Origin of the sequence: Pseudomonas sp. R3.Fl, from assembly GCF_023516765.1 — a bacterium.
In the GTDB taxonomy this organism is placed as follows: Bacteria; Pseudomonadota; Gammaproteobacteria; order Pseudomonadales; family Pseudomonadaceae; genus Pseudomonas; species Pseudomonas citronellolis.
This window is the reverse complement of record NZ_JAMGSO010000001.1, coordinates 2,589,599-2,702,093: the sequence shown is the minus strand read 5'-3', so window position 1 is coordinate 2,702,093 and position 112,495 is coordinate 2,589,599. Positions and strand designations below refer to the sequence as shown.

General features: G+C 67.9%; 99 protein-coding genes, 3 tRNA genes, 2 pseudogenes and 1 riboswitch (2 of these 105 cut by a window edge). Of the genes and pseudogenes, 57 read left to right on the top strand and 47 right to left on the bottom strand.

Features of this window, described 5'->3' with window-relative positions; translation table 11 throughout:
- From M8R19_RS11720 to deoC, 3 genes are all read left to right on the top strand, one after another.
- A protein-coding gene (locus M8R19_RS11720; RefSeq protein WP_249917870.1) for an acyl-CoA dehydrogenase family protein crosses the window boundary here: on the top strand, positions 1–1,486 show its 3' portion. It extends 164 nt beyond the left edge of the window; the window shows 1,486 of its 1,650 coding nt (coding positions 165–1,650); its start codon lies off the left edge, out of view; its stop codon occupies positions 1,484–1,486.
- A gap of 146 nt (positions 1,487–1,632) precedes the next feature.
- Positions 1,633–3,108 (top strand): AMP nucleosidase, encoded by a 1,476-nt coding sequence (amn, locus tag M8R19_RS11715; RefSeq protein WP_074981895.1) that lies wholly within the window; start codon positions 1,633–1,635, stop codon positions 3,106–3,108.
- Positions 3,109–3,192: 84 nt separating this feature from the next.
- Positions 3,193–3,951: a deoxyribose-phosphate aldolase gene (deoC, locus tag M8R19_RS11710; protein ID WP_249917869.1), complete on the top strand. Its 759-nt coding sequence runs from the start codon at positions 3,193–3,195 to the stop codon at positions 3,949–3,951.
- 171 nt (positions 3,952–4,122) lie between these two features.
- On the opposite strand, the gene M8R19_RS11705 is transcribed toward deoC, so the two are convergent.
- Positions 4,123–5,178: an MBL fold metallo-hydrolase gene (locus M8R19_RS11705; protein WP_249917868.1), complete on the bottom strand. Its 1,056-nt coding sequence runs from the start codon at positions 5,176–5,178 to the stop codon at positions 4,123–4,125.
- A 97-nt stretch (positions 5,179–5,275) separates the two neighbouring features.
- Here M8R19_RS11705 and M8R19_RS11700 point away from each other — a divergent pair, with 97 nt between their 5' ends.
- On the top strand, positions 5,276–5,884 hold the full coding sequence (locus tag M8R19_RS11700; RefSeq protein ID WP_116422742.1) for a pseudouridine synthase: 609 nt from the start codon (positions 5,276–5,278) through the stop codon (positions 5,882–5,884).
- Between the two features lie 7 nt (positions 5,885–5,891).
- On the opposite strand, the gene M8R19_RS11695 is transcribed toward M8R19_RS11700, so the two are convergent.
- Both M8R19_RS11695 and M8R19_RS11690 read right to left on the bottom strand, forming a co-directional pair.
- The gene (locus M8R19_RS11695) at positions 5,892–6,095 is read right to left on the bottom strand and encodes a DUF2788 domain-containing protein (protein WP_009617380.1); all 204 of its coding nucleotides are present in this window, start codon (positions 6,093–6,095) and stop codon (positions 5,892–5,894) included.
- 474 nt (positions 6,096–6,569) lie between these two features.
- Entirely contained in the window at positions 6,570–7,049 is a 480-nt protein-coding gene (locus tag M8R19_RS11690) for an Lrp/AsnC family transcriptional regulator (protein ID WP_009617381.1), read from the bottom strand.
- A 443-nt stretch (positions 7,050–7,492) separates the two neighbouring features.
- Between M8R19_RS11690 and M8R19_RS11685 the strand changes: the two genes are divergently transcribed.
- A complete protein-coding gene (locus tag M8R19_RS11685) occupies positions 7,493–8,656 on the top strand; it encodes a DUF6515 family protein (RefSeq protein ID WP_249917867.1) in 1,164 nt (387 codons plus the stop codon).
- Here the strand turns inward: M8R19_RS11685 and M8R19_RS11680 are convergent.
- From M8R19_RS11680 to pmcY, 3 genes are read right to left on the bottom strand one after another with little or no spacing between them, the layout of a single operon-like run.
- On the bottom strand, positions 8,649–9,539 hold the full coding sequence (locus M8R19_RS11680) for a cation diffusion facilitator family transporter (RefSeq protein WP_371857771.1): 891 nt from the start codon (positions 9,537–9,539) through the stop codon (positions 8,649–8,651). The genes M8R19_RS11685 and M8R19_RS11680 overlap by 8 nt on opposite strands.
- A gap of 2 nt (positions 9,540–9,541) precedes the next feature.
- Positions 9,542–10,057 carry a DinB family protein gene (locus M8R19_RS11675; protein WP_249917866.1) on the bottom strand — a complete coding sequence of 172 codons (516 nt, stop codon included), beginning with the start codon at positions 10,055–10,057 and terminating at the stop codon, positions 9,542–9,544.
- A 1-nt stretch (position 10,058) separates the two neighbouring features.
- Positions 10,059–10,475 carry a periplasmic Zn2+ metallochaperone PmcY gene (pmcY, locus tag M8R19_RS11670; RefSeq protein WP_009617385.1) on the bottom strand — a complete coding sequence of 139 codons (417 nt, stop codon included), beginning with the start codon at positions 10,473–10,475 and terminating at the stop codon, positions 10,059–10,061.
- A gap of 168 nt (positions 10,476–10,643) precedes the next feature.
- Here pmcY and hrpB point away from each other — a divergent pair, with 168 nt between their 5' ends.
- From hrpB to M8R19_RS11650, 4 genes are all read left to right on the top strand, one after another.
- Positions 10,644–13,163 (top strand): ATP-dependent helicase HrpB, encoded by a 2,520-nt coding sequence (hrpB, locus tag M8R19_RS11665; protein WP_249917865.1) that lies wholly within the window; start codon positions 10,644–10,646, stop codon positions 13,161–13,163.
- 118 nt (positions 13,164–13,281) lie between these two features.
- A complete protein-coding gene (locus M8R19_RS11660; protein ID WP_043273518.1) occupies positions 13,282–13,938 on the top strand; it encodes a paraquat-inducible protein A in 657 nt (218 codons plus the stop codon).
- Positions 13,925–14,545 carry a paraquat-inducible protein A gene (locus tag M8R19_RS11655; RefSeq protein WP_009617390.1) on the top strand — a complete coding sequence of 207 codons (621 nt, stop codon included), beginning with the start codon at positions 13,925–13,927 and terminating at the stop codon, positions 14,543–14,545. The genes M8R19_RS11660 and M8R19_RS11655 overlap by 14 nt, the downstream gene beginning before the upstream one ends.
- A complete protein-coding gene (locus M8R19_RS11650) occupies positions 14,538–16,841 on the top strand; it encodes a PqiB family protein (RefSeq protein ID WP_249917864.1) in 2,304 nt (767 codons plus the stop codon). Before M8R19_RS11655 ends, M8R19_RS11650 begins: the two co-directional genes overlap by 8 nt.
- Positions 16,842–17,242: 401 nt before the next feature.
- On the opposite strand, the gene M8R19_RS11645 is transcribed toward M8R19_RS11650, so the two are convergent.
- The 5 genes from M8R19_RS11645 to mksB form a co-directional block, all read right to left on the bottom strand.
- Complete coding sequence (locus M8R19_RS11645; protein ID WP_249917863.1) at positions 17,243–18,802, bottom strand: ABC transporter permease; 1,560 nt, start codon at positions 18,800–18,802, stop codon at positions 17,243–17,245.
- Positions 18,802–19,809 carry an iron ABC transporter substrate-binding protein gene (locus M8R19_RS11640; RefSeq protein WP_116422734.1) on the bottom strand — a complete coding sequence of 336 codons (1,008 nt, stop codon included), beginning with the start codon at positions 19,807–19,809 and terminating at the stop codon, positions 18,802–18,804. The genes M8R19_RS11645 and M8R19_RS11640 overlap by 1 nt, the downstream gene beginning before the upstream one ends.
- A 122-nt stretch (positions 19,810–19,931) precedes the next feature.
- Positions 19,932–22,769, bottom strand: a complete 2,838-nt coding sequence (gene mksF, locus M8R19_RS11635; RefSeq protein ID WP_249917862.1) for an Mks condensin complex protein MksF — start codon at positions 22,767–22,769, stop codon at positions 19,932–19,934.
- Positions 22,766–23,485, bottom strand: a complete 720-nt coding sequence (gene mksE / locus M8R19_RS11630; protein ID WP_074981875.1) for an Mks condensin complex protein MksE — start codon at positions 23,483–23,485, stop codon at positions 22,766–22,768. Before mksE ends, mksF begins: the two co-directional genes overlap by 4 nt.
- On the bottom strand, positions 23,475–24,752 hold the full coding sequence (gene mksB, locus M8R19_RS11625) for an Mks condensin complex protein MksB (protein ID WP_043273525.1): 1,278 nt from the start codon (positions 24,750–24,752) through the stop codon (positions 23,475–23,477). Before mksB ends, mksE begins: the two co-directional genes overlap by 11 nt.
- A gap of 191 nt (positions 24,753–24,943) precedes the next feature.
- On the opposite strand from mksB, the gene M8R19_RS11620 reads away from it, so the two are divergent.
- The 9 genes from M8R19_RS11620 to M8R19_RS11580 all read left to right on the top strand — a co-directional run bounded on the left by M8R19_RS11620 (position 24,944) and on the right by M8R19_RS11580 (position 32,967).
- Entirely contained in the window at positions 24,944–25,549 is a 606-nt protein-coding gene (locus M8R19_RS11620; RefSeq protein WP_058488483.1) for a hypothetical protein, read from the top strand.
- A gap of 160 nt (positions 25,550–25,709) precedes the next feature.
- Positions 25,710–26,774, top strand: coding sequence for a hypothetical protein (locus M8R19_RS11615; protein ID WP_502942844.1), 1,065 nt, complete (start codon positions 25,710–25,712; stop codon positions 26,772–26,774).
- A 14-nt stretch (positions 26,775–26,788) separates the two neighbouring features.
- On the top strand, positions 26,789–27,334 hold the full coding sequence (locus M8R19_RS11610; RefSeq protein WP_249917861.1) for a DUF6160 family protein: 546 nt from the start codon (positions 26,789–26,791) through the stop codon (positions 27,332–27,334).
- A 43-nt stretch (positions 27,335–27,377) separates the two neighbouring features.
- Positions 27,378–28,397 carry a DUF6160 family protein gene (locus M8R19_RS11605; protein WP_074981871.1) on the top strand — a complete coding sequence of 340 codons (1,020 nt, stop codon included), beginning with the start codon at positions 27,378–27,380 and terminating at the stop codon, positions 28,395–28,397.
- Between the two features lie 106 nt (positions 28,398–28,503).
- Entirely contained in the window at positions 28,504–29,316 is an 813-nt protein-coding gene (locus tag M8R19_RS11600; protein ID WP_074981868.1) for an energy transducer TonB, read from the top strand.
- Entirely contained in the window at positions 29,313–29,765 is a 453-nt protein-coding gene (gene rimI, locus M8R19_RS11595) for a ribosomal protein S18-alanine N-acetyltransferase (RefSeq protein ID WP_074981865.1), read from the top strand. The genes M8R19_RS11600 and rimI overlap by 4 nt, the downstream gene beginning before the upstream one ends.
- 163 nt (positions 29,766–29,928) lie before the next feature.
- Positions 29,929–31,173, top strand: a complete 1,245-nt coding sequence (locus tag M8R19_RS11590; RefSeq protein WP_249917860.1) for a C69 family dipeptidase — start codon at positions 29,929–29,931, stop codon at positions 31,171–31,173.
- A 66-nt stretch (positions 31,174–31,239) separates the two neighbouring features.
- Positions 31,240–31,884 (top strand): carbonate dehydratase, encoded by a 645-nt coding sequence (can, locus tag M8R19_RS11585; protein WP_249917859.1) that lies wholly within the window; start codon positions 31,240–31,242, stop codon positions 31,882–31,884.
- Between the two features lie 87 nt (positions 31,885–31,971).
- Complete coding sequence (locus tag M8R19_RS11580; protein ID WP_249917858.1) at positions 31,972–32,967, top strand: isocitrate/isopropylmalate dehydrogenase family protein; 996 nt, start codon at positions 31,972–31,974, stop codon at positions 32,965–32,967.
- A gap of 2 nt (positions 32,968–32,969) precedes the next feature.
- Here M8R19_RS11580 and M8R19_RS11575 read toward each other — a convergent pair whose 3' ends face one another.
- On the bottom strand, positions 32,970–33,164 hold the full coding sequence (locus M8R19_RS11575) for a hypothetical protein (RefSeq protein ID WP_009617424.1): 195 nt from the start codon (positions 33,162–33,164) through the stop codon (positions 32,970–32,972).
- Positions 33,165–33,500: 336 nt separating this feature from the next.
- Here M8R19_RS11575 and M8R19_RS11570 point away from each other — a divergent pair, with 336 nt between their 5' ends.
- The 3 genes and pseudogenes from M8R19_RS11570 to M8R19_RS11560 form a co-directional block, all read left to right on the top strand.
- Positions 33,501–33,746 (top strand): FitA-like ribbon-helix-helix domain-containing protein, encoded by a 246-nt coding sequence (locus M8R19_RS11570; RefSeq protein ID WP_249917857.1) that lies wholly within the window; start codon positions 33,501–33,503, stop codon positions 33,744–33,746.
- An 87-nt stretch (positions 33,747–33,833) separates the two neighbouring features.
- Positions 33,834–34,058, top strand: coding sequence for a type II toxin-antitoxin system Phd/YefM family antitoxin (locus M8R19_RS11565; RefSeq protein ID WP_249917856.1), 225 nt, complete (start codon positions 33,834–33,836; stop codon positions 34,056–34,058).
- A 26-nt stretch (positions 34,059–34,084) separates the two neighbouring features.
- Positions 34,085–34,318 (top strand): annotated as a pseudogene (locus M8R19_RS11560) (HigA family addiction module antitoxin); the annotation flags it as partial.
- Between the two features lie 473 nt (positions 34,319–34,791).
- On the opposite strand, the gene M8R19_RS11555 reads toward M8R19_RS11560, so the two are convergent.
- The 10 genes from M8R19_RS11555 to M8R19_RS11510 all read right to left on the bottom strand — a co-directional run bounded on the left by M8R19_RS11555 (position 34,792) and on the right by M8R19_RS11510 (position 41,982).
- Positions 34,792–34,868: transfer RNA gene (locus M8R19_RS11555), tRNA-Met, on the bottom strand.
- A gap of 176 nt (positions 34,869–35,044) precedes the next feature.
- Positions 35,045–36,145: a redox-regulated ATPase YchF gene (gene ychF / locus M8R19_RS11550; RefSeq protein ID WP_249917855.1), complete on the bottom strand. Its 1,101-nt coding sequence runs from the start codon at positions 36,143–36,145 to the stop codon at positions 35,045–35,047.
- Between the two features lie 24 nt (positions 36,146–36,169).
- Positions 36,170–36,754: an aminoacyl-tRNA hydrolase gene (gene pth, locus M8R19_RS11545; RefSeq protein WP_249917854.1), complete on the bottom strand. Its 585-nt coding sequence runs from the start codon at positions 36,752–36,754 to the stop codon at positions 36,170–36,172.
- A 40-nt stretch (positions 36,755–36,794) separates the two neighbouring features.
- Positions 36,795–37,406 (bottom strand): 50S ribosomal protein L25/general stress protein Ctc, encoded by a 612-nt coding sequence (locus tag M8R19_RS11540; RefSeq protein ID WP_249917853.1) that lies wholly within the window; start codon positions 37,404–37,406, stop codon positions 36,795–36,797.
- Between the two features lie 106 nt (positions 37,407–37,512).
- On the bottom strand, positions 37,513–38,454 hold the full coding sequence (locus M8R19_RS11535) for a ribose-phosphate pyrophosphokinase (RefSeq protein ID WP_024128138.1): 942 nt from the start codon (positions 38,452–38,454) through the stop codon (positions 37,513–37,515).
- Positions 38,455–38,538: 84 nt separating this feature from the next.
- Positions 38,539–38,613: transfer RNA gene (locus M8R19_RS11530), tRNA-Gln, on the bottom strand.
- A 58-nt stretch (positions 38,614–38,671) separates the two neighbouring features.
- Positions 38,672–38,746, bottom strand: a tRNA-Gln gene (locus M8R19_RS11525).
- Positions 38,747–38,778: 32 nt separating this feature from the next.
- A complete protein-coding gene (gene ispE, locus M8R19_RS11520) occupies positions 38,779–39,627 on the bottom strand; it encodes a 4-(cytidine 5'-diphospho)-2-C-methyl-D-erythritol kinase (protein ID WP_249917852.1) in 849 nt (282 codons plus the stop codon).
- Between the two features lies 1 nt (position 39,628).
- Complete coding sequence (lolB, locus tag M8R19_RS11515) at positions 39,629–40,252, bottom strand: lipoprotein insertase outer membrane protein LolB (protein ID WP_009617438.1); 624 nt, start codon at positions 40,250–40,252, stop codon at positions 39,629–39,631.
- 8 nt (positions 40,253–40,260) lie between these two features.
- A complete protein-coding gene (locus tag M8R19_RS11510; RefSeq protein ID WP_074977361.1) occupies positions 40,261–41,982 on the bottom strand; it encodes a tetratricopeptide repeat protein in 1,722 nt (573 codons plus the stop codon).
- Positions 41,983–42,171: 189 nt separating this feature from the next.
- Here M8R19_RS11510 and hemA point away from each other — a divergent pair, with 189 nt between their 5' ends.
- From hemA to M8R19_RS11480, 6 genes are all read left to right on the top strand, one after another.
- On the top strand, positions 42,172–43,440 hold the full coding sequence (gene hemA / locus M8R19_RS11505) for a glutamyl-tRNA reductase (protein ID WP_249917851.1): 1,269 nt from the start codon (positions 42,172–42,174) through the stop codon (positions 43,438–43,440).
- Entirely contained in the window at positions 43,437–44,519 is a 1,083-nt protein-coding gene (prfA, locus tag M8R19_RS11500) for a peptide chain release factor 1 (protein ID WP_074977365.1), read from the top strand. Before hemA ends, prfA begins: the two co-directional genes overlap by 4 nt.
- A 6-nt stretch (positions 44,520–44,525) precedes the next feature.
- Positions 44,526–45,356: a peptide chain release factor N(5)-glutamine methyltransferase gene (gene prmC, locus M8R19_RS11495; RefSeq protein WP_249917850.1), complete on the top strand. Its 831-nt coding sequence runs from the start codon at positions 44,526–44,528 to the stop codon at positions 45,354–45,356.
- Positions 45,350–46,105, top strand: a complete 756-nt coding sequence (locus tag M8R19_RS11490) for a molybdopterin-synthase adenylyltransferase MoeB (protein WP_249917849.1) — start codon at positions 45,350–45,352, stop codon at positions 46,103–46,105. The genes prmC and M8R19_RS11490 overlap by 7 nt, the downstream gene beginning before the upstream one ends.
- Positions 46,098–46,892: a glutamate racemase gene (gene murI, locus M8R19_RS11485; protein ID WP_058071534.1), complete on the top strand. Its 795-nt coding sequence runs from the start codon at positions 46,098–46,100 to the stop codon at positions 46,890–46,892. Before M8R19_RS11490 ends, murI begins: the two co-directional genes overlap by 8 nt.
- Before the next feature lie 126 nt (positions 46,893–47,018).
- Positions 47,019–47,543, top strand: coding sequence for an acyloxyacyl hydrolase (locus M8R19_RS11480; protein WP_249917848.1), 525 nt, complete (start codon positions 47,019–47,021; stop codon positions 47,541–47,543).
- A gap of 424 nt (positions 47,544–47,967) precedes the next feature.
- Here the strand turns inward: M8R19_RS11480 and phrB are convergent, their stop codons facing one another.
- From phrB to M8R19_RS11460, 4 genes are all read right to left on the bottom strand, one after another.
- Entirely contained in the window at positions 47,968–49,395 is a 1,428-nt protein-coding gene (phrB, locus tag M8R19_RS11475; RefSeq protein WP_116422716.1) for a deoxyribodipyrimidine photo-lyase, read from the bottom strand.
- Positions 49,392–50,342 carry a MerR family transcriptional regulator gene (locus M8R19_RS11470; RefSeq protein ID WP_116422715.1) on the bottom strand — a complete coding sequence of 317 codons (951 nt, stop codon included), beginning with the start codon at positions 50,340–50,342 and terminating at the stop codon, positions 49,392–49,394. Before M8R19_RS11470 ends, phrB begins: the two co-directional genes overlap by 4 nt.
- Entirely contained in the window at positions 50,332–51,291 is a 960-nt protein-coding gene (locus M8R19_RS11465; protein WP_249917847.1) for a YbgA family protein, read from the bottom strand. The genes M8R19_RS11470 and M8R19_RS11465 overlap by 11 nt, the downstream gene beginning before the upstream one ends.
- 117 nt (positions 51,292–51,408) lie before the next feature.
- Positions 51,409–52,392: an NAD(P)/FAD-dependent oxidoreductase gene (locus M8R19_RS11460; protein WP_009617460.1), complete on the bottom strand. Its 984-nt coding sequence runs from the start codon at positions 52,390–52,392 to the stop codon at positions 51,409–51,411.
- 267 nt (positions 52,393–52,659) lie between these two features.
- Between M8R19_RS11460 and M8R19_RS11455 the strand changes: the two genes are divergently transcribed.
- Both M8R19_RS11455 and hemH read left to right on the top strand, forming a co-directional pair.
- Positions 52,660–53,583, top strand: coding sequence for a TIGR01777 family oxidoreductase (locus M8R19_RS11455; RefSeq protein WP_249917846.1), 924 nt, complete (start codon positions 52,660–52,662; stop codon positions 53,581–53,583).
- Positions 53,584–53,592: 9 nt separating this feature from the next.
- Positions 53,593–54,618: a ferrochelatase gene (gene hemH / locus M8R19_RS11450; RefSeq protein WP_074977382.1), complete on the top strand. Its 1,026-nt coding sequence runs from the start codon at positions 53,593–53,595 to the stop codon at positions 54,616–54,618.
- 279 nt (positions 54,619–54,897) lie between these two features.
- Here hemH and M8R19_RS11445 read toward each other — a convergent pair whose 3' ends face one another.
- A complete protein-coding gene (locus M8R19_RS11445; protein ID WP_116422711.1) occupies positions 54,898–57,039 on the bottom strand; it encodes a methyl-accepting chemotaxis protein in 2,142 nt (713 codons plus the stop codon).
- Positions 57,040–57,231: 192 nt separating this feature from the next.
- On the opposite strand from M8R19_RS11445, the gene M8R19_RS11440 reads away from it, so the two are divergent.
- Both M8R19_RS11440 and M8R19_RS11435 read left to right on the top strand, forming a co-directional pair.
- Positions 57,232–58,053: a M48 family metallopeptidase gene (locus tag M8R19_RS11440; protein WP_249917845.1), complete on the top strand. Its 822-nt coding sequence runs from the start codon at positions 57,232–57,234 to the stop codon at positions 58,051–58,053.
- A gap of 79 nt (positions 58,054–58,132) precedes the next feature.
- Positions 58,133–59,116, top strand: coding sequence for an NAD-dependent epimerase/dehydratase family protein (locus tag M8R19_RS11435; protein WP_249917844.1), 984 nt, complete (start codon positions 58,133–58,135; stop codon positions 59,114–59,116).
- A 470-nt stretch (positions 59,117–59,586) separates the two neighbouring features.
- On the opposite strand, the gene M8R19_RS11430 is transcribed toward M8R19_RS11435, so the two are convergent.
- From M8R19_RS11430 to M8R19_RS11410, 5 genes are all read right to left on the bottom strand, one after another.
- Positions 59,587–60,030, bottom strand: a complete 444-nt coding sequence (locus tag M8R19_RS11430) for a ketosteroid isomerase-related protein (protein ID WP_249917843.1) — start codon at positions 60,028–60,030, stop codon at positions 59,587–59,589.
- Positions 60,031–60,116: 86 nt separating this feature from the next.
- A complete protein-coding gene (locus M8R19_RS11425) occupies positions 60,117–60,698 on the bottom strand; it encodes a TMEM165/GDT1 family protein (protein WP_009617469.1) in 582 nt (193 codons plus the stop codon).
- Between the two features lie 67 nt (positions 60,699–60,765).
- Positions 60,766–60,916, bottom strand: a riboswitch (yybP-ykoY riboswitch).
- A gap of 39 nt (positions 60,917–60,955) precedes the next feature.
- A complete protein-coding gene (locus M8R19_RS11420; RefSeq protein ID WP_261748800.1) occupies positions 60,956–62,422 on the bottom strand; it encodes an amino acid permease in 1,467 nt (488 codons plus the stop codon).
- A gap of 124 nt (positions 62,423–62,546) precedes the next feature.
- A complete protein-coding gene (locus M8R19_RS11415) occupies positions 62,547–63,551 on the bottom strand; it encodes a methyltransferase (protein WP_249917842.1) in 1,005 nt (334 codons plus the stop codon).
- Between the two features lie 40 nt (positions 63,552–63,591).
- Complete coding sequence (locus M8R19_RS11410; RefSeq protein ID WP_249917841.1) at positions 63,592–64,554, bottom strand: 2-hydroxyacid dehydrogenase; 963 nt, start codon at positions 64,552–64,554, stop codon at positions 63,592–63,594.
- 83 nt (positions 64,555–64,637) lie between these two features.
- Here M8R19_RS11410 and M8R19_RS11405 point away from each other — a divergent pair, with 83 nt between their 5' ends.
- The 4 genes from M8R19_RS11405 (at position 64,638) to M8R19_RS11390 (ending at position 69,255) form a co-directional block, all read left to right on the top strand.
- Complete coding sequence (locus M8R19_RS11405) at positions 64,638–65,267, top strand: LysE family translocator (RefSeq protein WP_043273604.1); 630 nt, start codon at positions 64,638–64,640, stop codon at positions 65,265–65,267.
- 231 nt (positions 65,268–65,498) lie between these two features.
- Positions 65,499–66,215 (top strand): gluconate 2-dehydrogenase subunit 3 family protein, encoded by a 717-nt coding sequence (locus M8R19_RS11400; protein WP_074977397.1) that lies wholly within the window; start codon positions 65,499–65,501, stop codon positions 66,213–66,215.
- Positions 66,212–67,990 carry a GMC family oxidoreductase gene (locus M8R19_RS11395; RefSeq protein ID WP_249917840.1) on the top strand — a complete coding sequence of 593 codons (1,779 nt, stop codon included), beginning with the start codon at positions 66,212–66,214 and terminating at the stop codon, positions 67,988–67,990. Before M8R19_RS11400 ends, M8R19_RS11395 begins: the two co-directional genes overlap by 4 nt.
- Positions 67,991–68,001: 11 nt before the next feature.
- Complete coding sequence (locus M8R19_RS11390) at positions 68,002–69,255, top strand: cytochrome c (protein WP_074977403.1); 1,254 nt, start codon at positions 68,002–68,004, stop codon at positions 69,253–69,255.
- A 38-nt stretch (positions 69,256–69,293) separates the two neighbouring features.
- Here the strand turns inward: M8R19_RS11390 and M8R19_RS11385 are convergent.
- Positions 69,294–70,462, bottom strand: a pseudogene (locus tag M8R19_RS11385) (thiolase family protein).
- Positions 70,463–70,663: 201 nt separating this feature from the next.
- Between M8R19_RS11385 and M8R19_RS11380 the strand changes: the two are divergent.
- From M8R19_RS11380 to M8R19_RS11365, 4 genes are all read left to right on the top strand, one after another.
- A complete protein-coding gene (locus tag M8R19_RS11380; protein ID WP_249917839.1) occupies positions 70,664–72,346 on the top strand; it encodes a fatty acid--CoA ligase in 1,683 nt (560 codons plus the stop codon).
- A gap of 200 nt (positions 72,347–72,546) precedes the next feature.
- Positions 72,547–74,424, top strand: coding sequence for a DUF1302 domain-containing protein (locus M8R19_RS11375; RefSeq protein WP_074977407.1), 1,878 nt, complete (start codon positions 72,547–72,549; stop codon positions 74,422–74,424).
- Between the two features lie 112 nt (positions 74,425–74,536).
- Positions 74,537–75,910 (top strand): DUF1329 domain-containing protein, encoded by a 1,374-nt coding sequence (locus M8R19_RS11370; RefSeq protein ID WP_009617481.1) that lies wholly within the window; start codon positions 74,537–74,539, stop codon positions 75,908–75,910.
- 119 nt (positions 75,911–76,029) lie between these two features.
- Entirely contained in the window at positions 76,030–76,470 is a 441-nt protein-coding gene (locus tag M8R19_RS11365; protein ID WP_169720925.1) for a response regulator, read from the top strand.
- Between the two features lie 648 nt (positions 76,471–77,118).
- Here M8R19_RS11365 and ypfJ read toward each other — a convergent pair.
- Both ypfJ and M8R19_RS11355 read right to left on the bottom strand, forming a co-directional pair.
- On the bottom strand, positions 77,119–78,015 hold the full coding sequence (ypfJ, locus tag M8R19_RS11360) for a KPN_02809 family neutral zinc metallopeptidase (RefSeq protein ID WP_249917838.1): 897 nt from the start codon (positions 78,013–78,015) through the stop codon (positions 77,119–77,121).
- A 67-nt stretch (positions 78,016–78,082) separates the two neighbouring features.
- Entirely contained in the window at positions 78,083–78,943 is an 861-nt protein-coding gene (locus M8R19_RS11355; protein WP_074977411.1) for a PhzF family phenazine biosynthesis protein, read from the bottom strand.
- Positions 78,944–79,084: 141 nt separating this feature from the next.
- On the opposite strand from M8R19_RS11355, the gene alaC reads away from it, so the two are divergent.
- Positions 79,085–80,308, top strand: a complete 1,224-nt coding sequence (alaC, locus tag M8R19_RS11350) for an alanine transaminase (RefSeq protein WP_043313643.1) — start codon at positions 79,085–79,087, stop codon at positions 80,306–80,308.
- Between the two features lie 290 nt (positions 80,309–80,598).
- Here the strand turns inward: alaC and M8R19_RS11345 are convergent, their stop codons facing one another.
- Positions 80,599–81,033 (bottom strand): DUF411 domain-containing protein, encoded by a 435-nt coding sequence (locus M8R19_RS11345; protein WP_249917837.1) that lies wholly within the window; start codon positions 81,031–81,033, stop codon positions 80,599–80,601.
- A gap of 173 nt (positions 81,034–81,206) precedes the next feature.
- Here M8R19_RS11345 and M8R19_RS11340 point away from each other — a divergent pair, with 173 nt between their 5' ends.
- The 3 genes from M8R19_RS11340 (at position 81,207) to M8R19_RS11330 (ending at position 82,570) form a co-directional block, all read left to right on the top strand.
- Positions 81,207–81,674 (top strand): DUF4345 family protein, encoded by a 468-nt coding sequence (locus tag M8R19_RS11340; protein ID WP_009617493.1) that lies wholly within the window; start codon positions 81,207–81,209, stop codon positions 81,672–81,674.
- A gap of 156 nt (positions 81,675–81,830) precedes the next feature.
- Entirely contained in the window at positions 81,831–82,181 is a 351-nt protein-coding gene (locus M8R19_RS11335; RefSeq protein ID WP_069862010.1) for a hypothetical protein, read from the top strand.
- 86 nt (positions 82,182–82,267) lie between these two features.
- Positions 82,268–82,570: a DUF1883 domain-containing protein gene (locus tag M8R19_RS11330; protein WP_043273615.1), complete on the top strand. Its 303-nt coding sequence runs from the start codon at positions 82,268–82,270 to the stop codon at positions 82,568–82,570.
- 6 nt (positions 82,571–82,576) lie between these two features.
- Here M8R19_RS11330 and M8R19_RS11325 read toward each other — a convergent pair whose 3' ends face one another.
- From M8R19_RS11325 to M8R19_RS11315, 3 genes are all read right to left on the bottom strand, one after another.
- Positions 82,577–83,071, bottom strand: a complete 495-nt coding sequence (locus tag M8R19_RS11325; protein WP_069862008.1) for a DUF4136 domain-containing protein — start codon at positions 83,069–83,071, stop codon at positions 82,577–82,579.
- A gap of 221 nt (positions 83,072–83,292) precedes the next feature.
- Positions 83,293–84,384: a tRNA (uridine(54)-C5)-methyltransferase TrmA gene (gene trmA / locus M8R19_RS11320; RefSeq protein WP_249917836.1), complete on the bottom strand. Its 1,092-nt coding sequence runs from the start codon at positions 84,382–84,384 to the stop codon at positions 83,293–83,295.
- A 122-nt stretch (positions 84,385–84,506) separates the two neighbouring features.
- Positions 84,507–85,802, bottom strand: coding sequence for an NCS2 family permease (locus M8R19_RS11315; RefSeq protein WP_249917835.1), 1,296 nt, complete (start codon positions 85,800–85,802; stop codon positions 84,507–84,509).
- Between the two features lie 330 nt (positions 85,803–86,132).
- On the opposite strand from M8R19_RS11315, the gene M8R19_RS11310 reads away from it, so the two are divergent.
- Positions 86,133–86,600, top strand: a complete 468-nt coding sequence (locus M8R19_RS11310; RefSeq protein WP_249917834.1) for a SecDF P1 head subdomain-containing protein — start codon at positions 86,133–86,135, stop codon at positions 86,598–86,600.
- A 306-nt stretch (positions 86,601–86,906) separates the two neighbouring features.
- Here the strand turns inward: M8R19_RS11310 and glyA are convergent, their stop codons facing one another.
- Both glyA and M8R19_RS11300 read right to left on the bottom strand, forming a co-directional pair.
- Positions 86,907–88,160, bottom strand: coding sequence for a serine hydroxymethyltransferase (gene glyA, locus M8R19_RS11305; protein ID WP_009617520.1), 1,254 nt, complete (start codon positions 88,158–88,160; stop codon positions 86,907–86,909).
- Positions 88,161–88,492: 332 nt separating this feature from the next.
- Entirely contained in the window at positions 88,493–92,752 is a 4,260-nt protein-coding gene (locus M8R19_RS11300) for a sensor domain-containing protein (protein ID WP_502943060.1), read from the bottom strand.
- Positions 92,753–93,001: 249 nt separating this feature from the next.
- Between M8R19_RS11300 and ettA the strand changes: the two genes are divergently transcribed.
- Together ettA and gdhA are read left to right on the top strand one after the other, a co-directional pair.
- Positions 93,002–94,666, top strand: coding sequence for an energy-dependent translational throttle protein EttA (ettA, locus tag M8R19_RS11295; RefSeq protein ID WP_249917833.1), 1,665 nt, complete (start codon positions 93,002–93,004; stop codon positions 94,664–94,666).
- A 230-nt stretch (positions 94,667–94,896) separates the two neighbouring features.
- On the top strand, positions 94,897–96,231 hold the full coding sequence (gdhA, locus tag M8R19_RS11290) for an NADP-specific glutamate dehydrogenase (RefSeq protein WP_249917832.1): 1,335 nt from the start codon (positions 94,897–94,899) through the stop codon (positions 96,229–96,231).
- 497 nt (positions 96,232–96,728) lie between these two features.
- On the opposite strand, the gene M8R19_RS11285 is transcribed toward gdhA, so the two are convergent.
- The 4 genes from M8R19_RS11285 to M8R19_RS11270 form a co-directional block, all read right to left on the bottom strand.
- Positions 96,729–97,751, bottom strand: coding sequence for a cytochrome-c peroxidase (locus M8R19_RS11285; protein ID WP_249917831.1), 1,023 nt, complete (start codon positions 97,749–97,751; stop codon positions 96,729–96,731).
- 128 nt (positions 97,752–97,879) lie between these two features.
- Positions 97,880–99,100, bottom strand: a complete 1,221-nt coding sequence (locus tag M8R19_RS11280) for an RtcB family protein (RefSeq protein ID WP_249917830.1) — start codon at positions 99,098–99,100, stop codon at positions 97,880–97,882.
- Between the two features lie 46 nt (positions 99,101–99,146).
- Positions 99,147–101,012 carry an Lnb N-terminal periplasmic domain-containing protein gene (locus M8R19_RS11275; RefSeq protein ID WP_249917829.1) on the bottom strand — a complete coding sequence of 622 codons (1,866 nt, stop codon included), beginning with the start codon at positions 101,010–101,012 and terminating at the stop codon, positions 99,147–99,149.
- A gap of 57 nt (positions 101,013–101,069) precedes the next feature.
- The gene (locus tag M8R19_RS11270) at positions 101,070–101,558 is read right to left on the bottom strand and encodes a DUF3015 domain-containing protein (RefSeq protein ID WP_009617533.1); all 489 of its coding nucleotides are present in this window, start codon (positions 101,556–101,558) and stop codon (positions 101,070–101,072) included.
- A gap of 231 nt (positions 101,559–101,789) precedes the next feature.
- Here M8R19_RS11270 and M8R19_RS11265 point away from each other — a divergent pair, with 231 nt between their 5' ends.
- The 6 genes from M8R19_RS11265 (at position 101,790) to bamJ (ending at position 106,997) form a co-directional block, all read left to right on the top strand.
- Positions 101,790–102,119 carry a TraR/DksA family transcriptional regulator gene (locus M8R19_RS11265; RefSeq protein ID WP_043273629.1) on the top strand — a complete coding sequence of 110 codons (330 nt, stop codon included), beginning with the start codon at positions 101,790–101,792 and terminating at the stop codon, positions 102,117–102,119.
- Between the two features lie 99 nt (positions 102,120–102,218).
- Positions 102,219–104,702, top strand: a complete 2,484-nt coding sequence (locus M8R19_RS11260) for a Lon protease family protein (protein WP_249917828.1) — start codon at positions 102,219–102,221, stop codon at positions 104,700–104,702.
- Positions 104,703–104,881: 179 nt separating this feature from the next.
- Positions 104,882–105,223 (top strand): PA4575 family protein, encoded by a 342-nt coding sequence (locus M8R19_RS11255; protein WP_089391115.1) that lies wholly within the window; start codon positions 104,882–104,884, stop codon positions 105,221–105,223.
- A gap of 168 nt (positions 105,224–105,391) precedes the next feature.
- Positions 105,392–105,886 carry a TIGR00645 family protein gene (locus M8R19_RS11250; protein ID WP_064581933.1) on the top strand — a complete coding sequence of 165 codons (495 nt, stop codon included), beginning with the start codon at positions 105,392–105,394 and terminating at the stop codon, positions 105,884–105,886.
- 124 nt (positions 105,887–106,010) lie between these two features.
- Positions 106,011–106,310 carry a DUF6482 family protein gene (locus M8R19_RS11245; protein WP_009617543.1) on the top strand — a complete coding sequence of 100 codons (300 nt, stop codon included), beginning with the start codon at positions 106,011–106,013 and terminating at the stop codon, positions 106,308–106,310.
- 69 nt (positions 106,311–106,379) lie between these two features.
- Positions 106,380–106,997, top strand: a complete 618-nt coding sequence (bamJ, locus tag M8R19_RS11240; RefSeq protein WP_009617545.1) for a BamJ family beta-barrel-assembly machinery protein — start codon at positions 106,380–106,382, stop codon at positions 106,995–106,997.
- 341 nt (positions 106,998–107,338) lie between these two features.
- On the opposite strand, the gene M8R19_RS11235 is transcribed toward bamJ, so the two are convergent.
- Positions 107,339–107,563 carry a PA4570 family protein gene (locus tag M8R19_RS11235; RefSeq protein ID WP_109934264.1) on the bottom strand — a complete coding sequence of 75 codons (225 nt, stop codon included), beginning with the start codon at positions 107,561–107,563 and terminating at the stop codon, positions 107,339–107,341.
- 176 nt (positions 107,564–107,739) lie between these two features.
- Positions 107,740–108,708 carry a polyprenyl synthetase family protein gene (locus M8R19_RS11230; protein WP_074977439.1) on the bottom strand — a complete coding sequence of 323 codons (969 nt, stop codon included), beginning with the start codon at positions 108,706–108,708 and terminating at the stop codon, positions 107,740–107,742.
- 240 nt (positions 108,709–108,948) lie between these two features.
- Here M8R19_RS11230 and rplU point away from each other — a divergent pair, with 240 nt between their 5' ends.
- The 5 genes from rplU to M8R19_RS11205 form a co-directional block, all read left to right on the top strand.
- Positions 108,949–109,260, top strand: coding sequence for a 50S ribosomal protein L21 (gene rplU, locus M8R19_RS11225; RefSeq protein WP_009617549.1), 312 nt, complete (start codon positions 108,949–108,951; stop codon positions 109,258–109,260).
- A gap of 24 nt (positions 109,261–109,284) precedes the next feature.
- Positions 109,285–109,542, top strand: a complete 258-nt coding sequence (rpmA, locus tag M8R19_RS11220; RefSeq protein WP_009617551.1) for a 50S ribosomal protein L27 — start codon at positions 109,285–109,287, stop codon at positions 109,540–109,542.
- 156 nt (positions 109,543–109,698) lie between these two features.
- Entirely contained in the window at positions 109,699–110,919 is a 1,221-nt protein-coding gene (gene cgtA, locus M8R19_RS11215) for an Obg family GTPase CgtA (protein ID WP_249917827.1), read from the top strand.
- 62 nt (positions 110,920–110,981) lie between these two features.
- Positions 110,982–112,100: a glutamate 5-kinase gene (gene proB, locus M8R19_RS11210; protein WP_009617553.1), complete on the top strand. Its 1,119-nt coding sequence runs from the start codon at positions 110,982–110,984 to the stop codon at positions 112,098–112,100.
- Between the two features lie 11 nt (positions 112,101–112,111).
- Positions 112,112–112,495, top strand: partial view of a CreA family protein gene (locus M8R19_RS11205; RefSeq protein WP_074977443.1) — the 5' portion only. The gene runs 78 nt beyond the window's last position; 384 of the gene's 462 nt are visible here — the first part of the coding sequence; the start codon lies at positions 112,112–112,114; its stop codon lies beyond the right edge, outside the window.

Below are 112,495 nucleotides of genomic sequence, written 5' to 3'. Positions count from 1 at the left end.
CGGGCCGCTGATGGCCGCCGGCTTCCTCGCCAACGAGAACAAGCCGGTGTTCAAGAGCCACGACCGCTACGGCCACCGCATCGACCTGGTGGAGTTCCACCCGGCCTACCATGAGCTGATGCGCACGGCCATCGAGCACGGCATCCCGTCCATGCCCTGGACCGACCCGCGCGCCGGCGCCCACGTCGCCCGCGCCGGCCTGAGCTACCTGCACAGCCAGGCCGAGGCCGGCACCGGCTGCCCGCTGACCATGACCTTCGCCAGCGTCCCGGCGATCCGCCTGCAGCCGGACATCGCCGAGAAATGGCTGCCGAAGATCCTCGCCAGCGAATACGACCCGCGCAACCTGCCGATCGAGCAGAAGGCCGGCGCCACCATCGGCATGGCCATGACCGAGAAGCAGGGCGGCACCGACGTGCGCGCCAACACCACGCGCGCCTACCCGGTGGGCATCCCCGGCCCGGGCCAGGCCTACGAGCTGGTCGGGCACAAGTGGTTCTGCTCGGCGCCGATGTGCGACGCCTTCCTCACCCTGGCCTATACCGACAAGGGCCTGACCTGCTTCCTGCTGCCGCGCCACCGCCCGGACGGCACGCGCAACGAGTTCTACGTGCAGCGCCTGAAGAACAAGCTGGGCAACTGGTCCAACGCCTCCAGCGAGGTGGAGTACCGCGGCGCCCTGGCCTGGATGGTGGGCGAGGAGGGTCGCGGCGTGCCGACCATCATCGAGATGGTGGCCATGACCCGCTTCGACTGCATGGTCGGCTCCAGCGCCCTGATGCGCCAGGCGCTGACCCAGGCCGCGCACCACTGCGCCTACCGCCAGGTCGGCGGCCGGGTGCTGGCCGAACAGCCGCTGATGCAGAACGTGCTGGCCGACCTGGCCCTGGAAAGCGAGGCCGCGCTGGCCCTGACCATGCGCATGGGCCGCGCCCTGGACCACCTGCACGACGAGCAGGAGGACAAGTTCGCCCGCCTGGTCACCGCCGTGGGCAAGTACTGGATCTGCAAACGCGCCCCGGCGATGATCAACGAAGCCGCCGAATGCCTGGGCGGCGCCGGCTACGTCGAAGACACCATCCTCCCGCGCCTGTACCGCGAGGCCCCGGTGAACTCCACCTGGGAAGGCTCGGGCAACGTCCAGTGCCTGGACGTGCTGCGCGCCCTGTCGAAGGAGCCGGGCGTGCTCGACGCGCTGTTCCACGAACTCGGCGACGGCCACGGCGACGCCCGCCTGGCAGCCTTCATCGGCAACCTCAAGGCCTCCTTCGCCGACACCGCCGACATCCAGTTCCGCGCCCGCCAGCTCACCGAGGACGTGGCCGTGGCCCTGCAGGCCAAGCTGCTGCTGGAAGCCGGCAACGCCACCGTCTCCGACGCCTTCATCGGCAGCCGCCTGGGCGGCGGCGGCCGCGTCTACGGCACCCTGCCGCGCGGCACGGACGTCGAGGTGCTGGTGGCGCGGGCTACGCCGCATCTGGCCTGATGCCGCTGGCCGGGAGCCGCGAGGTTCCCGGCCTAGCCCGTAGGCACCTGTCTGTCGGCTGGCATCGCCAAGGACATGATTCAGTCATCCCCTTCCTGCGAATAAGCAGGCAAGATGGAGCTGATCGCTCAGACAGGAAGCCCACCATGAATGCCGAGCTCGGCGACGCTTTCGTCGTCGCCCATACCGCAGAAGAAGCGGTCGACCGCCTTGCCGCCTTGCACCAGCGCGCCACCGGGGCGCTCAGCCAGGCTCTGCGGCGCTACCTGAAGACCCGCGAGCAGCCGGGCGCCGAGGAGCGTGCGCTGTTCCGCTACCCGCAGCTGCGCCTGACTTACCTGTGCCAGGGCGAGGTGCCCTCGACCACCCGCGCCTACGCCAAGGTACAGACGCCCGGCACCTATGCGGTGACCATCACCCACCCTGCGGCCTTCCGCAAATACCTGCTGGAGCAGCTGCGCCCGCTGATGGAAGACTTCACCGTGCGCATCGAGGTCGGCCCCAGCGAGCAGAACATTCCCTATCCCTACGTGGTGGAGCAGGGCGACGAGCTGGCCGGCTCGGGCGTGACCGCCGCCGAGCTGGCGCGGGTGTTCCCCAGCACCGATCTGTCGGCCACTTCCGACGGCATCGCCGATGGCCTGTACCAGTGGGAAGGCGCCGACCCCATGCCGCTGGCGCTGTTCGACGCCGCGCGCACCGACTTCTCGCTGCGCCGCCTGGTGCACTACACCGGCAGCGACTGGCGCTGCGTGCAGCCGTGGATCCTGCTGACCAACTACCACCGCTACGTCGACCAGTTCATCCACATGGGCCTGGAGCGCCTGCACGAGGACCCGCGCTTCGTACGCATGGTGCTGCCGGGCAACGTGGTGATCGAGCGCGACATGGATCGGGGCGAGGCCAACGCCATCATCGCCGGCGTCGAGTGGCACCGCTTCCAGATGCCGGCCTACCACCTGATCGCCAACGACGGTGACGGTGTCACCCTGATCAACATCGGCGTCGGCCCGTCCAACGCCAAGAACATCACCGACCACCTGGCCGTGCTGCGCCCGCACTGCTGGCTGATGATCGGCCACTGCGGCGGCCTGCGGCAGTCGCAGACCATCGGCGACTACGTGCTGGCCCACGCCTACATGCGCCGCGACGGCATCCTCGACCGGGTGCTGCCGCCGCACATCCCGATCCCGGCGCTGGCCGAGGTGCAGGTGGCGCTGCAGGAGGCCGCGGCGCTGGTCACCGGCGAGCGTGGCGAGGCGCTGAAGCGGCGTCTGCGCACTGGCACCGTGCTGACCTACGACGACCGCAACTGGGAATTGCACTGGGCCCAGGAGCGCCCGCTGATCAACCTGGCGCGGGCCGTGGCGGTGGACATGGAGAGCGGCACCATCGCCGCCCAGGGCTACCGCCTGCGGGTGCCTTACGGCACGCTGCTGTGCGTGTCGGACAAGCCGCTGCACAGCGAGATCAAGCTGCCCGGCGCCGCCAGCGCCTTCTACCAGCGCGCGGTGAGCCAGCACCTGGCGATCGGCATCGCCGCCGTCGACCTGCTGCGCACCCAGCTCAATTCGCTGCACTCGCGCAAGCTGCGCAGTTTCGACGAGCCGCCGTTCCGTTGATCCGGCGCATGGCCACGGCCCTTTCCCGCCCGCGCGTGGTGGGGCCGTGGCAGGATGGCGCAAAGGCCGCAACCGGAGGACGCCATGGCTGAACCCCTGCAACCGACCCGCGCCGAACGCGCCGCGCGGGTACTGTCGCTGCTCGACCTGACCTCGCTGAACGCCGATGACGACATGCCGCGCATCGTCCAGCTCTGCCGCCGGGCGTTGACGCCCTATGGCGAGGTGGCGGCGGTGTGTGTCTACCCGCGTTTCGTGCACGTGGCGCGGCGTACGCTCAATGGCTTTGGTGCGCGGGCGGTGAAGGTCGCCAGTGTGTGCAACTTCCCCGCCGGCGATGCGCCCTGGGCGGAGGTGGTGGAAGAAGTGCGGCGTACTCTTGCCGAGGGTGCTGACGAGATTGACCTGGTCTATCCCTGGCAGGCGCTCAAGGCTGGACGGGCAGATGGGGCGGTGGAGCTGATCCGGGCCTGTAAGGCGCTTTGCGGGCCCTACCATCGGCTCAAGGTGATTATCGAAAGCGGCGAGTTGGGTGAGCCTGAGTTGATTCGTACGGCCTGTCGCGAGGTTATTGCCGGTGGCGCCGATTTTCTCAAGACCAGCACTGGCAAGGTGGTGGTGAACGCTACGCCGGAGGCTGCGCGGGTGATGCTGGAGTGCATCGTCGAGAGCGGCGGCAAGGTGGGCTTCAAGGTGGCTGGTGGTATTCGCAGCCTGGACGATGCCGAGGTCTACTTGGCTATCGCTCAGGAGATGCTTGGGGATGACTGGATTACGTCCGAGCACCTGCGCTTTGGGGCTTCGGGGTTGCTCGATGAGCTGTTGCGCGAAATGGAGGAGTGACTTGTGTAGGAGCGAGCTTGCTCGCGAATTGGAGTTTCCTTCTGGCTACGGCGCTTTGGGTTGACTCCGCTCCCTCTCCCCAGCCCTCTCCCTTCAGGGAGAGGGTTGGGGAGAGGGGCGGCGTTCAGGTCGGCACCAATGGTTCCGGGAGACTCCCCTCGCGAACGAGCATTAGGCCCCTTCACCACCCATCCGCTCCACCAACCACTGCTCCCCCGGCTTGGGCGCGCGGAACGCCTGGCTTTCCACGCCCTGTTCATCCAGCGCCCGGGCCAGGTCGTGGACGGGGGCGAACTGGCCTTCGTCGCTCAGGCGGAAGGTGCCGAAGTGGATGGCCATGCTGCACTGCGATTCCAGCGTGCGGTGGGCTTGTACGGCGTCGTCCGGGTTCATGTGGTGGTGGCGCATGAACCAGCGCGGTTCGTAGGCGCCGATGGGCAGCGCGGCGAAGCGCATCGGCCCGAAGCGTTCGCGGATCAGCGCGAATTCCGGCCCCAGGCCGGTGTCGCCGGGGAACAGCACGGGGCCGTCCGCCGATTCCAGCACGAAGCCCAGCCACAGGGTGCGGTTGGTGTCGTAGCGCGAGCGCGCCGACCAGTGCTGCGCCGGCACGCCGGTGAGCAGCATGCCCTCGTGCAGCGGCAGGCTCTGCCACCAGTCCAACTCGTGCACGTCGACGAAGCCGCAGGTGCGGATCAGCTCGGCGTTGCCCAGGCCGGTCACCACCTTGGCTTGCGGGAAGCGCCGGGCCAGTTCGCCCAGGCTGCCGACGTCCAGGTGGTCGTAGTGGTTGTGGCTGACCAGGATCAGGTTGATCGGCGGCAGTTCGTCCAGGGCCAGGCCCGGCGGATGGTGGCGCTTGGGGCCAACGAAGCTGAAGGGGCTGGTGCGCTCGCACCACAGCGGGTCGGTGAGGATGTTCAGGCCGCGGTGCTGGATCAGCAGGGTGGCGTGGTTGATGTAGGTGACGCGCAGTTCCTCGCCGCTGACCTGCGCCGGGGTTTCCGGACGGCGTTCGGCGCCGGGCTGTTCGATCCAGGCCAGTTGCCTGTCGCGCTCCAGCTGCCACTTGAGGAATTCACGGAAGCCATGGTGCGGCTTGGCGTCCAGGTTGCGGAAGCGCAGGCCGTCGAAGTTCGTGCTTTGCGGCCCGCTGTAGCCACCGCCGAGGCGGCCGGCGAGGTTGAGCAGGGTGATCAGCCAGGGGGCGCGACGGGCCTTGGGCATGGTGGGATGCTCTGCGTGCTCTTGCGGGGGAACGGTGGCACAACCTAGCATGCCGGCCCATCCTTGTGCTCCGCCGACTCGTTGCCGTTTCTTGCCCATGCCCCGTCCGCCTCGTCCCACTGCTCGCCGTCCCGCTCCCCGCCGCGTCGCCAAGGCGCCGCCGGAGCAGCCGCGGCTGATCCTGCTGAACAAGCCGTTCGACGTACTGACGCAGTTCAGCGATGGCGAGGGCAGGGCGACGCTCAAGGACTACGTGCCGGTGCCTGGCGTCTATCCCGCCGGGCGCCTGGACCGCGACAGCGAGGGCCTGCTGCTGCTGACCAACGATGGCCGCCTGCAGGCGCGCATCGCCGACCCCAAGCACAAGCTGCCGAAGACCTATTGGGTGCAGGTGGAGGGTGAGCCGGACGAGGCGCAGTTGCAGCGCCTGCGCGAAGGTGTGCAGCTCAACGATGGCCCGACGTTGCCGGCCGAGGCGCGGCGCATCGACGAGCCGCAATTGTGGGAGCGGGTGCCGCCGGTGCGTTTCCGCAAGTCGGTGCCCACTGCCTGGCTGGAACTGGTGATCCGCGAGGGACGCAACCGCCAGGTGCGGCGCATGACGGCGGCGGTCGGCCTGCCGACCCTGCGCCTGGTGCGGGTGCGCATTGGCCCTTGGGGCCTGGATGGGCTGCAGCCGGGGGAGTGGCGCGAGGTGCAGCCCTAGGGCTGGATCAGAAACCGCCTTCCAGGCCGGCGACCACGAAGGATTTGACCAGGAAGCCGAAGACGCCGAGGCCGAGGGCGAAGAACAGCACCATGGTGCCCATGCGTCCGGCCTTGGACTTCTTGGCCAGGTCCCAGACGATGAAGGCCATGAACAGGACCAGGGCGCTGACCAGCCCGTACATCATCCAGTCTTCGAAACTCTCGTTCATTGCTGCTCCTGCCCGGCGCGGGCGCTTGAGTGGGGGCCGGAAGGTCCGGCGGTCGCGAGGACGGGCGGCATTATAAGGGCTTGGTCGCCGGTTGATCAGCGCTGCTCAGAAAGTGAGCAGAATTTCCCGCGCGGGGCCGGTGACAGCCGAAGAAGTCCCGCCGCAGCGGCCCTGGCGGGAAATAGTCGAGCGCCGGGCGGCCCTGGCAGGACGTGGGGTGCGCGCATTTGTCGCAGCGGGGCGCCCTTCGTAGGAGCGAGCTTGCTCGCGAACAGATTCCGCTGCGGGGCTCATTCGCGAGCAAGCTCGCTCCTACGAGAAGCCGTGCCTGCCCATGCGGCCGTGGTGATGGGTATCGCTTCGCTCAACCCATCCTACGAGAAGCCATGCCCGCTGCCCCATCCACGCCATTCCCCTGTAGGAGCGGGCCCTGCCCGCGATTCGCGCGCAGGGCGCGCTCCTACATTTGCCGGGTCAGCTGCGCAGGTGCTCCAGCGGCAGCTCGGTGCTGGCCATGATGTTGCGCAGCACGAAGCTCGACCGCACGCTGGTCACGCCTTCGATGCGCGTCAGGGTGCCGAGCAGGAAGTGCTGGTAGTGCTCCATGTCCGGCACCATCACCTTCAGCTGGTAGTCCGCATCCATCCCGGTGACCAGGCTGCACTCCAGCACCTCCGGGCACTGGGCGATGATCGACTGGAAGTGCTCGAAGCGCTCCGGGGTGTGCCTGTCCATGCCGATCAGGACGAAGGCGGTGAGGCTCAGGCCGAGCTTCTTGCTGTCCAGCAGGGCCACCTGGCGCAGGATGTAGCCGTCGTCTTCCAGTTGCTTGACGCGCCGCGAGCAGGGCGAGGGCGACAGGCCGATGCGTTCGGCCAGCTCCTGGTTGGAGATGCGCGCGTCGCGCTGCAATTCGGCGAGGATTCGCAGGTCGTAGCGGTCCAGTTTGTTCATTGTGGCCTCAAAAATTTATCGACTTGCATGTTTTTATACATTCTTGGTGATTTATTGCGCAATCGATAGTTTGGTGCGCAATCTTCGCAATCCGCTGTCGCTTCGCTCCCCGTAACATGGCTCCAGAAATCACGGCCCGGACCCATACGTCCACGGCGATCCGCCCAATCAGGCGCATCGCGGCCTGCCGACCTGATCGGGTCGCCCAGGCCACCGGGCTACGCACCGCCCAGAAGGTGGAGCGAGGTGAGCCGGCGCCAGAAGCGACGAGCCAGGACGAATTCCCCGAGGGGAGGTCACTGACCTCCCTTTTTTCTTGCCTGCGATTTGCCCGCCGACCTTTACCTTGACTTTACCCTGGCCCCGGGGATGCGCGGTCTGCGCGGTTGTCTATCTGTCATGCAAATGAGCGAGGTCGGCCGGCAGGCCGCTGTGAGGCATTCATGAAGTCGGGCATCTGGCGTCTGGCATCCGTTGGGTTGCTGTCACTGGCCATCGCCGGCCAGGCCTTCGCCGAAGCCCAGGGGCCTGGGCAGGACGGCCATGGCGGACAGGGTGGGCATGGTGGCGGCAATGGGGGTGGCCAGTGGCAAGGTCGCCCGCAAGGCAATCAGGGTGGCCAGTTGCAGGGCCGACCGCAAGGCAATCAGGGTGGCCAGTGGCAGGGCCGACCGCAAGGCAACCAGGGCGGCCAGTGGCAAGGTCGTCCGCAAGGCAACCAAGGTGGCCAGTGGCAGGGCCGACCGCAAGGCGACCAGGGCGGCCAATGGCAGGGCCGACCGCAAGGCAACCAGGGCGGACAATGGCAGGGCCGACCGCAAGGCAACCAGGGCGGCCAGTGGCAAGGCCGTCCGCAGGGCAACCAGGGCGGTCAATGGCAAGGCCGACCCCAGGGCAACCAGGCCAGCCAGGGCCAAGGCCGACCCCAGAACAACTGGAACGGCCAATCGCAGGGCCGTCCCGCCACCGGTCATGACGACCACGGCCCCGGCCGGCCTTCCGGCGGGGGCGGCTCCTGGCAGGGCCGGCCGCCGTCCGCGCCCGGCAATGCCTGGCATGGCCGCCCGGGCGGCAACTGGGGGCCACATCCGTCGAACTGGCGGCCGGGCTATGTGGTGGACCGCGTGCCTTCGGGCTACTACCGGGTGCCCTGGCGCGGCAGCGACTACTTCTTCGACGACGGCTACTGGTACCGCCCCCATGGCGCGCGCTACGTGGTGGTGGCGCCGCCCTATGGCGTGCGGGTGAGCTACCTGCCGTCCTACGCCGAGCAGCTGTGGTTCGGCAGCATGCTGTACTTCCTCGCCGCCGGTACCTACTACCTGTTCGACAATTCCTCGCAGACCTACGAGGTGGTGCCGCCCCCGCCGCAGGTGGCGCAGGCCCCGCTGCCGACGAGCAATCCCTACGACGTGATCGCCTACCCGATGTACGGGCAGAGCCCGCAGCAGCAGGCCCAGGACCACTACGAGTGCCATACCTGGGCGGTCGGGCAGAGCGGTTTCGACCCGGCCATGGCCGGTTACGCGCCGTCGCAGCAGGCCGTGGATACCTATCGCGGCGCGCTGGGCAGTTGCCTGCAGGGGCGTGGCTACAGCATCAACTGATGGTTTCCCGGCCCACCACCTCCAGTGGGTCGGCATGCACCAGCACCTCGGCCCGGGGGAACTCGGCGCGGATCGCCAGCACGGCCTGGTCGCACAGGGTGTGGGCCTGGGACAGGCGCATGTCGCCGGGCAGTTCCAGGTGCAGCTGGACGAACCAGCGATCGCCGGAAATCCGCGTGCGCAGGTCGTGGGCGCCGACCACCCCGGGCACCTGGCGCACCAGTTCGAGCATGCGCTCGCTGACGTCCGCCGGCAGCTCCTCGTCCATCAGCACCGCCACCGATTCGCGGGCGATGCGCACGGCGCTCCAGAGGATGTAGGCGGCGATGCCCAGGCCGAAGACCGCGTCCATCCGCGGGAAGCCGTAGTGCGCCAGCAACAGGGCGACCAGGATGCTGCTGTTGAGCAGCAGGTCGGAGCGGTAGTGCAGCGAGTCGGCCTGCACCGCCAGCGAGCCGGTGCGCTTGATGACGTAGCGCTGCACGCCCAGCAGCGCGGCGGTCAGCGCCAGCGACAACAGCATCACCAGGATGCCCCAGCCGGTGGCGCCCAGCGGTTCGGGGTGCTGCAGGCGGTCCAGCGCCTGGGAGCCGATGAGCACCGCGCTGACCGAGATGAACAGCGCCTGGCCCATGCCCGATAGCGACTCCGCCTTGCCGTGGCCGTAGCGGTGGTCGTCGTCCGCCGGGCGCAGCGAATAGCGCACCGCCAGCAGGTTGAGCAGCGAGGCGGCGCCGTCGAGCAGGGAGTCGGTCAGGCCGGCCAGCAGGCTCACCGAGCCGCTGTGCCACCAGGCCAGGGCCTTGGCCACCACCAGGGTGACGGCCACCGCCAGCGAGGCTCTGGTGGCCAGGTGCAGCAGGCGGGCGCGCTGGTTGTCCAAGTTCAGCGGGTGTCCTGGCGTTGCGGCAGGAAATAGATGTAGTCGAGCAGCGGCGCCGGCTGGCCGAGGGCGGTGAGCGCGGCGCTCATCTGCCCGCGGTGGTGGGTGCCGTGGTTGACCAGGTGCTGGACGATGTCGGCCAGGCTCTGGCGGTGGTCCTGGCCGGCCATGTTGCGGTACTCCAGCAGCTTGCCGAGGTCGCGCTCGTCCTGCCGGGCCAGCCATTGTTTCCAGCCCTGCACGCCCTCGCGGAGGAAGTCGGCCAGGGCGGCGCGGTCCGGCGCGGCTTCGCTGTCCAGGCGGGTGAACTGCCAGGTGCGGCCCTCGACGCGGTCGAGCCAGATGCGGTCGACCACCGCGAGGTGGTTGAGGGTGCCGTGCAGGCTGCCGAAGAACAGCCCGCGCGGTTCGCGGTAGGCGGCCTCGTCCAGGGGCGCGACGGCCTCGAGGATGCGTTCGTGGGCCCACAGGTGGTAGTCGAGGAGTTTTTCCAGGTGGCGCCCCAGTGCCGCGTGCATGTCAGCCCTCCAGCTTGAGCCCCAGGCTGGCCAGCTGCTGCGGGTTGCCGACGCGCTGGATCAGGCGTGGGTCGTCCAGCGGTAGGGCACGGCCGGTCTCGCGTTCGATGATTGCCTTGAGTTTAGTCCGGTCCACCTGGCCGTCGGCGCCGACCGCCTCGTGCAGTTTCTCGGGGGCGACGGAGTATTTCTCGTCCGGCAGATAGATGGCTCCGGTGGCGAAGTCTACGCCGAAGGCGATCAGCCCAGGGATGATGTAGAACAACAGTCCGATGGCGTCGAACACGGCGATGGCCGGGTCGATGCGGCCGTCGATCTGCCCGCGGCGGTCGGGGTAGAACAGGGTGCCGCAGGCGGCCAGCTGGCTCAGCAGGGCTGCGCTGAGAACCGCGCAGGAAACTCGGGTGGCAAGACGCATCTAGGACCTCCGGAATGGGCTTCGAGCAACTATATCAATGCGGCGCAGGGGCCTCTATCGTCGGCCGCTGTTCCTTGTTGCATAGGACTGCGGCGGGCCGGCCGTGGTTCGCCGTTATAATCGCCGGTTCGTTGTTTCCGTGTGCTTAAGGGTGGATGAAATATAGCCATGAATGCCCTTCCCATCGATGCCATTCTGCCATCCCTGCGCCAGGCCCTGGGCGAGCGCCACGAGGCCGTGCTGGAGGCGCCGCCCGGCGCCGGCAAGACCACCCGGGTGCCGCTGGCGCTGCTCGACGAGCCCTGGCTGGCCGGGCAGGGCATCCTCATGCTCGAACCGCGCCGCCTGGCCGCCCGCGCCGCGGCCGAGCGCCTGGCCGCGGAGCTGGGGGAGAAGGTCGGCGAGACGGTCGGCTACCGCATCCGCCTGGACAGCAAGGTGGGGCCGAAGACGCGCATCGAGGTGGTCACCGAGGGCATCCTCACCCGCCGCCTGCAGGACGACCCGGCGCTGGAAGGCGTGGGCCTGGTGATCTTCGACGAATTCCACGAGCGCAGCCTGGACGCCGACCTGGCCCTGGCGCTGACCTTGAATGGCCGCGAGCTGCTGCGCGACACCCCGCTGAAGGTGCTGGTGATGTCCGCCACCCTGGAGGGCGAGCGGCTGTCCGCCTTGCTCGGCGAGGCGCCGGTGGTGCGCAGCGAGGGGCGTATGTTCCCGGTGGAGCTGCGTTGGGGCCGGCCCTGGCAGGTCGGCGAGTTCGTCGAGCCGCGGGTGGTGCAGACGGTGCTCCAGGCCTTGGCCGACGAGCCCGGCAGCCTGCTGGTGTTCCTCCCGGGGCAGGCGGAGATCCGCCGCGTCGCCGAGCAACTGGGCGAGGCCCTGGCCGGGCGCGACGAGGTGCTGCTGTGCCCGTTGCACGGCGAACTGGAACTGTCCGCCCAGCGCGCCGCCATCGAGCCGGCGCCGGCCGGCAAGCGCAAGGTGGTGTTGGCCACCAACATCGCCGAGACCAGCCTGACCATCGACGGCGTGCGCGTGGTGGTCGACGCCGGGCTGGCGCGGGTGCCGCGCTTCGACCCGGGCAGCGGCATGACGCGCCTGGAGACCCAGCGCATCTCCCGCGCCTCGGCCACCCAGCGCGCCGGCCGCGCCGGGCGCCTGGAGCCGGGCGTGTGCTACCGCCTGTGGTCCGAGGCGCAGCATGAGCAACTGCCGGCCTACGGAACGGCGGAAATCCTCCAGGCCGACCTCGCCGGCCTGGCGCTGCAACTGGGCCGCTGGGGCGTGGCGCCGGAGGAGCTGGCCTGGCTCGACGTGCCACCGGTGGCGGCCTACGCCCAGGCCCGCGAGCTGCTCGCGCGTCTCGGCGCACTGAACGACAGCGGCGCGCTGAACGCCCATGGCCAGGCCATGGCCGAACTGCCGGCGCATCCGCGCATCGCCCACCTGCTGCTGCGTGGCCAGGCGCTGGGCCTGGGCAGCCTGGCCTGCGACGTTGCCGCCTTGCTGGGCGAGCGCGACATCCTGCGCGGCGCCGGTGCCGACCTGCACGAGCGCACGGCGCTGCTCGCCGGAGAGTCGGCCGGCAACCGCGCCAGTCGCGGCGCAGTACAACGGGCCAAGCAACTGGCCCGGCAGTTCCGCGGCTACCTGCGTGGCAAGCCGAGCGAAGCGGTGGCCGACCCCGACCATCCACGCTGGCTGGGCGCGTTGCTGGCCTTCGCCTATCCCGACCGCGTGGCTCGCCAGCGTCGCGAGGGCGGCGGCGAATACCGCCTGGCCAACGGCCGCGCCGCGCAGTTCGGCGAGCCTGATGCCTTGATGAAGGAACCCTGGCTGGTGGTCGCCGACCTCGGCAGCCGCCAGGGCCAGCGCGAAGAACGCATCTACCTGGCCGCCGCCCTGGATGCGGCGCTGTTCGACTCGGTGCTGGCCGAGCAGGTGAGGGTGCACGACGAACTGGACTGGGACGAGCGCGAAGGCGTGCTGCGCGCCGAACGCCAGCGCAAGGTCGGCGAACTGGTGCTCAGCCGCGAGGCGCTGCTCGGCTTGGATGCCGAGGCCCGCAGCCGCGCGCTGCTCGGCCTGGTGCGGCGCAAGGGCCTGGAACTGCTGCCCTGGACCCCGGAACTGCGCCAGTGGCAGGCGCGGGTGAACCTGCTGCGCCGCCTCGATCTGGAAGGCAAGGGCGAAAGCGAGTGGCCGGACGTTAGCGATGCGGCCCTGCTGGCCTCCCTGGAGGACTGGCTGCTGCCGTACCTGGGCAAGGTCTCGCGCCTGGCCCACTTCGCCAACCTGGAGCTGCCCGGCATCCTCCACGGCCTGCTGCCCTGGCCGCTGCCGCAACGCCTGGACGAACTGGCGCCACGCACCCTGCAGGTGCCGTCCGGCTCGAGCATCCGCCTGGACTACAGCGAATTCCCGCCGGTATTGGCGGTGCGCCTGCAGGAACTGTTCGGCCTGGCCGACACCCCGCGCATCGCCGGCGGCCGCCTGGCGGTGAAACTGCACCTGCTGTCGCCAGCGCAGCGCCCGGTGCAGGTGACCCAGGACCTGGCCAATTTCTGGCGCAGCACCTACGCCGAGGTGAAGAAGGACCTCAAGGGCCGCTACCCCAAGCACTACTGGCCGGACGATCCGCTGATCGCCGAACCCACCGCACGGGCCAAGCCGCGCAAGACTTGAAAATGCCGTCTACGGCAAGCCCCGCGGGCGGTTTTCCGGCTGATTTCGAGGCGCTACGGGCGCAGCGCCGCGCAGGCCGCCTCGTCTACAATAGGCACAAACCATCCAGAGTCCCCCCATGTCCGAAACCGACAGCCGTGCGCTGCAAGACCTGCCGCTGGAGCAGCTGATCGCCTGCCATGAATGCGACCTGCTGATGCGCCGCGAGCCGGTCCCCACGGGCAACCGCTCGGTCTGCCCGCGCTGCGGCTACGAGCTGGAAATCCACCGGCCGCACATGGTGCGCCGCGCCATGGCGCTGGTGCTCACCGCGCTTTTCCTCTACATCCCGGCCAACTTCCTGCCGATCATGAAGATCGACATCCTCGGCCAGGTCGGTATCGACACCGTCTGGGGCGGGGTGCTTGGCCTGTACGCTTCGGGCATGCACGGAGTGGCCGTGCTGGTGTTCCTGTGCAGCATGGTGATTCCCCTGGCCAAGCTGCTGTGCCAGCTGTTCGTCCTCTGCAGCCTGCGCTTCGACGTGGCGCGCGCGCAGGCCATGCAACTGCTGCGCTGGTACCAGCACCTGCGCGAGTGGGGCATGCTGGAGGTCTACCTGATGGGCATTCTGGTGGCCATCGTCAAACTGATCGATATGGCCGAGCTGCACATCGGCGTGGGCCTGGCCTGCTTCATCGGCCTGCTGCTCAGCCAGATATGGCTGGAGGTGACCATGTCGCGCCACCAGGTGTGGGAATCGCTGGCCGGGGAGTTCGACGATGAGGGCCATTGACGCCGGCATCCTGACCTGCGGCGAATGCCACCAGCTCAACCGCGCCACCGACGAGGAGCCGCAGCACTGTTCGCGCTGTGGCTCGGTGCTGCACGCGCGGCGGCCGAACAGCCTCACCCGCACCTGGGCGCTGCTGATCACCGCGGCCATCCTCTATATCCCGGCGAACCTGCTACCGATCATGACCGTCAACTTCCTTGGCAGCGGCACCCCGGCGACCATCATGGAAGGGGTGGTGGAGCTGATCCACGCGGACATGATCCCGGTGGCCGCGGTGGTGTTCGTCGCCAGCATCCTGGTGCCGACCTTCAAGCTGGTCGGCATCGCCCTGCTGCTTTATTCGGTGCAGCGCCACCAGCCGATGTCGGCGCGGCAACGCATCCTGATGTACCGCTTCATCGAGTGGATAGGTCGCTGGTCGATGCTCGATATCTTCGTCATCGCCATCCTCGTGACCCTGGTGAACTTCGGCAACCTGGCCAGCATCGAGGCGAACCTCGGTGCAGCCGCCTTCGCCACTGTGGTGGTGCTGACCATGCTGGCGGCAGTGACTTTCGATCCCAGGCTGATCTGGGATAACACGGACGCGGAAAACGACGATGAGTGAACTCCCCACCCCGAAACTGCGCAAGACCACCAACTGGTCGGCGATCTGGATCCTGCCGCTGATCGCCCTGGCCATCGGCGCCTGGCTGGCCTGGCGCGCCTACGACCAGGCCGGGGTGACCATCAACATCCAGTTCGAGAGCGGCGATGGCATCCAGCCGAACAAGACCGAGGTGATCTTCAAGGGCATCGCCGTGGGCAAGGTCATCGACCTGCACGTGAACAAGCCTACCCTGGGCGTCACCGCGGTGGTCGAGATGCGCAAGGAAAGCATCGAGTACCTGAGCAAGCGCACGCGCTTCTGGCTGGTCAAGCCGCGCGTGTCCCTGGCCGGGGTGACCGGGCTGGAGACCCTGGTGTCGGGCAACTACATCGCCGTCGACCCGGTGAAGGGCGAGCTCAACCACGACTTCGTCGCGCTCAAGGAGCCGCCGCCGCTGTCCGACAGCCTGCCCGGCCTGCACCTGATGCTCAAGGCCGAGCGCCTGGGTTCGCTGGAGCAGGGCAGCCCCATCTACTACCGGCAGATCCAGGTCGGCCAGGTGAAGAGCTACCAGCTGGCCGACGACCAGAAGACCATCGAGGTGAAGATCCACATCGAGCCGGCCTACGCCAACCTGGTGCGCAAGCACACGCGCTTCTGGAACGCCAGCGGCATCACCCTGTCCGGCAGCCTCAGCGGCCTGAAGCTGCGCACCGAGTCGCTGGCCAGCATCGCCGCCGGCGGCATCGCCTTCGCCACCCCGGACAGCTACCCGGACAGCCCGCCCACCGACCCGACCAAGCCCTTCCGCCTCTACGAGGACTACGACGCCGCCCAGGCGGGCCTGGCGGTGCGCCTGAAGGTGGACGACGTCAGCGGCCTTTCCGCCGGCAGCACCCCGGTGATGTACAACGGCGTGCAGGTGGGCACGGTGAAGGCCATCGACATGAACAAGGACTTCAACGGCGCCACCGCCACCCTGTCCATGGACCCGCGCACCGAGGACTTCCTCAACGGCAAGACCGAGTTCTGGCTGGTCAAGCCGAGCATCTCGCTGGCCGGCATCACCGGGCTGGAGGCGCTGGTGAAGGGCAACTACATCGCCGTGCGCTTCTCCAAGGAGGGCGAGCCGACCCGCGAGTTCACCGTGCGCCCGAAGGCGCCGCCGCTGAACCTGGACGCGCCCGGCCTGCACCTGGTGCTGACCAGCGACCGCCTGGGTTCGCTGGAGGTGGGCACGCCCATCCTCTACCGGCAGATGAAGGTCGGCACCGTACAGAGCTACCAGCTGTCCCGTGATCGCCAGCGGGTGGTGGTGGGCGTGCACATCGAGCCCGAATACGCGGCCCTGGTGAACACCTCGACGCGCTTCTGGAACGTCAGCGGCGTGACCCTGAGCGGCGACCTCAACGGCATCAAGTTCAAGAGCGAATCGCTGCAGACGCTGATCAGCGGCGGCATCGCCTTCGACACCCCCGATCCCAAGGCCGCGCCCATCACCAAGGTGCGCCGCTTCGCCCTCTACGACAGCGAGGACAGCGCCCACGCCAAGGGCCAACTGATCGAGCTGCGCGCCGACTCGGCCGACGGCCTGCGCGAGGGCACGGTGATCCGCTACCGCGGCCTGGACGTGGGCCGTGTGGAGCAGGTGGACCTCAGCCGCGACCTCGGCGGCGTGGTGCTCAAGGCGCGCCTGACCCGCGCCCAGGACAGCATCGCCCGCCAGGGCAGCCGCTTCTGGGTGGTCTCGGCGCAGTTGGGCCTGCGCGGCGCGGAGAACCTCGGCACCCTGGTCAGCGGCCCGTACATCGAAGTGCTGCCGGCGGCCAAGCCGGGCCCGGCGCAGACCGGCTTCAAGCTGCTGGGCCAGGAACCCAACCGCCTGCTCGACGCCGACGGCCTGCGCCTGACCCTCAGCGCCGCCCGCCGCGGCTCGCTGAAGCCGGGTGTGCCGGTGACCTACCGCGAGGTGCAGGTGGGCAAGGTGACTTCCTTCGAACTGGGCGAGCAGGGCGACCGGGTGCTGATCCACATCCTCATCGAGCCGCGCTACGCGCCTCTGGTGCGCACCGGCAGCCGCTTCTGGAACACCAGCGGGGTAGGGGTGGATGCCGGCCTGTTCAAGGGGGTGAAGGTGCGTACCGAGTCCTTCGAGACCATCCTTGCCGGCGGTGTGGCCTTCGCTACGCCGGACAATGCGCAGATGGGCGCCGCGGCGCGGCCGGGGCAGACCTTTGCGCTGTTCGACGAGTACCAGGATGAGTGGCTGCAGTGGGCGCCGAAGATTCCGCTGGGGAAGGCGGTGGGCGAGTAGGGCGTATAACCGTTCGCGGTTATACGCCGCTTATCCGAGACCAAGCGCCCCGCCGGGAGACCGGCGGGGCGTTTTTGCTTGGGACGTTCGGGGGCTTTTGATTTTCGTAGGAGCGAGCTTGCTCGCGAATGGTCCCAGTCCGAAGAGCACCCTCTCCCCAGCCCTCGGCTGCGCGCCCCGCCCTGAAGGGAGAGGGGGCTTGTCCGTGCCGAGAGAGAGTATGGGTTCTACTGGAAACTACCGTGCTGACCGGCTGACTCGGGAAAGCCAGGCCGCGCCGAACGGTCCCCTCTCCCTTCAGGGAGAGGGTTAGGGAGAGGGGGCGGAGTGTCCCACCGCACCTATGTCACAAGGAGCTTGGTTCGCGAGCAAGCTCGCTCCTACGAAAAGCGCTTCCGCCTTCAGCGCCCAGTCCGCGCTGCCCGCGTCGTCAGCAGGTACACCGGCACCCCGGAAATCAGGATCAGCAACGCCGCATACGGCGCCGCCGCCGCGTACTCCAGCGTCGAGGTATGCACCCACACCGCCGTAGCCAATGTCGTTAGCCCCGTAGGCCCAAGCACCAGGGTGGCGGTCAGCTCCTTCATGCTGTCGAGGAACACCAGCACGAACCCCGCGCCCATGGCCGGCGAGATGATCGGCAGGGTGATGCGCAGGAAGGCGCGCAGCGGCGTCTGGCCCAGCGTGCGGGCGGCTTCTTCCAGTTGCGGCGAGGCCTTTTCCAGAGCCACGCGGATCGGCGCCTGGGCCAGGGGCAGGAACAGCAGGGCGTAGGCGATCAGCAGCAGCGCGCTGGTCTGGTACAGGTCCGGCACGTAGTGCAGGGCGAAGTACACCAGCGACAGGGCGATCACCAGCCCCGGCAGGGCCTGCAGCAGGTAGGGCAGGCGTTGCGCCCAGCGCGCCAGCGGGCCGGGGTAGCGCACCACCAGGATGCTCACCGGCAGCGCCAGCAGGCAGCCGAGCAGGGCGCCGCCGAAGGACAGCGACAGCGACGACAGCAGCGCCTGGCCGATTTCCAGCAGCGGGAAGGCCGCCGAGGCGCCGGTGAGCAGCCAGTAGCCGAGCATGGCCATGGGGATGCCGGTGCCGATCACCACCAGCGCCACCAGCAGCAGTTGCAGCGGCCATTTCCAGGCGTGCAGGCGCACCCGCTCGGCCTGCCGCGCGCTGCCCTGGCCGGTGCGCACCAGGCGGCCGCGGCCGCGCATGCGCAGTTCCAGCCACAGCAGCAGGAAGCACAGCGCCAGCAGCACCGAGGAGAGCATGGCCGCGGTGGCGTTGCTGAACTCCAGTTCGAACTCCTGGTAGATCGCCGTGGTGAAGGTCTGGAAGCGCAGGATCGACAGCGCGCCGAACTCCACCAGCATGTGCAGCGCCACCAGCAGGCTGGTGGCGGCCAGGGTCGGGCGCAGCAGCGGCAGGGTCACCCGCCAGAACACCTGGCGGCGCGACACGCCGAGCATGCGCGCGCTTTCCTCCAGCGACGGGTCGAGGTTGCGCAGGGTGGCGGCCAGCGGCAGGTACACCAGCGGGTACTTGGACATCGCCATGACCAGCACCGCGCCGCCCAGGCCTTCGTAGGCCGGGCTCAGCGACACCCAGGTGAAGCTGCTGACGAAGGAGGGGATGGCGAACGGCAGGCACAGCAGCACGTTCCAGTAGCGCCGCCCGGGCAGGTCGCTGCGTTCCACCAGCCAGGCGCAGGCCAGGCCGAGCAGGGCGCTGAGCACGGTGACCAGCACCAGCAGCTTGAGGGTGTTGCCGAACAGGCGGAACACGTAGGGCCGCCAGAGCAGTTCCCAGGCCACGTGCCAGCCCGAGTCCCAGGCCTTGGCCGCGACGTAGAACAGCGGCAGCGCCGCCAGCAGGGCGAGCAGGAGCACCGGCGGCAGCAGCCACAGCGGCGCCTTGCGCCCGTGGCCGCCGCGGGCCTGGACCACGGGCGCGGCGATGGACATCAGTTCAGGCCGACGTCGCGTTCGAGGTCCAGCGCGTCCTTGGCCTCACCCATGTCGGCGGGGCTGAGCTGCGGCGGGTTCAGCTCGGCGAACGGCTTGAGCTGCGGGTCGGCCTGCATGCCCTTGCGCAGCGGGTACTCGGCGGACTGGCTGAGGATGGCCTTCTGGCCCTCTTCGCTGAGCATGAAGGCGACGAACTGCTGGGCTTCCTGCGGGTGCTGGCTGGACTTGAGCACGGCGGCGCCGGAGACGGTGACCAGCGCGCCCGGGTCCTGGTTGCCGAAGAAGTACAGGCGCGAGTTCAGCTCGCCCTTCTCCTTCTTCAGGGTGTACCAGTAGTAGTTGTTGATCAGCGCCATGTCGACCTCGCCGTTCTCCACGGCTTTCATGGCGGTGACGTTGTTGGTGTAGATGCCGCCGAAGGCCTTCAGGCCGGTGAGCCAGTCCTCGGCGGCGTCGCGGCCCTTGAGCTTGATCACCGCGGAAACCTGTTCGAGGAAGGCGCCGCTGGTGGGGACGAAGCCGAAGCGCCCGGACCACTGCGGGTCGGACAGGTCCATCAGGCTCTTGGGCAGGTCCTTCTCGTCGATCTTCTTCGGGTTGTAGGCCAGCACCCGGGCGCGGGCGGTGATGCCCACCCAGTCGCCCTTGCCGCCGGCGTTCTGCGCCTCGACCAGGGCCAGGGTGCCGGCGTCCAGCGGGGCCAGCAGGCCGGCGCCGGACAGGCGCATCAGCGGCGGCGATTCCTCGGTGTAGATGACGTCGGCCGGCGAGCGCGCGCCTTCCTCGGTGATCTGGCTGGCCAACTGGCCGTCGCCGCCCTTGCGGATCTTGACCGGGATGCCGGTCTTGTCGGTGAAGGCCTTGGCGATAGCGATGCCGGTGGCGGCATGCTGGCCGTTGTACAGGGTGAGGGTGACCGGATCGGCAGCGGCGTGCAGAGACAGGCCGCCGAGCAGGCAGGCCAGGACAGCGCCCTTGACGCCGGCGAGCAGACGAACAGACATGGAAACTCCCGTGGTGTCGCCAATGAGAATGCAAGCCATTATATGTAACCTAGCCTTTCCGGCCAAACTCCATAGCTTGCTCATGAATGCCACCGCCGGCTGCGCGCCGGCGGCGGGGGCGCTCAGGCCGGCTCCGCGGCCTCTTCGGCCGTGGCGGCGGGGTGGTCGACGGCCAGTTCGCGGCGGCGGATGAACTTCCAGTCGGCCTCGTCGATGTAGATGCCGTTGGGCCCGCTGCCGCCTTCCAGGTCGATGGCTACCTGCGCCGATACCTGCGGCTTGACGCTCGCCAGGATCGGCACGAAGCCCAGCTGCAGGCTGGTTTCCAGCAGCGCGGCCTGGTTGCGTTCGTCGATGTCGGCGGCCTCGTCGAGGTAGTAGGGCAGGCGGATGCGCCCGGCCTGCTCGCGGTCCATCAGGTGCAGCAACAGGTACATGTTGGTCAGCGCCTTGATGGTCATGGTGGTGCCGTTGGAGGCGGCGCCGTCGATGTCGGTGTGGACGATCGGCTGGCCGCCGACCTTGGTGATCTCGAACGCCAGCTCGAACAGGTCCTTCAGGCCCAGCTGGTTGTTGTTCGCCGCCACCAGGCGCGACAGGTAGTCCTTGGCTTCCTCGTTCTTGGCATCCTGCTCGGCGCTCTGCGTCAGGTCGAACACCGAGAGGTTCTCGCCTTCCTCGTACTGGCCGGCGCTGTGGATGATCTGGTCGATGTGCTTGAGCGCTTCCTTGTTCGGCGCCAGCACGATGCGGAAGCTCTGCAGGTTCGACACCTGGCGCTTGTTGATCTCGCGGTTGAACAGCGCCAACTGGTGTTCGAGGTTGTCGTAATCGCTGCGGATATTGCGCAGCGTCCGCGCGATGTCGGTCACCGCCGCGCGGCGCGCCTTGGCCAGGGTCAGGGCTTCGTCGGTGCGGTGCGCGTAGGCGTTGATCAGCAGTTGCAGGCGACGCTCGGGGTCGTCCTCGCTGTCGAACTTGGCCACGCCCTTCAGGCGCACCTGGGCGTACAGCGCCTCGATCTGGCCGTCGATGCGCTGCAGTTGCTGCCAGGTGTCCTGGTAGTCGTTGAGCAGCGGCAGCAGGTTGTCCAGGGAGTCGTCCACCGGCTCCATGAACGGCGTGCCGAACGGCAGGTCGGCGGGCAGCAGCTGGCGGCGGCGCAGGGCGTCGTCGAGGGTGCGCTGCTTGGCTTCCAGGTCGGCCAGCTGGCGGCCCACCAGCTGCAGCTTGGCGGAGAGCTGCTGGACGCGCTCGGTGAAGGCGTCGGCCGAGCGCTTGAGTTCGTCCTGGGTGGCTTCCAGTTGCGCGAGTTTTTCCAGCTTGGCCGGTTCCTCGGCGCTCAGCGTCTCGCTGCGGCGGAAGTCTTCCAGGGCCTTCTGCGCGTCGAGCACGTCCTGGTACAGCTTGTCGGCCTGGGCCTTGCTGGCGTGGCGGTCGGCGGCCACGGCCTGCTGCGTCTTGAGCTGCTTGAGCTCCTTCTCCAGGCGCTCCTTCTGGTCGCGCAGGGCGGCGCGGTCGGCCAGGGCCTGCAGCGCCGGCGGCTCGATGTGCGAGAGGTCGATGGCAAGACCCGGCACTTCGAAGCGCTCGCCCTTGAAGGCGTCGAGGATCTTCTCGACGCTGCCGACCCACTGGCCTTCCTCGTCCAGGCTCACGCCCTTGTCGCCCAGCGGCAGGCTGAACAGCGCGCCGTTGAACAGGCGCATCAGGCGCTCCACGTCCTGCTGCGAGAACTCCTCGCGCAGGCGCGCATAGCTGTTGTTGTCGGCGTGTTCGAGCTGCTGGCGCACGCTCTTCACGCGCTTCTCCAGGTCGCGCACGCGCTCGTCGAGGTCTTCGCTGGAGAACTGCCGCGAGTGGGCCAGGGCGCCGGCCAGTTCGTCGTGGGCGTCCTTGGCGGCGAGCAGCTGCTGCTCCAGGACCTTGGCGTCGTCGACCAGGGCGAAGCGGTTCTTCAGCACCGCCAGCTCGCCCATCCAGCGCTGGATCTCGCTGATCTCGCGCTCCAGGCGCATCAGCTCGGCGGTGCCGCCGCGCTGTTCGTTCTGCAGGCCGTCCTGCTCGCTGCGGTAGTGCTCGGCCTGGATCACCAGCTCTTCCTTGCGCGCGCCGGCGTAGTCTTCCCAGGTGCCCAGCAGGTTGTCGAGCAGCGGCGAAAGGCGGTGCATCTTGCCGCGCAGGAATTCGCGCTGCTGCACGCCGTTGGCCAGCGCCTCGACCAGCGGGCCGGCGGCGACCAGGGCCTGGTAGTCGCCCTCCATGCGGCGCACGTCGCGGAAGGCTTCCTCGCAGGCGGCGATGTAGTCGACGCTACCCGAGCGCAGGCTGTGCTCGAAGGCGTCGAGGAACAGCTGCTTGAGCTTGGCCGCGGTGATCTCGCGCATGTGCAGCAGGTTGATGAACAGCGAGCGGAAGGTCTTCAGGCTCTGCTCGCTGGTGGAGCGCAGCGGGATCAGCGTCAGGTCCAGCGGCACCGAGGTGTGCCCGCCGACCAGCAGCCGGCGCAGCTCGTCGGGCTTGAGTTCGTAGGCCTTCAGGCCGGCGCGCTCCAGGCTGGCGTACAGCTCGCGCAGGCGCAGGCAGGTGCCGTTCTTCTGGTAGTGCTCCAGGTCCAGCTCGCCCTGGTAGGCGAAGAACTGGTGGCCGAAGCCGCCGCCCGGGCCGCGCCCGCCGCAGCCGATGACGTGGCGGCCGTGGGGCAGTTCCAGCTCGATGAGGATGTAGCTGGTGTCGGTGGCGAAGTAGAACTTGCGCGAGGCTTCCAGGCTGTACTTGCCGAAGCTCATGTCCGACATGCGCGCCAGGATCGGGAACTGCAGCGCGTTGATCGAGGCGGACTTGCCGAGGTTGTTGGCGCCGTACACCGACAGCGGCTGCTCCAGGGGGAACACGCCGAGGCTGTAGCCGGCAGTGTTGAGCAGGGCGAAGCGGCGAATGCCGTAGCGTTCCTGGGTCATGCCTGGGCCTCCATGTCGGCTTGTTCTTCGGCGATGGCGCGGGCGAGGGCGTCTTCCTCACTTTCCACTTCTTCAATGAGCGGCGCGGCCGGCTCGGCGGGTTCTTCCAGGCTGACGATCGGCTCCTCGTCTTCCTCGGCCAGGGCCGGGGCGACGTAGGCCAGGTCCTTGGCGTGCAGGCTGGCGGCCAGGTCGCGGTCCTGCTGCACCGACAGGCAGACGTCGAGGAAGCGGTGCATCGGCGGCAGGAAGCGGTACACGCCGTTGTCCTCGGCGGCGAAGCCGAGCTGGGTCATCCGGCGCATGACCTTCTCTTCCAGTTCCTCCTGGGTGGTCACCTCGGCCTGCAGGAACAGGTCGCGGTACTTCTCCAGCAGCGGCGGCAGCTCGTCGCGGCCGATGCTGCCGCCGTCGAGCACGGCCAGCGGGTCGCGGCCCTGGTCGGCCAGGTGCTCCACCAGGATGAAGGTGAACAGCGCCAGGCGCTGGGCGGTCTTGTTGACCTGGGCGCCGATCTGCTCGGGGACGAAGTAGTAGAAGCCGCGGGTGTCGCAGACCAGCTCGAAGCCCAGCGAGCGGAACAGCGCGCGGTACTGGTCCTGCTGGTTGGACAGCTGGCTGTACAGCTCGGGGTCGCGGCGGCTGATGTGGAAGCCCTTGAACAGCTCGCGGAAGATCGGCCCGAGCTGGGTCAGTTCGGAAAGATTAATTTGCATGGGGTTCGCTCGCTTTGTCGGCCTTGCCGCTCGGGGCGGCGAGCAGGGCGAAGGAGCACAGGCTGACGCTGTGCTGGGCGGTATCGTAGTCGCGGCGCTCCAGGCGCTCGCGCTGGAAGCGGCCGTCGCGCGACAGGCGCGAGAACCAGTAGAGCAGCTCGTCGGTGGCGCCCTCGGGCTCCTGCTGCAGCAGCCAGACCATCAGGTCCGGCAGCGGCAGGGCGGCCTGGCAGCGCTCGAGCATCTCCCGCGCGGTGCGTGGCGCGTTGCGCGGGCCGTCGCCGCCGCGCTTGCCGGTCGCCTTGGGGAAGTGCGCGGGCTTGGGCTCGAAGCGGGCCAGGGCGAAGACGTAGCTTTCCACCTGCGAGGCGCTGCCGAGGAAGGTGCTCTGCGGCCGGGTGAACAGCGGCAGGGAGGCCTGGGGCACGGCGTCGATGCCCTTGCGGCGGATCACCGACAGGGCCAGCGCGGCGCCGCGAGTGATCGCGTTGTGCCGGCGGGCTTCCTCGCGCAGCGGCAGCAGCAGTTCGCGGGCGCGGCGCAGGGTGAGCTGGGCGGTGGTCTGCATCTCCAGGATGCGCGCGTGGGTGCGCAGCAGCTGGTCGTCGTCCACCAGTTGGCCGAGACGCTGCTGTTCGCCCAGCAGGCGCAGCAGCACCTGCTCGACGCGGCGCACGCCCTGTTCGAAGGCGCCGTCGGCGGAGACCAGCTGGATCATCGGCTCGACGTACTCGTCCCAGGTCGCCAGGACCTCGGCGTAGCGCTGGCGCAGGGGAATCTGCCGGTCGCTGGTCTTGGCCCGCTCGGCCACGGCGATCAGCGCCTGTTCGTCGTTGGCCAGCTTCTTCAGCACGTCGCGCACGCGCATGTCGAGCAGGCGCAGCTGGCGCGCCAGGTCGTTGCCGTCGCGCACCTCGAAGGCGTCGCGGATGTAGCCGGCCAGGCGTTCCAGGTGGCGCAGGTAGGCCTCGATCTCCAGGCACAGGCCCAGGCGGTGCTCGTGGCGCAGGTAGGCGAGGAAGTCGTGGATCTGGGCGTTCAGCTCGAAGCGGTTGGGGCTCTTGGCCACCGGCACCAGGATGTCCAGGCGGATCCACTGGTCGAGCAGGGCGGTGACGTCCGCCGGGCTGCCTTCGGGCAGCTGCGCCGTGAGTTGCAGGCGCAGCTCCGCCAGGGCCAGGGTGCCGCTGTCGAAGCGCTCGCAGAGCGGTTCGAGCAGGGCCCAGTGTTCGGCGAGGGCGCGCAGTACGCGTCGGGGGTCGATCATCGGGTAGCCGCTGTTGACGGGTAAAGGGGGCGATTGTACTGCAAAGGTCCGCCCGCGGCGGAAGGGGTGACGAAACGCGGCAGTTTACGCCGTGCGGGATGTCGCCAAGGCCCTGAAAAGCGGCCTTAACCCCCTGAAATTCCTGGCATGTTTTCTGCCAGTTGGCTAACAGCCACTAGCCAATTGCCGCCATGACTTACGACGCCGCACTCGCCAAGGCCCGCTGGGCCGAACTGGAGCGCCAGGACGACCTGGACTGGGACCTGGACGCCATCACCGACCGCAGCGAGGCCATCGACTTCCTCAGGCGCTTCGAGAACCGCCTGTGCATCTATTCCTCCTACGTGGAGAAGCTCTACAGCAACTACAGCTTCGTGATCCCGGAGAGCCAGGAGGGCGGCATCACCATCCTGCCCAACGAGCAGGCCTGGTTCGATACCTTCCACGACATCCCCGCCGACGCCGTGGAACCCACCGGTATCCACATCCTGCCCGGCGAGACCATGGGCCACAGCGGCCTGTACCTGAAGATCCCCGGCGAGCACCGCCTGGTGGGCTCCGCCGAGCTGCCCTTCCAGGACGGCCTGAAGCTGCTGATCCGCCGCTACCGCATGCGCGACGAGCCCTTCCTGCCGGTACTGGTCAAGGGCGACCTGCGCGAGTACGAGGCGCGCATGCCCTCGCTGCACCTGCACCGGCTCAACAGCGCGAAGCTGCAAACGCAGTCGCGGCTGAACCTGGAGGCCATCAAGGGCGCCATCGCCGAGCACCTGATCGGGCTGTTCCGCCACGGCTGACGCGGCTGTTACGCCGGTGTGACCTTGGGTAACACGGCGGCCACCTGCCAGCAGGCGATTCTCGACTATGGGTCGGGCCGCAAGGGCCGACGACTCCCTATAGTGGCAGACAGGGCTTTTGCCCCTTGGTCGGCGAACGAGAAAAGAACAAGAGGTGGCCATGGCCAGCAGCCGTATCAGCCTTCCGCGCCCCGCCCGCATTGCGCTGGCGATGGGCGCCTGCCTTGCCTGGATGGCCCTGGCGGCGCGCGCCGACATGGTCGCCCTGGACGACGAGCAACTGTCCGACGTGCAGGGCGCCGGCATCGGCTTCGTGGTGGACAACGCCATGATCGACGGCAGCAAGGCCACCACCAACATCACCGGGCTGAAAGACCCCAACGGCAAGGACGTCTCCATCGCGGTGCGCAATCTCTACCTGGGCGCCACCGGCAGCAACCACGGCAGCAACCTGCAGCCGGTGACCATCGGCCGCCTGACCTATCCCTTCAAGCTCAACCTGGCCAAGGGCTCGGTGCTCACCACCCAGCTCGCCGACGGCCGCGTGGTCAACACCCTGCCCAGCGACGCCGACGTGCTCGAACTGGCCTTCCCGCCGCTGATAGCCAACAACGCCGGGCAGCCCTGCATCAGCGGCTACGCCGGCGCCGGCAGCGGCTGTTCGAGCCGCGCCAGCGAGAAGGTCGACCTGGGCGCGCGCTTCGACTTCACCGTGCCGGTCAGTGGCGGCACCCGCACCGACGTGCTGGCCCTGGACTTCCAGGACCTGGCGATGGACGGCAGCTACCTGCGCCTGTGGGGCTCCAGCGCGCGCAGCCAACTGGTCGGCGAACTGCGCCTGAACCTCTACGCCAAGACCCTGGACATCCTCTCCTGCGCCGCGGGCAACACCAACTGCGCCAGCGCGGCGGAGAAGGCCGCGCGCAGCGTCTACCTGACCAATGCCTACGCCAGCGTCGCCCTGGGCTACGGCAAGTCCCAGCCGCTGCTGCTGTCGGTGACCGCCGACGGCAACTTCACCTTCGAGCTGCCCATGCTGACCGCGGCCAACGCCGCGGACTTCTACGCCAACGCGCCGCGCACCAGCCTGGTGATCGACAACCTGAACATCGGCGGCACCCGGGCCTCCTACGGCGCGGTGCCGACCGGCGGGGTCAACCTGGGGCGCAGCGAGCTGTCCGGGTTGAGCTTCAACTACCTGAAAGTCACTTCCCACAACCTCTGACGGAGCACGGCACGATGAGTTTTCCACCGCTGCTTCCGCCCGGCCGCCGGCTCCGGGCCGCCGCCGTCGCCCTGCTGGCGATGCTGGCCGGCCCGCTCGCCCAGGCGGAACTGCGCACCCTGCCGGACGACGACCTCGGCCAGGTGGTCGGCCAGGACGGCCTGAGCCTGGGTGTCACGGTCAACATCCAGAAGACCCCCAGCATCACTCGTTGCCCGGGTGGCTGCGGCGCGCGGGTGGCGATCCAGCCGGCGGGCAGCGGCAACAACTTCCTGGTGCTGGACAACATCAGCGGGACCTTCAGCTTCGACGAGGTCACCGTGGACATCCTCTCCATCAACAGCGGCTTCGGCGGCGACGGCGCGGCCTTCAACCGCCAGGTCCTGCGGGTCGGCCTGAAGGACGTCAACTTCAACGGCGTCAGCCTGACCCTGGCCGGCGCCAACAAGGCCCGCAGCACCGATGCCGGCCTGGTGCAGACCGACCTGCTCAGCGCCCGCGTCGACGGCGTGTTGCACGTGCAGGGCAACCTCAACCTGTTCCAGGTCCCGGCCCGATGAGGGGAGCGCGCATGGCCGGGACCAAGCTCCAGGGGGAAAACCCATGACCTTCCTTTCCGTACGGCGCCTGCTGCTGGCCGGCGTGCTGCTGTGCCTGGCCGGCGGCGCGAACGCCGAGCTGCGGGCGCTGAGCGACAGCCAGCTGTCCGACGTCACCGGCCAGGCCTTCATCAACCTGGCCACCGACGCCGCCGCGGGCATCAACTACACCCGCCTGAACATCGGCGCCACGGTGGAAACGCAGCTGAACATGAACAAGCTGCAGCTCGGCCTCTACGACCGCGCCGGCGAAGCCGCCAACAGCGCGGACATTTCCATCAACAACTTCGCCCTGGGCACGGTCAACAACCAGACCGGGCAGATCAACCCCTTCACCATCGTCGATCCGTACGTCGAGTTCGCCTACGACGGCAACAAGATGGTCGGCGTGCGCATCGGCTTCAACCAGGCCAAGGGCGTGCTTTCCGGCGACATCCAGTCGCTGACCGGGAACATTCCGGTGCACATCAAAGGCACTGCCGACGCCATCTACAACAAGGCCACGGTAGGGCAACAGCTGCTGCTCGGCCTGGCGGGCATCTACCGCAGCAGCACGGTGGAGGCGGATGCCGGCCTGGTCACCTCCGGCGGCGCCAGCGACCCGGTGCGCGGCACCTACGCCGGCATGACCAACGGCTCGCAGCTGGACTGCACCAATGGCTGCGTGCCGCTGTGGACGGACATCGTCACCGGGCTGTTCACCTCCAACAACTGCGCCATCCTCGGCATCACCACCTGCTTCAAGCTCAGCCAGTTCCAGTCGCTGCCGGTGGGCGACCTGAGCCAGGCCGGCCTGGCCGGCGCCGCCAAGGGCTTCTTCATCTCCCTGCAGAGCCAGGACGTGCAGTGGCGCGACATGGACACCGGGCAGATGATCACCGCGCTCAAGGGCGCCTTCATGAACATGCCCAAGTACCGCGACGCCAACGGCAACCTGGTTTCGCCGATCAACATCGACTTCAACCAGGCCTTCAACGGCATTCCCCGCCAGGACACCTGCGTCGGCATGAACAAGGGCTGCTGAGCGGCCCATCCGCCGGCCGGCCTTTCCGTCGGGCGCGTTTCACGCGACAATTCCGCTCCGTTGCGTTTAGCCCTGCGCCCGCAGGATGCCCACAGGTACAGGACTCTTGATCGAAGAAGCCCGCCGTCGCGCCTATCTCGGCGCCATGCAGGTCGCCTCCTGGCTGCCCCGCGTGGTGCTGCCCTTCGCCGCGCCTTCGCGCCCGCAGCTGCTGGAAGTGCCGGAGCCCGTCCAGGCTCCGGCGCCGAGCGCCGCGCCCGAAACCGCCAGCACGCCGCCGGCCGCCGCGCCGGAGAAACCGGCGCCGACGGCCGAGGCCCGGCCAGCGATCCCGGTGGTGGTGCCGCGCCCCGCTGCCCAGACCCGCACGCCGGTGGCCGCCGAGGCACCTGCCGAAGCCGAGGCGCCTGCGCCACGCGCGCCGGTCGAGCCGCCGCCGCGCTTCAGCCTGCAATTGCTGCGCGCCGGCGCCTGTGCGCTGCTGGTCGAGCTGCCCACCGGCGAGCCCCTGGCCAGCCGCGACCCGGCCTACCTGCTGCTCAAGGACCTGCTGCGCGCCGCCGGCTTGCCGGACAGCCCGCAACTGCTCGGCGAGCCGGTGCGCTGGCCGCTGCTTTCCGGCGGCAACATGGACCAGGGCCCGCAGGCGGCCCGCGAGTTCGTCCAGGGCTTCGTCGCCGCGCGCCTGGAAGACAGCGGCCCGTGCCGCTGCCTGTGGCTGGTCGGCCGGCCCGCCGTGCGCTTCGCCGGCGAGGCGGACGACGAGGCGATGCTGCGCGAGCTGCAGATCGAGGAACTGGGCGTGGCCTGGGCCATCCCCGGCCTGGAGCGGCTGAGCGACGAACCCGCCCTCAAGGGCGAACTGTGGCGCGCCATGCGCCGGGTGCGCCAACGCTGGCTGGACCAGGACGCAGAATGACTGACGCCATTTCCTTCCGCCCGATGACCGAGGCGGATCTCGACGCTGTGCTCAAGATCGAATACGCCGCCTTCAGCCACCCCTGGACCCGCGGCATCTTCACCGACGGCCTGAAGAGCTACGACTGCTGGCTGATGTTCGAAGGCACCCAGCAGGTCGGCCACGGCGTGATCCAGATCATCCTCGACGAGGCGCACCTGCTGAACATCACGGTGAAGCCGGAAAGCCAGGGCCGCGGCCTCGGCCTGCGCCTGCTCGAACACCTGATGGCGCGGGCCGGCGAGCTGGGCGCGCAGGAATGCTTCCTGGAGGTGCGCGAGACCAACCAGAGCGCCTACCGCCTGTACGAGCGCTTCGGCTTCAACGAGATCGGTCGCCGGCGCGGCTACTACCCGGCGGTGGGCGGGCGCGAGGACGCCCTGGTGATGGCCTGCACGCTGCTCGACTGACCGTCATCCAGGCCATATCCGGCCGCCGCGCACAGGCGTAGGCTGGGCGATCAATAACAAGAACAAGGTCGCGACATGAAGCCAACCGCTGCAGCGGCGGCGCCTGCCCGTCGTCATCCGCTTCCCGCCTCACATGCCGCCGGCGCGCGGCAGGAGGGCGTCCATGTGTGACACCCTCGTCCTGCGCGCCGACGGCTGCACCTGGTTCGCCAAGAACAGCGACCGCGAGCCCTCCGAACCCCAGCGCCTGCTGCGCCTGCCCGCTGTGCGTGGCGATACCGCCAGGCAGATGCGCGCCACCTACCTGGAAATTCCCCAGGTCGCCGACCGCCATGCCGTTATCCTCAGCCAGCCCGCTTGGCTGTGGGGCGCGGAAATGGGCGTGAACGAGCACGGCGTGGCCATCGGCAACGAAGCGGTCTTCACCCGCCTGGTGGACCAGACCGGCGAGGCGCTGCTGGGCATGGACCTGGTGCGCCTGGGCCTGGAACGCGGCGCCAGCGCGCGCGAAGCCCTGGAGGTGATCACCGGCCTGCTGGAGCGCCACGGTCAGGGCGGGCCGGCGGGCTTTCGCAACAAGCGCCTGCGCTACGACAACAGCTTCGTCATCGCCGATGCCGGCGAGGCCTGGGTGCTGGAGACCGCCGGCCGCCTGTGGGCGGCGCGGCGGGTGGAGCGCTGCGCCATCTCCAACGCCTTGAGCATCGGCCACGAATACGACCTGTGCAGCCACGACCTGCCGGCCCACGCCCGGCGCCTGGGCTGCTGGAACGGCCGCGGCGACTTCCACTTCGCCCGCGCCTTCGATGGCCGCCTGCTGCCCTGGGTGGCCGGGGCGCACCAGCGCCGGCGGATGAACCAGGAGTTCCTCGCCAGCTGCCCGCGCCAGCCCGGCTGGGAGGCCCTGGTGGTCGCCCTGCGCAACCATGGCCGGCGCGACCACAACTTCACCCGTCACGACAACCGCCAGGTGTGCATGCATGCCGGCAGCTTCTGGCGCCCCTCGCAGACCACCGCCAGCCTCATCGCCCGCCTTGGCCCGGAGGGCCCGCGCCTGGCCGCCACCGGCACCTCGGCGCCGTGCCTGTCGCTGTTCCAGCCGCTGGGCTTCGAGGCGGCCGCCGGCGCCAGCCTGCTCAGCAAGGCCGATGAGCCGCTGGAGCAGTCCCTCTGGTGCCGCTTCGAAGCGGTGCATCGCCGCGCTCTGGTGGATGCCGAATTCGCCGCCGCCCTGCGCGCGGGGCACGCCTGGCTGGAGGCCGAGCAACTTGCCGCGCTGGACCGCCGCAACCCCGACTGGGCGCGCCTGGCCGCCGAAGCCGAGGCCTGGCACGCGGCCTGGCAGCAACTCGCCGGGCAACTGGAGCCGCGCCTGCCGCGCTGGTGGCGGCAGCACGCCACGCCCTGATCGGTAGTGCTTGTCAAAGGCCGCCGGCGTTACGTAAGGTGCGCCAGCCGCAGAGGAGGAGCCACCATGAGCGACCTGGAACAACTGTTCGAGAACAATGCCCGCTGGGCCGAGGCGATCAACCGCGAGGACCCTGACTTCTTCGCCAAGCTGGCTCGCCAGCAGGCACCGGAATACCTGTGGATCGGCTGCTCCGATGCGCGGGTGCCGGCCAACGAGATCGTCGGCATGCTGCCCGGCGACCTGTTCGTCCACCGCAACGTCGCCAACGTCGTGCTGCACACCGACCTCAACTGCCTGTCGGTGATCCAGTACGCCGTGGACGTGCTCAAGGTGAAGCACATCCTGGTCACCGGCCACTACGGCTGCGGCGGCGTGCGCGCCTCGCTGCAGGACCAGCAGTTCGGCCTGATCGACGGCTGGCTGCGGACCATCCGCGACCTCGCCTACGAGTACCGCGAGCACCTGTCCCAGTTCGCCAGCGAGGAAGAGCGCGTCGACCGCCTGTGCGAGCTGAACGTCATCCAGCAGGTGGCCAACGTCAGCCACACCAACATCGTCCAGAACGCCTGGCACCGTGGCCAGCCGCTGTCGGTGCACGGCTGCATCTACGGCATCAAGGACGGCCGCTGGAAGAACCTCAATGTCACCGTCAGCGGCCTCGACCAGCTGCCGCCGCAGTACCGCCTGCGCCCCATGGGCGAGGCCTGAGCCTCCCCGTGCCGGTCGTCCGGCCCGCCTCGCCGGGCGCGCCGGGCAGACCGAAGATAGGAGAAGGTCACTGACGAAGAGGCGAGCATGCGCGAACTCTGCGTGATCCCCGGCGACGGCATCGGCCGCGAAGTCGTGCCGGCGGCCGTGGCCGTGCTGCAGAAACTGCTGCCCGACCTGCGTCTGCGCGAAGCAGAGGCGGGTTGGGATTGCTTCCAGCGCCACGGCACCTCGGTGCCGGAGGAGACCCTGGAGGCGCTGCGGGCATGCGGAGCCGGGCTGTTCGGCGCAGTGTCCTCGCCCAGCCACAAGGTGGAAGGCTACCGCAGCGCCATCCTGCGCCTGCGCCAGGAACTGGGCCTGTACCTCAACCTGCGCCCGGTGCGCACCTGGCCGGCGGTGTCGCCCCACGCCGGCATCGACCTGCTGATCCTGCGCGAGAACAGCGAAGGCCTGTACAGCAGCCGCGAACACTGGGAGGCCGACGGCGTGGCCATCGCCGAGCGGGTGATCAGCCGCGCCGCCTGCACGCGCCTGGCCCAGGCCGCATCACGCATCGCTCGGCAACGCCAGGCGCGACGCATCACCCTGGTGCACAAGGCCAACGTCCTGCCGCTGACCTGCGGCCTGTTCCGCGACACCTGCCGCGACCTGCTGGCCACCGAAGGCTGGGGCGACGTGCTCGACGAGCGCCTGGTGGACGTGGCGGCCCTGCAACTGGTGGAGCGCCCGGAAGCCTTCGACCTGATCGTCACCAGCAACCTGTTCGGCGACATCCTCTCCGACCTCGCCAGCCACTGGGGCGGCGGCCTGGCCCTGGCGCCCTCGCTCAACCTGGGCGAGCAACTGGCCCTGGCCGAACCGGTCCACGGCAGCGCCCCCGACATCGCCGGCAGCGGCCGCGCCAACCCACTGGCTGCCATCCTCAGCGCGGCCATGCTGCTGCGCTTCCACTGGCACGACGAAACCGGCGCCACGCGCATCGAGCGTGCGGTGGAAAGCTTCCTGCGCGAAGAAGGTCACCTCGACCACGGCCTGGAAACCACCCGCGTGGTGGGCGAGGGCGTCCTGCAGCGGCTCTAGGGCTAGCCCAGCTCGGGATGGTCGGCCAGCCAGGCCGCGCAGCCGCTGCCCACGGCCAACAAGGGCAGCACTGTCAGCATCGCGCGCAAACCTCCGCCCATGGGCAGCCCCTGGACGAACAACGTCCACTCCTGGGCCGCCAGCCCGAGCAGCAGGGAAAGACAGACCACGATCAGCGTGCGGACGAGATAACGCATACAAACGCCCTGAAAAGCGGGAAAAAGAAGCCATTGCCCGCTCGGAGCGGGGCGGGCAATGGCTATGGGAGAGCAGGGAAATGGAAGAACCTGCGAAGGCAAAGGTAGCGCCCGGGGATAACATTAGCTAGCTAACGAATGCGCGAAGGAGTTTTTCCCGGGGTGAAACAATTCGGGTATCTGGAGTGGGAGCCGATGGACGGGGCTGCGTCCTACGGCATGCCTTCGCCTGTCATTACAGGAGTGGGGGAGGGGGCATACCGCCGTTGCGGCGAATTCCGGGGCACTCTTCGATCATCATGGGATGCGTTTTGAATGATCGCACTGGAGGCAGCCATGGCCAGCATCACCATCAGAAACCTGGATGACGACCTGGAGACCCGGCTCCGTGTGCGCGCCGACAGTCATGGCCGCTCTATGGAAGAGGAGGCCAGGGAGATCCTGGTTCGTGCACTCTCCAAGGATGAAAAGCGGGGAGGCCTGGGGAGCCGGATTCATACCCACTTCGCATCTGTAGGTGGAGCTGACATCGAGCTTCCAGTTCGCAGGCGCAAGGCTCGAGCGGTGGTCTTCGGAGAATGATCCTGTTCGATACCGGCCCGCTTTCGGAGCTGAACTTCGAGCTTTTTAGCGCTCGGCCTGTACGAGAAATACCCAGGAGGTGCCGTTATGCGTGTAGTCAACTTCTCCTATGCCCGCAACAACCTGAAGAAGCTCATCGAAGATGTTGTCGGTGGCGAGGATTTCATCGTGATTTCTCGTCGAGACGCGCCGAATGCCGTGCTGCTTTCGCTCGATAGCTTCAACAGCCTGATGGAAACCGTCCATCTGCTGACGTCCCCAGCCAATGCCGCCCGCCTGGCGCGTTCCTTGGCTCAAATGGAGCAGAGATAGTGGATTGCCACTGAGGGAGCTGGACCATGACAACCAACGGAATGCGCCCCATTCATCCTGGGGAAATCCTGCGCGAAGAGTTCCAGCAGGCGCTGGGGATAACTCCGGCCGCGCTGGCTCGCGCCTTGAACGTGTCGGTCCCGACTGTCAAAGACATTGTCCGCGAGCGCCGTGGCGTCACTGCGGATATGGCTATTCGGCTGGGCCGCTACTTCGACACCTCAGCCGGGTTCTGGATGAACCTGCAGAGCCAGTACGAGTGCTAGCGACTCACGGTTAGAACTACTGGCTCGATGAAAGTGAGGAGTATCAGGATGACTCCGAACTCCCAGCGCCTAAGGCTCTCGGGAAATCCGTAGGGCGCATAACGCCTATGGCGTTATCCGCCGAATCGCGGACAGAGTCCGCTCCTACGGTTCAGGGAAGCATGGGCGTAGGAGCGGACTTCGTCCGCGATTGGACTTGCCGGCCACTCCAGCCGTCCAGATGGCACTACGTGTTCAGGATGACTCTGGAGTTTCCGGCAGCTCCAACGGCCCCCTCTCCCTCCGGGAGAGGGGGGAGCGGAGCAGAGCCAGGATTAGGCGCCTTGGCTGAACCAACGCATCGCTTAAATGAACAGCGGGATGCGGGGGCTTGAGCGCGCAGGGAAGGGCGGAGTCAGGTTGCGGACGCTTTGTAAGCGCCGCCCCAAAAGAAAAGGGGTTAGCTTGCGCTAACCCCTTGAAAATAATGGTGGCTACACCGGGACTTGAACCTGGGACATCAGCATTATGAATGCTGCGCTCTAACCGACTGAGCTATGTAGCCGAGTGGCGCGCATTTTCCGGATCTTTCGGGAGGCTGTCAACCCCCTTTGGTTAGATATTTTTCTGTTCTTTCAAGCGTTTAGCGGGACGAGCGGTAGGGCGGGAACGAAAAAGGCCCCGCGGGGTACGTGGGGCCTTTTCGGCTTGCTGGCGGGCGCCTGGGGCGCTGCCGGCGGCTTAAACGTTGAAGCGGAAGTGCATCACGTCGCCGTCCTTGACGATGTAGTCCTTGCCTTCCAGGCGCCATTTGCCGGCTTCCTTGGCGCCGGCTTCGCCCTTGTACTGGATGAAGTCGTCGTAGGAGATGACTTCGGCGCGGATGAAGCCTTTTTCGAAGTCGGTGTGGATCACCGCGGCGGCCTGCGGGGCGGTGGCGCCGATGCGCACGGTCCAGGCGCGGACTTCCTTCACCCCGGCGGTGAAGTAGGTCTGCAGGTTGAGCAGTTCGTAGCCGGCGCGGATCACGCGGTTCAGGCCCGGCTCTTCCATGCCCATGGACTCGAGGAACATCTGCTTCTCCTCGTCGTCGTCCAGTTCGGCGATTTCCGCTTCGATCTTGTTGCACACCGGCACCACGACCGCGCCTTCTTCTTCGGCGATGGCGCGCACGGCGTCCAGGTGCGGGTTGTTCTCGAAGCCTTCCTCGGCGACGTTGGCGATGTACATCACCGGCTTGCTGGTCAGCAGGTGGAAGCCGCGCACCAGGCGCTTCTCTTCGTCAGCCATGTCCTTGACCAGGCTGCGCGCGGGCTTGCCGGCGGTGAAGTGGGCGATGAGCTTTTCCAGCAGGGCCTTCTGCGCGATGGCTTCCTTGTCGCCGCCCTTGGCGTTGCGGGCGACCTTCTGCAGTTGCTTCTCGCAGCTGTCGAGGTCGGCGAAGATCAGTTCGAGGTCGATGATCTCGATGTCGCGCTTGGGATCGACGCTGTTGCTGACGTGGATGACGTTGTCGTCCTCGAAGCAGCGCACCACGTGGGCGATGGCGTCGGTCTCGCGGATGTTGGCGAGGAACTTGTTGCCCAGGCCTTCACCCTTGGAGGCGCCCGCCACCAGGCCGGCGATGTCGACGAATTCCATGGTGGTGGGGAGCACCCGCTCGGGCTTGACGATTGCCGCCAGGGCGTCGAGGCGCGCGTCGGGCATGGGCACGATGCCGCTGTTCGGCTCGATGGTGCAGAAGGGGAAGTTCTCTGCCGCGATACCCGATTTGGTCAGGGCGTTGAACAGGGTGGATTTGCCGACGTTGGGCAAGCCGACGATGCCGCAGTTGAAGCCCATGCTGTGTACCTCTGGCGAGACGGGTCAGGCCTTCGGGCTGTGCAGCTTCTGCATCGCGCGGGTCCAGTCGCCTGCGAGCATTTCCGGCAGCACGCCGAGGGCGGAATCGATGCTGGCGTCCAGCAGCTCCTGCTCGCTGCGCGGGGCGCGGCCGAGGACGAAGCCGGAGACCAGGCTGCTGTGCCCCGGATGGCCGATGCCAAGCCGCAGGCGATGGAAGCCGTTCTGGTTGCCGAGCTGGGCGATGATGTCGCGCAGCCCGTTGTGCCCGCCATGGCCGCCGCCCTTCTTGAGCTTGGCGACGCCGGGGGGCATGTCGAGTTCGTCGTGGGCCACCAGGATGGCTTCGACCGGGATGCGGAAGAACCCGGCGAGCGCCGCCACGGCCTGGCCGCTGCGGTTCATGTAGGTGGTGGGGATGAGCAGACGAACGTCGCGGCCCTGGTGGCTGAACTTGCCGACCAGGCCGAAATACTTCTTGTCGGGGCTCAGGCTGACGCGTTCGCGGTCGGCCAGGCGCTCGACGAAAAGGGCCCCCGCGTTATGCCGGGTCTGTTCGTATTCCGGGCCTGGGTTGCCCAGGCCAACGATCAGTTGCACGGCGGTCACGACGGGGGCCCTTTCCTTGAGGCGGGAGGCTAGCGAGCGATTACTCGGCCGCGCCTTCCTCGCCTTCTTCCTTGACTACGCGGGAAGCGTGGATGTTGGCCACGGCCAGGTCGTTGCCATGGGCCAGTTGAACCAGTTCCACGCCTTTCGGCAGCTTGAGGTCGGACAGGTGAACGATCTGACCGACTTCGACTTTCGCCAGGTCGACTTCGATGAATTCCGGCAGGTCTTTCGGCAGGCAGGAAACTTCGACTTCGGAAACGACGTGGGAAACTTCACCGCCGCCTTGCTTGACGCCAACTGCGGTTTCCTCGTTGAGGAAGTGCAGCGGAACGTGAGCGGTCAGCTTGTGGTCGGCAACGACGCGCAGGAAGTCGGCGTGCATGACGAAGCCTTTGGCCGGATGGCGTTGCAGGGCTTTGATCAGCACGGTTTCCTTGGCGCCATCGACGTCCAGGGCGATGACGTGGCTGAAGGCAGCCTCGTTTTCCAGCAGTTTGGCGATTTCACGCAGTTCCAGGGTCACGGAAACCGGGGCTTTCTCGCCACCGTAGATGACCGCGGGAACCAGACCGGCATTACGACGCAGGCGGCGGCTCGCACCTTTCCCCAGGTCGGAACGCGCTTGGGCATTCAGAACAAAGTCAACCATTACTCTATCTCCACAATGAAAAGATCGCCCGAGCGCTTGCGACCAGCGTTCGGGCGAATCTTCAATTGCCCCGCCGTGGCGGGGCGCTTTCGTCAGGCCCTGTTCCTCAGCGGAACATGGCGCTGATCGATTCTTCGTTGCTGATCCGGCGCATGGCTTCGGCCACGACCGGAGCGATGTCCAGCTGGCGGATGCGGCCACAGGCCTGGGCAGCGGCGGACAGCGGGATGGTGTTGGTCACCACCAGCTCGTCCAGTACGGAACCCTCGATGTTCTCGATGGCACGGCCCGACAGCACCGGGTGGGTGCAGTAGGCGATGACCTTGGCGGCGCCGTGCTCTTTCAGAGCCTTGGCGGCGTGGCCGAGGGTGCCGGCGGTATCGACCATGTCGTCGACCAGTACGCAGGTACGGCCTTCGACATCGCCGATGATGTGCATGACTTCGGACTGGTTGGCCTTCGGACGACGCTTGTCGATGATGGCAAGGTCCACGCCCAGGGACTTGGCGACGGCGCGAGCGCGCACCACGCCACCGATGTCCGGGGAGACGATCATCAGGTTCTCGAAGCGCTGGTCCTCGATGTCGTCGACCAGTACGGGCGAGCCGTAGATGTTGTCGACGGGGATATCGAAGAAGCCCTGGATCTGGTCGGCGTGCAGGTCGACGGTGAGGACGCGGTTGACGCCCACCACGGTCAGCATGTCGGCGACGACCTTCGCGCTGATGGCCACGCGGGCGGAACGCGGACGGCGATCCTGGCGGGCATAGCCGAAGTAGGGGATGACCGCGGTGATACGAGTCGCCGAGGAGCGGCGGAAGGCATCGGCCATCACCACCAGTTCCATCAGGTTGTCGTTGGTCGGAGCACAGGTCGGCTGGATCAGGAAGACGTCCTTGCCGCGGACGTTTTCGTTGATTTCGACACTGATTTCGCCATCGGAGAACTTGCCGACGGAAACATCACCGAGGGGAATGTGCAGTTGACGCACGACTCGGCGTGCCAGGTCGGGGTTGGCGTTCCCCGTGAAGACCATCATCTTGGACACGCGCAGTACCTGCCGGCTGAGGGTGGGCCTGATGAACCAAAAAGCTGTTCAAAGGCCGTGGCTTTTGAACAGCTTTTTTGTATATGGCAGGGGCGGCTGGATTCGAACCAACGCATGGCAGGATCAAAACCTGCTGCCTTACCGCTTGGCGACGCCCCTATGAATTTTGCTGTGCAGCGCTTCGGTTACCGTCGTACGCAAACCCCTGAGGGGTTAATGGCAGGGGCGGCTGGATTCGAACCAACGCATGGCAGGATCAAAACCTGCTGCCTTACCGCTTGGCGACGCCCCTGTATCGTACAACCGAATGCTCTGCATCCCTTCTCAGGTCAGCTCTTGAAGCTTGCGATACAACAGGGAGATGTTGCGACCCCGTGCGACGAAGCTTGGCAGAGTGGCCGGAAGTTGGCGGCGAACTTTATCAGCATCGCCCTGGTTTGGGAAGCTCCCAAACACACAAGCTCCGGTTCCGGTCAGTCTGGCCGATGTGAATTTGTTCAACGACATCAGCGCGTTACGTACAGCTGGGTAACGTTTCTCGACGACCGTCTGACAGTCGTTTCGACCGTCCACCCCGAGAAGGCTGCGAACTTTAATGGGCGCGGTATCCCGTGTCAACTCGGGATCGGAGAAAACTTCTGCTGTGCTGACAAAGACTTGCGGCACGGCGACGAGGAACCAGGGCTCCTCCAGCTCGACCGGCGTGAGCTTCTCGCCGACCCCTTCGGCGAAGGCCGCGCGGCCGCGCACGAACACCGGCACGTCGGCGCCCAGGCCCAGGCCCAGGGCCGCCAGGCGGTCTTCGTCCCAGCCCAGTTGCCAGAGGTGGTTGAGGCCGACCAGGGTGGTGGCCGCATCCGAGCTGCCGCCGCCGATGCCGCCGCCCATGGGCAGGTGCTTGTCCAGCCAGATGTCGGCGCCCAGTCGGCAGCCGGACTGTTCCTGCAGCTGGCGTGCGGCGCGGACGATCAGGTTGCTGTCGTGGGGCACGCCGGGGATCTCGGTGTGCAGGTGGATCTGCCCGTCCTCGCGGGGGGCGAAGTGCAGCTCGTCGGCGTGGTCGAGGAACTGGAACAGCGTCTGCAGCTCGTGGTAGCCGTCGGCGCGGCGCCCGAGGATGTGCAGGAACAGGTTGAGCTTGGCCGGGGCCGGCAGGGTCAGGCGTTCGCGCATGTCAGCGGGCCTGGCCGAGCAGGCGCGGTTGCCAGCTCTTGATCACCAGGGTGACGTCGAGGTTCTCGCCGTGCAGCTTCAGGCGCTCGGGCAGCCAGTAGCCGTCCTGCTGGGCGTAGCTGCTGTATTCCACGTCCCAGCCGTCCTGCTCCAGGCGCGCCAGGCGGCTGTCGCTGTCGAGGGTCAGGCGGCTCTTGCTGTCCGGGGCCGGCAGGCCGCGGATCCACCAGAGCAGGTGGGACACCGGCAGGCGCCAGCCCATCTGCTGTTCCAGCAGGGCCTCAGGGGACTCGGCCTGGTAGCGGCCCTGCCCGGCGACTTCGAGGGTCACCGCGCCTTCGCGCCCGGTCAGGCGCGCCGCGCCGCGGCCCAGCGGGCCGGACAGGCGGATGTCGTAATAGCCCTGGCGCTGCAGCCAGAACAGGGTGCCGCTGCCGGAGTCCCGGGGGGCGCGGATGCCGACCTTGCCGTCGATCTGCCAGCCGTCGAGGGCGGCGACGCGTTCCTTGTGGGTCTTCCAGCTGTTGGCGTTGCCCTGGCCTTGCAGGGCTTCCTGGGTGGTGAAGCCGGCGCAGCCGCTGAGCAGGAGCAGGGCGGCGGCGCCAAGGACGTGAATCAGACGCATGGGAAATCTCAGGGGGTCTTGGACCCGGTCAGGCGCAGCAGGGTGTCGCGCAGCACCGGGCTGTCGGGCTGGTTCTGCAGGGCGGTGCTCCAGACTTCGCGGGCCTCGCGCTGCTTGCCGCGGGCCCAGAGCACTTCACCCAGGTGGGCGGCCACTTCGTGGTCGGGAAACTTCTCCAGGGCCTGGCGCAGGTAGGTTTCGGCCTGGTCGAGGTTGCCCAGGCGGTAGTTGACCCAGCCCAGGCTGTCGAGGATGGCCGGGTCGTCGGGGTTCAACTGGTGGGCCTTCTGGATCAGTTCGCGGGCCTCGTCGTAGCGCGTGGTGCGGTCGGCCAGGGTGTAGCCCAGGGCGTTGAGCGCCATGGCGTTGTCCGGCTCGCGCTGGATGATCAGGCGCAGGTCCTTCTCCATCTGCACCAGGTCGTCGCGCTTCTCCGCCAGCATGGAGCGGGTGTAGAGCAGGTTGAGGTCGTCGGGGAACTGCTTGGTGCCCTGTTCGATGACCTGCCAGGCGCGGTCGGTCTGGTTGCGGTTGGACAGGCCCTCGGCCTCGATCAGGTACAGCTGGATGGCGTAGTCGGGCTGGCGCTCGCGGGCCTCGGCGAGGCGCCGCGAGGCTTCGGCGCTGCGCCCGGAGTCCATGAGGATTTCGCTCTGGCGCAGCTGCGCCGGGAGGAAGTCGTTGCCCGGGCCGACCTGGGCGTATTCCTTGAGCGCGGTTTCCGGGTCCTTCTGCTCCTCGGCGAGGCGGCCGAGGTTGAAGTGCGCGGCGTCGGTGTGGCTGTCGCGCTCGACCAGTTCCTGCAGGTAGACCTTGGCTTCGTTCCAGGCCTGGGCCTCCAGGCACACCAGGGCCAGGGAGAAGCGCAGGTCGTCGTCGTCGGGGAACTGCTGCACCAGGGCGGAGAACTCGGCCTTGGCGTCGTCCAGGCGGTTCTGCTCCACCAGCAGGCGGGCGTAGGCCAGGCGTACGCGCTTGTCGTCCGGGTGTTCCTTGATGCCGGCCTTGAGCAGCGGCAGGGCCTCGTCGCTGCGCTTCATGCTCTGCAGCAGGCGCGCGCGCAGCAGCATCGGCGCCACATCATGGCGGCTGGCCGGCTTGCTCTCCAGCAGGCTCAGGGCCTCCTGCGGGCGGCCGTCCTGCTGCAGCAGCAGGGCCTTGCCGAACAGCAACTGGCCGTTGTCGGGGTACTTCTTCAGCAGGCGGTCGAAGCTCTGCAGCAGGCCGGCGCGGGTGTCCGCGTCGGTTTCCGCGGCGGACAGGGCGAGGAAGTCGAAATGGGTGTCGCCCTGGCCGTTTAGGACCTTCTCCATGTACACCATGGATTCGTCGTACTGGCCGGTGCGCGCCAGCTGCAGGGCGGCGGCGCGCTGTGCGTCGAGGTCGTCGGGGGCGGCCTTGGCCCAGATCAGCGAGGTGTCCAGGGCTTCCTGGTCGGCGCCCAGGTACTCGGCGATGCGGAAGGCGCGTTCGGCCACGCCCGGGTCCTGGGTCTGCTTGGCCTGGTCGACGTAGTTGGCCAGGGCGATGTCGAAGCGGTTGCGCTGGCCGGCGATCTCCGCCACCAGCAGGGAGTACAGGGTGTCCTCGCTGAAGGAGCCGTACTTGCGGCCCTTCTCCGCGCTGGCCGCACTGTCCTTGGCCGGTTTCGGCGCCGGTTCCTTGTGCAGCATGGATTGGCAGCCACCGAGCAGCAGCAGGGCGGTCAGCAGCGCTAGGGATTTGTTCATAGACGAAAGAGAGGGACCTGGACGGCGGGTTGTGCCCCATCATGACATAAGCCATTCGGCAAGCCCATGGGGTGGGGACTGCCAAACCCAGCATAGACGCACAGATCGGCTGCTTGTATTGCAGTGGTTGTCCTCCACCGGTCGACGTAGGACAATTGCGGGCTTCCCGAATTACCTCAGCGATCCCGCATGGCCTTCATCGCCCTTGGCATCAACCACAAGACAGCTTCCGTGGCCGTCCGTGAGCGCGTGGCGTTCACCCCCGGGCAGATGGTCGAGGCCCTGCAGCTGCTCTGCCGGCTGACCGCCAGCCGCGAGGCGGCGATCCTCTCCACCTGCAACCGCAGCGAGCTGTACCTGGAGATCGAGCATCCGGAGGCCGAGGACGTGCTGGCCTGGCTCGCCGACTACCACCGCCTGAGCCTGGACGAGCTGCGCAACTGCGCCTACGTGCACCAGGACGAGGACGCGGTGCGCCACATGATGCGCGTGGCCGCCGGCCTGGACTCCATGGTGCTCGGCGAGCCGCAGATCCTCGGCCAGATGAAGTCCGCCTACGCCGTGGCCCGCGAGGCCGGCACCATAGGCCCGATGCTCGGCCGCCTGTTCCAGGCCACCTTCAGCACCGCCAAGACCGTGCGCACCGACACCGCCATCGGCGAGAACCCGGTGTCGGTGGCCTTCGCCGCGGTCAGCCTGGCGCGGCAGATCTTCAGCGACCTGCACCGCAGCCAGGCGCTGCTGATCGGCGCCGGCGAGACCATCACCCTGGTCGCCCGCCACCTGCACGAGCAGGGCGTGAAGCGCATCGTGGTGGCCAACCGCACCCTCGAGCGCGCCAGCCTGCTGGCCCAGGAGCTGGGCGCCGAGGCGATCCTGCTGGCGGACATGCCCGAGCACCTGGCGCACAGCGACATCGTCATCAGCTCCACCGCCAGCCAGTTGCCGATCCTCGGCAAGGGCGCGGTGGAACGCGCGCTCAAGCAGCGCCGGCACAAGCCGATGTTCATGGTCGACATCGCCGTGCCGCGCGACATCGAGCCGGAAGTCGGCGAGCTGGACGACGTCTACCTCTATAGCGTCGACGACCTCCACGAAGTGGTGGCGGAGAACCTCAAGAGCCGCCAGGGCGCTGCCCAGGCCGCCGAGGAACTGGTCGGCGACGGCGTCCACGAGTTCATGCAGCGTCTGCGCGAGCTGGCCGCGGTGGACGTGCTGCGCGCCTACCGCCAGCAGGCCGAGCGCCTGCGCGACGAGGAGCTGCAGAAGGCCCAGCGCCTGCTGGCCAACGGTGGCGACCCGACCGACATCCTCGCTCAGCTGGCCCGCGGTCTGACCAACAAGCTGCTGCACGCGCCCAGCGTGCAGATGAAGAAACTCTCCGCCGAGGGCCGCATCGATGCGCTGGCCCTGGCCCAGGAACTGTTCGCCCTCGAGGAGGGCCTTGAGAAGCGATGAAAGCCTCCCTGCTGACCAAGCTGGACAACCTCAGCGACCGCTACGAGGAGCTCACCGCTCTGCTCGGTGACGCCGAAGTGATCAGCGACCAGACCAAGTTCCGCGCCTATTCCCGCGAGTTCGCCGAAGTCGAGCCGGTGATCCTGGCGTTCCGCGACTTCCGCAAGACCCAGGCCGACCTCGAGGGCGCCCAGGCGCTGCTCAAGGACAGCGACCCGGACCTGCGCGAGATGGCCGAGGAGGAGGTCGCCAGCGCCAAGGACTCCCTGGTCGAGCTGGAAGACCGCCTGCAGCGCATGCTGCTGCCCAAGGACCCGAACGACGGGCGCAACGTGTTCCTGGAAATCCGCGCCGGCACCGGCGGCGACGAGGCGGCGATCTTCTCCGGCGACCTGTTCCGCATGTATTCGCGCTATGCCGAGCGCCAGGGCTGGCGCGTCGAAGTCCTCTCGGAGAACGAGGGCGAACACGGCGGCTATAAAGAGGTGATCGCCCGTGTCGAGGGCGACAACGTCTACGCCAAGCTCAAGTTCGAGTCCGGCGCGCACCGCGTGCAGCGCGTGCCGGCCACCGAGTCCCAGGGCCGCATCCACACCTCCGCCTGCACCGTCGCGGTGCTGCCGGAGCCCGACGAGCAGGCGGCCATCGAGATCAACCCGGCCGACCTGCGCGTCGACACCTACCGCTCCTCCGGCGCCGGCGGCCAGCACGTGAACAAGACCGACTCTGCCGTGCGCATCACCCACATTCCCTCGGGCATCGTGGTCGAGTGCCAGGAAGAGCGCTCGCAGCACAAGAACCGCGCCAAGGCCATGGCCTGGCTGGCGGCCAAGCTCAACGACCAGCAGCAGGCCGCGGCGCAGCAGGCCATCGCCAGCACCCGCAAGCTGCTGGTGGGCTCGGGCGACCGCTCCGAGCGCATCCGCACCTACAATTTCCCCCAGGGGCGGGTCACCGACCACCGCATCAACCTTACCCTGTACTCCCTGGGCGAGGTGATGGAGGGCGAAGTGGAGCAGGTGATCGAACCGCTGCTGCAGGAATACCAGGCCGACCAGTTGGCCGCCCTGGGGGATTGAGGCGCCATGGCCACCATCATGACTCTGCTCGCCGAAGCGCAACTGCCGGATTCGCCCAGCGCGCGCCTGGACGCCGAGCTGCTGCTGGCCGCTGCCCTGGGCAAGCCGCGCAGTTTCCTGCGCACCTGGCCGGAGCGGGTGGTCGACCGCGAGGTGCGTGAACGCTTCGAAGGCTGGCTGGCGCGCCGCCGTGCCGGCGAGCCAGTGGCCTACATCCTCGGCCGCCAGGGCTTCTGGAGCCTGGACCTGGAAGTGGCGCCGCACACCCTGATCCCGCGCCCGGACACCGAGCTGCTGGTGGAAACCGCCCTGCAGATGGTGCCGGCCAGCCCGGCGCGGGTGCTCGACCTGGGCACTGGCACCGGCGCCATCGCCCTGGCCCTGGCCTGCGAGCGCCTGAGCTGGCAGGTCAGCGGCGTCGACCGCATTCCCGAGGCCGTGGCCCTGGCCGAACGCAACCGCGAGCGCCTGCGCCTGGCCAACGTCGGCTTCCGCCAGAGCCACTGGTTCTCCGCCCTGGAGGGCGAGCGCTTCGCCCTGATCGTCGGCAACCCGCCGTACATCCCCGGCAGCGACCCGCACTTGCAGCAGGGCGACGTGCGCTTCGAGCCGAAGAGCGCGCTGGTGGCCGGCTACGACGGCCTCGACGACATCCGCCTGATCGTCGCCCAGGCCCCGCGCTTCCTCGAACCGGGCGGCTGGCTGCTGCTGGAGCACGGCTATGACCAGGCCGCGGCGGTGCGCGACCTGCTGCTGGGCAATGGTTTCAGCGAAGTGGAAAGCCGCCGCGACCTGGGCGGCCACGAACGCATCAGCCTGGGGCGCCTGCCATGTTGAACGACGAAGAACTGCTGCGTTACAGCCGGCAGATCCTCCTGCCGCAGATCGACATCGACGGCCAGCTGCGCCTGAAACAGAGCCGCGTGCTGATCGTCGGCCTCGGCGGGCTGGGCTCGCCGGTGGCGCTGTACCTGGCCGCGGCCGGCGTCGGCGAACTGCACCTGGCCGACTTCGACAGCGTCGACGTGACCAACCTGCAGCGCCAGGTGGTGCACGACAGCACCCAGGTCGGGCGCAGCAAGGTGGACTCGGCCATGGCCCGCCTGGCCGCCATCAACCCGCAGGTGAAGCTGGTGCCGCACCGCCAGGCGCTGGACGAGGATTCCCTGGCCGCGGTGCTGGTCCAGGTCGACCTGGTGCTGGACTGCTGCGACAACTTCTCCACCCGCGAGGCGGTCAACGCCGCCTGCGTCGCCGCCGGCAAGCCGCTGGTCAGCGGCGCGGCCATCCGCCTGGAAGGCCAGCTCTCGGTATTCGACCCGCGCCGCGACGACAGCCCCTGCTACCACTGCCTCTACGGCCACGGCAGCGAAGCCGAGCTGACCTGCAGCGAAGCCGGCGTGGCCGGGCCGCTGGTGGGCCTGGTCGGCAGCTTACAGGCGCTGGAGGCGCTGAAGCTGCTGGCCGGCTTCGGCGAGCCGCTGGTGGGCCGCCTGCTGCTGGTGGATGCCCTGGGCACGCGCTTCCGCGAGCTGCGCGTCAAGCGCGACCCGCAGTGCGCGGTCTGCGGTTCACGGCATGGCTGACGAGCGGCCGATAGGGGTCTTCGACTCCGGCGTCGGCGGCCTTTCGGTGCTGCGCGAGATCCGCGCGCGGCTGCCGGACGAATCGCTGGTGTACCTGGCCGACTGCGGCCACGTGCCCTACGGCGAGAAAACCCCGGAATACATCCGCGAGCGCTGCCGGCGCATCGCCGAATTCCTCATCGCCCGCGACTGCAAGGCCCTGGTGCTGGCCTGCAACACCGCCACCGCGGCGGCGGCCTCCGACCTGCGTGAGCGTTATCCACAGCTGCCGATCCTGGCCATGGAGCCGGCGGTGAAGCCGGCTGCCGCTGCAACGCGCAGCGGCGTGGTCGGCGTGCTGGCCACCACCGGCACTTTGAAGAGCGCGCGCTTCGCCGCGCTGCTCGACCGCTTCGCCAGCGACGTGCGGGTGATCACCCAGCCCTGCCCGGGGCTGGTCGAGCGCATCGAGGCCGGCGACCTGGACGGGCCGCAGACCCGCGAGCTGCTCCAGGGCTTCGTCGAGCCGCTGCTGGCCGAAGGCTGCGACACCCTGATCCTCGGCTGCACCCATTACCCCTTCCTGCGCCCGCTGCTGGGCCGGATGCTGCCGCCCGGCGTATCGCTGATTGACACCGGCGCCGCAGTGGCCCGCCATCTGCAGGCGTCGCTGGCCAGCCGTGGCCTGGAGGCGCGGGGGCCGGCAAAAAAAACGCACTTCTTCACCAGCGGGGCAGTCGAGATGTTCGAGAGGGTGTTGCCGGTGCTGTGGGGCCTTGATGAATCGGTCAGTTTTTTTGCCGATTGAGCAAGGAAGTTTCCGCGCATACGTAACAATGCGCTGACATTTCGCAGGCCATATCTGGCAAATCGCCTTATAATCATTAGCTATTCGCGGGGATTTTTCATTCAGCTTATCCATAAGGATCTTTCGATGAAGAAGCTACTCTCGCTGGCCGCCTTGGCCGCAATCATGATGGTGGGCGCAGCCGGCGCAGCGCAGGCCGCGAATCTGACCGCCGCGGCAGGTGCCACCGGCCAGGGCGACATGACCCTGCGCCTGGGCGCGAGTTTCGACTGGGACAAGAGCTGGTGGGAAAGCAGTACCGGCCACCTGACCGGCTACTGGGATACCGGCGTCACCTACTGGGGGGCCGGCGACCGCGCGGGCGCCCGTTATTCGCTGTCCGTCGCGCCGGTGTTCGTCTACCAGTTCAACGGCGACAGCGTGAAGCCCTTCATCGAGGCCGGCATCGGCATCGCCGGCTTCAGCGGCTCCGAGGTTGGCGACCATGACCTGGGCAGCGCCTTCGCCTTCGAGGACCGTCTGGGCTTCGGCCTGAGGTTCGCCGGCGGCCAGTCGGTGGGCATCCGCGCCATCCACTACTCGAATGCCGGGCTCTCGATGCCCAACGACGGCATCGAGTCCTACAGCCTGTTCTACAGTCATCCGCTGTAAGTTCTAGCTGTGCGAAAAAACCGGCCCTGGTGGCCGGTTTTTTTATGCCCGTATGAGCTTGCCGACTACGCCGAAGGGCTTTTCGTAGGATGGGTTGAGCTTGCGAGACCCATGCGGTCATGGCGATGGGTATCGCTTCGCTCAACCCATCCTACGGGGTGTTTCTTCCGGACCATGTCACACCCCGGCGCGATTCGCGGATGAGATCTGCTCCTACGCCGCCCCACCCACACCATTCCATGTAGGAGCGCGCCCTGCGCGCGAAATCGCGGGCAGGGCCCGCTCCTACAGGTCATCGGGTAGCACCGCATCCGGGGTGCTCTTCGTAGGAGCGAGCTTGCTCGCGAATGAGCCCCGCAGCGGAGTCTGTTCGCGAGCAAGCTCGCTCCTACGAGAAGTCATGTTCGCCTGCAACGTAGGCGGACTAGGCAGCCCCCGGCAGCTTGCGGAAGGCCTCCAGCACCCGCTCGCGGCTCGCCGCCAGGTCGAGCATCGGCGCCGGGTAGCCGGGCGCGCCGAACAGCCCCAGGCGCGATGGCTCGTGCAGGCTTTCGTTGTCCAGGCCGGCCAGCTCCGGCAGCCACTGGCGCAGGAAACGCCCGTGGGGATCGAAGCGGCGCGATTGCGCCAGCGGGTTGAACAGGCGGAAGTAGGGCGCGGCGTCGGTGCCGGTGGAGGCGCTCCATTGCCAGCCGCCGTTGTTCGCCGCCAGATCGCCGTCCACCAGGTGGCGCATGAACCAGCGCTCGCCTTCGCGCCAGTCGATCAGCAGGTTCTTGCTGAGGAACATGGCGGTGAGCATGCGCAGGCGGTTGTGCATCCAGCCGGTGGCCAGCAACTGGCGCATCGCCGCGTCGATGATCGGGAAGCCGGTGCGGCCCTGCTGCCAGGCTTCCAGCTCCACCGGCGCGTGGCGCCAGGGCAGTGCCTCGGTTTGAGTGCGGAAGGCGCGGCCGCGGCTGACCTGCGGGAAGCCGACCAGGATGTGCTTGTAGAACTCGCGCCAGAGCAGCTCGTTGATCCAGGCCACGGCGCCCGGGCCGCCGCTCTCGAATTCGCCCCGGTTGTTCGCCAGCGCTGCGTGCAGGCACTGGCGCGGCGAGAGCACGCCGGCGGCCAGGTAGGCGGAGAGCTGGCTGGTGCCGTCGAGGTCCGGGCGGTCGCGTCTTTCGTGGTAGTGCGCCAGGCCATCCTCGGCGAAGCCGGCCAGGCGTTCGCCGGCCGCCTTTTCCCCGGCGGGCCAGAACTCCCGCGCCAGGGCTGCGCTGGGCGTGAAGCCGGGCAGTTCCCCCGGCACGGGGTCGCTGTCCACCTCCAGCGGCGCTTGCGCTGGCGGTATCGGCAGGCAACTGGGCAGGGCAGTGGCCAGGCGCTGGTAGCAGAGCTTGCGGAACTGGCTGAAGACCTGGAAGTAGCTGCCGCCGCGGGTGAGCAGGCTGCCGGGGGCGAACAGCAACTGGTCCAGGTGGCTGTGGAAGCCGACGCCGGCTTCGGCCAGGCGCCGTTTCACCGCCTCGTCGCGGCGGCTTTCGTGGATGCCGTACTCCTCGTTCACCCGTACCGCGGCGATGCCCAGGCTGCGGCACAGCTGCAGCAGCACTTCCGGCGCCTGGCTCCAGGTGTCCGCTTCACGCAGCAGCAGGGGAATGTTCAGCCGCGCCAGGTCGCGTTGCAGCGCCTGCAGGTTGCGCAGCCAGAAGTCGACCTTGTTCGGCGAATCGTCGTGGGCGCGCCACTGGCCGGGGCTGAGCAGGTAGCAGGCGATCACCGGGCCGGCCTGCGCGGCGGCGGCCAGGGCGCTGTTGTCGCGTACGCGCAGGTCGCTGCGCAACCAGAGCAGTTGGCGCCTCATTCGCCACCCCCGCCGTTGAGCAGGCCTAGGGCGTGCAGGGTGGCGCGCGCCTGCAACGGGTCCTGCGCCAGGTGCAGGCCCGGGTGGCTTTCACGCTGCAGCTCGGCCAGTTCCTGGGCATGGATGTCCACGCTGGCGCCCACCAGCAGGGTGGGGCAGATGCAGCCGGCGAGCAGGCGCGACAGTTGCGTCGGGCTCAGGCTCTGGTCGGAATAGAGGAGCAGGGCGCGTGGGTTCAGGCGCTGCTCGACCAGGGCGATCTCGGCGCAGGACAGCGGGCCGTCGAACACCTGCACCGGGCAGCCGGCGGAACTGGCCAGCCAGGCGCATAGCCAGTGGCCGGTTTCCCGCGGGTGTTCCGACTGGTTCACCAGCAGCAAGGGGCGGCCCTGGTGCTGGCGGTTGTAGTGATACAGGCGGCCGCCCAGCTTGCTGCGCAGCCAGGAGTGGTAGAGCAGGCGCTCCAGGCCGCTGCCGAACTGGCCCTGCCAGCGTAGCTGGAGGTCGCGCTGCAATGGCAGCATCAGGTGCTCGCACAGTGTCTGCGCCGGGTAGATCGACAGCGCGCCGTTGAACAGCTCGTCCAGGCGTTGCTCGTCGAGCCGGGCGATGGCGCTCAACGCCTGCTGGCGCAGGTCGTCCCAGGGCGAGTGGGTATCGGCTGCCGTCCGTGGCGGTTCGTCGAGCAGGTCGCGCACCTTGCCCACCGCCACGCCGCGCTCCAGCCAGGTGAGCACGCGGCGGATCCGCTCCAACTGCTCGGCGGAGTACAGGCGGTGGCCCTTGGCGGTGCGCTGGGGGACCACCAGCCCATAGCGGCGTTCCCAGGCGCGCAGCGTCACCGGGTTCACCCCGGTGCGCCGCGCCACTTCGCTGATCGGCAACCAGCCGGCGGCCAGCGCCTGGCGATAATCGTCGGGAAGGGTGTTGCTTCGTTCAGATGGCATTGCGTAGACCCAGGGCCTCGGGGTGGGGTTGCAGGTACGCCTGGCGGGCGATGTACGGGTGCGGGTGGCGGCGGAAGTGGTGCTTGAGCAGCGCCAGGGGCACCACCAGCGGTACCTCGCCGTGGCGGTATTGCTCGATCAGCAACTGCAGTTCGGCGCGGTCGTCCGCCGCCAGGGCGCGCTTGAGGTAGCCGGCCAGGTGCTGCAGCACGTTGCTGTGGTTGCCTCTACTGGCGCAGTGGCCCAGCGCCTGGCTGAAGGCCCGGTAGTAACGCGAGCCGAACTGTGCTGCCGGGTAGCGGCCGATGTCCGCCAGCAGGCGGCCCAGCTCGGCGTACTGGCGCGGATTGTGGGCGAGCAGCTGGTACTTGTGGCGTGAGTGGAAGTCGAGGATCGCCTTGTGTGTCAGCCCGGCGCGGCACAGGGCGAGCCAATCGAGATGGGCGTAGACGCGGGTGACGAAGTTCTCGCGCAGGCGGGGATCGTGCAGGCGGCCTTCCTCTTCCACCGGCAGCTCGGGGCGGGCGGCGCAGAAGGCTTCGGCGAACAGGCCGCGGGCGCCGGCCATGGGCGGCTGGCCATCCTCCGCGTAGAGCTTGACGCGGTGCAGGCCGCAGGAGGGCGACTTCTGCATGAAGATGAAGCCACCCAGTTCGTCCAGCTGGCCGGCCTGTTCAGCGCCATGGCGACGCAATGCCGCACTGTGGTCCAGGGTCGCATCGCGGCTGTCCACGGCGCGTGGCTGCGTGGCGTCGCCGACCAGCCGCAGGGTGGGGCGCGGCACGCCCAGGCCGATGGCGACTTCCGGGCACAGCGGGACGAAATCGAAGTGCCGGGCGAGGTCCTCCAGGCACAGGCGCGAAGCCTTGTGCCCGCCGTTGTAACGGACGTTCGCGCCGAGCAGGCAGGCGCTGATGCCGAGCTTGGGCCGGGAAGGGGAGGTGGACATGGTCGGACCCTGTACAAGTAGGCTTCGCGTGTACAACTATTTTTCAGCATAGGCCGAACGTTGTACAGCCGCAAATTACTTGTACAGGGTGCGGCGCCCAGGCGGGTGCCGTGGGGCTCAGAGGTGTTGCAGCAGCCGGCGCGCCGCTTCCAGGCCGCTCAGCCAGGCGCCTTCGACACGGCCGGAGAGGCACCAGTCGCCGCAGGCGTAGATGCCAAGGTCGGCATCGGCCAGCGCGCCCAGCTGGTGCGCTTCTAGCGGCCGGGCATAGAGCCAGCGGTGGGCCAGGGCGAACACCGGTTCGGGCACCGCGCAGCCGATCATCTCGGCGAAGGTGCCCAGCAGGTGCTCGATGACGGTTTCCTTGGGCTTGTCGATGTTCTGCCGGCTCCAGCTGCTGCTGGCGTGCAGCACCCAGGTGTCCATGTGTTCGTCGCGGCCGGGCTTGCAGCGGTTGCTGGCCATCCAGGTCAGCGGGCCTTCCTGGACGAAGCAGCCTTGCACCGGTGTCTGCAGGGGTTCGGCGAAGCCCAGGGCCACGGCCCAGGTCGGCTCCATGGCGATGCTCGCCGCCGCCGCCGCCAGCTTGGGCGCGCCGGCCAGCAGCGCCGCGGCCTGCGGCGCCGGGGTGGCGACCAGGACGTGGCTGAACGGGCCGTGGTTGCAGCCTTCGGAGTCCTGCAGGTGCCAGTGCTGTTGGCCGCGGAAGACTTCGGTGATGCGGCAGGAGAAGGTGACCTGCAGCCCCTGCAGCAGCGCGCGGGTGATGGCGCTCATGCGCGGGGTGCCGACCCAGCGCGGCTGCTCGTCCGGCGATGGGCTGAGCATGCCGTCGCGGTACTGGTACAGGGCCGGGTCCCACTCGGCGACCCAGCCGGCGTCGCGCCAGTGCTGGATGGCGTCGAGGAAGCGGCGGTCGCGGGCGGTGAAGTACTGGGCGCCGAGGTCGAGCGCGCCAGCATCGCTGCGCTTGCTCGCCATGCGGCCGCCGCTGCCGTGGCCCTTGTCGAAGAGCTGGACTTCCTGTCCCGCGTCTAGCAGGGCGTGGGCGGCTGAGAGTCCGGCGATTCCGGTGCCAATGATGGCAATGGGGGCGCTCATGACATGCCTCGTAGGTTGTTGTGTTCAGGTTAGCGAGTCGAACAACCTTGTACAATCGGTTTTATTTGTATAGTTGTTCGGTCGCCGTTCGAACGGTCGAGCGGAATTTCGTCCACGCTTCGCGGCCATTCCTTCGGGGGCGTCGCGTATCGGTTCCGGCATTTACAGCGTAGACGTTCGCCACACTCGGACGGGAGCAGTAATGCAAGCGCCGTTCCCTCGTCCAGACTGATGGTAGGTGTGGGAGTTCAGCGCAAGGAGGTTCAGATGCACATCTTCATTACCGGCGGTACCGGTCTGATCGGCCGCCGCCTGTGCCGCCACTGGAGCGCCGCCGGTCATCGGCTGACGGTGCTGAGCCGCCGTCCGGAGCGCGTCGCCGAGCTTTGCGGGCGCGAGGTTCGGGGCGTTTCCAGCTTCGAGGCGGTGGGCGACGAACAGGTCGACGCGGTGGTCAACCTGGCCGGCGAGCCCATCGCCGAGCGGCCCTGGACGGCGCGGCGCAAGGCGCTGCTGTGGGACAGCCGGGTGCGCCTCACCGAGCGTCTGGTGGAGTGGCTGGAGGGCCGCAGCCAGCGGCCCTCGGTGCTGATCAGCGGCTCGGCGGTCGGCTGGTACGGCGACGCCGGCGAGCGCCCGCTGGACGAAGGCAGCGCGGCGGCCGGCGAGGATTTCGCCAGCGAGCTGTGCCTGGCCTGGGAGCAGATCGCCATGCAGGCCGAGGGCCTGGGCATCCGCGTGGTGCGCCTGCGCACCGGGCTGGTGCTGGCGCCGGAGGGCGGCTTCCTCGCGCGCCTGCTGCCGGCGTTCCGCTTCGGCCTGGGCGGCCAGTTGGGCAACGGCCGGCAATGGATGTCCTGGGTGCACATCGAGGACATGATCGGCCTGATCGATTTTCTCTTGCAGCTAAGCGACGCCAGCGGTCCGTATAATGCGTGCGCGCCGCAGCCGGTGCGCAACCGCGACTTCACCCGGGCCCTGGGCCAGGCGCTGCACCGCCCGACCCTGCTGGGCGTGCCGGCCTTCGCCCTGCGCACCCTGCTCGGCGAGCTGTCGCTGCTGTTGCTCGGCGGCCAGCGCGTGGAGCCCCGGCGCCTGCTGGAAGCCGGCTTCGTGTTCCGCTACAACGATCTGCCGGCCGCCCTCGCCGATGTCCTCGCGCATCGTCCGGTGGCCGCCCACCGTCACTAAGGATGCTGCATGACCCTCAACGCCCTGCTGCTGGTCAACCTGGGCTCGCCGGCCTCGACGGAGGTGGCCGATGTGCGCCGTTACCTGGACCAGTTCCTCATGGACCCGTACGTCGTCGACCTGCCCTGGCCGGCGCGGCGCCTGCTGGTGTCGCTGATCCTGCGCAAGCGCCCGGAGGAGTCGGCGCACGCCTATGCCTCCATCTGGTGGGACCAGGGTTCGCCGCTGGTGGTGATCAGCCGCCGCCTGCAGCAGGTCATGCGCAAGTACTGGCCGCACGGCCCGGTGGCGCTGGCCATGCGCTACGGCCAGCCGTCCATCGAGAACGCCCTGCTCGACCTCTACGAGCAGGGTGTGCGCCAGGTGACCCTGGCGCCGCTGTACCCGCAGTTCGCCGACAGCACCACCACCACCGTCATCGAGGAGGCCCGCCGGCTGATCCGCCAGCTCGGCCTGCACGGCATGCACCTGATGGTGCTGCCGCCGTTCTACGCCGAGCCGGAATACCAGCAGGCCCTGCTGACCAGCGTGCAGCCCTACCTGGAGCAGCCCTACGACCACCTGCTGCTGAGCTTCCACGGCCTGCCCGAGCGACACATCCGCAAGCTGGTGGGCGACCGCAACCACGACCTCGACGCCGCCGACAGCCGCCACGTGCGCCCGGAGGTCCTGGCGCTGTGCTACCGCAGCCAGTGCCTGCGCACCGCGGAGCTGTTCGCCGAGAACGCCGCCCTGGAGAAGGGCCGCTGGTCGGTGTCGTTCCAGTCGCGCCTGGGTCGCGCCAAGTGGATCGGCCCCTACACCGACGCGCAGCTGGAAGTCCTGGCGAAGCAGGGCGTGAAGCGCCTGCTGGTGATGTGCCCGGCCTTCGTCGCCGACTGCATCGAGACCCTGGAGGAGATCGGCCAGCGCGGCCGCGAGCAGTTCATCGCCGCCGGCGGCGAGGAGCTGGTGCTGATTCCCTGCCTGAACGACCAGCAGGCCTGGGCGCTGGCGCTGGCGCGGCTGTGCGAGCGGTTGCCGGAGCCGCTCTGACGGCCGTTTTCGTGCCACCGGGCAAGCCGACGTAGCCTGCGGGTCCAATCGCGGACGGAGTCCGCTCCTACCATACGGGCGGGCAAGGCTTCTCGTAGGAGCGAGCTTGCTCGCGAACAGATTCCGCAGCGGGGCTGGTTCGCGAGCAAGCTCGCTCCTACAGGGGAATACGGTGCCTCCAGGCTGACTGTAGGAGCAGGCCCTGCCTGCGATTCGCGCGCAGGGCGCGCTCCTACATGGGCATGGCATTGTGGCGGGTTCAGGGGTGACGGCGAGGCCCTACACCTTGAACTGATTCACCAACCGCCGCTGCTGCTCCGCCAGCCGCGTCAGCTCGGCGCTGGCCTGGGAGGCTTCGTCGGCGCCGCCGGCCACCTGGTTGGCGACCAGGCCGATGTTGGCGACGTTGCGGTTGATGTCCTCGGCCACCGCGCTCTGTTCCTCGGCGGCGCTGGCGATCTGGGTGTTCATGTCGTTGATCACCGACACCGCCTGGGTGATCGACTCCAGCGCCTGGGCCGCCTCGTGGGCGTGGCGCACGCTGTCGTCGGTCTTCTCCTGGCTCTGCTGCATCACCTGCACCACTTCGCGGGTGCCGTTCTGCAGCTGCTGGATCATGCTCTGGATTTCCTCGGTGGCCTGCTGCGTCTTCTGCGCCAGGTTGCGCACTTCGTCGGCCACCACGGCGAAGCCGCGGCCCTGCTCGCCGGCGCGCGCCGCCTCGATGGCGGCGTTGAGCGCCAGCAGGTTGGTCTGCTCGGCGATGCCGCGGATGGCCACCAGGATGGCGTTGATGTTCTCGCTGTCGCGGGCCAGCGACTGCACCACGCCGACCGCGCGGCCGATCTCGGTGGCCAGGGCCTGGATCGCCGCCGAACTGCTCTCGACGATCTGCTTGCCCTGGTGCGCGGCCTGGTCGGCGTGGCTGGCCGCTTCCGCCGCGTGGGTGGCGTTGCGCGCCACGTCCTGGGCGGTGGCGGTCATCTCGTGGACGGCGGTGGCCACCAGTTCGATCTCCGCCAGTTGCTTCTGCACGCCTTGGTTGGTGCGGATGGCGATGTCCGCGGTGTGCTCGGAGGAGTCGCTGACGTGCTGCACCGAGGTCACCACCTGGCCGATCATGCCCTGCAGCTTGCCGAGGAAGGTGTTGAAGCCGCGGGCGATGGAGCCCAGTTCGTCGGCGCGCTCGCTGGACAGGCGGCGGGTGAGGTCGCCTTCGCCCTGGGCGATGTCGTCGAGCATGCCGACCAGCTGGCGTAGCGGCCGGGCGATGCCGTGGCCCACCAGCCAGATCACCAGCAGGCCGCCGGCGGCGATGAGCAGGCCGACCAGGGTCATGCCCAGGGTGTCGGAATCGCTCTGCGCCTTGAGCGCGCCCTGCAGTTGCTTGAGTTCGCCGAACACCGCCTGGCGCGGGATCTCCAGCATCAGCGTCCAGTGCGTGCCGGTGTCGCCGATGGCGAAGGGCAGGAATACGGCGATGGTGTCGCGGGCTTCGTCCTGCTGGTACAGCGGCTCTTCGCCCTGCAGCTTGCCGAGGCTGGCGGCCTGGCTCGCGTCCAGCACCTTGTCGGCCGGTTCGCCGAGCTTGCCGGCGTCCTTGGTGTAGGCCACCAGGCGGCCGTTGGCGGAGATCAGCGCCAGCTCGCCGGCGCCGTCGTAGAGGGTGGCGTCGGCGGCCTTGAGCAGGTCCTGGATGAAGTCCAGGGACAGGTCGGCGCCCACCGCGCCGCGGAACTGGCCGTCGACCAGGATGGGCGCGTTGAAGGACGACATCAGCACCATCTTGCCGCCCATTTCATAGGGCGCGGGGTCGATCACGCAGGGCTTGTGGCGTTCCTTCGGGCACAGGTAGTACTCGCCCTCGCGCACGCCGGTGGGCAGCACCTTCTGGCTTTCCAGGGTGTCGCCCATGGCTTCCACGGTGAGGCTGCCGTCGGCCTTGCGGTACCACCAGGGCATGAAGCGCCCGCTGGCGTCGTAGCCGGCGCCGGTCTGTCCGGCGTAGAGGCTGTCGGGGCCGGCGAAGGCGCCGGGTTCCCAGCCGGCGAAGGCGTCCAGCAGCTTGGGGTTCTGCTGCACGGTCTGGCGCAGCAGGTTGGACATCTCGCCCCGGCTGATGCCCAGCAGCGGCTTGCCTTCGGCGTCCTTGCCATCCATCAGCATGTTGGCCTGGGCCAGGCCCTTGACCACCGTCAGCGGGTATTCCAGCTCGCGCTGGATCTGGCTGGCCTGGGCGCGCGCCAGGGCCACCAGGCGTTCGTTGATGACCTTCTCCAGCAGCGCCTGGGTGCGCTCCTGCACCAGCGTCTGGGTGCGCCCGCCGGCGAACAGGGCATAGAGTACCAACGCAGCCACCACAGCCAGGACACTGGCCCCGGCCAGCGCCACCACGGAAAACTGGATCGACTTGAACTTCATGACGAAATACTCGCGTACCAGGGACAGCCTGTTCCGCTGTATCGGCAGGACTTCAGAGTTTCCTTAGGAAATGCCTGTAATGGGTTGTAACGCCCTTGTGTCGTCTCCTTTGCGGAGCGGTTGCCGGCCATCGGGGGGCGGCCTACCATTGCGCGCTGTCCAAGGGAGATTGCATTGCTTCAGGAGAGCATCATGCCCAGCCTATTCCGCTTCACCGGCCTGGCCGCCGCCCTGCTCCTGGCCGGGTGCCAGCAGGTCAACACCACCAGCGGCGGCGCCGTCGGCGTCGAGCGCAAGCAGTACATGTTCAGCATGCTGTCGAGCCAGCAGGTCGACCAGATGTACTCGCAGTCGTACCAGAAGACCCTCACTGACGCGACGTCGGCGGGCAAGCTGGACAACGACAGCAGCGACGCCAAGCGCGTCAAGGCCGTGGCCGCGCGGCTGATCCCGCAGACCGGCTCGTTCCGCCAGGACGCCCCGGGCTGGGACTGGCAGGTCAACGTGATCAAGAGCGACGAGCTCAACGCCAACTGCGGCCCCGGCGGCAAGATCATCTTCTACAGCGGCCTGATCGATCAGCTGAAGCTCAGCGACGACGAGATCGCCGCGGTGATGGGCCACGAGATCGCCCACGCTCTGCGTGAGCACGGCCGCGAGCAGATGTCCCGCGCCTACGCCGTGCAGATGGGGGAGAACCTCGGCGGCGCGCTGCTGGGCCTGGGCGAGACCAGCAAGCAGCTGGCCGACCAGGTGGTGCAGTACAGCCTGACCCTGCCCAACAGCCGGCAGAACGAGACCGAGGCCGACCTCATCGGCCTGGAGCTGGCCGCCCGCGCCGGCTACAACCCCCAGGCCGCGCTGACGCTGTGGCAGAAGATGGGCCAGGCCGGTGGCGACGCGCCGCCGGAAATCCTCAGCACCCACCCGGCGGACAGCACACGCATGGCCAACCTGCAGGCCGCCATTCCCAAGGTGATGCCGCTGTACGAGCAGGCCAAGGGCCGCAATTGACGAGCGGGGGGATCGACGCCGTCGATCCGTTGCAGCCGGCCGCCGACGCGGCCGGTTCGACCATCACCAGGGAGCGCCAGTGAAAATCGCAGTACTCGGAGCCACCGGGCTCCTCGGCCACCACGCCGCGCGCGCCATCAAGGCCGCCGGCCACCAGTTGGTGCTGGTCCATCGCCCGTCCTCGCAGATCCAGCGCCTGGCCTACCTGGAGCCGGAGTGCCGGGTCGCCGAACTGTTCGACTACAAGGGGCTGGAGCGCGCCCTGAGCGGGCTCGACGCGGTGATCTTCAGCGCCGGCTACTACCCGCAGCGGCCGCGCCGCTGGCAGGAGGAGGTGGCCAGCGCCCTGGACCAGACCAATCATTTCTACGCGGCCTGCCTGCACAACAAGGTGCCGCGCATCCTCTACGTCGGCTCGGCCTTCGCCATGCCCCCGCACCCCCAGGGCCTGCCCGGCCACGAGGGGCTGTTCTACGAGAGCCTGCCCACCGGCAAGAGCGCCTACGTGATGTGCAAGTGGGCGCTGGACGAACAGGCCCGCGAGCAGGCCCGCGGCGGCCTGCCGGTGGTGATCGGGATTCCCGGCATGGTGCTGGGCGAGCTGGACATGGGCCCGACCACCGGGCGCCTGATCACCGCCATCGGCCGCGGCGAGATGTCCCACTACGTGCCGGGGCGGCGCAACGTGATCGATGCCGGCGAGGCGGGGCGCGGCCTGCTGATGACCCTGGAACGCGGGCGCATCGGCGAGCGCTACCTGCTCACCGGGCACAACGTGGAGATGGCCGAGCTCACCGCCACCATCGCCCACCTGCTGGGCCGCCCGGCACCGCAGCCGATGCCGCTGCACCGCGCCCGCGCCCTGGCCACCCTGGGCCGCTGGCGCTACCGCCTGACCGGCAAGCTGCCGCTGCTGGACGAAACCGCCATCGAGGTGATGGCCGGCGGGCAGTTCCTCGACGGACGCAAGGCCCGCGAGGAGCTGGGCTTCGAAAGCCATGTGCCGCTGGAGGACACCCTGCAGCGGGCCATCAATTGGTTCCGCGCCAACGGGTACCTGTAGGCGCAACAGTCTCGCCGACTGCGAAGAGCCATGTCCGCACGGGGAATGCTGTGCTTCACCGCAAACTGTAGGAGCGGGCCCTGCCCGCGATTCGCGCGCAGGGCGCGCTCCTACAGGGGGTGGTGTGGGTGGGGCGGCGTAGGAGCGGATCCTATCCGCGAATCGCGCCGGTGGTTCCGGCTATCGCGGACAAGGTCCGCTCCGGGGAAACTCCGTGCCTCACCGCAAACTGTAACTGTAGGAGCGGGCCCTGCCCGCGAATCGCGCGCAGGGCGCGCTCCTACATTGGAATGGCGTGGGTGGGGTGGCGTAGGAGCGGATCTTATCCGCGAATCGCGCCGATACGTCCGGCTATCGCGGACAAGGTCCGCTCCTACGGGGAAACTCCGTGCCTTACCGCAAACTGTAGGAGCGGGCCTTGCCCGCGATTTCGCGCGCAGGGCGCGCTCCTACATGAGAAGGCTGCCGCCTCAGGGCAACGCCTGCTCCGCCAGTGGGCGGTTCTGCAGGCCCATCTGGCTGCGGAAGCTTTCCATGTCGATCAGCGTGCACAGCTCCTGCAGCTTGCCGTGGCTGTTGAACAGCCACAGGGCCATGCCGGGGATGCTGACCACCTTGTCGCTGGCCGGGTAGCCGAAGGCGGGGCGGCTGATGGTGCCGACCAGGGTGCTCCAGGTGAACACCTTGTGGCCCTCGCCGATGCATTCCTCGACCACCACTTCCAGGTCGTCCATGGACGAACGGATGCCCTCGATCAGCCGCCGGTAGCCGGCGCTGTCCAGGGGCTGGGCGGAGAAGCTGCTCTTGTAGAGGAAGTCCGGGCTGTGCAGCTGGGTGGCCAGGGCCAGGCGGCCCTTGTTCCAGCTCAGGTCGATGTGCTGGCGGGCGAGGCGTTTCAGGTCCTTGTCGGTCATGGCTGTTTCCTTCAGCGAAGGGGCGACAGCTACAACTGTAGGACGATGGCGTGGCGGCAACATTGGCCGCCACGCCGGAGCGGCTGTCAGAACAGCCCGGACAGCGTGGCCGCGTGCCAGGCCGCGGCCAGACCCAGGACGGCGAAGGCGCAGGCGGCCAGGCGGCGGATCAGCGCCAGCGGCAGGCGCTCGGCGGCGAAGTTGCCGGCCAGCACCACCGGCACGTTGGCCAGCAGCATGCCGATGGTGGTGCCCAGCACCACCAGCCAGAAGTGCGGGTACTGCGCGGCCAGCATCACGGTAGCGACCTGGGTCTTGTCGCCCATCTCGGCGAGGAAGAAGGCGATCAGCGTGGTGAGGAAGGGACCGAATTTCTTCAGGCCGCCTTCTTCGTCGTCATCCAGCTTGTCCGGCACCAGGGTCCAGGCCGCCACGGCGAGGAAGGACGCGGCCAGCAGCCAGCTCAGGGCGGCTTCGGAGAAGAAGGTGGAGACCCATTTGCCCACGGCGCCGGCGGCGAAGTGGTTGACCAGGGTAGCGGCGACGATGCCGGCGATGATCGGCCAGGGCTTGCGGAAGCGCGCGGCGAGGACGAGGGCGAGCAGTTGCGTCTTGTCGCCGATTTCGGCGAGGGCAACCACCAGGATGGGGACGAACAGGGATTCCATCAGGCTTTCCTAAGGGGGCGGGTCGACTAATCACCAATGACACGCGCCATCCGCCCACCCCGGGTCGGATCGCTCGTGTCATAGGTCTTGTCAAACCCGGGCCCGACTGCTGCGGGCCTTGGGGCCGCACGCGCCATGGTCTGCGGACCAAGTGTGTTGACGCGTGCCGGGCGAGGGCGGGAACCGCTCGCGGGAGACTACTCCCCTAGGACGGGGCGCATTCTGCCCAAGTCGTCCGGCTTGGGCAAGCCCGGCGTTCAGTCGACGTCGCGGCCGGAGGTGACGTCCATCTCCTCGTAGCGGACGAAGCGGCTGCCGTTCTTCAGGCGGTAGCCCCACCAGATGACGAGGAACAGCGGCAGGCTTATGTAGGTGGCGACCAGCCCGGTCCAGTCGATCGTCTCGCCGACGAACGCCTGGTAGTTCTGCCCGAGGGTGATCGCCAGGCACAGGGCGAAGGCGAACAACGGGCCGAAGGGGAACCACTTGGCGCGGTAGGGCAGCTCCTCCAGTTTGCCGCCCTGCAGCAGGTAGCCCTTGCGGAAGCGGTAGTGGGAGATGGCGATGCCCAGCCAGACGATGAAGCCGCACATGCCCGAGGTGTTGAGCAGCCAGGTGTAGACGGTCTTGTCGCCGATGAAGCTGGTGAGGAAGCACAGCCCGCCGACCAGCGTTGTGGCATAGAGCGCGTAGCGTGGCACGCCGCTCTGCGAGATCTGTTGGAACAGGCGCGGCGCCTGGCCATGCAGGGCCATGGTGTAGAGCATGCGGGTGGAGGCGTACATCCCCGAGTTGCCGGCGGAGAGGATCGCCGAGAGGATCACCGCGTTCATCACCCCGGCCGCCGCGGCCAGGCCGGCGCGCTCGAAGAGCAGGGTGAAGGGCGAGGTGCTGATGTCGCTGCTGTCGGTCTTGAGCAGGTTCGGATCGGTGTAGGGGATGAGCATGCCGATGACGAAGATCGACAGGATGTAGAACATCAGGATCCGCCAGAACACCTGGCGGATGGCGATGGGGATCGACTTGTGCGGGTGCTCCGACTCGCCGGCGGCGACGCCGATCAGCTCGGTGCCCTGGAACGAGAAGCCGGCGATCATCGCCACCCCGACCATGGCCTGCAGGCCGCCGACGAAGGGGGCGTCGCCGGTGGTGAAGTTGCTGAAGCCGGGGGAGTCGATGCCGTGCATGATGCCGATGATGCTGGCCAGGCCGATGCCGATGAAGATCACCACGGCCACCACCTTGATCAGCGCGAACCAGAACTCGCTCTCGCCGAAGCCCTTCACCGAGAAGAAGTTGAGGCCGAACATGATGGCGAGGAAGCCGGCGCTCCAGTAGATGCCCGACACCTCGGGGAACCAGAAGTGCATCACCAGCTGCGCGGCCACCAGTTCCGCGGCGATGGTCACCGCCCAGTTGTACCAGTAGTTCCAGCCCATGGCGAAGCCGAAGCCATCGTCGATGAAGCGGCTGCCGTAGGTGGAGAAGGAGCCGGAGTCGGGGATGTAGGCAGCCATCTCGCCCAGGCTGGTCATCAGGAAGAACACCATCAGGCCGATCAGCGCGTAGGCCAGCAGCGCGCCGCCGGGGCCGGCGGTGGCGACGGTGCTGCCGGAGGCGACGAACAGCCCGGTGCCGATCGAGCCGCCGATGGCGATCATGTTCAGGTGCCTGGGCTTGAGCGAACGCTTCAGGTGCGCTGGGGTCGTTTCCGGCGACTTCACGAAGGTCAGCTCGGCTTCTTTCACGGTGCTTTTCACGGCGATCCTCGGCTCGTGAGGCGCGCCGGCCCGGCGCGCCCTTTCGGTCTGGGTGGAGTGTAGTGGGGCTGCGGCGAGGCGCCCGGGCTCAGGGGCGGCGGGCGCTGTAGATGCGGAAACCGTCGCCCACGGCGAGGCTGCGGCAGGGGCCCAGGTGCTGTTCGATCAGCGGCGGGTACTTGAGGAAGCTGTTGGCCACCAGGCGCAGTTCGCCGCCCGGGCGCAGGTGCTGCGCGGCTTCGCGCAGCAGGCGTTCGCTGGCCTGGTAGTCGGTGTGCACGCCCTGGTGGAAGGGCGGGTTGCTGACGATGGCGGCCAGGCCGGCCGGCGCCGCGTCGATGCCGTCGCCGCCGATCACCTCGCCTTCCAGGCCGTTGGCGGCGAGGGTCAGGCGGCTGCTTTCCAGGGCGAAGGCGTCGACGTCGAGCAGGCTCAGGCGGCTGCCCGGGTAGCGGCGCTTGAGCACCGCGCCGAGCACGCCGGCGCCGCAGCCGAAGTCCAGCACGTGGCCTTCGGGCAGGCCGTCCAGGTGGTCCAGCAGCAGGGCGCTGCCGCGGTCCAGGCGGCCATGGCTGAACACGCCGGGCAGGGTGACCACCTGCAGTTCGCCGTCGGCCAGGGCCAGCGTGTAGCGCAGGGACTGGGCGTGCAGGTCGGGGCAGGGCAGGGCGCCGTCGATGGCGGCGTGCCACAGCTGGCAGTGCCGCGCGCTGTCGAGCTTGGCGGCCTTGGCCAGGGTGCCGAGCTGCTTGGCGGCGCGCTCGACGCCGGCGCGCTTCTCGCCCACCAGGTACAGCTGGCCGCCGGGCACGCGGCTGGCCAGGGCGGCCAGCAGGTAGTCGGTCAGCTCGCGGGACTTGGGCAGGAACAGCACGGCGGCGTCGAACTCGCCTTCCGGCGGCGTCACGCCGAAATGGCAGCGTCCCGGGTAGCGGCCGTCCAGTTGCCGCTGCTCGCCGGCGTGCCAGCTCCAGCCCAGGGCTTGCGGCAGCTCGCCGAGCAGGCCGTCGGCGGGCAGGCCTGCCAGCAGCACGCGGCCGGCGAAACGTTCGATCTGGCGCAGCAGCACCTCGCTGGTGGGGGCGTTGGACATGCGGCCTCCTAAAAAGGGCGCGAGTTTAGCACTTCGCGCTTCAGTCGACCCGCCGCAGCTTGTCGCCGCGGAAGAAGGCCGCGGCGTTGTCCGTTACCTGGCCGACGATGCGCTGCCGCGCCTCGCGGCTGCCCCAGGCGTTGTGCGGGGTGACGATCAGCCGCGGGATGTCGCCGGCCAGCAGCGGGTTGCCGTCCTTCGGCGGCTCGACGCTGAGCACGTCGGTGGCGGCGCCGCCCAGGTGGCCGCGGCGCAGGGTGTCGGCCAGGGCCTGCTCGTCGATCAGGCCGCCGCGGGCGGTGTTGACGATGAAGGCGCCGGGCTTCATCAGGTCCAGTTCGCGCTGGCCGATCATCCCGCGGGTCTGCTCGGTCAGCGGGCAGTGCAGGCTGATGGCGTCGACCTGCGGCAGCAGCTCGTCCAGCGCCAGGCGGTCGGCGCGCGGCGGGCGGCCAGGAAGTTGGCCGAGCAGCACGCGCATGCCGAAGGCCTCGGCCAGGCGGGCCACCGCGCCACCCAGTTCGCCATGGCCGAGCAGGCCGAGGGTCTTGCCTTCCAGCTCGACGATGGGGAAGTCCAGCAGGCAGAACTGGGTGGACTGTTGCCAGCGTCCGGCGCGGACCGCCGCCTGGTAGTCGGGCAGCCGGGTGGCCAGGGCGAGCAGCAGCAGGATGGCGTGCTGGGCCACCGAAGCGGTGCCGTAGCCCTGGCAGTTGGCCACGGCGATGCCACGCTCGCGGGCGGCGGCCAGGTCGATGTTGTTGGTGCCGGTGGCGGTGACCAGGATCAGCCTGAGGTCCGGGCACTGGGCCAGGGTTTCGGCGCTGATGGGCGCCTTGTTGCTGATGGCCACGTTGGCCTCGTGCAGGCGCCCGGCGATCTCGTCCGGGGCGCTGGCGGGGTGCAGGACCAGCTCGCCGAAGGCCTGGCGCAGGGGCTGCAGGTCGAGGTCGCCGAGGTCGAGGGAGGCGGTGTCGAGAAAGACGGCGCGAGTGCTGTTCATCGCTGGCTGTTCCTTTTGCGGGAAACGGGGCTGGCGTAAGGTTGCCAGCCTGACGGCGTTAATCCCACCCCTGCGGAGGTTGCATGTACTGGACGGAATTTCTCACCGTGGCGCTGATCCACCTGCTGGCGGTGGCCAGCCCGGGCCCGGACTTCGCCGTGGTGGTGCGCGAGAGCGTCACCCACGGCCGCCGCGCCGGCACCTGGACGGCGCTGGGCGTGGGCTGCGCCATTTCCATCCATGTGACCTACTCGCTGCTGGGCATCGGCCTGATCGTTTCGCAGTCGATCATGCTGTTCAACACCCTCAAGTGGCTGGCCGCGGCCTACCTGTTCTACATCGGCATCAAGGCCCTGCGCGCCAAACCCAGCGGTGGCGACGGCAGCGTGGCGGCCGCCGCGCCCAGCGAACGCACCCCGCGCGGCGCCTTCGTCGCCGGCTTCGTCACCAACGGCCTGAACCCCAAGGCCACGCTGTTCTTCCTCTCGCTGTTCACCGTGGTCATCAACCCGCACACCCCGGTGCTGGTGCAGGCCGGCTACGGCGTCTACCTGGCCTGCGCCACCGCAGCCTGGTTCAGCTTCGTGGCGCTGCTGTTCAGCCAGCAGCGCGTGCGCGCCGGCTTCGCCCGCATGGGGCACTGGTTCGACCGGATGATGGGGGTGGTGCTGGTGGGGTTGGGGGTCAAGCTGGCTTTCACCGAGTTGCGCTGAGGGTTGGGGACTCGCGCTTTTCGTAGGAGCGAGCTTGCTCGCGAACCGCATGGCACCGCGTTTGTTCGCGAGCAAGCTCGCTCCTACGAAAAGCAAAGCGGGTTTTTGATCTTGGATTGCGCGGGGATTTTTGCGGAATCGACAGAGCGTTATTGCAATAATTAGCCTGCTAACTGTGTGGTCTCTATGGCTAGTATCGAAGCGTTTCCTCTTCGAGAAGGTCAACAAACCATGCCAAGGAATGCCTCTGCTGCAGGCCCATCCCGTCGCCGTTTCCTCAAGGGCTCGCTGAGCCTCATTCCCGCCGTGGCGGTGATGGGGACTGGCGTTGTTCGCGCCGAGAGCGCACCGGAGCCGGGCCAGGCCTATCAGCCACGCTTTTTCAACTCCGAGGAGTGGCTGTTCCTGCTGGCCGCCTGCGACTGCCTGATCCCCGATGACGACAACGGCCCCGGCGCAGTGGCCGAAGGGGTGCCCGAGTTCATCGACCGGCAGATGGAGACCGCCTATGGCCATGGCGGCATCTGGTACCTGCAGGGGCCGTTCTTCGAGGCGCCCGCCGAACTGGGCCACCAGAGCCGCCTGAGCCCCAGGGAAATCTACCGCCTGGGTATCGCCGCGCTGCAGCGCCACTGTCGGCAGCAGTTCGCCGGCAAGCGCTTCCAGGAACTGCCGCGCGGCCGCCAGGAGGAATTGCTGACGCAGATGGAGGGCGGCCGGATAGCCTTCGAGGCCTGCCCGGAGTCGATGTTCTTCGAACAGCTCTGGCAGAACACCCGGGAGGGCTACCTGGCCGATCCCATCCATGGCGGCAACCGCAGCATGGCGTCCTGGCGGATGATCGGCTTCCCCGGTGCGCGCGCCGATTTCACCGACTGGGTGGACCAGCCGAACAAGGCCTACCCGCAAGGGCCGGTCAGCATCTCCGGCCAGCGGGGTGAGCTATGAGCGCCACGCGCAGGGAGGCGGTGGACGTGGTGGTGGTCGGCCTCGGCTGGACCGGCTCGATCATGTCCAAGGAACTGGTCGATGCCGGGCTGCGAGTGGTCGCCCTGGAGCGCGGGGAGCAGCGCGACACCTACCCGGACTTCGCCTACCCGAGGATCGCCGACGAGCTGACCTATGGCATCCGCTACAAGCTGTTCCAGAACCTCGCCCGGGAAACCGTGACCCTGCGCCATGGCCTGGCCGACCGGGCGGTGCCCTACCGACGCCTGGGCGCCTTCCTGCCCGGCAACGGCGTGGGCGGCGCCGGCGTGCACTGGAATGGCATGCACTGGCGCATGCAGCCTTACGACCTGAAACTGCGCAGCAATACCCTGGAGCGGCATGGCAAGGCGGCCATCCCCGAGGGCATGACCATCCAGGACTGGGGCGTGAGCTATGAGGAACTGGAGCCCTGCTTCGATCGCTTCGAGAAGGTCTGCGGCACCGCCGGCCAGGCCGGCAACCTGCAGGGGCGGATACTGCCGGGCGGCAACCCGTTCGAGGCGCCCCGGCATGCACCCTATCCGACCGCGGCGCTGAAGACCTTCTACTCCGGCGAACTGCTGAAGGCCGGCGCGCTGGAACTGGGGCTGCACCCGTTCGCCTCCCCCGCGGCCAACTGCAGCGAGGCCTACACCAACCCCTATGGCCTGCAGTTGGGGCCATGCAACTACTGCGGCTTCTGTGAGCGCTTCGGCTGCTACCTGTATTCCAAGGCATCGCCGCAGTCGACCATCCTGCCGGCGTTGTACCGGCAGGCGAACTTCGAACTGCGCACCCAGGCCCAGGTCATCCGCATCAACACCGACTCCAGCGGCCGCAAGGCGACCGGGGTCACCTACATCGACAGCCAGGGCCGGGAGGTGGAGCAACCTGCGGAACTGGTGATCCTCAGCGCCTACCAGTTGCACAACGTGCGCCTGCTGCTGCTCTCGAAGATCGGCAAGCCCTACGATCCGCGCACGGGCGAAGGCGTCGTGGGGAAGAACTATGCGTACCAGATGAATGCCGGGGTTTCGCTGTTCTTCGACAAGGACACCCACTTCAATCCCTTCATCGGGGCGGGTGGCGGCACCGTGGCGCTGGACGACTTCAACAGCGAGGCGTTCAAGGCCGGGCAGCGGGACTTCATCGGTGGCGCCTATCTGTCGGTAGGCAGTTCGGGCGGGCGTCCGATCCAGCAGGCGCTCCTGCCGGACGATGCGCCGACCTGGGGCAGCGGCTGGAAACAGGCGCTGCGCGACAGCTACGGGCACAGCATGTCGCTGGGCGCCGAAGGTTCGAACATGGCCTACCGCGACTGCTACCTGGACCTGGACCCGAACTACCGCGACGTGCACGGCCTGCCGCTGCTGCGCATGACCTTCGACTGGAAGGCCAACGACATCCGCCAGGGGCGTTTCATGGCCGAGCGGCTGAGCGAGATCGCCCGGGTGCTCGGCCCGCGGAAGATAGTGGTGCACGCGCCGGCCTTCGGCGAGCACTTCAACGCCATCAGCTACCAGAGCACCCACAACACCGGCGGCGCGATCATGGGCGAGGACCCCAGGCAGAGCGTGCTGAACAAGTACCTGCAGTGCTGGGACGTGCCCAACCTGTTCGTCCTCGGCGCCAGCGCCTTCCCGCAGAACATGGCCTACAACCCCACCGGCATGGTCGGGGCGCTGGCCTACTGGGCCGCCCAGGCGATCCGCGAACGCTACCTGCGCGATCCTGGCCCGCTGGTGGACGCATGAGGAGGCCGGCCATGAACATTTCAGCAAGGCTGCTCGCACCACTGCTCCTGGCGTTGTCGGTGGCAGGTACGGCCCGCGCCGACGAGGCGTCGTCCATCGCCCGCGGCGAATACCTCGCCCGCCTGGGGGACTGCGCCGCCTGCCACACCACCGACCCCGCGCGCCCATTCGCCGGGGGCCTGAAGATGGGGACGCCGATCGGCGCCATCTACTCCACCAACATCACGCCCGATGCGCACACCGGGATCGGTACCTACACCCTGGGGAATTTCTCCCGGGCCGTGCGCGGGGGCGTGGCAGCGGACGGTCACCGCCTGTACCCGGCCATGCCCTATCCCTCCTTCGCCAGGATCAGCGACCAGGACATCGCTGACCTGTACCTGTACTTCCGCCAGGGTGTGCACCCGGTGGAACAGGCCAACCGGGCAGCGGAGATTCCCTGGCCGTTGAACATGCGCTGGCCGTTGCAGGCGTGGGACAGCCTGTTCGCCGACAGCGGGCCCTACCAGGACGACCCGCGGCGTTCGCCCGAGTGGAACCGGGGGGCCTACCTGGTGCAGGGGTTGGGGCACTGCGGCAGTTGCCACAGCCCGCGCGGGCTGGCCTTCCAGGAGCAGGCCGTGGATCAGCGCGACCCCCGCTACCTCAGCGGCGGCACCCTGGAGGGCTGGCATGCGCCGGACCTGACCGGCGCCACGCCGGCCAGCCTGCAGAATTGGAGCGAGTCCGAGCTGATGACCTTTCTCCGGACCGGGCATACGGAGCGTACAGCGGCCTTCGGTGCCATGGCCGCGGCGGTGCAGGACAGTACCCAGTACTTCGACGAGAAAGATCTGCGGGCCGTGGCTGTCTATCTGAAATCGCTGGGCGAAGGCCACTCCGCGGCGATGTTGCTGCACGACGATGGCTCCACCTACCAGGCGCTGGCTTCGGGGCAGCCAGCCAGCGAGGGCGCGGCCCTGTACCTCGACAACTGCGCGGCTTGCCATCGCTCGGATGGTGCCGGGTATCGCAATACCTTCCCGCAATTGAAGGGCAACTCGGCGGTGCTCGGTGACGATCCTTCCTCGCTGATCAGCATCATCCTCGAGGGTTCGCGCATGGCGGTCACCGAGGCGGCGCCGAGCGGGCTGCGCATGCCGGACTTCGGCTGGCGGCTGGACGACCGGCAGGTGGCCGCGCTGGCGACCTTCCTGCGCCAGGCCTGGGGGCACGAGGCGCCGACGGTGAGCGCGCGGCAGGTAGCGGCCCTGCGCCGACGCTGAGGTGGAGCGCGCCGCCCGGCGGGGCGGCGCTAAGGGCGTCAGAGCAGTTCGATGGCCACCGCGGTGGCTTCGCCGCCGCCGATGCACAGCGAGGCCACGCCGCGCTTGCCGCCCTTCTTCTGCAGAGCGTTGATCAGGGTGACGATGATCCGCGAACCGGTGGAGCCCACCGGGTGGCCCTGGGCGCAGGCGCCGCCGTAGACGTTGACCTTGGCGTGGTCCAGGCCGTGCTCGCGCATGGCCAGCATGGTGACCATGGCGAAGGCTTCGTTGATCTCGAACAGGTCGACGTCGTCCTTGTTCCAGCCGGTCTTCCTGAACAGGTTGGTCATGGCGCCGATGGGGGCCAGGGTGAATTCGCTCGGGTCCTGGCTCTGGGTGGCGTGGCCGACGATCTTCGCCAGCGGCTTCAGGCCGCGGCGCGCGGCTTCCTCGGCGGTCATCAGGACCAGCGCGCTGGCGCCGTCGGAGATGGAGCTGGCGTTGGCCGCGGTGATGGTGCCGTCCTTCTTGAAGGCGGGCTTCAGGCTGGGAATCTTGTCCAGGTTGGCGGTCAGCGGCTGCTCGTCGTCCTTCACCACGACCTCGCCCTTGCGGGTGGTGACGGTGACCGGGACGATCTCGCTGGCCAGCGAGCCATCCTGGATCGCGGCCTGGGCGCGCTTGAGCGATTCGATGGCGTAGGCGTCCATGTCTTCGCGGGTGATGCCGTTCCTGTCGGCGGTGTCCTGGGCGAAGGAGCCCATCAGGCGGCCAGTGCGGGCGTCTTCCAGGCCGTCGAGGAACATGTGATCTCGGCGTGGCCCATGCGCAGGCCGGTGCGCGCTTTCTCCAGCACGTAGGGGGCGTTGGACATGCTCTCCATGCCGCCGGCGACCATCACCTGGTTGGTCCCGGCCTTGAGCAGGTCGTGGGCCAGCATCACCGCCTTCATGCCCGAACCGCACAGCTTGTTGATGGTGGTGCAGCCGGTGGCGGCGGGCAGGCCGGCGTTGAGCGCCGCCTGTCGGGCCGGGCCCTGCTTCAGACCGGCGGGCAGCACGCAGCCCATGATCACTTCCTCGACATCGCCGGCCTCGATACCGGCGCGGGCGACTGCTTCGCGGATGGCGACGGCGCCCAGGTCGACGGCGGAAACTCCGGCCAGGCTGCCCTGGAAGCCGCCCATGGGGGTGCGGGCGCCGCTGACGATGACGATTTCGGACATGGAAAACTACCTCTTGGCTTTTGTTCTCGGAGTGTTCTGGGGGCTCGGCCGTGAACGACCGGGTGGCGGCGATTCTAGCGCGTGACCCGATCAGGCCAAAGAGTCACCCGCAAATCACTCTTTGGATGGATGATTGGTCATGGTTGCACCTCTACAGTCACCGGCATCGACTCCCATGAAGGTCCCACAGGTAAGCCGAATATGCTCAAGACCCGTCTCCTCCCCGCTGCGAGCAATGCCTACCAGTACCCGTTGCTGATCAAGAGCCTGCTGCTGTCCGGCGCGCGCTACGAAAAAAGCCGCGAGATCGTCTACCGCGACCTGGTGCGCTACAACTACGCCACTTTCAACGAGCGCGTGGCGCGCCTGGCCAACGTGCTCACCGAGGCCGGCGTGCAGGCCGGCGACACCGTGGCGGTGATGGACTGGGACAGCCATCGCTACCTGGAGGCGATGTTCGCCATCCCGATGATCGGCGCGGTGCTGCACACCATCAACATCCGTCTTTCGCCGGACCAGATCCTCTACACCATGAACCACGCCGAGGACCGCTTCGTGCTGGTCAACGCCGAGTTCGTGCCGCTCTACCAGGGCATCGCCGGGCAACTGACCACGGTGCAGAAGACCCTGCTGCTGAGCGATGGCGCCGACAAGAGCTGCGCCCTGGACGACTGCATCGGCGAGTACGAGACGCTGATGGCCGCGGCCAGCCCGCGCTACGCCTTCCCCGACTTCGACGAGAATTCGGTGGCCACCACCTTCTACACCACCGGCACCACCGGTAACCCCAAGGGGGTGTATTTCACCCACCGCCAGCTGGTGCTGCACACCCTGGCCATGGCCTCGACCATCGCCAGCCTGGACAGCATCCGCCTGATGGGCAACAGCGACGTGTACATGCCGATCACGCCGATGTTCCATGTGCATGCCTGGGGCGTGCCCTACGTGGCGACCATGCTCGGTATCAAGCAGGTGTACCCGGGGCGTTACGACCCGGAACTGCTGGTCGATCTGTGGAAACGCGAGAACGTCACCTTCTCCCACTGCGTGCCGACCATCCTGCAGATGGTGATGAACGCCAAGGCCGCCCAGGGCGTGGACTTCAAGGACTGGAAGATCATCATCGGCGGCAGCGCGCTGAACCGCTCGCTGTACGAGGCGGCCCAGGCCCGCGGCATCCAGCTGACCGCGGCCTACGGCATGTCCGAGACCTGCCCGCTGATCTCCTGCGCCTACCTCAACGATGAACTCCTGGCCGGCAGCGAGGACGAACGCACCACCTACCGGATCAAGGCCGGCGTGCCGGTGCCGCTGGTGGACGCGGCGATCATGGACGAGCACGGCCAGCTGCTGCCGGCCGACGGCGAGTCCCAGGGCGAGCTGGTGCTGCGTTCGCCCTGGCTGACCCAGGGCTACTTCCGCGAGCCGCAGAAGGGCGAGGAACTCTGGGCCGGCGGCTGGATGCACACCGGCGACGTGGCCACCCTCGACGGCATGGGCTTCATCGACATCCGCGACCGCATCAAGGACGTGATCAAGACCGGCGGCGAATGGCTGTCCTCGCTGGAGCTGGAAGACCTCATCAGCCGCCACCCGGCGGTGCGCGAAGTGGCGGTGGTGGGGGTGCCGGACCCGCAATGGGGCGAGCGCCCGTTCGCCCTGCTGGTGCTCTTCGAGGGCCTGCAGCTGGACGCCAAGGGGCTGAAGGAACACCTCAAGCCTTTCGTCGAGCAGGGCCACATCAACAAGTGGGCGATTCCTTCGCAGATCGCCGTTGTTACTGAAGTTCCCAAGACCAGCGTGGGCAAGCTGGACAAGAAGCGCATCCGTGTGGATATCGCTCGTTGGCAGGAGTCCGGCAGCGAATTCCTCTCCGCCCTGTAAGCCTTTCCCTACAGGCTGCGTCCCCCGAGCAAGCGCTTGGCACGGGGCGCAGCCTCTGCTAATCCTTTCTGCGAGCCGTCTAGCTTGCGGCTCGTTGCCGCAGCGACGCGCTAAATCACACTTTCGAGGGATCAAGCCCGCCGGGGGGCTGGCTATAGTCGCTGCCACTCATAACAAAAAACACACATGGAGTAGCGTCGATGACACAAATGAAGAAGATCTGGCGCCTGGCTCGTTTGCCACTGGCCGTCAGCCTGGCTTCCACGCTTGCCACCCCCGCTTCGGCGGTCACCTTCAACATCGGCGAGATCGAGGGCTCCTTCGACTCCAGCCTGTCGGTCGGCGCCAGCTGGTCGACGCAGAATCCGGACAAGAACCTGATCGGTTCCAACAACGGCGGTCACGGCCTGTCGCAGACCTCCGACGACGGCCACCTGAACTACAAGGCCGGCAAGACCTTCTCGAAGATCTTCAAGGGCATCCACGACCTGGAGCTGAAGTACGGCGACACCGGCGTGTTCCTGCGCGGCAAGTACTGGTACGACTTCGAGCAGAAGGACGAGAGCACCGAGTTCAAGCCGCTCAGCGACAGTGGCCGCAAGACTGCCGCCAAGGCTTCCGGCGCCGAGCTGCTGGACGCCTTCATCTACCACAAGTACAGCATCGCCGACCTGCCGGGCAACGTGCGCCTGGGCAAGCAGGTGGTGAACTGGGGCGAGAGCACCTTCATCCAGGGCGGCATCAACTCGATCAACCCGTTCGACGTCACCGCGCTGCGCCGCCCGGGCTCCGAGATCAAGGAAGCCCTGGTGCCGGTGAACATGTTCTACCTGTCGCAGAACCTCACCGACAACCTCTCCGCCGAAGGCTTCTACCAACTGGAGTGGGACCAGACGGTGGTGGACAACTGCGGCACCTTCTTCTCCCAGCCGGACGTGATCGCCGACGGCTGCACCGACAACCTGCGCGTGCTGACCAATGCCCAGGCGCTGGGGGCGGGGAACGTGGCGCTGGCCAAGCAGTTCGGCGTGGACGTCAACAACGAGGGCGCCCTGGTGCGCCGCGGGCCGGACCGCGACGCCCGCGACAGCGGCCAGTACGGCCTGTCGCTGAAGTACTACGCCGACACCCTGAACACCGAGTTCGGTGGCTACTACATGAACTACCACAGCCGCCTGCCGATCTTCAGCGGCCGCGGCGCTTCCCAGTCCATCTACAACCTGGCCAACTCCCTCAGCGGCACCCCGCTGCAAGCCTTCGCCCCGCTGCTGGTGGCGGGCAACTCCTCGTACTTCGTCGAGTACCCGGAGGACATCCACCTGTATGGCCTGAGCTTCTCCACCACCCTGCCCACCGGCACGGCCTGGCAGGGCGAGATCAGCTACCGGCCCAACGCCCCGGTGCAGCTGAACACCACCGACATCCTGTTCTCCGGCGTGGTGCCGCTGGGCGGCGTGTACGGCAACGCTTCGGTGCTCCAGGGTGCTCCGGACACCGACCAGCACGGCTATCGCCGCAAGGAAATCACCCAGCTGCAGACCACCTTCACCCACTTCTTCGACCAGGTCATGGGCGCCGAGCGTCTGACCCTGGTGGGCGAGGTGGGCTGGACCCACGTCGGCGGCCTGGAAAGCACCTCCAAGGCGCGCTACGGCCGTGACCCGGTGTTCGGCCCCGGCCCGCTCCCGGCGACCGGCAACCTGAACACCTGCCAGGTGCTGAACAACTCGACCCTGGGCAGCGCGCCGAAGAACAACCTGTCGCGCAACTGCGAGAACGACGGCTTCACCACCGCCGACTCCTGGGGCTACCGCATGCGCGCCATCTGGGACTACAACGACGTGTTCGCCGGGGTGAACCTCAAGCCCAACGTGGCCTGGTCCCACGACGTAGACGGCTATTCGCCCGGCCCGGGCGGCAACTTCGAGGAAGGCCGCAAGGCGATCAGCCTGGGCGTCGACGCCGACTACATGAACACCTACACCGCGAGCCTTTCCTACACCAACTACTTCGACGGCAAGTACTCCACCCTGGTCGACCGCGACTTCGTCGCGCTCAGCTTCGGCGTGAACTTCTAAGCGGCACCCGCGCCCCGCCCGGGCCCGGGCGGGGCGCCAGCAGACAGAGATCGCGAGCGCGGCGGCGCGGCCGCTGCGCGAGCAGTAACGACTCATCGAGGACGACGCGATAATGAGAACAACAAAGAGACTGCTGCAAACCGGCGCACTGGCCCTGGGCCTGAGCCTGCTGGCCACCCAGGTGATGGCTGCGGTGTCCGCCGCCGACGCCGCCAAGCTGGGCACCACCCTGACCCCGGTCGGCGCCGAGAAGGCCGGCAACGCCGACGGCAGCATTCCCGCCTGGACCGGCGGCCTGCCGAAGAACGCCGGCGCCGTGGACAGCAAGGGCTTCCTCGCCGACCCCTTCGCCAGCGAGAAGCCGCTGTTCACCATCACCGCGCAGAACGTCGAGCAGTACAAGGACAAGCTGACCCCCGGCCAGCTGGCCATGTTCAAGCGCTACCCCGACACCTACAAGATGCCGGTGTACCCGTCGCACCGCACCGCCACCCTGCCTGACTCGGTGCTGGAAGCGACCAGGAAGAACGCCACCGCCACCAACCTGGTGCAGGGCGGCAACGGCCTGCAGAACTTCCAGACCGCCAACCCCTTCCCGATCCCGCAGAACGGCCTGGAAGTCATCTGGAACCACATCACCCGCTACCGCGGCGGCCACGTGCGCCGTCTGGTGACCCAGGCCACCCCGCAGGTCAACGGCAGCTACTCGCTGGTGTACTTCCAGGACGAGTTCGTGTTCCGCACCGACCTGAAGGACTACGACCCGAGCAAGCCGAGCAACGTGCTGTTCTACTTCAAGCAGCAGGTCACCGCCCCGGCGCGCCTGGCCGGTAACGTGCTGCTGGTGCACGAGACCCTCGATCAGGTCAAGGAACCGCGCCTGGCATGGCTCTACAACGCCGGCCAGCGCCGTGTGCGCCGCGCCCCGCAGGTGTCCTACGACGGCCCCGGCACCGCCGCCGACGGCCTGCGCACCTCGGACAACCTGGACATGTACAACGGCGCGCCGGACCGCTACGACTGGAAGTTGGTGGGCAAGCAGGAGCTGTACATCCCGTACAACAACTACAAGCTCGACGATCCCAAGCTGAAGTATGCGGACATCATCAAGCCCGGCCACCTCAACCAGGACCTGACCCGCTACGAGCTGCACCGCGTCTGGCATGTGGTCGCAACCCTGAAGGCCGGCGAGCGCCACATCTACGCCAAGCGTGACTTCTACATCGACGAGGACACCTGGCAAGCCGCCGAGATCGACCATTACGACGGCCGCGGCACCCTGTGGCGCGTAGCCGAGGCCTTCTCGCAGTACTACTACAACAACCAGGTACCGTGGTACACCGCGGAAACCCTGTACGACCTGCTCTCCAGCCGCTACCTGGTGCTGGGCCTGAAGAACGAGGAGAAATCCGCCTACGACTTCAACTACAGCGCCTCTGAAAGCGACTTCACCCCCGCAGCGCTGCGTCAGGAAGGCGTGCGCTAAGTCGAGTCGCCTTGCTGAAAGCCGGCCTTCGGGCCGGCTTTTTCATGGGCCCGGGGTGGCTACGGTGGCGTGGCAGAATGCCGCTATACTCACGGCAAAACGCCGCCATGGGTGAGCCCTTGCCTCACGCGTACCGCAACCTGCTCGACGACGAAGAGATCGAGGCGCTGCTGGAAATCACCGTCCGTCCCGAGCGCCCCCCGACGGTGCTGCTGGTGGACGACGACCCGCAGGTGCTCGCCGAGATGCGCGAGCTGATCGAAAGCGCCGACCTGCAATGCCTGACCGCGAGCAACAGCGCCCAGGCCTTGCGCCGTATCGGCCGCGACGAATCGGCCATCGACCTGCTGGTCACCGACCTGTGCATGGAAGGCGAGGGCGCCGGCCTGGAGCTGATCCGCCAGCTCCACGCCCGGGGCACCTTCCTGCCGATCATCGTGCTCTCCGGCACCACCCGCGCCCGCGACGTGGTCGAGGCGATGCGCCTGAACGTGCTGGACTTCCTGCTCAAGCCGGTTGAGCCGGAGGAGTTTCTGCGGACGCTCAAGCGTTGCCTGTGAGGCCCCTGGTCATCTCCGCTACGGGGGAGGAACACCGCGCTTTCCCGGCTACCTGTAGGAGCGGGCCCTGCCCGCGATTCGCGCGCAGGGCGCGCTCCTACATGGGAATGGCGCGGGTGGGGCCGCGTAGGAGCGGATCTCATCCGCGAACCGCGCCGATACGTCCGGCCATCGCGGACAAGGTCCGCTCCTACGAGGGAGGAATACCGTGCTTCCCGGTAACCTGTAGGAGCGCGCCCTGCCCGCGATTCGCGCGCAGGGCGCGCTCCTACATGGGAATGGCGCGGCTGGGGCGGCGTAGGAGCGGATCTCATCCGCGAACCGCGCCGATACGTCCGGCCATCGCGGACAAGGTCCGCTCCTACGGGGGGAGGAATACCGCGCTTTCCCGGCTACCTGTAGGAGCGGGCCCTGCCCGCGATTCGCGCGCAGGGCGCGCTCCTACATGGGAATGGCGCGGGTGGGGTAGCGTAGGAGCGGATCTCATCCGCGAATCGCGCCGATACGTCCGGCCATCGCGGACAAGGTCCGCTCCTACGGGGGGAGGATCGTGCTTCCCGGCTACCCTACATTGCAGGTGAGCACGGCTTTTCGTAGGAGCGAGCTTGCTCGCGAACATGTCCCCGCGGCGGAATCCCTTCGTACTGGTTACAACGCCTGCGCCTTGAAGGTATCGCACTTGCCCGGCGAGCCCGTGTCGAAGCCGAGCTTGAACCAGCGCATGCGCTGCGCCGAGGTGCCGTGGGTGAAGGAGTCCGGCACCACGGTGCCGCGCGACTGCTTCTGCAGGCGGTCGTCGCCGATGGCGTTGGCGGCGTTCAGCGCGCTTTCGATGTCGCCCGGCTCCAGCCACTGCAGGCGCTGCTGGGCTTTGTTGGCCCAGACGCCGGCGAAGCAGTCGGCCTGCAGCTCCAGGCGCACCGACAGGCCGCTGGCGCCCTCCATGGGCGCGCCGCGGCGGCGCGCGGCCTCGACCTTGGCCGAGATGCCCAGCAGGTTCTGCACGTGGTGGCCGACCTCGTGGGCGATCACGTAGGCGCGGGCGAAGTCGCCGGCGGCAGAGAAGCGCTGCTCCATCTCGCGGAAGAAGCCCAGGTCCAGGTACACCCGGTGGTCGCCGGGGCAGTAGAACGGGCCCACCGCCGAGGAGGCGAAGCCGCAGGCGGAGTTCACCCCGCCGTTGAACAGGATCAGCTTGGGCTGCTCGTACTGGGCGTTGCTGTGGGCGAAGATCTGCCCCCAGGTGTCCTCGGTGTCGCCGAGCACGGCGCGCACGAAGTCCACCTGCGGGTCGGCGCCGGTCGCCGGGCGGCCCTGCACCTGCGGGCGCGCCGGGGCCTGGCCGGCGTCCATCTGGCCGAGCAGGCTGCCGAGGATCTGCATCGGGTCCTGGCCCATCAACAGGCCGACCACCACCACGATGGCCACCCCGCCCAGGCTCAGGCCGCGGCCGCCGATGCGCATGCCGCCACCGCCCATGCCACCGCCGCTGTCGTCGCGGGCATCCACCACGTTGTCGCTGCGTCGTCCTTTGCGCCAGAGCATGGCGTCTTCTCCTGAAAGTTCGTGGATTGAGTGTCGTCGGCGCCCGGCCGACCCGCCAGGCCGGCCGTCAGGCCAGCGCGCAGAGCAACTGGGCGTGGGCCAGCAGTTGCACCTTGCCGCCCACCTGCACCTGGTCGTCGTCGCCGACGCGCACTTCCAGCAGGCTGGGGCGACCGGCGAAGCGGCCCTGGTTCAGCTCGAAGGTCTCGCCGCGACGGGCCTTGCCCAGCTCCACCAGGTAGGCGGCGACCGGGCCGGCGGCGCTGCCGGTGGCGACATCCTCGACCAGCCCGGCGTTGTCCCAGGTGCGGCCCTCGCGGTTATCCACATCCAGCAGGAAGACGAAGGCCGCGCCCAGGGCGGCCAGGCGCTCGCCCAGCTCGGCGCGCTGACGGATGCGCCCGAGAGCCTCGCTGCGCACCGGCAGCAGCACGTAGGGCAGGCCGGTGCTGATCACCTGCGCCGGGTAGTCGGCGAGGTCGCCCGCGTTCAGCGAGAAGGCTTCGGCGAACCAGCGACGTTCCTCCGCGTCGAGCACGGCGCCGAACTGCGCCTGGCCCTGGTTCATCTGCGCGATGAAACCGTTGCCGTGGCGGCGGGTGGTGAGGTTCACGTCCCTGGTCGCCAGCTGCAGCGTCCAGTGCTCCTGTTCGCCGCGCTGGTGGATGTGGTGCAGCAGCGCGGCGGCGCCCAGCAGCGGGTGGCCGGCGAAGGGCAGTTCTTCCTCGGGAGTGAAGATGCGCGCGGCGTAGGTGTCCAGCTCGGCGCTGGGGAACAGGAAGATGCTCTCGAACTGGCGCAGCTCCTGGGTCAGCGCCTGCAGCGTGGCGTCGGCCAGGCCGCGCGCGTCGGCGAACACCGCCAGGCCGTTGCCGGCCAGCGGGCGGTCGGCGAACACGTCGAGTTGCCAGTAATGCAGAAAGGACATGGTGCTCCCGTGGAAAGTAGGGCTCGACAGCGAGCCTAGCGGCGGATATGTTCGCCGACAAGAAAAGCCCAGCTTTTCAGGCCACCGCAGTGGCCGGCGTCGCTCGGACGGTTCCGGGCGCTTACGTTCACCGAGGAAATCATGACTGAACCCCGTTCAGCACGCCGTTTCGCGCGTATCGACCGTCTCCCGCCCTACGTCTTCAACATCACCGCCGAACTGAAGATGGCCGCCCGCCGCCGCGGCGAGGACATCATCGATCTGTCCATGGGCAACCCCGACGGCGCCACCCCGCCGCACATCGTCGAGAAGCTGGTGCAGGTCGCCCAGCGCGAAGACACCCACGGCTACTCCACCTCCCGCGGCATTCCGCGCCTGCGCCGGGCGATCTCGCACTGGTACAGGGAGCGCTACGCGGTGGACATCGACCCGGAAACCGAGGCCATCGTCACCATCGGCTCCAAGGAAGGCCTGGCGCACCTGATGTTGGCCACCCTGGACCACGGCGACAACATCCTGGTGCCGAACCCCAGCTACCCGATCCACATCTATGGCGCGGTGATCGCCGGCGCCCAGGTGCGCTCGGTGCCGCTGGTGCCGGGCATCGACTTCTTCAACGAGCTGGAGCGGGCGATCCGCGAGTCGATCCCCAAGCCGAAGATGATGATTCTCGGCTTCCCCTCCAACCCGACCGCGCAGTGCGTGGAGCTGGACTTCTTCGAGCGCGTGGTGGCCCTGGCCAAGCAGTACGACGTGCTGGTGGTGCACGACCTGGCCTACGCCGACATCGTCTTCGACGGCTGGAAGGCGCCGTCGATCATGCAGGTGCCGGGGGCCAAGGACATCGCGGTGGAGTTCTTCACCCTGTCCAAGAGCTACAACATGGCCGGCTGGCGCATCGGCTTCATGGTCGGCAACCCGGAACTGGTCTCGGCCCTGGCGCGGATCAAGAGCTACCACGACTACGGCACCTTCACCCCGCTGCAAGTGGCCGCCATCGCCGCCCTGGAAGGCGACCAGCAGTGCGTGCGCGACATCGCCAGCCAGTACCAGGCGCGCCGCGACGTGCTGGTCAAGGGCCTGCACGAGGCCGGCTGGATGGTCGAGAACCCCAAGGCGTCGATGTACGTCTGGGCGAAGATCCCCGAGCCGTACGCGCACCTGGGCTCGCTGGAGTTCGCCAAGAAGCTGTTGAAGGACGCCAAGGTGTCGGTGTCGCCGGGTATCGGCTTTGGTGACTATGGCGATGACCATGTGCGCTTTGCGTTGATCGAGAACCGTGATCGCTTGCGCCAGGCGGTGCGGGGGATCAAGGCGATGTTCCGGGCAGATGGGGTGTTGCCGAAGGCCAAGGTGGCTGAATAAGGTGGGAATGAAGAAGGGGCGGCCGGTTGGTCGCCCCTTTTTGTTTGTGGGGGAGGGGCGGAAGGGCTTGGTGGGGGGCCTAAGAGCGCCCTCTCCCTAACCCTCTCCCTGAAGGGAGAGGGGACCGTTCGGAGTGCTTGGATGTTCTGGAGTCAGCCGGCTAGCACAGAGATTGCCGGCTGAAACCATTCCTTCTCTCGGCACGGACTAGCCCCCTCTCCCTTCAGGGAGAGGGCTGGGGAGAGGGAGCGGAGTTGATCCCAAAGCAGCAGGGATACTCCAAGCTCCCCTCAACGCCCCGGATAATCCGCCAACACCACCGCCTTCCCATCCTTGCCCAACCCCAGCACCTGGTAGGCGTCGTAACGCCCACCCATCTCCATCCCCGGCGAGCCCATGGGCATGCCCGGCACCGCCGCGCCCACCAGGTCGGCGCGCTCGTGCAGCTCGAGCACTTCGCTGGCCGGCACGTGGCCTTCGACGAACTTGCCGTCGATCACCCCGGTGTGGCACGAGCCCATGGAGTAGGGCACGCCCAGGCGCGTCTTCACTGCGCTCATGTCCGCCTCGACGTGGTCGTTGACCGTGAAGCCGTTGGCCTGCAGGTGCTTGATCCAGTCCTTGCAGCAGCCGCAGTTGGCATCGCGGTGCACGTCGATGGTCAGTGGCTGGGCGGCCTGGGCGGTGCCGGCGAGGAGGGCGGCGAGAAGGAGGATGCGGCGCATGGGAAGCTCCTGTCAGAACGAAATCCGTGGAGCATACTCTCAGGGACGGCGGCGCCCGGCCCTGCTCTGTATCAGCTTATGACGCCGCCGGCGAACTCGGCGTGCCGAGCAAGGTCTGTGTCTTTTATCCATCTTCATTTTGCCGAGGGCTGACGGGCCCCAGGAGGAACAGGATGCTCTTCGCCCGCTTCGTCTTGCTGCTACAGGCCCTGGTGTGGGCCGGCCTGGGCCTGCTGTACTGGGTGCGCCCCTACGAGATGGCCAACCTCAGCGGCATGCTGCTGATGGAACCGGAGTCGGTCAGCGACGCCCAGGTGTTCTACGGCGGCCACCAGTTCGCCCTGGCGCTGTTCCTGCTGTTCGCCCTGCGCCGCCGCGAGCTGCTGCGCGCCGGGCTGATCCTGGTGGTGCTGGTGCAGCTCACCCTGACCCTGTCGCGGCTGCTCATCGCCTGGTCCTCGGGCCTGGGCATCGACACCGACGCCACCCTCTACGGCCTGGTCTACCGCGGCAGCGTGTCGCTGCTGGCGATCTTCGCCCTGTACTGGCTGGAGCGCGGCCGGCGCGAGCCGGAGCCGGCCGAACCGCTGCCGGAGGCGCCGGTGGAGAAGGTGCGCGACGCCGACTTCGAAGGGCTCTGAAACAAGGTCCGAATGACTCTGCGGCGAGTCAGGATGACTCCGCCGGATGATGTCATTTAGACTCCTTCATCGCGCCAACCCTTGATCCATGGGCCCTCGGGGGCTGGCACGCTTGCTGTAATGGCTTGGCTACCTTCAAACGCCAATGGAGCGATCATGAAAGTAGCGAGCCTGTGTGCAATGGGTGTGGTGCTGTTGTCCTGCGCGGTGGCGCAGGCGGACCAGGTGGTGGCTGAACGGCCGGACAACACGGTCGGCGGCGGTTTCGGCGCGGGCAGCGGGGTGCTGATCGGCGGCGCCCTGGGCGGGCCCTTCGGCGCGCTGGCGGGGGCCGGCATCGGCTGGTTGGCCGGCAGCAGCGTGCAGCAGGCCAGCGGCGCCAGCCAGAAGGCCTACGTGGTACAGGCGGAGGACGGCGGCCAGCGCACCGTGCGTTCGCCCAACGCCGAGTTCCAGGTGGGCCAGCGCGTGGAGGCCGACGGTATCCGCCTGCGCGCCGCGAACTGACGCGCATCCGCCCGGCGCCGCTGGGGCGGCGCCGGCTTCCGTGCTATCGTTGCGCCCCGTTCGACCGTCACCCGCAGGCCCGCAACATGAAATTCATCCACAAGCGCGAACACCTCAACGAGGGCGACCTCGTGGTCATCGAATGCTCGCGCACCTGCAACATCCGCCTGATGACCGACGCCAACTTCCGCAGCTTCAAGAACGGCGCGCGCCACGCCTACCACGGCGGTGCCTTCGAGCGCTTCCCGGCGCGCATCCGCGTGCCCAGCACCGGGTTCTGGAACGTCACCCTGGACACCGTCACCCGCCGCGCCATCAGCGTCACCCGCAAGCCGGACTTCAGCTACAGCATCAAGTTCGTGCGCAAGACTCCCTCCAGCTACAGCTGAGCCGCCTCAGGGGCGGTGCGCCGGGAAATCCTCCAGCAGCTTCGCCAATGCCTTGTCGAAAGCCTCCTGGCTCAGGTTCGGGTCCTGTAGCTGGCTGCTCAGCTGCGCTTCGTAGAGCACTTCGCGGCTGCGTTCGTCGACGATGCGCATGACCAGCCGCGCCAAGTCGGAATCGGCGAACTGCGTCTGGTTCACCACGCCTTCCTGGGTCGCTACCGGGCGCTGGATCACCCCGGTCTGGCGCTCCAGGCCCAATGCATAGAGCACACGCAATTCGCCATTCTGCGCCTGGAAGCGGTAGCCCTTGGCTTCCAGGGCGCGGCGCAGGGCGGCGTCGAAGCGCTCCTCCAGGTCCAGGCGATGGCCGGGGGCGCGTACCGCCTGGATGGAGAAGCTGCCCTGGTGGCCATCGGCGGCCGGGGAGACCGTGACTTTGGCCGGGTCGCTGCCGGCGCAGGCGGCCAGCAACAGGGCGAGCAGGGGAAGCAGGAAGCGGTGCATGGCGAGGCTCTCTTGTGGTTATCCACAGCAGCCTAGCCGGCGGCGCGGTGCGCGCCGCCCAACCCAGGTTGGGTTAGCCTCAGAGTCTGTTCACGATCTCGCGAGCTAGAGCAGAACAAGGCAAAAACAGGCGAGGGAGCGGAGTTTAGGCCGCTAAATGAGCATCACTCGCCTGTTTTTAACGCAGTTATGCCGACGCGCAGCAGATCGTGGACTGACTCTCAGCGGCGTTCCAGTAGCACGCCCGCTTCCATGTGATGGGTATAGGGGAACTGGTCGAACAGCGCGCAGCGCGTCACCTGGTGGGTGTCGTGCAGTTGGGCGATGTTCTGCGCCAGCGTCTCCGGGTTGCAGGAGATATAGAGGATGCGCTCGAAGCGGCGGGTCAGCTCGCAGGTGTCCGGGTCCATGCCGGCGCGCGGCGGGTCGACGAACACGCTGCCGAAGTCGTAGCCCTTCAGGTCGACGTCGGCCAGGCGGCGGAAGGGGCGCACCTCGTTCAGCGCCTGGGTCAGCTCCTCGGCGGACAGGCGCACCAGGGTGACGTTATCCACAGTGTTGTCGGCCAGGTTGGCCAGGGCGGCGTTCACCGAAGTCTTGCTGATCTCGGTGGCCAGCACCTTGCGCACCCGGGTGGCCAGCGGCAGGGTGAAGTTGCCGTTGCCGCAGTACAGCTCCAGCAGGTCGTCGTCGCGCTGGCCGAGGGACTCGTAGGCCCAGTTCAGCATCTTCTGGCAGACCGCGCCGTTGGGCTGGGTGAAAGCGCCTTCCGGCTGGCGGTAGCGGAAGGTCCGCCCGGCCACCTGCAGTGTTTCCTCGACATAGTCGCGGCCGACCACCAGGCGCTTGCCGCGCGAGCGCCCGACGATGCTCACGCCCAGTTCGGCGACCAGCTTCTGCGCGGCGGCCTGCCAGGCGTCGTCGATCGGGCGGTGGTAGCAGAGGGTGATGAGCGCGTCGCCCGCCAGGGTGGTGAGGAATTCCACCTGGAACAGCTTGTGGCCCAGGGCGCGCTCGGCCCAGGCGGCTTTCAGGCGCGGCATCAGCGCGTTGATGCGCTGGCTGGCGATGGGGAACTGCTCGATGTAGATGGGCGTGTGCTTGTCGCCCTGCTCGAACATCGCGTAGTGCCGGCTTTCGGTCCCGGCGTCGCGCCACAGGCGGAACTCGGCGCGCAGGCGGTAGTGCTCGCGGGGCGAGTCGAACACCTGCGGCTCGGGCGCGGCGAAGGGCGCCAGCAGCTCGCGCAGGCGCGCGGCCTTGTCGGCCAGTTGGGTGTCGTAGGTGGCGGGGGCGAAACGGGGACTGCTCATGGGGAACTCTTGCTGCGCGCGGTGGCGGGCGATGGATTTCGTTGCGCCCGACCCATCCTGCAGGTGATTCGCGGGATGGGTGGAGCGAAGCGATACCCATGCTGCACGGGTATCGCTATCGGTCAGGCGTTGTACCAGCCCAGCTTGATGACGAACAGCACCGAGAGGATCACCAGCGCCCAGTTCAGTTCGCGGAAGCGGCCGGACAGCAGCTTGCAGGCGGTCCAGGTGATGAAGCCGAAGGCGATGCCATTGGCGATGGAGAAGGTCAGCGGCATGGCCAGGGCGGTGACCACCACGGGCGCGGCCACGGTCAGGTCGTCCCAATCGATCTCGGCCAGGCCCGAGGCCATCAGCACGGCGACGAAGAACAGCGCCGGCGCGGTGGCGAAGGCCGGCACGTTGCCCGCCAGCGGGGCGAAGAACAGCGCCAGGAGGAACAGGATGGCGACCACGATGGCGGTCAGGCCGGTGCGCCCGCCGGCGGAAACGCCCGCGGCCGACTCGATGTAGCTGGTGGTGGTGGAGGTGCCCAGCAGCGAGCCGAACATGGCCGCGGTGCTGTCGGCGATCAGCGCGCGGCCCATCTTCGGCATGTGCCCGTCCTTGCCCATCAGCCCGGCGCGCTTGGCCACGCCGATCAGGGTGCCGGAGTTGTCGAACAGGTCGACGAAGAGGAAGGCGAAGATCACGCTGGTCAGGCCGATGTCCAGGGCGCCCTTGATGTCCAGTTGGAGGAAGGTCGGCGCCAGCGACGGCGGCATCGACACCACGCCGCCGAACTGGGTCACGCCCAGGGCGATGGCGACGAAGGTCACCACCAGGATGCCGATCATCACCGCGCCGGTCACGCGGCGGGCTTCCAGGGCGACGATGAGGATGAAGCCGAGGATGGCCAGCAGCGGCTCGGGCCTGGCCAGGTCGCCCATGCCCACCAGGGTGGCCTGGTTGGCGACGACGATGCCCGATTCCTTGAGCGCGATCAGCGCCAGGAACAGGCCGATGCCGGCGGCGATGGCCGAGCGCAGGGCCAGCGGGATGCTGTTGATGATCCATTCGCGGATGCGGAAGATCGAAATGATGAAGAACATGCACGCCGAGAGGAACACCGCGCCGAGCGCCACCTGCCAGGTGTGGCCCATGTGCAGCACCACGGTGTAGGTGAAGAAGGCGTTCAGGCCCATGCCCGGGGCGAGGGCGATGGGGTAGTTGGCGATCAGGCCCATGATCGACGAGCCGATGGCCGCGGCCAGACAGGTGGCGACGAACACCGCGCCCTTGTCCATGCCGGTCTCGCCGAGGATGCTCGGGTTGACGAAGAGGATGTAGGCCATGGTCAGGAAGGTGGTGATCCCCGCCAGGATCTCGGTGCGTACGTTGGTATTGTGCGCCTTGAGTTGGAACAGCTTTTCCAGCATGTCGTGCTCCCGTGTTTGGGCGTCTTGTCGGCTCGACCGGTCGGTCAGGATTGGCCGTCTTGCGCGGCCTGGGCAAAAAAGGCGGGCATGATAGCAGCTCGCCGGAAACGCGGGTATCGAGCCCGTCGACCGGCCCCACGACGAGCCTAGTTGGCCGGGGCCGTCACTGCCAGCGCAGGGCCCGCGCCAGCCCCTTCGTTGACTTCGGCCACGCCTGCCGGGCCGCCATCGGCGTTATCATGCGCCGGCCGGTACGCAATGACCGGCGCGTGTCGTTGTCCAACCGGCATTCGGCCCGATTCCATTGTTGCCTGACCCCATCGTCGACCCATGAAACGCCTGATCCCGCTCTGCCTCCTCGCCCTGCTGGGCGCCTGCGCCGGCGCGCCGCCAGTCCTGCCGCAGCACAGCTTCGACATCCACGCCACCGCCGACAAGCCCACCGCCAGCACGCGCACCCTGGCCGACCCGCAGGGCCAGGCGGTGCTGGTCGTGGCCCGCGCCGAACTCACCCAACGCGACGTGCAGCGCGCCGAGGTGGTGCTGGGCAACGGCGGCCGCCCCGGCGTGCTGGTGACCTTCGCCCCCGACGCCAGCAAGCGCCTGGCCCGGCTGACCGAAAAGCAGCAGGGCAAGGCCCTGGCGGTGGTCATCGACGGCCGCCTGCGCATGCTGCCGCAGGTATCCGAGCCGGTGCGCGACGGCCGGGTGATGCTGGAGGGCTTCGACAGCCAGGCCGAGGCGGAGGTGCTGGCGCGGCAGCTCAATGGGCTGCGGGATGTGCCGGTGCAGCCCTGATCCGTCGCTTCCAACGACGGATAATCGCGGACGGAGTCCGCTCCTACGGGGGCGCCTGACAATCGTAGGATGGGTTGAGCGAAGCGATACCCATCGCCATGGCCGCATGGGTTTCGCAAGCTCAACCCATCCTACGAAGAGCGCCTTGGTGCGGCCCGCAAGACAGTTGCTCCTACGATCGTGCTTCCCCGGAGGCGTAGGAGCGGACTCCGTCCGCGATTGGGCTCGCAGGCTGCGCGGGGCTATCCGAAGGTGAAACGAAAAAGCCCGGCAAATGCCGGGCTTTTCGTCGTTCTCGGCTAAGGCTTACTTGCCATACACCGGGAACTGGGCGCACAGGGCCTTGACCTGCTCGCGCACGCGGCCTTCCACGGCCTCGTCGCCCAGGTTGGCGAGGATCTCGCAGATCCAGCCGGCCAGTTGGCGGCATTCGCCTTCCTTGAAGCCGCGGGTGGTCACGGCCGGGGTGCCGATGCGCAGGCCCGAGGTGACGAAGGGCGAGCGTGGGTCGTTCGGCACGCTGTTCTTGTTCACGGTGATGAAGGCGCGGCCCAGGGCGGCGTCGGCGTCCTTGCCGGTGATGTCCTGCTTGATCAGGCTGAGCAGGAACAGGTGGTTCTGGGTGCCGCCGGAAACCACGTCGTAGCCGTTCTCGATGAACACCTGGGCCATGGTCTGGGCGTTCTTCACCACTTGTTCCTGGTAGGCCTTGAACTCGGGCTGCAGGGCCTCCTTGAAGCACACGGCCTTGGCGGCGATGACGTGTTCCAGCGGGCCGCCCTGGCCGCCCGGGAAGACCGCGGAGTTCAGCTTTTTCTCCAGCTCTTCGTTCTTGCGCGCCAGGATCAGGCCGCCGCGCGGGCCGCGCAGGGTCTTGTGGGTGGTGGTGGTGACGACGTCGGCGAAGGGCACCGGGTTCGGGTAGATGCCGGCGGCGACCAGGCCGGCCACGTGGGCCATGTCGACGAACAGGTAGGCGCCTACCTTGTCGGCGATGGCGCGGAAGCGCGGGAAGTCGAGGATCTGCGAGTAGGCGGAGAAGCCGGCGATGATCATCTTCGGCTTGTGCTCCACGGCCAGGCGCTCGACCTCGTCGTAGTCGATCAGGCCGTTGCCGTCGATGCCGTATTGCACGGCGTTGTAGATCTTGCCGGAGAAGCTGACGCTGGCGCCGTGGGTCAGGTGGCCGCCGTGGGCCAGGCTCATGCCCAGCACGGTGTCGCCGGCATTCAGCAGGGCCATGTAGACCGCGGCGTTGGCCTGGGAGCCGGAGTGCGGCTGGACGTTGGCGTAGTCGGCGCCGAACAGTTGCTTGGCACGGTCGATGGCCAGTTGCTCGACCACGTCGACGTACTCGCAACCGCCGTAGTAGCGCTTGCCCGGGTAGCCTTCGGCGTATTTGTTGGTCAGCACGCTACCCTGGGCTTCCATCACCGCCGGGCTGGTGTAGTTCTCGGAGGCGATGAGCTCGATGTGCTCTTCCTGGCGCTGGGCTTCCTGCTCCATCGCGGCGAAGAGTTCGGCATCGTAGCGGGCGAGGGTCAAATCACGGCTGAACATGGCGGTCCTCATAAGGATCGGTGCTGGGAAAGGGGCGCATTCTAACCCAGGGCGCGTGCGCTGGCATATGAAAGGCGGTCATGTGGCGGACAAGCGGGATTCACGCGGGGAGAGCGCTGTAGGAGCGGGCCCTGCCCGCGATTCGCGCGCAGGGCGCGCTCCTACAGGCGCCGCCGGGAGCATGGCATAGGAGCAACTGTCTTGCCGACTACGCCGAAGTGCTCTTCGTAGGAGCGAGCTTGCTCGCGAATGAGCCCCCGCTGCGGAATCTGTTCGCGAGCAAGCTCGCTCCTACGAGAAGCCGTGCCTGATCGTACAGGGGAATCCTGGCGCTAGCCGAGCAGGAACAGCGCATTGCTGGAGAACAGCGCGGCGAACTGCTCGGCGGTCATCGGCCGGCCGAACAGGAAGCCCTGCACCTCGTCGCAGCCGTGTTCGCGCAGGAAGTCCAGCTGCGCCTGGCTCTCCACGCCCTCGGCGATCACCATCAGGTTCAGGCTGTGGGCCATGGCGATGATGGCGCGGGCGATCTGCGCGTCCTGCTCGCCGTGGGGCAGGCCGTCGACGAAGCTGCGGTCGATCTTCAGCACGTCGATGGGGAACTGCTTGAGGTAGTTCAGCGACGAGTAGCCGGTGCCGAAGTCGTCCACCGCGATGGCCAGGCCCAGGCGCTTGAGGCCGGAGAGGATGTGCATGGCCTCGGACACGTCGCTCATCAGGATGCTTTCGGTCAGCTCCAGCTCCAGGCAGGCCGGCGGGATGCCGGTTTCCATGAGGATGCCGGCGATGCGCGTGCCCAGTTGGCCATCGGCGAACTGCCGCGCCGAGAGGTTCACCGAGACCTTGGGCACCCGCACCTTGTCGCGGTGCCAGATGCGGATCTGCCGGCAGGCCTCGGCCAGCAGCCAGTCGCCGACCTGGGCGATCAGCCCCAGTTCCTCCAGCACCGGGATGAACTCGGCCGGCGCGATCAGCCCGCGCGTGGGGTGCTGCCAGCGCAGCAGGGCCTCGGCGCCGGTGAGGCGGCGGCCGTCGCCGGTGAACTGCGGCTGGTAGTGCAGGATGAATTCGTCCTGCTCGATGGCGCGGCGCAGGTCGCTTTCCAGCTCCAGGCGCTCCAGGGCGCGGGCGTTCATCTCGGCCTGGTAGAACTGGAAGTTGTTCTTGCCCACTTCCTTGGCGTGGTACATAGCGGTGTCGGCGTTCTTCATCAACTGGCTCAGCTCGGCGCCGTCCTGCGGCGACAGGGCCACGCCGATGCTGGCGGTGACGAAGAACTCGCGGCCTTCCAGGGTGAAGGGCCGGGCGAGGCTGGCGAGGATGCGCTCGGCCACCTGGATGGCGCGCTTGAGCGCCTTGTCGCGGTCCTCCAGGCCCGGCAGCAGCAGGGTGAACTCGTCGCCGCCCATGCGCGCCACGGTGTCGTTGTCGCTGACGCACTGGTTCAGGCGCTCGGCCACTTCCTTGAGCATGCGGTCGCCCGCGGCGTGGCCCAGGGAGTCGTTGATCGGCTTGAAGCGGTCGAGGTCGAGGAACATCAGCACCACCCACTGGCGGTGCCGCTCGGCCTGCATCAGCGCGGTGTGCAGGCGGTCCTGGAACAGCGTGCGGTTGGGCAGGTGGGTGAGGGCGTCGTAGTAGGCCAGGCGGTGGATGCGCCGCTCGCTGGCCTTGCGCTCGCTGATGTCGCTGAAGAAGCAGACGAAGCTGACCAGGTCGCCTTCCTCGTCCTGCACCGCGGTGATGCCCACCCAGGACGGGTACAGCTCGCCGCTCTTGCGTTTCTGCAGGATCTCGCCCTCCCAGCTGCCGCTGCGCTGCAGGCTGTCGAGCACGTGCTTGAGCTGGTTGGCTTCCTGCTGGTCGGCGGTGAGCAGGCGCGGCTGCTGGTCGAGCACCTCGGCGGCGCTGTAGCCGGTCAGGCGCGAGAAGGAGTCGTTGACCTGGACGATGTAGCCGGCCGGGTCGGTGACCATGATGGCCGCGGTGGAATGCTCGAACACGGTGGCGGCCATGCGCATCTCGCGCTCGGCGCGGCGCTGCTGGCTGATGTCGCGGGCCACGCCGAGCAGGCCGACGAAGCGCCCGTTGTCGTCCCACATCAGGGCGATGCGCAGCTCCACCGGGACCTTGCGGCCGTCGGCGCGCAGGCAGTCGAAGGTGAACAGGTGCACCGCGCTGGACTCGCGCAGGGCGGCCAGCCGGCGCGGCGCGCCTATGGCGTCGCGCACGCGCTCCAGCAGGTCATGCAGGCGCCCCAGCTGCGCCGGGTTGGCGGCGATCTGCTGCAGGTCGTTGTGCAGCAGCCAGGCCGGGCTGTAGCCGAAGGTCTGCTCGATCGACGGGCTGATGTAGTCGATGTTCAGTTGGGCGTCGGTGGTGAGGATCACGTCGCTGATGCTTTCCGCCAGCATCTGGTAGCGGCGGCTGCTCTCGCGCAGCGAGTTGTTCGCCTCCACCGTGTCGGTGATGTCCTTGGCCACGCCGATCAGGCGCGCCACGCGGCCGTCGGCGTCGCGGCTGAAGGCCTGCTCGCGGATGTCGAACCAGTGCCAGCTGCCGTCGCGGTGGCGCCAGCGCAGCAGGCTGTCGAGCAGCAGGTTGTCGCCGATCACCTGTTGCAGGTTGCGCACGCGCCAGTAGTACTCGACGTCGTCCGGGTGCAGCAGGCATTCCCAGAAGCGCTCGCCCATCTGCTCCAGCTCGTCCTTGCCGTAGCCCAGCTGGCTGCCCAGGTGGTGGTTGCTGAAGATCACCCGGCGCGCGGTGATGTCGTGGATGTAGAGGGTGTCGGGCACCGCGCGCACGGCGTCGGACCAGAACTTCTCGCGTTCGATCAGCGACAGCTCGACCTGCTTGCGGCTGCTGATGTCGGACAGGCTCAGGGTGACCGCGCGGTAGTCCGGCAGGTGCTCGGGGATGCGCAGCTGCAGCCAGAAGTGGCGCAGCTCGCCCTGGCCGGTGCGGATGGCGACTTCCTGCTCGATGGGGCCGGTGCCGCAGAGGATCGCCTCGATGATGTGCGCGCGCGCGCTGCCGGGGCGCCGCGGGCTGTCGCTGATCAGGCGCCGCCAGGCCTGCTCGCCGCTCTCCACGCCGAACAGCCGGCGCGCCACCTCGTTGACCTCGCTGATGCGGATCAGCCGCAGCAGCTGCGGCCAGTGTTCCTCGCGGCGATCCAGCCAGGCCTCCAGGCGGCCCGGCTCGCGCAGGCCGTTGTCGGTGAAGAAGCGCTGCAGGTCCGAGAGGTCGAGCACGCAGAGCGCCACGCCGACGCCGTCGAAGATGTCCTGGTAGCGCCGCCGCGTTTCTTCCAGCACCTGCAGCGAGCGCTGTTCCTCGGTGACGTCGCGCAGCACCCAGACGTGCCCGCCCGGCGCCTGCTGGCCGCGCAGCACCCAGCCGGGCGCCTCGCCCGGCGCGGAGTCCTCCAGCGGGTGGCGGCTGACGGCGTAGCGCCGGCGGCGGCCGTTGCGCTCCAGGGTGACGTGCTGGGTACCCGATGGCTGGCCTTCGCCGCTCTGCCGTTCCAGCTCCGGCAGCAGGCGGGCGAGATGGTGCTGCGGGGCGTCTTCGGCGCTCACGCCCAGCAGCCGCTCCGCCGGCGGGTTGAGATAGACCAGGCGGCCGTCGGCGCTGGTCACTAGCACCCGCTCGTCCACCGCCGCCAGGGCCTGGGCGGCCTGGCGCAGGCGCGACTGCGAATCGGCGGTCTGCGCGCGCAGGCTCTGTTGTTCGCGTTGCAGGCGCAGCAGGGCGGCGCAGCTGATGCCGGCCAGCAACAGCAGCAGGCCCAGCTCGCCGAGCAGGCGCGGCGGCAGCCTGGGCTGCAGGACGGGCGCATCGACCAGCGGGCGGACCTGCCAGTCGCTGTTGGCGACCTTCAGCGCCGGCGCTTCGACGCTTTCCGGCGCGGCGTCGGTCGGCTCGTCGGGCGCGGCCAGGATCGGGTGGCCGACCTCATCTTCCAGCACCCAGGCGTGGCCGCCGTCCAGGATGCGTCCGGTCCATTGCCGGCGCGCCTCGGCGGCGTCCAGGCGGAGCACGGCGAAGGGGCCGCCGGCGTCCTGGAGGCGCAGCAGCAGGTAGAAGTGACCGCCATCGGCGTCGCTGTAGGCGTAGTGGAAGGGGCTGGCGCCGGCGCGTTGGCGCAGGCCGGCGATGAAGGCGTCGTCGCCGCTGTCCGGCGCGGTGTCCAGTTGCTTGGCGCCGCTGGCCGCGTACCAGGCCAGGCTGCGCAGGGCGGGGTAGACCTGGCGCAGGTCGTCGAGCAGCAGCGCCGGCTCCTCGCCGCGGCCCAGGCGTTGCAGCGCCAGGCTGCGCGCGGCCAGGGCCTTGAGTTCCAGGGCCAGGGACAGCTGGTGCGCCAGTTCCTGGCTCTGGTGCACCACGCGCTCGCGCTCCAGCCGCGCCTGGCCGAAGTATTCCTGGCCCAGCTGCCAGAGCAGCAGGCCGAGCATCAGCGGCACCAGCAGCAGGGCGCTCCTGATGGCCAGCCGTTCAGGCCGGGCCAGGCTGGCCGGAGGGCGGGGAGGTCTGGACAAGGAGCGGCTACCTGGAACGGGGCGACGGGGTTCGGCGCGCAGTAGCATGCCCGGAAGCAGGGCCAAGTGCCAGTATCGCCGACGAGCGTCGTTTGCCCTTCACGGTCCATTCCGGTAGCTTTGCCGCACGCGCGCGTTGAACGCTGCGCCCTGTTTCCGCGAGTCCGGCCCTGCCGTCGCCCGCCTCGCCCGTCGCCCGCGGCCAATGGTCGCGCCCCGAATGCCGGGGCGCACCGGCCCGCCGGCCGCGACAGCCATGACGGCCATTCACTCTTTCATCCCAGAAGCTAGGTATCCATGGCTCAATACGTCTACACCATGCACCGGGTCGGCAAGGTCGTGCCGCCCAAGCGTGAAATCCTCAAGGACATCTCCCTGTCGTTCTTCCCCGGCGCCAAGATCGGCGTGCTGGGCCTGAACGGCGCGGGTAAATCCACCCTGCTGCGCATCATGGCCGGCGTCGACACCGAGATCGAGGGCGAAGCCCGCCCGATGCCGGGCATCAAGGTCGGCTACCTGCCGCAGGAGCCGCAGCTCGACCCGCAGAAGACCGTGCGCGACGTGGTCGAGGAAGCGGTGGACGAGGTCAAGCAGGCCCAGGCCCGCCTGGACGAGGTCTACGCCGCCTACGCCGAGCCGGACGCCGACTTCGACGCCCTGGCCGCCGAGCAGGCCAAGCTGGAAGCCATCATCCATTCCTCCGACGGCCACAACCTGGAGCGCCAGCTGGAAGTCGCCGCCGACGCCCTGCGCCTGCCGCCGTGGGACGCCAGGATCGAACACCTCTCCGGCGGCGAGAAGCGCCGCGTGGCGCTGTGCCGCCTGCTGCTGTCGGCCCCCGACATGCTGCTGCTGGACGAACCGACCAACCACCTGGACGCCGACTCCGTCGCCTGGCTGGAACACTTCCTCCACGACTTCCCCGGCACCGTGGTGGCGATCACCCACGACCGCTACTTCCTCGACAACGTCGCCGGCTGGATCCTCGAACTGGACCGCGGCCACGGCATCCCCTTCGAAGGCAACTACTCCGGCTGGCTGGAATCCAAGGCCAGCCGCCTGGCCCAGGAAGCCAAGCAGGAGGCCTCCCACGCCAAGGCCATGAAGGCCGAACTGGAGTGGGTGCGCCAGGGCGCCAAGGGGCGCCAGGCCAAGTCCAAGGCCCGTCTGCAGCGCTTCGAGGAAATGCAGTCGCAGGAATTCCAGAAGCGCAGCGAGACCAACGAAATCTACATCCCGGCCGGCCCGCGCCTGGGCGACAAGGTCATCGAGCTGCACAACGTGTGCAAGGGCTACGGCGACCGCGTGCTGATCGACGACCTGTCGCTGAGCATCCCCAAGGGCGCCATCGTCGGCGTGATCGGCGGCAACGGCGCGGGCAAGTCCACCCTGTTCCGCATGCTGACCGGCAAGGAACAACCGGACTCGGGCACCATCGAGATCGGCGATACCGTGCAGATCGCCAGCGTCGACCAGAGCCGCGACAGCCTGGAAGGCACCAAGACCGTTTGGGAGCAGGTTTCCGACGGCTTCGAGCAGATCAGGATCGGCAACTACGAAGTCCCCTCGCGCAGCTATGTCGGCCGCTTCAACTTCAAGGGTGCCGACCAGCAGAAGTTCGTCAAGGACCTCTCCGGTGGTGAGCGTGGCCGCCTGCACCTGGCCCTGACCCTGAAGCAGGGCGGCAACGTGCTGCTGCTCGACGAACCGTCCAACGACCTCGACGTGGAAACCCTGCGCGCCCTGGAAGAGGCGCTGCTGGACTTCCCCGGCGCCGCCATCGTGATTTCCCACGATCGCTGGTTCCTGGATCGTATCGCCACCCACATCCTGTCCTATGAGGACGACGGCAAGGTGACCTTCTTCGAAGGCAACTACACCGAGTTCGAAGCCGACCGCAAGAAGCGCCTGGGCGAGGCTGCCGCGCAGCCGCACCGCGTGCGCTACAAGAAGCTGGCGTAAGCCGCTTCTCACGACAGACGGGGCCTTCGGGCCCCGTTTTCGTAGGTGTACGAGGCTGTTTGAAATGTTTTGAAATACTTGCTGCAGCCCAGTAGCTGAAAGGGCTTTCTTACAGATTTGCACCAAAAAGATTCATAAAGGCGTCATGTCGCACTGTCTCGGTGCGATATCGGTTGTTAGAGTCTCGCCGCAAAAGGGCCCCGCCCATAATCAGAAAGACCGGTGTAGACATGACGCAATCCGTTGACTCGTTCCTCGAGCGCCTCAAGCGGCGCGACCCCGATCAGCCCGAATTCCACCAGGCGGTGGAAGAGGTGCTGCGTTCCCTCTGGCCGTTCCTCGAAGCCAACCCGCGCTACCAGCAGGCCGGCATCCTCGAGCGCATCGTCGAGCCCGAACGCGCCATCCTGTTCCGCGTGCCCTGGGTCGACGACCAGGGCCGGGTGCGGGTCAACCGCGGCTTCCGCGTACAGATGAGCAGCGCCATCGGTCCGTACAAGGGCGGCCTGCGCTTCCACCCCTCGGTGAACCTGGGCGTGCTCAAGTTCCTGGCCTTCGAGCAGGTGTTCAAGAACTCCCTGACCTCGCTGCCCATGGGCGGCGGCAAGGGCGGCTCGGACTTCGACCCCAAGGGCAAGAGCGACGCCGAGGTGATGCGCTTCTGCCAGTCGTTCATGAGCGAGCTGTACCGCCACGTCGGCGCCGACCTGGACGTGCCGGCCGGTGACATCGGCGTGGGCGCCCGCGAGATCGGCTACCTGTTCGGCCAGTACAAGCGCCTGGCCAACGAGTTCAGCTCGGTGCTCACCGGCAAGGGCCTGGCCTACGGCGGCAGCCTGATCCGCCCGGAAGCCACCGGCTACGGCTGCGTGTACTTCGCCCAGGAGATGCTCAAGGCCCGCGAAAGCGGTTTCGACGGCCAGCGCGTGGCCATCTCCGGCTCCGGCAACGTGGCCCAGTACGCGGCGCAGAAGGTGATGGAACTGGGCGGCAAGGTGATCTCGCTGTCCGACTCCGAAGGCACCCTGTTCGCCGAGGGCGGCCTGAGCCTGGAGCAGTGGGAAGAGGTGATGGAGCTGAAGAACGTCCGCCGCGGCCGTCTCAGCGAAATGGCCGGCCCCGGTCTGCGCTTCCTGGCTGGCCAGCGCCCCTGGTCGCTGCTCTGCGACATCGCGCTGCCTTGCGCGACGCAGAACGAACTGGACGCCGAGGACGCCCGCACCCTGCTGGCCAACGGCTGCATCTGCGTGGCCGAAGGCGCCAACATGCCGTCGACCCTGGAGGCTGTGGATATCTTCCTCGAAGCCGGCATCCTCTACGCGCCGGGCAAGGCCTCCAACGCCGGCGGCGTCGCCACCAGCGGCCTGGAGATGAGCCAGAACGCCATGCGCCTGCACTGGAGCGCCGGCGAGGTGGACCAGCGCCTGCACGGCATCATGCAGAACATCCACCACGCCTGCGTCGCCCACGGCGAGGAGAACGGCCGGATCAACTACGTGAAGGGCGCCAACATCGCCGGCTTCGTCAAGGTCGCCGACGCCATGCTGGCGCAAGGGGTGGTCTGACCTGCCGAAGGCCGGTGGGGCGTAGGGCGTATAACGCTCCGCGTTATACGCCGCCTGGCCTTGGTCCCAGGCGCGCTCGGATTTGGCCTCGGAGGCGCTTCGATCCCGACCAATAAGCCGGGCATGAGATGGGTGTAGCGGCGTATAACCGCGAACGGTTATACGCCCTACGTACCGGTCGGCCACGGCGATGGGTATCTCTTCGCTCCACCCATCCTACGCGAGCGCAACGAAGTGCTTTTCGTAGGAGCGAGCTTGCTCGCGAACGAACTCCGCTGCGGGGCATCAGGTTCGCGAGCAAGCTCGCTCCTACAGTTCCCGGGAAGCACGGCATTCCACCCGTAGGAGCGGACCTTGTCCGCGATAGCCGAAGGTTCCGGCGCGATTCGCGGATGAGATCCGCTCCTACACTGCGCCACCTACGCCTTTCCCCTGTAGGAGCGCGCCCTGCGCGCGAATCGCAGGCAGGGCCTGCTCCTACAGGGGGAGGCCCCTGGTCAATCCACCGGCCGCGGCGTGCTGGCAGTGCTCGGCGGCAGCAGCGGGTATTCCACCTGCGGCTGCTTGCCGGTAACGGTCTTGAGGAAGGCGACTATGTCGCTCACCTCGCCGGCATCCAGCTGTTTGCCCAGTTGCGCGGTGCCCATGATCGTCACCGCTTCCTCCAGGTCCCACACCTGCCCGCTGTGGAAGTAGGGCGCGGTGAGGGCCACGTTGCGCAGTGGCGCGGCGCGGAACACGTATTCGTCGTTCTGCGTCTTGGTCACCGCGAAGCGGCCCTTGTCGCCGCTGGGCAGGATGCTGGCGTCGGGTTTCTTCACCAGGCCGAACGGGAAGTAGGCCTGGCCGCCGAGGTTCACGCCGTTGTGGCAGCTGATGCAGCCGGCGCTCATGAAGGCCTGCAGCCCTTTCTTCTCCTTGGCGTCCAGGGCCTTGTCGTCGCCCTTGAGGTACTGGTCGAAGCGCGAGTCGGGGGTGATCAGCGTCGATTCGAAGGCCTGCAGCGCGCGGGCCATGTTGTCGAAGCTCGTCGCCTGCTTGTCGCCGGGGAAGGCCTTTTCGAAGGCCGTCACGTACTCGGGCATGCTCTTGAGCGTGGCCTCGACGTTCTTCGGCGTGTTGTGCATCTCCACCGGGTTCTGCACCGGGCCCTTGGCCTGTTCCTCCAGGTCCTTGGCGCGGCCGTCCCAGAACTGCGCCACGTTGAACACGGCGTTGAACACCGTCGGCGAGTTGCGCGCCCCTTTCTGCCAGGCGTGGCCGCTGGAGGCCGGCACGTTGTCGGCGCCGCCGGTGCCGATGTTGTGGCAGGTGTTGCAACTGATCACGTGGCTGGCCGACAGGCGTGGCTCGAAGAACAACTGGCGACCCAGCTCCACCTGGGCCGCGTCCAGCCCGGTGGTCTGCTCGGGGATGGGCTTGAAGATGGCGTTGGCCTGCTCGCGCAAGGCGTCGGCGTGGGCGGCGGTACTGCTGGCGGCCAACAATAAACCGCCCAGGGCCAGTTTCAGGGGCTGCATGGAGTGTTCTCCTCGTTATCAGGCTATTGGTCTTTTCTGATTCAAGGAGAGGCCAGCCGGCGAAGCGGCGACTTGACCGGGATCAAGCCCGTGGCATGCGGTGGGGTGCGGGGCTTTGCCGCAGGCGTTCAGCCCTTCACGCAGACCACCTGGCGCAGGGTGTGCACCACTTCCACCAGGTCGCGCTGGGCGGCCATCACTGCGTCTATGTCCTTGTAGGCCATGGGGATCTCGTCGATCACGTCCTTGTCCTTGCGGCACTCGACGTGGGCGGTGGCGCGCACCTGGTCCTCGACGCTGAAGCGCTTCTTCGCCTGGGTGCGGCTCATGCTGCGCCCGGCGCCGTGGCTGCAGGAGCAGAACGCTTCTTCGTTGCCCAGGCCGCGGACGATGAAGCTCTTCGCCCCCATGGAGCCGGGAATGATGCCCAGTTGGCCCTTCTGCGCCGAGACCGTGCCCTTGCGCGTGACCAGCACCTCGCGGCCGAAATGCTGCTCGCGCTGCACGTAGTTGTGGTGGCAGTTCACCGCCTCCAGGCTGGCCTCGAAGGGCTTGCGGATCACCTTGCGCGCCGCGGCGATCACCGCCTGCATCATCAGCTCGCGGTTCTGCCGGGCGAAATCCTGGGCCCAGCCCACCGCTTCGACGTAGTCGTCGAAGTGCCGGCTGCCTTCCTCGAAGTAGGCCAGGTCCTTGTCCGGCAGGTTGGCCAGGTGCTGGCGCATGTCGGCCTGGGCCAGCTCGATGAACAGGCAGCCGATGGCGTTGCCCACCCCGCGCGAGCCGCTGTGCAGCATGAACCAGACGCGCCCGGCCTCGTCCAGGCAGACCTCGATGAAGTGATTGCCGGTGCCCAGGGTGCCCAGGTGCTGGCGGTTGTTGGTCTTCTCCAGGCGCGGGTACTTGTCGGTGATGGCGCGGAAGCGCCGGGCCAGGCCCTTCCAGGCCTGGTCGGCATGCGCCGGTACGTCGCCCCAGGCGCCCTGGTCGTGGCGGCCGAAGGTCTTGCCGTGGGGCACCGCCTTTTCGATGGCGCTGCGCAGGCCGTGCAGGTTGTCCGGCAGGTCGGCGGCGAGCAGCGAGGTGCGTGCGGCGATCATGCCGCAGCCGATGTCCACGCCAACCGCGGCCGGGATGATGGCGCCGACGGTGGGGATCACGCTGCCGATGGTCGAGCCCTTGCCCAGGTGCACGTCGGGCATCACTGCCAGGTGCCTGAAGATGAACGGCAGGCGCGCGGTGTTCATCAACTGCTGGCGCGCCTCGTCTTCCACGGGCACGCCCTGGGTCCAGAGCTTGATCGGCTTGCCGCCGGCGACTTCGAGCAGGGTGGGGGCTGGGGTTTTCATGGCGCGCTACCCGCCCGCCATCGCGGCGGGCGCTGAATCCGGTGATTCAGTAATGGTACCAGCGCAGCTCCAGCATGACCTCGCTGACCGGCCCGGCCTGGTGGCTGAACTGGCGTTCGGCGGACAGCCGCAGGCCCAGGTTGCGGCCCAGTTCCACCTGCTGGCCGAGGCTCAGGCTGCGGCGTACTTCGCCGTTGTGGAAGTAGTCGCCCTTGCCCTCCAGGGCCAGGTTGCCCAGCGGGTTGCGCCAGAGCACGCCGGTGTCGAAGCCCAGCGCCGGCGCTATGGTCGCGGCGAAGTCGGGGTTGTTCTCGATGCGCGCGGTGCCCAGGGCGTAGGCCTGCAGGTCGTCGGCGAGCTTCCAGCTGCCGCCGGCGCCGCCGTTGACGTGGCCGGCCAGGGTGTCGTGGTCGTCGTCGCTGTGCTTGCCGGGCACCCGCTCCCAGCCGCCGGTGACCTGCCAGGACAGCGGCTGCAGCAGGGCGTTGCGTGGGGTCATGGAGCGGATGCTGACCAGGTCCAGGCGCTGCAACTGCCAGCGGTTGCCCTCGTACTGGCGCAGGCGCAGGTCGCCCAGTTCCAGCTGCGCGCCCTGGGGGAAGCCGTAGCTGTTGTCCAGCAGGTCGTGGTAGGCCATGCGCAGGCCGTAGTCGGCGAAGGCCTGGCCGTCGCGGCTGCCGGCGCCGAGCTGCCAGGTCAGCGACTGGTGGCCTTCCTCCGGCTGCCCCGGGCGTTCCACCTGGGCCGGCGGCGGTGGGTTCTGGTTGATCGCGCGCAGCAGTTGGTAGCTGCGCGCGGCGTCGGCCTCGTCGCGTTCCTTGCCGGTGGCGCGGTAGCGCAGCAGGCGGAAGGCGGTGTCCTGCACCAGGGCCTGGCGCGGCGCGGGCAGGGCCTTGAATTCGGGGGAATCGAGCAGGCGGTCGTCGTCGGCCAGGCGCCGGGCCAGCTGCTTCTCGCCGGCGTCCAGCGGCTCGGCGCGGGCCAGCAGTTCCTTCTCCCGCGAGGGGCGGTAGTCGACCTTGTCGATCATCCCGGCCTGCTTCACCGCGCGCACCGTGTCGGTGGGGATGGCGTAGAGCGGGAATTCGTCGGTCAGCTTCACCCCAGGGCGGGCGATCTCCAGCAGTTCGAGCAGGCGGAAGGAGCAGTTCTCGTCGAAGAAGAAGTACTTGAAGCGGACCTGCTTGAGCTCCCACACGTGCTCGACCATGCGCCCGGTCTCCTCGGGCGTGAGGTTCAGGCGGTACTCCCAGAGGTCGCGGTTCTCCAGGCGGCTGTATTCGGAGAGCTTCTCGCGGTAGGGCACCAGGGCGAACAGGCCGGGGTAGCCGCCCATCAGGCCCTTCCAGGCGTAGAGGATGCTGTTGTCCATGCCCTCGATGTAGGCGCCGAAGTTCAGCGCGTAGCTGAGCAGGGCGGTGTTGTTGCTGTCGACGTCTGCCTGGTCGATGCGCAGCAGGGTGTGGCCGAACATCGACGAGGGGCTGTTCAGGTAGGCGGCGGGGAACACCAGCACGGCGCTGTGCGGGTTGATGTCGCCGTACCAGGTGTCGTACTCCTTGCACGCCGGCCGCGGCAGGCCGGTCAACTGCAATTGCTGCTTCAGCCAGCGTGTGCGCGCCGGGTAGACGCACTGGGCATGCTTGTCGCCGAGGCCGGGGGCGGCGTAGAGGGCGTCGACGGTGGCCTTGAGCTCATGCTCCGGCGAGCGGTCGCCGTCCTCGGCGAGGAAGAACCTGTCGTCGTCGACGAAGCTGCGCCAGCCGCCCAGCTTGCTCGGCGTGTAGTGCCCCAGGGCCAGCCAGTAGGGCTGCGCGGCCAGGGCCTGGAGGCGGGATTCGGGAAACTGGGGGCTCGCGTGCAGGGATGCGCAGGCGCACAGCGCCAGCCATGGCAACAGGCGTTTGGGCATGGGGACCTTAGCGGGTCGGGGTAGGGGAGCCCGCCCCGGTGGGGCGGGCCATCAGGCTCAGGCCTGTTCGGCGTACTTGGCCAGGCGGGTGTCCTGTTTCAGCACGGCCTGGGTGTTGGCGTAGACGTCCTCGGCGGTGACGTCGGACTTGTTGAAGATCTGCGCGAAGTGCTCGTGGGTCACTTCGGCGAAGTGCGCGCGGTCTTCGGGTTTCACGCCCAGGACCACGGCGTAGGTGGTCAGCGCTTCGCCGTCACCCTTGGCCATGTCTTCGGACAGCTCGTCCATCATGCTGCTGAGCACGATCATCGGCTTGCCGCCGTAGGTCAGCGCGCCATTGGTGTGGCAACCGTTGGTGCCGGTGGTCATGCCGAAGGTGTTGTTGCCCGAGGAGCCGTTGGTGGTGGCCGCCAGCACGTGGGTGGCGGTGCCGCGCTGGCCCTTGAAGAGCATCTGGCCCCAGCCGCAGCCGTCGCTGCCGGGGGCGTCGGCGAAGGCGCCGATGGAAACGGTGGCGAGGAGGGTACCGAGTAGAATCCTTTTCATCTGCGTATCTCTCTTTGTTCGAATGCATGGCTGTACGTAGCCGCTGACAGCAAACAGCGCCAGGCAGAGCTTTGTAGGAATATCCTGAGGGTGTCAAGGCGCGATGTCCCCCAACCCTCGACGGGGCGAACTGCGTCATGCTCCTTGCAACAGGCTATTGATCGGTATCAGCGGCGATTCCCTTGGAACCGGCCACACTTGAAACAGTTCCTTGTCCGTCGGAGAGGCGTCATGGCCGTAGATGATTTCGACCCCCGTTCTGCCCTGGATACGCTGGCCAGCGAATATTCCCAGCGTGCCGCCGCGATCCGCAGCGACCTGGCGCGGACCCACTCGCCGGACTTCGCCGAACAGGCCCAGCAGCGGGAGAACGACGATGTGCTGCGGGCCCTGCTGGCCGAAGCCGAGGCGGGCATGCGTCTGGTGGGCCTGGCCCGCCTGCGCCTGGCAGACGGAACCTACGGACAGTGCGTACGCTGCGGCGAAGCCATCGAGCCCCGCCGCCTGCGCGCCCTGCCGGCCACGGAATACTGCCTGCGCTGCGCCGATCTGCAGCACTGATCGGCCAGGGCTTGCGCGCGCCTTGCCAGTGGCGCGCGGGCAGCGCGAGAATGCGGGCAACTCTCCGCGGCTCCGTGCCGCCCGATGCAAGGATTTCCGATGCCCCAATCCGTTGCCGCCGGCCTGCGCCTGGCGCCCGATGAACTGACCCGTCCCTTCTCGCCCGAGCAGTTTGCCTTCGCTACCACCGACGATCTGGACCCCTTCCTCGGCGTCCTAGGACAGGAGCGCGCGGTGGAGGCCCTGCAGTTCGGTGTGGCGATGCCGCGGCCGGGCTACAACGTGTTCGTCATGGGCGAGCCGGGGACCGGGCGCTTCTCCTTCGTGCAGCGCTATCTGAAGGCCGAGGCCAAGCGCCTGCCGACGCCGGCCGACTGGGTCTACGTCAACCACTTCGAGGAGGGCCGCGAGCCGCGCGCCATCGAGCTGCCGCCGGGCAGCGCCGCCGACTTCGGCACGGACATCGACCAACTGATCGACAACCTGCTGTCGACCTTCCCCTCGGTGTTCGAGAACCCGGCCTACCAGCAGAAGAAAAGCGCCATCGACCGCGCCTTCAACCAGCGCTACGACAAGGCCCTGGACACCGTCGAGCGCCTGGCCCTGGAGAAGGACGTGGCGCTGTACCGCGACAGCGCGAACATCGCCTTCACCCCGATGAAGGACGGCAAGGCCCTCGACGAGGCCGAGTTCGCCCAACTGCCGGAGGCCGAGCGCGAGCGTTTTCACGCCGATATCGCCGACCTCGAGGAACAGCTCAACGAGGAACTGGCCAGCCTGCCGCAGTGGAAGCGCGAGTCCAGCAACCAGCTGCGCCAGCTCAACGAAGAGACCATCACCCTCGCGCTGCAGCCGCTGCTGGCGCCGCTGGTGGAGAAGTACAACAACAACACCGGCGTCTGCACCTACCTGCAGGCCATGCAGCTGAACCTGCTGAAGACCGTGGTCGACCAACTGGTGGACACCGAGCGTAGCGATGCCCAGCGCAAGCTGATGCTGCAGGAGCTGTACGCGCCCAACCAGGTGATCGGCCACCACACCACCAGCGGCGCGCCGGTGGTGTTCGAGTCGCACCCGACCTACGACAACCTGTTCGGCCGCATCGAGTACGCCTCCGACCAGGGCGCCCTCTACACCAGCTACCGGCAGCTGCGCCCGGGCGCGCTGCACCGCGCCAATGGCGGCTTCCTGGTGCTGGAGGCGGAGAAGCTGCTGGGCGAGCCCTTCGTCTGGGACGCGCTCAAGCGCGCCCTGCAGTCGCGCCAGCTGAAGATGGAATCGCCGCTGGCCGAACTCGGCCGCCTGGCCGCCATGAGCCTGACGCCGCAGGTGATCCCGCTGCACCTGAAGGTCATCATCATCGGCTCGCGGCAGATCTACTACACCCTGCAGGACCTGGACCCGGACTTCCAGGAGATGTTCCGCGTGCTGGTCGACTTCGACGAGGACATCCCGCTGGCCGAGGACAGCCTCGAACAGTTCGCCCAGTTGCTCAAGACGCGCACCTCGGAAGAGGGCATGGCGCCGCTGAGCGCCACCGCGGTGGCGCGCCTGGCCACCTACAGCGCGCGCCTGGCCGAGCACCAGGGGCGGCTGTCGGCGCGCATCGGCGACCTGTTCCAACTGGTCAGCGAGGCGGACTTCATCCGCCAGTTGGCCAACGAGCCGGTCACCGACCTGGGCCACATCGAGCGCGCCCTCAAGGCCAAGGAAACCCGCACCGGCCGCGTCTCGGCACGAATTCTCGACGACATGCTGGCCGGCATCGTGCTGATCGACACCGAAGGCGCCGCCGTGGGCAAGTGCAACGGCCTCACCGTGCTGGAGGTGGGCGACTCGGTGTTCGGCGTGCCGGCGCGCATCTCCGCCACCGTCTACCCCGGCGGCAGCGGCATCGTCGACATCGAGCGAGAGGTCAGCCTCGGCCAGCCGATCCACTCCAAGGGCGTGATGATCCTCACCGGCTACCTGGGCAGCCGCTACGCCCAGGAGTTCCCGCTGGAAATCTCCGCGAGCATCGCCCTGGAGCAGTCCTACGGCTACGTCGACGGCGACAGCGCCTCGCTCGGCGAGGTCTGCACGCTGATCTCGGCGCTGTCGCGCACGCCGCTGCGGCAGTGCTTCGCCATCACCGGCTCGATCAACCAGTTCGGCGAAGTGCAGGCGGTGGGCGGCGTCAACGAGAAGATCGAAGGCTTCTTCCGCCTCTGCGAGGCCCGCGGCCTGACCGGCGAGCAGGGGGTGATCATCCCGCGTTCCAACGTCAGCACCCTGATGCTCGACGAGCGCGTGCTGCAGGCGGTGCGCAACGGCCTGTTCAACGTCTACGCGGTGCGCCACGTCGACGAGGCGCTGGGCCTGCTGGTCGGCGAGCCGGCCGGTGCGCCGGACGCCAAGGGCCAGTTCCCGGCCGGCAGCGTCAACGCGCGGGTGGTCGAGCGTCTCAAGGAGATCGACGCCATGGGCATGGACGAGGAGGACAAGGAAAAGCTCGCCAAGGAAGCCGCGCCGGCCGCTGCCAAGGCCGCCAAGGCGCCCCAGGTGGAGAAGGAGCGGGCGCGCAAGAAGAAGGACAGCGACTGAGCCCGCTGCCGCTGGCCAGTCCTTGACCAGCGGCGGGCCCCCCAGCAACGGCGCTCGTCGGGCGCCTTTGCCCCCGTGGTGTCCACAACGATATCCACAACTATCGTGGATAAAACGAGCTTTCCCGAGGTCAACCCCGGGTGTAGGCTCGAAAACAGGACAACCGCGAGGGTGCCGCCATGCCGCGTAACCTCTGCCTTATCCGCCCCTGTCTGGGGCTGACCACGCGCATCGAGTGCGTGATCAGGCCGCTGGCCGGAGAGAATGGACTCTGGACACTGCTCTGCGCTGCGGGCATGGCGGGGGCTCAGCCCACCGCCATCAAGGCCCAGGGCCCGTTCTACGGGCCTTTCGTGGCAGAAGGCGTGCTCGAGGCTATCGCCGACTGCCTGGCCCAGCAGGGCTACGTGCCCGCCGACGACCTGCCCATCTGGCAGCTGCACCTGCAGGCCGAACTGCGACGCATCAACGGTGAGCGCGTGCGCAATTTCGGGGACTACCAGTCTCACCCCGAGTCCTGAAGGCGCATTGCGCAGTCTCTGAGCGACCGCCGCGATCCCCCGGCGGGCGGGGGCTTGCGTGTTTCTTCCCGCGTTCCTGCACATATTTATCCACAGAATAACTGGATAACTCGCCGCGGGCCTTCAGCTATAATCCTGCGCCATTTCTGAACTCCCCTTGCGAAGGCCATGGAACGTTTCATCGAAAACAGCATGTACGCCGCCCGCTGGCTGCTGGCGCCGGTCTATATCGGCCTGTCGCTGGCATTGCTGGCGCTGACCATCAAGTTCTTCCAGGAAATCTTCCACATCCTGCCGGACATCTTCTCCATCGCCGAGGCCGACCTGATCCTGGTGCTGCTGTCGCTGATCGACATGGCCCTGGTCGGCGGGCTGCTGGTGATGGTGATGTTCTCCGGTTACGAGAATTTCGTCTCGCAGCTGGACATTTCCGAAGGCAAGGAAAAGCTCAGCTGGCTCGGCAAGATGGACGCCAGTTCGCTGAAGAACAAGGTGGCGGCCTCCATCGTGGCGATCTCCTCGATCCATCTGCTGCGCATCTTCATGGACGCCAAGAACGTCGATGACAACAAGCTGATGTGGTACGTGATCATCCACCTCACCTTCGTCCTTTCCGCGTTTGCCATGGGCTACCTGGACAAGGCCACGCGCCACGACCACTGATCGTTTTTGCCGCCTCCAGCGCACCGCCCGTCAGCCGCAACTGACGGGCGGTGTCGTTTGCGCTGGGCGCAGCCGGCGTGCTGTACCAGACTGGCTGCGTTGGACCCTACCCTGGAGGTGCGCAATGAACCTGCAAGAGCTGACCAACCGTTCTCTCGCCGGGGATATCGACGAGCTCAACCTGGTATCCCTGGAGGGCGGCATCTACGTGCTGGAGGCGCGCGTGGGCCAGCGTTTCTTCCCGATCCAGGACGCCAAGGGACACGTGCTCGGGGTGCGTTCGCTGGAACACGCCCGCCAACTGCTGACGGCGTTGCCACCGATCCCTTTCCAACTGGTGCATGCCGCGGTGCAGGACGAGATGTGCGGCTCGCAGAGCGGCAGCGCGCAGAACGACGAGGGCGTGCCCATGCCGCTGCATTGAGGTCGCGGTGGGGCGGGGCGGCCGACTGTGCTAGGCTGGCCGCCCTTTTTCACCCAGCGGAGCCCCGCCATGAGCGAACTCAACCTTTCCACCGACGAAGCCCGCGTCAGCTACGGCGTCGGCCGCCAGCTGGGCGACCAGTTGCGTGCCAACCCGGTCCCGGGCATGAGCCTGGACGCGGTGCTGGCCGGCCTCTCCGACGCCTTCGCCGGTGCCGATAGCCGGGTGCCCGCCGAGCAGCTGTCCGCCAGCTTCCAGGTGATCCGCCAGCGCATGCAGGCCGAAGCCCAGGCCAAGGCCGATGCGGCCGCCGCCGAAGGCAAGGCCTACCTGGTGGAGAACGCCAAGCGCGAGGGCGTCACCGTGCTGCCGTCCGGCCTGCAATACGAAGTGCTGGTCGCCGGCGAGGGCGCCAAGCCGTCCCGCGACGACACCGTGCGCACCCACTACCACGGCACCCTGATCGACGGCAGCGTGTTCGACAGCTCCTACCAGCGCGGCCAGCCGGCCGAGTTCCCGGTGGGCGGCGTGATCGCCGGCTGGGTCGAGGCCCTGCAACTGATGAACACCGGCAGCAAGTGGCGCCTGCACGTGCCGGCCGAGCTGGCCTACGGCGGCCAGGCGGTGGGCAGCATCCCGCCGCACAGCACCCTGGTGTTCGACGTCGAGCTGCTCGACATCCTCTGATGGATGCAGCCCGCGGCGGCCGTCCCTGGCCGCCGCGGCGTGCAGGGGGCTCCACGTTGCCCCCGCTGTGCAGCCGCCTCCCGGGCGGCGACCGCACGGATGGCGCGTCCTGCGCCATCGCAAAAAAACCTGTACACCCCGCTCCCGCTCTTGCTCTTACTCTTCGTAGGAGCGAGCTTGCTCGCGAACCCGGATTACGCCGCTCCTCTAATCGATCCGTCACTCCCGCGAACGCGGGAGCCCAGAGCCTCTGGTTCCCCGCGTGCGCGAGGATGACGGGGATGGGTGGTGAGGTGCGGGCCGTTCGCGAGCAACTCGCTCCTACGAGAAGCACTCTTCAGTCAGCGCAGCGCGCGGGCGTAGCAGAACAGGAACAGGTTGCGCACCAGCTCCTTGAGCACCTGCGGCTCGCTGGTGCTCAGTTCGTGCAGGTCCAGGCCGCCCTGCTCGCGCAACTCGTCCAGGGCGTCTTCCTGCAGCAGGGCGCAGACTTCCCCGGTATCGCGATTGAGGATGCGCAGATAGGGATGGGGGCGGTCCAGCCAGGCATCGATCATGTAGGTCATCTCTGCATCTCCTTGGTAGCTGAGTTAATGAGAATAATTCTTATTATCTCGATAGCAAGCCCCTATGCAGAATTTTTTTCCACCAACCGACCAATGCCATGGCCTGGATCAACCGCGCATAACGCAGAACGCCCGCGCGGCAGGGCCGGGCGGGCGTTCGTCGGATCGCGTGTGGATCAGTGGGTGCGGGCGACGGCGAACTCGCTCAGCTCGATCAGCGCGTCACGGTACTCGTTGTCCGGCAGCGCCTTGAGGCAGTCGATGGCGCGGGCGGCGTATTCGCGCGCCAGCTTCGCGGTGTAGTCCAGGGCGCCGGCGGCTTCCACGGCGGTGCGGATGCCTTCCAGGTCCTGGCTGCCGCCCTGCTGGATAGCCTTGCGCACCAACTGCGCCTGCTCCGGGGTGCCGTCGCGCATGGTGGCGATCAGCGGCAGGGTGGGCTTGCCCTCGGCGAGGTCGTCGCCGACGTTCTTGCCCAGGGTGCTGGCGTCGCCGCGGTAGTCCAGCAGGTCGTCCACCAGTTGGAAGGCGATGCCCAGGGCGTCGCCGAACTGGCGCAGGGCCTCGGCCTGTTCCGCGGTGGCGCCGGCGATGGCGGCGGCGCTGTGGGTGGAGGCCTCGAAGAGCATCGCGGTCTTGCCGCGGATGACTTCCATGTAGGTTTCTTCGGTAGTGCTGGCGTCGCGCACCTTGGTCAGCTGCAGCACCTCGCCCTCGGCGATCACCCGGGTGGCCTGGGAGATGATGCGCATCACCGGCATGGAGCCGAGTTCGACCATCATTTCGAAGGAGCGGGCATAGAGGAAGTCGCCGACCAGCACGCTGGGCGCGTTGCCCCATTGCGCATTGGCGGTGGCGCGGCCGCGGCGCAGACCGGAGGCGTCGACCACGTCGTCGTGCAGCAGGGTGGAGGTATGCAGGAATTCGATGGTGGCGGCCAGCAGGCGCAGGTCGTCCCCGGAGTAGCCCAGGGCCTTGCCGCTGAGCAGCACCAGCAGCGGGCGAAGACGCTTGCCGCCGGCGGAGATGATATAGTCGCCGATCTTCTCGACCAGGGGAACGCGGGAGCTGAGCTGGCGACGGATGATGCCGTCGACGGCGGTGAAGTCGTCCGCCACCACCCGATAGAAAGCCTGGGGTTGCATATTACGAAGGCGCTCCTCGAAGAATGCGCGGCATGCTAGGTGCCGGGGTGGGGGCTGTCAAGGAAAGCGCCGCAAGGCTTGTGTCCGCGTAGGGCTTTGCGTACAATCGCGGCCCCGAACTTCCCTGGCATACCCTGCCTTACGCAATTGCACGGGCGCTCTTCCGGCCCCATGCAGCCATGCCGACCGATACCTCTTCCTATAAAGCGTCGGGTGAGCAGGTCTAACGGAGACATCCAGATGTACGCAGTTATTGTTACCGGCGGCAAGCAATACAAAGTCGCCGAAGGCGAATTCCTCAAGGTCGAGAAACTCGACGTCGCCACCGGCGAAGCGATCAACCTGGATCGCGTTCTGCTGGTCGCCAATGGCGATGACGTCAAGATCGGCCTGCCGGTGGTAGAAGGCGCGAAAGTGACCGCTGAAGTGGTTTCCCACGGTCGTCACGACAAAGTGCGCATCATCAAGTTCCGCCGCCGCAAGCACCACATGAAGCGTCAGGGCCACCGCCAGTGGTTCACTGAAATCAAGATCACCGGCATCCAGGCCTAATTCCTTTTTTGGAGGATATGACTCATGGCACACAAGAAAGCTGGCGGTAGTACCCGCAACGGCCGCGATTCCGAAAGTAAACGCCTTGGCGTGAAGCTGTTCGGTAGCCAGGCTGTCAAAGCAGGCAACATCATCGTGCGTCAGCGCGGCACCCAGTTCCATGCCGGCTACGGCGTTGGCATGGGCAAGGATCACACTCTGTTCGCGAAAATCGACGGCGTGATCAAGTTCGAAGTGAAAGGCGCCTTTGGCCGTCGCTACGTAAGCGTCGTCGCTGCCTAAGCGAGCCTTCACTGAAAAAGCCCTGTCTCGCGACGGGGCTTTTTTGTTTCTGGCGTTTCCCGGCAACGGATCCCGGGCTCCTGCGTTTGCGCGGGCTTGGCTGTATCCTATGCTCCTTTTCTTATTCAACCCGCCACGCTGGCGGGAGGCGTTCCCATGAAATTCGTCGACGAAGTATCCATCCACGTGAAAGCCGGTGACGGCGGCAATGGCCTCATGAGCTTTCGCCGCGAGAAGTTCATCGAGAAGGGCGGCCCCAACGGCGGTGACGGCGGTGACGGCGGCTCGGTGTTCCTCGAGGCCGACGAGAGCCTGAACACCCTGGTGGATTACCGCTACACCCGCCGTTTCGACGCCCAGCGCGGGCAGAACGGCGGCAGCAAGGACTGCACCGGCGCCAAGGGCGACGACCTGGTCCTGCCGGTGCCGGTGGGCACCACCGTGATCGATGCTAGCACCCATGAAGTCATCGGCGACCTGACCGAGCCCGGCCAGCGCCTGATGGTCGCCCAGGGCGGCTGGCATGGCCTGGGCAACACCCGCTTCAAGTCCAGCACCAACCGCGCGCCGCGGCAGACCACCCCGGGCAAGCCCGGCGAGGCCCGCGACCTCAAGCTGGAGCTGAAGGTCCTGGCCGACGTCGGCCTGCTGGGCCTGCCGAACGCCGGCAAGAGCACCTTCATCCGCGCCGTGTCCGCGGCCAAGCCGAAAGTCGCCGATTACCCCTTCACCACCCTGGTGCCGAACCTGGGCGTGGTCAGCGTCGGGCGCTTCAAGAGCTTCGTGGTCGCCGACATCCCCGGCCTGATCGAGGGCGCCGCCGAAGGCGCCGGCCTGGGCATCCGCTTCCTCAAGCACCTGGCGCGTACCCGCCTGCTGCTGCACATCGTCGACATGGCGCCGCTGGACGAGAGCGACCCGGCCGATGCTGCCGAGACCATCGTCAACGAGCTGGCCAAGTTCAGCCCGGCGCTCACCGAGCGTGACCGTTGGCTGGTGCTGAACAAGATGGACCAGATCCTCGAGCCCGAGGAGCAGGGGCGGCGCAAGCAGCAGGTGGTCGAGCGCCTGGGCTGGGAAGGTCCGGTCTACGTGATCTCCGCCCTGGAGCGCGAAGGCACCGAGGCGCTCAGTCAGGACATCATGAAGTACCTCGATGAGCGCAGCCTGCGCATCGAGGAAGACCCGGCCTACGGCGAGGCCCTGGCCGAACTCGACCAGCGCATCGAAGACGAGGCGCGTTCCCGTCTGCAGGCCATGGACGACGCGCGTGCGCTGCGCCGTGCCGGCCTGAAGAATGCCGACGACCTCGACGACGACGATGATTTCGATGACGAGGATGACGGCGACGGGCCGGAAATCTTCTACGTGCCCTGACCGGCGCCGCGTGCGCCGGTCCCGAAGCAACCTGGTGAAACCTGACTTCGTAAGGTTGATGTATGCGTGAGAAAGTGACCGGCGCGCGGCGCTGGGTGGTGAAGATCGGCAGCGCCCTGCTCACGGCCGATGGCCGCGGGCTGGATCGCGACGCCATGGCGGTGTGGGTCGAGCAGATGGTCGCGCTGCACTGCGCGGGCGTCGAGCTGGTGCTGGTGTCCTCCGGCGCCGTGGCGGCGGGCATGAGCCGCCTGGGCTGGGTCTCCCGCCCGAGCGACATGCACGAGCTGCAGGCCGCGGCGGCCGTCGGCCAGATGGGCCTGGTGCAGGCCTGGGAGTCCAGCTTCGGCCAGCATGGCCTGCAGACCGCCCAGGTGCTGCTGACCCATGACGACCTGTCCGACCGCAAGCGCTACCTGAACGCCCGCAACACCCTGCGCACCCTGGTCGACCTCGGCGTGATCCCGGTGATCAACGAGAACGACACCGTGGTCACCGACGAAATCCGCTTCGGCGACAACGACACCCTGGCGGCCCTGGTGGCCAACCTGGTGGAAGCCGACCTGCTGGTGATCCTCACCGATCGCGACGGCATGTTCGACGCCGACCCGCGCAACAACCCCGAAGCCCAGCTGATCTACGAAGCCCGCGCTGACGACGCCCAGCTCGACCTGGTGGCTGGCGGCAGCGCCGGCGCCCTCGGCCGCGGCGGCATGCAGACCAAGCTGCGCGCGGCGCGCCTGGCGGCGCGTTCCGGCGCGCACACGGTGATCGTCGGCGGGCGCATCGAGCGCGTGCTCGACCGCCTGCGCTCCGGCGAGCGCCTGGGCACCCTGCTGACCCCTGAGCAGAGCCGCAAGGCCGCGCGCAAGCAGTGGCTGGCCGGCCACCTGCAGATGCGCGGCACCCTGGTGCTGGACGCCGGTGCGGTCAAGGCTATCGCCGAGGACCACAAGAGCCTGCTGCCGGTGGGCGTGAAGCAGGTCCAGGGCAGCTTCCGTCGCGGCGAGATGGTGGTCTGCGTGGACCCGCAGGGTCGCGAGATCGCCCGCGGCCTGGCCAACTACAGCGCCCTGGAGGCGCAGAAGATCATCGGCCAGCCGACCGATGCCATCGAAGGTCTGCTGGGCTACGTCGACGGCCCGGAGCTGGTGCACCGCGACAACCTTGTGCTGGTCTGAAGGAGCGAGCCATGAAGCTATGGAAGGGCGTGTGCGCCGGTCTGCTGATGCTGCCGGCGCTGGCCGGCGCGGAGGAGATCGGTGAGGTCTCCACGGTGTTCAAGTGGGTGGGGCCGAACGACAAGATCGTGGTCGAGGCCTTCGACGATCCCAAGGTGGAAGGGGTGACCTGCTACCTGTCGCGGGCCAAGACCGGCGGCGTCAAGGGCGGCCTGGGCCTGGCCGAGGATCGCGCCGAGGCGTCCATCGCCTGCCGCCAGGTCGGGCCGATCCGCTTCGCCGGCGAGCTCAAGGACGGCGAGGAAGTGTTCAAGCAGCGCACCTCGCTGGTGTTCAAGTCCATGCAGGTGGTGCGCTTCTTCGACAAGAAGCGCAACGCGCTGGTCTACCTCGTC

Coding starts and splice junctions, on each gene's coding strand:
- M8R19_RS11540 (WP_249917853.1), bottom strand. CDS start 37,406: ATGGTTGACTTTGTTCTGAATGCCCAAGCGCGTTCCGACCTGGGGAAA.
- M8R19_RS11685 (WP_249917867.1), top strand. CDS start 7,493: ATGAAGTCGGGCATCTGGCGTCTGGCATCCGTTGGGTTGCTGTCACTG.
- M8R19_RS11650 (WP_249917864.1), top strand. CDS start 14,538: ATGAGTGAACTCCCCACCCCGAAACTGCGCAAGACCACCAACTGGTCG.
- M8R19_RS11445 (WP_116422711.1), bottom strand. CDS start 57,039: ATGAAGTTCAAGTCGATCCAGTTTTCCGTGGTGGCGCTGGCCGGGGCC.
- M8R19_RS11455 (WP_249917846.1), top strand. CDS start 52,660: ATGCACATCTTCATTACCGGCGGTACCGGTCTGATCGGCCGCCGCCTG.
- mksE (WP_074981875.1), bottom strand. CDS start 23,485: ATGCAAATTAATCTTTCCGAACTGACCCAGCTCGGGCCGATCTTCCGC.
- ychF (WP_249917855.1), bottom strand. CDS start 36,145: ATGGGCTTCAACTGCGGCATCGTCGGCTTGCCCAACGTCGGCAAATCC.
- M8R19_RS11430 (WP_249917843.1), bottom strand. CDS start 60,030: ATGACCGACAAGGACCTGAAACGCCTCGCCCGCCAGCACATCGACCTG.
- M8R19_RS11325 (WP_069862008.1), bottom strand. CDS start 83,071: ATGCACCGCTTCCTGCTTCCCCTGCTCGCCCTGTTGCTGGCCGCCTGC.
- pmcY (WP_009617385.1), bottom strand. CDS start 10,475: ATGCGTCTTGCCACCCGAGTTTCCTGCGCGGTTCTCAGCGCAGCCCTG.
- M8R19_RS11705 (WP_249917868.1), bottom strand. CDS start 5,178: ATGCCCAAGGCCCGTCGCGCCCCCTGGCTGATCACCCTGCTCAACCTC.
- ypfJ (WP_249917838.1), bottom strand. CDS start 78,015: ATGCTCTGGCGCAAAGGACGACGCAGCGACAACGTGGTGGATGCCCGC.
- M8R19_RS11415 (WP_249917842.1), bottom strand. CDS start 63,551: ATGTCCAACGCCCCCACCAGCGAGGTGCTGCTGCGCCAGATCGAACGT.
- M8R19_RS11690 (WP_009617381.1), bottom strand. CDS start 7,049: ATGAACAAACTGGACCGCTACGACCTGCGAATCCTCGCCGAATTGCAG.
- M8R19_RS11510 (WP_074977361.1), bottom strand. CDS start 41,982: ATGAACAAATCCCTAGCGCTGCTGACCGCCCTGCTGCTGCTCGGTGGC.
- ettA (WP_249917833.1), top strand. CDS start 93,002: ATGGCTCAATACGTCTACACCATGCACCGGGTCGGCAAGGTCGTGCCG.
- M8R19_RS11370 (WP_009617481.1), top strand. CDS start 74,537: ATGAGAACAACAAAGAGACTGCTGCAAACCGGCGCACTGGCCCTGGGC.
- M8R19_RS11275 (WP_249917829.1), bottom strand. CDS start 101,012: ATGCCCAAACGCCTGTTGCCATGGCTGGCGCTGTGCGCCTGCGCATCC.
- M8R19_RS11375 (WP_074977407.1), top strand. CDS start 72,547: ATGACACAAATGAAGAAGATCTGGCGCCTGGCTCGTTTGCCACTGGCC.
- M8R19_RS11655 (WP_009617390.1), top strand. CDS start 13,925: ATGAGGGCCATTGACGCCGGCATCCTGACCTGCGGCGAATGCCACCAG.
- M8R19_RS11660 (WP_043273518.1), top strand. CDS start 13,282: ATGTCCGAAACCGACAGCCGTGCGCTGCAAGACCTGCCGCTGGAGCAG.
- M8R19_RS11395 (WP_249917840.1), top strand. CDS start 66,212: ATGAGCGCCACGCGCAGGGAGGCGGTGGACGTGGTGGTGGTCGGCCTC.
- M8R19_RS11270 (WP_009617533.1), bottom strand. CDS start 101,558: ATGAAAAGGATTCTACTCGGTACCCTCCTCGCCACCGTTTCCATCGGC.
- bamJ (WP_009617545.1), top strand. CDS start 106,380: ATGAGCGAACTCAACCTTTCCACCGACGAAGCCCGCGTCAGCTACGGC.
- hemA (WP_249917851.1), top strand. CDS start 42,172: ATGGCCTTCATCGCCCTTGGCATCAACCACAAGACAGCTTCCGTGGCC.
- trmA (WP_249917836.1), bottom strand. CDS start 84,384: ATGAGCAGTCCCCGTTTCGCCCCCGCCACCTACGACACCCAACTGGCC.
- M8R19_RS11645 (WP_249917863.1), bottom strand. CDS start 18,802: ATGTCCATCGCCGCGCCCGTGGTCCAGGCCCGCGGCGGCCACGGGCGC.
- M8R19_RS11260 (WP_249917828.1), top strand. CDS start 102,219: ATGCCCCAATCCGTTGCCGCCGGCCTGCGCCTGGCGCCCGATGAACTG.
- M8R19_RS11405 (WP_043273604.1), top strand. CDS start 64,638: ATGTACTGGACGGAATTTCTCACCGTGGCGCTGATCCACCTGCTGGCG.
- lolB (WP_009617438.1), bottom strand. CDS start 40,252: ATGCGTCTGATTCACGTCCTTGGCGCCGCCGCCCTGCTCCTGCTCAGC.
- M8R19_RS11640 (WP_116422734.1), bottom strand. CDS start 19,809: ATGTCTGTTCGTCTGCTCGCCGGCGTCAAGGGCGCTGTCCTGGCCTGC.
- mksB (WP_043273525.1), bottom strand. CDS start 24,752: ATGATCGACCCCCGACGCGTACTGCGCGCCCTCGCCGAACACTGGGCC.
- hemH (WP_074977382.1), top strand. CDS start 53,593: ATGACCCTCAACGCCCTGCTGCTGGTCAACCTGGGCTCGCCGGCCTCG.
- M8R19_RS11675 (WP_249917866.1), bottom strand. CDS start 10,057: ATGCACGCGGCACTGGGGCGCCACCTGGAAAAACTCCTCGACTACCAC.
- M8R19_RS11335 (WP_069862010.1), top strand. CDS start 81,831: ATGAAAGTAGCGAGCCTGTGTGCAATGGGTGTGGTGCTGTTGTCCTGC.
- gdhA (WP_249917832.1), top strand. CDS start 94,897: ATGACGCAATCCGTTGACTCGTTCCTCGAGCGCCTCAAGCGGCGCGAC.
- M8R19_RS11695 (WP_009617380.1), bottom strand. CDS start 6,095: ATGAACGAGAGTTTCGAAGACTGGATGATGTACGGGCTGGTCAGCGCC.
- M8R19_RS11255 (WP_089391115.1), top strand. CDS start 104,882: ATGCCGCGTAACCTCTGCCTTATCCGCCCCTGTCTGGGGCTGACCACG.
- M8R19_RS11470 (WP_116422715.1), bottom strand. CDS start 50,342: ATGCCATCTGAACGAAGCAACACCCTTCCCGACGATTATCGCCAGGCG.
- M8R19_RS11400 (WP_074977397.1), top strand. CDS start 65,499: ATGCCAAGGAATGCCTCTGCTGCAGGCCCATCCCGTCGCCGTTTCCTC.
- M8R19_RS11465 (WP_249917847.1), bottom strand. CDS start 51,291: ATGTCCACCTCCCCTTCCCGGCCCAAGCTCGGCATCAGCGCCTGCCTG.
- M8R19_RS11425 (WP_009617469.1), bottom strand. CDS start 60,698: ATGGAATCCCTGTTCGTCCCCATCCTGGTGGTTGCCCTCGCCGAAATC.
- M8R19_RS11580 (WP_249917858.1), top strand. CDS start 31,972: ATGCGCGAACTCTGCGTGATCCCCGGCGACGGCATCGGCCGCGAAGTC.
- phrB (WP_116422716.1), bottom strand. CDS start 49,395: ATGAGGCGCCAACTGCTCTGGTTGCGCAGCGACCTGCGCGTACGCGAC.
- proB (WP_009617553.1), top strand. CDS start 110,982: ATGCGTGAGAAAGTGACCGGCGCGCGGCGCTGGGTGGTGAAGATCGGC.
- M8R19_RS11620 (WP_058488483.1), top strand. CDS start 24,944: ATGACTTACGACGCCGCACTCGCCAAGGCCCGCTGGGCCGAACTGGAG.
- M8R19_RS11230 (WP_074977439.1), bottom strand. CDS start 108,708: ATGCAACCCCAGGCTTTCTATCGGGTGGTGGCGGACGACTTCACCGCC.
- prfA (WP_074977365.1), top strand. CDS start 43,437: ATGAAAGCCTCCCTGCTGACCAAGCTGGACAACCTCAGCGACCGCTAC.
- M8R19_RS11575 (WP_009617424.1), bottom strand. CDS start 33,164: ATGCGTTATCTCGTCCGCACGCTGATCGTGGTCTGTCTTTCCCTGCTG.
- M8R19_RS11315 (WP_249917835.1), bottom strand. CDS start 85,802: ATGCTGGAAAAGCTGTTCCAACTCAAGGCGCACAATACCAACGTACGC.
- M8R19_RS11700 (WP_116422742.1), top strand. CDS start 5,276: ATGCCCCGTCCGCCTCGTCCCACTGCTCGCCGTCCCGCTCCCCGCCGC.
- M8R19_RS11615 (WP_502942844.1), top strand. CDS start 25,710: ATGGCCAGCAGCCGTATCAGCCTTCCGCGCCCCGCCCGCATTGCGCTG.
- glyA (WP_009617520.1), bottom strand. CDS start 88,160: ATGTTCAGCCGTGATTTGACCCTCGCCCGCTACGATGCCGAACTCTTC.
- M8R19_RS11590 (WP_249917860.1), top strand. CDS start 29,929: ATGTGTGACACCCTCGTCCTGCGCGCCGACGGCTGCACCTGGTTCGCC.
- M8R19_RS11310 (WP_249917834.1), top strand. CDS start 86,133: ATGAAACGCCTGATCCCGCTCTGCCTCCTCGCCCTGCTGGGCGCCTGC.
- M8R19_RS11355 (WP_074977411.1), bottom strand. CDS start 78,943: ATGTCCTTTCTGCATTACTGGCAACTCGACGTGTTCGCCGACCGCCCG.
- rplU (WP_009617549.1), top strand. CDS start 108,949: ATGTACGCAGTTATTGTTACCGGCGGCAAGCAATACAAAGTCGCCGAA.
- rpmA (WP_009617551.1), top strand. CDS start 109,285: ATGGCACACAAGAAAGCTGGCGGTAGTACCCGCAACGGCCGCGATTCC.
- M8R19_RS11605 (WP_074981871.1), top strand. CDS start 27,378: ATGACCTTCCTTTCCGTACGGCGCCTGCTGCTGGCCGGCGTGCTGCTG.
- M8R19_RS11570 (WP_249917857.1), top strand. CDS start 33,501: ATGGCCAGCATCACCATCAGAAACCTGGATGACGACCTGGAGACCCGG.
- M8R19_RS11480 (WP_249917848.1), top strand. CDS start 47,019: ATGAAGAAGCTACTCTCGCTGGCCGCCTTGGCCGCAATCATGATGGTG.
- deoC (WP_249917869.1), top strand. CDS start 3,193: ATGGCTGAACCCCTGCAACCGACCCGCGCCGAACGCGCCGCGCGGGTA.
- M8R19_RS11345 (WP_249917837.1), bottom strand. CDS start 81,033: ATGCGCCGCATCCTCCTTCTCGCCGCCCTCCTCGCCGGCACCGCCCAG.
- alaC (WP_043313643.1), top strand. CDS start 79,085: ATGACTGAACCCCGTTCAGCACGCCGTTTCGCGCGTATCGACCGTCTC.
- M8R19_RS11460 (WP_009617460.1), bottom strand. CDS start 52,392: ATGAGCGCCCCCATTGCCATCATTGGCACCGGAATCGCCGGACTCTCA.
- M8R19_RS11380 (WP_249917839.1), top strand. CDS start 70,664: ATGCTCAAGACCCGTCTCCTCCCCGCTGCGAGCAATGCCTACCAGTAC.
- can (WP_249917859.1), top strand. CDS start 31,240: ATGAGCGACCTGGAACAACTGTTCGAGAACAATGCCCGCTGGGCCGAG.
- M8R19_RS11610 (WP_249917861.1), top strand. CDS start 26,789: ATGAGTTTTCCACCGCTGCTTCCGCCCGGCCGCCGGCTCCGGGCCGCC.
- M8R19_RS11410 (WP_249917841.1), bottom strand. CDS start 64,554: ATGAACAGCACTCGCGCCGTCTTTCTCGACACCGCCTCCCTCGACCTC.
- M8R19_RS11245 (WP_009617543.1), top strand. CDS start 106,011: ATGAACCTGCAAGAGCTGACCAACCGTTCTCTCGCCGGGGATATCGAC.
- rimI (WP_074981865.1), top strand. CDS start 29,313: ATGACTGACGCCATTTCCTTCCGCCCGATGACCGAGGCGGATCTCGAC.
- M8R19_RS11490 (WP_249917849.1), top strand. CDS start 45,350: ATGTTGAACGACGAAGAACTGCTGCGTTACAGCCGGCAGATCCTCCTG.
- amn (WP_074981895.1), top strand. CDS start 1,633: ATGAATGCCGAGCTCGGCGACGCTTTCGTCGTCGCCCATACCGCAGAA.
- M8R19_RS11280 (WP_249917830.1), bottom strand. CDS start 99,100: ATGAAAACCCCAGCCCCCACCCTGCTCGAAGTCGCCGGCGGCAAGCCG.
- M8R19_RS11250 (WP_064581933.1), top strand. CDS start 105,392: ATGGAACGTTTCATCGAAAACAGCATGTACGCCGCCCGCTGGCTGCTG.
- cgtA (WP_249917827.1), top strand. CDS start 109,699: ATGAAATTCGTCGACGAAGTATCCATCCACGTGAAAGCCGGTGACGGC.
- hrpB (WP_249917865.1), top strand. CDS start 10,644: ATGAATGCCCTTCCCATCGATGCCATTCTGCCATCCCTGCGCCAGGCC.
- mksF (WP_249917862.1), bottom strand. CDS start 22,769: ATGACCCAGGAACGCTACGGCATTCGCCGCTTCGCCCTGCTCAACACT.
- M8R19_RS11390 (WP_074977403.1), top strand. CDS start 68,002: ATGAACATTTCAGCAAGGCTGCTCGCACCACTGCTCCTGGCGTTGTCG.
- M8R19_RS11300 (WP_502943060.1), bottom strand. CDS start 92,752: ATGCTACTGCGCGCCGAACCCCGTCGCCCCGTTCCAGGTAGCCGCTCC.
- M8R19_RS11235 (WP_109934264.1), bottom strand. CDS start 107,563: ATGACCTACATGATCGATGCCTGGCTGGACCGCCCCCATCCCTATCTG.
- M8R19_RS11265 (WP_043273629.1), top strand. CDS start 101,790: ATGGCCGTAGATGATTTCGACCCCCGTTCTGCCCTGGATACGCTGGCC.
- M8R19_RS11440 (WP_249917845.1), top strand. CDS start 57,232: ATGCCCAGCCTATTCCGCTTCACCGGCCTGGCCGCCGCCCTGCTCCTG.
- prmC (WP_249917850.1), top strand. CDS start 44,526: ATGGCCACCATCATGACTCTGCTCGCCGAAGCGCAACTGCCGGATTCG.
- M8R19_RS11330 (WP_043273615.1), top strand. CDS start 82,268: ATGAAATTCATCCACAAGCGCGAACACCTCAACGAGGGCGACCTCGTG.
- M8R19_RS11285 (WP_249917831.1), bottom strand. CDS start 97,751: ATGCAGCCCCTGAAACTGGCCCTGGGCGGTTTATTGTTGGCCGCCAGC.
- ispE (WP_249917852.1), bottom strand. CDS start 39,627: ATGCGCGAACGCCTGACCCTGCCGGCCCCGGCCAAGCTCAACCTGTTC.
- M8R19_RS11565 (WP_249917856.1), top strand. CDS start 33,834: ATGCGTGTAGTCAACTTCTCCTATGCCCGCAACAACCTGAAGAAGCTC.
- M8R19_RS11340 (WP_009617493.1), top strand. CDS start 81,207: ATGCTCTTCGCCCGCTTCGTCTTGCTGCTACAGGCCCTGGTGTGGGCC.
- murI (WP_058071534.1), top strand. CDS start 46,098: ATGGCTGACGAGCGGCCGATAGGGGTCTTCGACTCCGGCGTCGGCGGC.